The sequence below is a fragment of the Streptococcus oralis genome (assembly GCF_016127915.1).
Taxonomy (GTDB): domain Bacteria; phylum Bacillota; class Bacilli; order Lactobacillales; family Streptococcaceae; genus Streptococcus; species Streptococcus oralis_BO.
On the sequence record NZ_CP066059.1, the window covers coordinates 1,411,372 to 1,526,714 of the forward strand.

Below are 115,343 nucleotides of genomic sequence, written 5' to 3' on the forward strand. Positions count from 1 at the left end.
GATATCCTTTGATTGGATAATGAAGATAGGAATCAATCCCGTTTTTATCTAACTGGTTGCGGAAGGCATCTGCAGCCGGTTGCCCAGCGTATTGTGTGATGACAACAGAACCAACAAAAATTCCCAGCTCATTGAATTTGTCAATCAAGCGAAGAACTTCTTGGTCATAAGAAATGCCTAGGTCGCCACGTGCTTTAGAATGTTCGATGTTGCTTGCGTTGATAGCAATCACAACCTCAACCTGCTCTTTCAATTCTTGCAAGAGCTTGATTTTATTGTCAGGCTCATAACCAGGAAGGACACGAGCAGCGTGGAAATCTTCTAACATTTTGCCACCAAACTCCAAATAGAGCTTACCGTCAAATTGGTTAATGCGCTCCAAAATGTGGTCGCGCTGTAGATTCAAATATTGTTCAGAACTAAAAGCTTGTTTTTTCATTTTTTTACCTCTGACCTCTATTATAATAAAAAAATGGAAGATAGGAAACTATGGAGCTAAAAAAGAAATTAAAAAGATTAGGCAAACGCTTGCACAAAATTTAGAAAAGCGCTACCATAGACTATAGATTATTAAAATAATGAGGTAAGAAGATGCAAGAAAAATGGTGGCATAATGCCGTAGTCTATCAAGTCTATCCCAAGAGTTTTATGGACAGCAACGGAGACGGAGTTGGCGATTTGCCAGGAATTACAAGTAAGTTGGACTATCTAGCCAAGTTAGGGATTACAGCGATTTGGCTTTCTCCCGTTTATGATAGTCCGATGGATGATAATGGCTATGATATTGCCGATTATCAAGCGATTGCAGCTATTTTCGGAACCATGGAGGATATGGATGAACTCATCTCAGAAGCTAAGAAGCGTGACATTCGAATTATCATGGACTTGGTGGTCAATCATACCTCGGATGAACACGCCTGGTTTGTCGAGGCATGTGAAAATCCTGACAGCCCCGAACGAGACTACTATATCTGGCGGGATGAGCCCAATGATTTGGAGTCTATCTTTAGTGGGTCTGCTTGGGAATACGATGAAAAGTCAGGTCAATACTATCTCCACTTTTTTAGCAAGAAACAGCCCGATCTCAACTGGGAGAATGAAAAACTGCGCCAGAAAATTTATGAGATGATGAACTTCTGGATTGATAAAGGTATTGGTGGTTTCCGTATGGATGTCATTGACATGATTGGCAAGATCCCTGATGAGAAAGTAGTCAATAATGGTCCCATGCTCCATCCCTATCTCAAGGAGATGAACCAAGCCACCTTTGGAGATAAGAATCTCTTGACAGTAGGGGAAACATGGGGTGCAACGCCAGAGATTGCTAAGCTTTACTCGGATCCAAAGGGACAAGAATTGTCTATGGTCTTCCAGTTTGAACACATCTGTCTTCAATATCAGGAAGGGCAACCTAAGTGGCACTACCAAAAAGAGTTAAATGTAGGGAAGTTAAAAGAGATTTTCAACAAATGGCAGACTGAGTTAGGAGTTGAAGACGGCTGGAATTCCCTCTTCTGGAATAACCACGATCTTCCTCGGATCGTCTCTATCTGGGGAAATGACCAGGAATACCGCGAAAAATCTGCCAAAGCCTTTGCAATCTTGCTTCATCTCATGAGAGGGACACCTTATATCTATCAGGGTGAAGAGATTGGGATGACAAACTATCCATTTGAAACACTGGACCAAGTAGAAGATATTGAATCCCTCAACTATGCGCGTGAAGCTCTTGAAAAAGGCGTTCTGATAGAAGAAATCATGGACAGCATTCGGGTTATTGGTCGTGATAATGCACGGACTCCGATGCAATGGGATGAAAGCAAAAATGCTGGTTTCTCAACAGGTCAACCGTGGTTGGCAGTTAATCCAAACTACGAAGAAATAAACGTTCAAGAAGCACTGGCAAATCCAGAATCTATTTTCTATACTTATCAAAAACTCGTTCAAATTCGCAAGGAGAACAGCTGGCTGATTCGAGCTGATTTTGAATTGCTTGATACGGCTGATAAGGTCTTTGCTTATATCCGTAAGGACGGTGAGCGCCGCTTCCTAGTTGTGGCCAACTTGTCCAATGAGAAACAAAACTTTTCAGTAGAAGGAAGAGTTAAGTCGATCTTGATTGAAAACACTACTGCTAAAGAAGCAGTTGAAAAACAAACCTTAGCTCCATGGGATGCTTTCTGTGTGGAACTAACGGATTAAAATTAGTGAACAGCACCCCTAAAGTTAGATTTTTTCTGTCTGACTTTTGGGGTGCTGTTTAATTTGTGGATGTTTTTTAATTTTACAGATAGAAAAAGAGAAGACCAAATGGTCTTCTCAACGGGGGAACTGAAATAATGGAAAAGAATTAATCAAAGAGGGTTATTAGTCTTTGAAATTCTTTTGGAAGATCAGGAGAGACAAGATAGAAGTAATGGCTGCCAAGAAGAGGAAGGCAGTTGCTTCTTGTTCCCCAGTTGCAGGGAGTAGTCTTTCCTTGTCTTCTTTGATTGTAGCTGTGACAGAAGCTTTTTCATCTTTTGCTGATGAATTATCTGTTACGGCTGGAGTAGGTTTTTCAGTCTCTCTTGGTAGAACATACTCAGGAAGAGTCACAACTGGTGGCGCTTCTGTACCAACTGAGCTTTGTTTGCTACCTACCTCAATCACTCGATCTATAGCTGGAGTTGCTTCTGTTTGGAGAACCTTGCGATTGTCACCGTCCACTTCAACATACTCGACTAAGAGACCGTCTTTTCCTTCTGATAGAACCTGCTCTTTTCCTTTGTCTAATTGTGGGTTTTCGCGACGAATAGTCTTAAACGGCACGACCTTATTGACGATTTCCAAACTTGGAAGTGTAAAGACAAGATCTTTAACCCCTTCCTCAGGACTTGAAGAAGTAATTGGTTTCTCAGGTTGCGTCGGTTTTTCAGGCTGAGCAGGTTTTTCAGGCTGAGCTGGCTTTTCAGGCTCAGCAGGTTTCTCAGGTTGAGTAGGTTTTTCAGTCTCAGCAGGTTTTTCCGGTTGAGTCGGATTTTCAGTCTCAGCAGGTTTCTCAGGTTGCGCCGGTTTCTCAGGTTGAGCGGGTTGTTCCGGTTGCGCTGGCTTTTCAGGCTGAGCTGCTTTGAGCTTGTTGATTTGTTCGAGAGCAGTTTCTAGCGCTTTATTGACTGCTTCCTGAGTCTTAGCTTCTTGGATCGCAGCAATGGCTTGATCTGCAATTTCAACTAATTTCTTCTTAGCTTCCTTGTTGGATCCAAGTTCAGCTACTTTTTTCTCGATAGCTTTTGTCAAGCTGTCCATAGCCTTATCATACTCAATTTCCGGTTGTTTTGGTTCAGCTGGTTGCTCAGGCTGGTCAGGTTTCTCAGGTTCTTCTGGCTGTTCCGGTTGCTCTGGACTAGGTTCCTCTTGTCCTCTTTGATAGTTCTCATCCTTGGATAGGATATCTTGTAGGGCACTGACCGTCAACATGACTTCTTGAACATTCACTGCATCAGCACTGAGTTGGTTTCTCAATTTTTCTAGATTTGCTTGGAAAGCTTGGCGTGCAGTAGCCGTATTTTTCAAGCCTGCTGGGTCAAAGTTGGACAAATCATCCTTCCATTTAGAAATAGACTGGATGATATCTGCCTTGCTGTAGAGTTCGCTACCTTCGCCACGAGTGATGAATTGGTCCACTTGAATACCGATATTTTGAGACAAATCGTTTCGATCAGGATCTAGTTGAAGGGTGACTGCGTGCAAGTTTTCGTCCAGACCTTTTAGGCTAACCAGAGTTTGATTGCCTTGGCGTTGGGCTGCACGACCGCTAAAGTATTTCTTACCATCAATAGTTGAAGCATTTCCCATTCCATCTTGGTAAGGAACTTCTTTGCCGTCTAGGAAGACTTTGTAGATACCATGATTTGGATCAACATAGCCCTTTATATCAAGTCCAGTACCGTAGAAGTAGGCTGTGACAGTTGTCTTTTTCTTTTGCTCGTCAGTTAAGCGACCAAAGGATGCCCAAGACTCCGTTTTTTGGTACTTGTCTGCCGAATTGGTTTCATGGTGCCAGCCAGGACTATAATCCAACTGACTAGCTTGATCATCATAACTTGTTTGGTCCTTGATCAGCAATTCAGCTTTCATCACTTGGATGGTTGCATCGGTAGCGAAACCGAGCAGGGCACCATCAGTGACAGAAGTGAGCTTGGCTTTGAAGTCAAAGATAGAGTCGGCTTGTTCTGTAAAGTCAATCGTTGGGATGGTAACAGTCTTTTCTGTTTCTCCATCTTTAAAGGTCACATCTTGAGTTGTATCTTGGTAAACTTTACCGTGGACTCCAGTTCCAGGTTCTGTGATGAAGCGAACAGTAGCAGTCCCCTTGCTTCCACCAACACGCTTAATCTTAACAGTGACTGGTTTTCCTTTTTCGACTTCGTAGTTAGTAGACTCGAGTTCAAACATCCCTTTACTATCATTGTTTAGGGTGTAGATTCCTTCTGTAGCAATTGGTTCGCCTGTTTTATTTACAAGAGTAATAGTATGTTGGCCTGGTGCTAAATCGCCTGTCTCAAAGACTTTTTGGCTGCGTTTACGGCTAGCATTCTTAGTTTGGACATCGGCAACCTTTTGACCATCAACGTAGACGGACATTTCTCCATGACCTGGATCGACCGTAGAGACGACATAGGCCTTGGTTCCTGTGAAGGTATAGCTTACTTTGGCATCTTTTTGATTGGTCCACATAGAAGTGCCACGAACACCTTCAGATTCATTGTACCAAGTTGTTCCGGCTGTATCTGCTGTTGTGTTTGAGTGGTATTCCAGTCCAAGAGGATAGCCATCTGTCTTTTCAATGCTGCTTGGTGTCTTGTAGACTGAGAAGTTGGTCAAGATTGGGGTTGCTTGAGTACCAGTGATGGTTACACGGATTTTTTGTGCCTCTACAGGCTTGCCTTGAACCAAGCGACGGTAACCAACGGTCGAACCTTCGCCGTATGTCACCCAACGTCCGTTGATTTCGACTTCAATCTTGAAACCAGAGATACGTTGACCTTTGGCGATGTCTTCCTTGAGTTCAACAACGTCAAAGCGTTTCTTTTGTCCCAAATCGACTGTAAAGCTACCGGTTGTGGCATCATTTGAGAGCGCCCAGCTAGTATCATCTTTACCGTCTGTGAGGTGACTTTCCTTGTAGAGGTGGTTTTGACGAGTAGAACTTGCTGTTACGGTCGCACCTTTGGCAAAGTCAGTCGCATACATTTGATCTAGAGTTGCCTTAAATTCCTTCAAGCGAGCCACATCCGCATCTGCGAATTTTCCTTCTTTATTTGGTGGAATATTGAGAAGGAGTGGCGTTCCACGACCAACAGACTTGAAGTAGATATCCATCAACTCTTTGAGTGATTTTGGCTGTTGATTGTCATGGTAGAACCAGCCCGAACGGATCGAAACGTCAGCTTCCCCTACAGAATACATATCACCATCAGGGTCGCCATGGTTGAGGTATTCGTTTTTCACGTCGTCTGTGATGTTGGCCCTTTTGACTTTATGCCATACAGGGTCACCTGCGATACCTCGTTCATTTCCAATCCAGCGAACACTTGTCGGTTGAGCAGAGAAGATAGCAATATCTCCTTCAGCTTCTTTGATGTATTTGAACCATTCATCAAAGGTATAGGTTACTTTTTGAGCACCGCTACCACGTGCACCGTCCATCCAAACCTCGATAAATTTCCCTTTATTACCGTATTTTGGATTACCAAGGATTTCTTTCAGTTGGTTGAGATAGTATTGGTTGTATTCTTTTTCGGTTGCAACATGGTATTTTGGATGGTTGGCATCCCATGGTGATAGGTAAACCCCCATGTTCATGTCATACTTGCTAGCAGACTTGGAAACTTCTTCGAGAAGGTCACCCTTTCCATCTTTCCATGGGCTAGCAGCTACGGTATGGTTGGTGTACTTAGAAGGGTAAGCAACGAATCCGTCGTGGTGTTTAACAACCATAATAGTTCGTTTGAAGCCCGTTTCCTTCAGAGTGCGAATCCACTGGTCAGTATCCAAGTTGGTTGGATTGAAGTATCGGGGGTCTTCTTTCCCATTTCCCCATTCAGAATTGGTATAAGTGTTCATTCCGTAGTGGATGAAGGCTGCCAATTCTTCCTTGTGGTAATCAAGTTGGGCCTTGCTTGGAAGTGGTCCATGATTGCCAATTTCGGTTTCTTTATCTTCTGGATGAGCCACTGGTGGAGTCGGAGTCGTTGGATTAGCCGTATCAGCGACTGGCTCGTATTCAAAGACGACCTCATTCACCCCTTTTTGCTGGATAGTTGCTTCCAGGCTAGCCTTGACTGGACGGTAGCCAGCAATGTCTTTTGCATGGAAGGTGTTGACAAAGGAAACGTCATACTCTTGGCCGTCATTGTTATCAACTGTCGCTTCCGCTAGTTCAGTAGTGGTTCCTTTTTGACGGTAGTAAACTTTGAAGGAGCCTTTGTTGACTTTATAGACTACCTTGATGACACGTGTACCGGCAGGCGCTTTGCTGACAACATTGTGCTCTTCAGCCCAAGCATCCTTTAGTTGTTTATTAACTGCTACGCCATCAATGGATACAATTTCGTATTTGTCTTTATTCTTCTGGTAGAAGTCCGTTTTCTCGATTTCTTTTTTGAAATTATAGTCAAATGGCGAATCAACAGCTGTCTGTTCGATAAAGGTGTCCTTATCTTTGACAGGATTTCCTTCTTCGTCTTCGTGTTGGATAACAACGCGACCGTATTCAACTCCCTTGGTCAAGGTAGCAATACCATCTTGGTTAAAGGAATATTCGTTGCTTCCGATAACAGCTTTCTCGTTCCGAAGCATACGTCCTTCATCAGTAAAGTAGTAACGATTTCCGTTATCACCTTGGTACCAGCCTTTCACACCATATTTGGCAATCATGTCCTTCACCCATTTCAGTTGTTCAGGTGAAAGGACGAGTCCGCCACCAAAGCGATCCTTTTCAGCCACACCATTGTCAACGGTTCCGTGTTGGTGAACCCCCAGAACTTTTCCTTGGCTATCGACAATCCCGCCACCAGACAAACCAGATACAGAAGTGGTTTTGTAGGTGATACCAGTCGTTCCCTTATCATCATAGGACTCAACAGATCGGATGGTCCCATCTGCCTTGTAAAGCTGACCAGCTAGGATAGGTTGTTTCAGTTCTTTTGAGCTCGAGTCAGTTGGGTAGCCAATCGTACTGATGGCTTCTCCCGGCTGATGCGTCTTGTAATCCGCTAAAGGTGCAAAGGTTGCTGCTTTGTTTGGACTAGCAATCGGAAGAGGAATAGGAGCTTCTACAAGAGCAAGGTCGTTCTTGTAACCTTTTCCAAACTCCTTCTTGTTCCAGAAATGGATATCTTTTTCTCTGAATAAAACCGTAGTTCCAGAAGATGGAATTGAATTTTTCTTTTCGCTGTTTGAACCAACGTTATAGTAGAACTGGGCAGATTTTCCACCACGAATGTGACCCTCGCCAGTTTCTTTATTAGCCTCTAGGAAGTTATGAGCAACGGTAAGAATCAAATTAGGTGCAACAAAGATACCAGATCCTGAAACGAGGTAGCGTTGCTCCCCTGCATTGTAAGTGCTGTAAACCATAGTAGCAGCAGTAGCAGGTTGTCCCTCGTAGTTGATGTGTTTGAGGTCTTGTCCACCGTTAATGATGGCACGGTTTCCGTTCTCGGCTTCCTTTGGAGCTTCTTCCTTGTCCTTTAGAATGCTCTTAGTTTCTACTTTTGGACTAGCTTTCTGGTCAACGATAGTAGTCGTATCGAGTTCTTTGACAGGTGTGTCTGGATAGGCACGGTCCTGAATGTCTTCAGGGAGCAAGTCAGTACTGTTGGTATCGGCAGCAGGTGTTTCTTGTTTTTCAGCTTCTACACGGCCTTCTTTTTTGACTGGTTCAGCCTTGGTCGCTTCTATATCTGCGACTTGTTCAATTTGCTGATCTAAATTGGATGTCGTGGCAGGAGACGTTTCGTCTGCACGCACGGTTCCAGAAGCAAAAAATGCCAGTCCCACGATAACAGACGCCACACCTACAGTCAACTTCCGAATGCTAAAAGTTTGCCCTTTTTCAAAAAGGTATAGATTCATAATATACTCCTAGTTTTTAGAAAGGCAGTCAGCTACTGCCCAAGCCCAAGTCTGTCTTGGTTACAACTTGATTTAATGAAAAACTCTCTGATAATTTGTAAGCCACCTTACCTCCTGTTTATAAAGCGCTTTCATTTTAAGATAAAAAAATTTAAAAGGTCATTTCTCCCTTAAAATGACTGAAAACTTTTAATATAACAAATATACTAAATTAATGAAAGAATTGCAATAGCAAAAAGCAAAAAAATAAATATAAATTAAAGAAAATTAGTTACTTTTTAAAGAAAAAACGCCTCCTTTCAGGGCTCAAACTAAATGAAAGGATACGTTTTAAAAAGAAATTAAAGTATTTTTTGAAGAGACTCTTGGATGGTTTGGGGGTCTGTTTTGGAAGAGAAGCGCTCAAGGACTTGCCCATCTCGACCAATGAGAAACTTAGCAAAATTCCATTCGATTCGTTTTCCTAGCGGGCCAGATTTCTGGTCTTTTAGCCAAACATAAAGAGGATCTGCCTCCTTGCCGTTGACCTTGATCTTGGCAAAGCGAGGGAAAGTGGTCTGGTAGTGTAGACTGCAGAAGCTATTGATTTCCTCAGCGCTGCCGGGTGCTTGTCTCATAAACTGATTGCAAGGAAAGTCTAAAATCTCAAATCCTTGTTCTTGATAGCTTTCATAGAGTTCTTGAAGTCCCTGGTACTGGGGCGTTAAACCACATCCTGTAGCAGTGTTGACAATCAAGAGAACCTTGCCACGATAGCTCTCCAGGGGAGTTGCTTGGTTGTTTTGGTTCAAAACAGAAAAATCATATATACTGGTCATTTTTCTATATTCTCCTTATGCATTCCTGATTCAGAGTGTTTCATCTCGTGTTCCGATAAAAAGGCATAGGTCATGGTTCCAAAGATGGCACCAATTCCCAAACTCAAGACTAGTAAAGGGAGCGTTTTATCGAACTGGGAGAGATTGTCCCAAAAGGTATTGAGGGGAAGATGCTGAACAAAGAGTTTGTGAAAGGCTGATAAGACAAACAAGCCAATTGGAATACTGATGAATACACCCCAACTACGAAGGTTGATTTGGCTTTTGCTGTAGCTTTTGTGATGGATTTCGGACGGGTCATCCTTGTCTAAATGTAAGTTGCGAACTGCTAGTCTCGCCCTAGATGAGAGGACGAAGATAAGTCCAAAATAGAGGTAGGGCATGGCATCTCGAACCAACTCTATGAAGCGTCCAAATAGGAGATAGAACAGGAAGAGTAGGAGAGAGGAGTAAACGATTTGGATCAAGGCTCGGGCACCTGCTCTGTAGATTATCTCTTGGCGACATTCATCAAAAGGCCCTTGTATGTGAAAGAATAGTTTGAGTAAGCGAGTGGTGAGATCTTCTTTTTTCATGGGAGTAACCTCCTAAATGAGCGATTTTTGATTGACTTCTTTAAAGAGTTGATAGAGAGTATAGAAGTAAACCAAACTAAAAATGATACAGATTATTAGAAATACCAGGTATCTCCAATCCATAGGATTTGTTAAAAGTTGTGGAAAGGATACGAGGATAAAACAGAGAGATGCGTTTAGAAGACGTATTTTTTTTGATTGGATTTTCTGGAATCTCTGTCCCTTGTTCAATACAGGAAGGAATAAAAGAAAGATAATCAAGAAAGGAGGCTCAATATGTCCAGAAAGTAGGAAAAAGGTAACAAAGATACTGATAAAAACATGACTGATCAGTAGCCTAGCTAGTGATTTCATAAGGAACCTCCTAGTCGTCTTCTCGATCTTTCTTGGCTTTTCGAATGCGCAGAGAGACGATAATTTGTATGGTCACTCCGAAGAAGAGGGTAGCTAGGATAGTTGATACAAAATGCCCTGTATTTAAAAGAGAACCAAGATAATCCTTGCTATCATCGGTTAGGACATTCAGAAGCGGTATTCCAAAGAACATGCCCATGCCATAGATTAGACCGGCTTTTAGACCAGGAAAATGCAGTTGTTTACTTTCTTTCTTGCTTAACATTTCGGGGTCAATAGCTGTGATGCCCGTTTTCTTGGTTTGAGAGACCACATAGAGGGCAGCCATCAGCGAAATGCCAAATACCACGAGAGGATAGCCGATAGCGACAATTTGCGGGTATTTATAAGCAAGGACAAAGGGGATGAGGTTGCCAAATATCATGAGATAAAAGAGAACGATAAAGACCTGATTCCCGATACGATCGGCCTCGCGCCGTTTGTGTTCGTCAAGGGGGCCAGAAATGCCGTATGTACGTTTGATGAGTTTGTCAGTGAGAGTTTCTTTTTTCATTTGTTTGCTCCTTTTTTAAAAATCGTCTTCCCAAAAGAGACTGTTAAGGTCAGTTTGGAGGCTGCGGGCGAGATTGAGACAGAGTTCCAGGGTTGGATTGTACTTGTCGTTTTCAATCATATTGATGGTCTGTCTCGAGACACCGATATCTTTGGCGAGCTCGAGCTGGGAAATGCCCAGTTCCTTGCGGAATTCTTTGACACGATTCATAGGGTCTCCTTTCTGATATGTCGTATATATTTGACTACATTATATTCTTTTGGAGATGAGATGTCAAGTATACATGACATATTTTTGAGAATTTTTTTCGAAGAAACTTAGCCTTGTCTGACAAGTGCAAGCTGGTCGGATTTGTGGTAAAATAGATAAGATATGACAAAAGAATTTCATCATGTAACGGTCTTGCTTCATGAAACGATTGATATGCTTGACGTAAAACCTGACGGTATCTACGTTGATGCGACTTTGGGCGGAGCAGGCCATAGCGAATATTTATTAAGTAAATTGAGCGAAAAAGGGCATCTCTATGCTTTTGACCAAGACCAGAATGCCATTGATAATGCGCAAAAACGGTTGGCACCCTATATCGAAAAGGGGATGGTAACCTTTATCAAGGATAACTTCCGTCATTTGCAGGCTCGTTTGCAGGAGGCTGGTGTCCAGGAAATTGATGGAATTTGTTATGACTTGGGAGTGTCCAGTCCTCAGCTAGATCAGCGTGAACGTGGCTTTTCTTATAAAAAGGATGCGCCACTGGATATGCGGATGAATCAGGAAGCTAGTCTGACGGCCTATGAGGTGGTCAATCATTATGACTATCATGACTTGGTTCGGATCTTTTTTAAGTATGGTGAGGATAAATTCTCTAAACAGATTGCCCGTAAGATTGAGCAAGCGCGTGAGGTGAAGCCCATTGAGACAACGACGGAGTTGGCAGAGATTATCAAGTCGGCCAAGCCTGCCAAGGAACTCAAGAAAAAGGGACACCCTGCCAAGCAGATTTTCCAAGCTATCCGAATCGAAGTTAATGATGAGCTGGGCGCTGCAGATGAATCTATCCAGCAGGCTATGGACATGCTGGCTCTGGATGGGAGAATCTCGGTCATTACCTTCCATTCTCTGGAAGATCGCTTGACCAAGCAATTATTTAAAGAAGCTTCAACAGTGGAAGTTCCGAAAGGCTTGCCCTTCATTCCAGATGACCTTAAGCCCAAGATGGAATTGGTATCCCGCAAGCCAATCTTGCCAAGTGCTGAAGAGCTAGAAGCCAACAATCGTTCGCATTCAGCCAAGTTGCGCGTGGCTAGAAAAATTCACAAGTAAGAGGAAAAACATGGCAGAAAGAATCGAAAAAACAAGCCAGTTATTGCAAACGAAGTTCAAAGGTTTTTCTCGTGTGGAAAAGGCCTTCTATGTTTCGATTGCTGCAACAATGATTATCCTGGCAATTAGCGTTGTGTTTATGCAGACCAAGCTATTACAAGTTCAGAATGAATTGACCAAGGTCAATGCTCAAATCGAAGAAAAGAAAACCGAGCTAGACGATGCCAAGCAAGAGGTCAATGAATTGATTCGTTCAGAACGTTTGAAAGAGATTGCAAACTCCAAGGATTTGCAGCTGAATAACGAAAATATCCGAGCAGCGGAGTAAGAAATGAAACAGTGGAAAGAAAAAATCATCCGTTATGCCGTTCGTAACCGTAAATCTCCAGAAGAAAATCGTCGAAGAGTAGGGAAAAGCCTGAGTTTATTGGCTGTCATACTCTTCGCGGTCTTTTTGGTCAACTTTGCGGTCATCATCGGAACGGGTAAAAAATTTGGTAAGGACTTGGTTCAAGAAGCCAAAAAGGTTCACCAAACAACCAAGACGATTCCTGCAAAACGAGGGACTATATACGATCGTAATGGAACGCCTATTGCAGAGGATGCGACTTCTTATAATATATATGCGGTTATTGACAAGACCTACAAGTCAGCAACAGGCAAAATTCTCTATGTAGAGGATTCTCAATTTAATAAGGTGGCTGAGATTTTCCATAAATACCTCGATATGGAGGAGTCTTATGTCAAAGAACAACTTTCTCAGCCAGATCTGAAACAGGTATCTTTTGGAGCCAAGGGGAATGGGATCACCTATGCCAATATGATGGCCATAAAAAATGACCTCAAAACAGCTGGGGTTGAAGGGGTTGACTTTACAACTAGCCCTAACCGCAGTTATCCCAATGGACAGTTTGCTTCTTCCTTTATCGGTTTAGCGCAACTCCATGAAAATGAGGATGGCACCAAACGTTTGATTGGGACATCTGGTTTGGAGAGTTCTTTAAATAGTATTCTTGCAGGTACAGATGGTATTATCACCTATGAGAAGGATCGTCTGGGAAATATTGTTCCGGGTACGGAGCAGGCTTCCCAACACATGGTAGACGGAAAGGATGTCTACACAACCCTTTCTAGTCCTTTGCAATCCTTTATGGAAACACAGATGGATGCCTTTCAGGCAAAGGTAAAAGGCAAGTATATGACGGCTACCTTGGTCAGCGCTAAAACAGGGGAAATCCTGGCTACAACTCAACGGCCGACCTTCAATGCCGATACCAAGGATGGCATCACAAAAGACTTTGTCTGGCGTGATATCCTCTATCAAAGTAACTATGAGCCAGGATCGACCATGAAGGTGATGATGTTGGCCTCAGCCATTGATAACAATACCTTCCCTGGTGGCGAATACTTTAACAGTAGCGAATTGAAACTAGCAGATGCGACCATTCGAGACTGGGACGTCAATGAAGGATTGACCAGTGGTGGCACCATGACCTTCTCTCAAGGATTTGCCCACTCAAGTAATATCGGGATGACCTTGCTTGAGCAAAAGATGGGGGATACAACTTGGCTGGACTACCTTAACCGCTTTAAGTTTGGGGTGCCGACCCGTTTTGGTCTGGCAGATGAGTACACAGGTCAATTGCCTGCTGATAACATTGTCAATATCGCCATGAGTTCATTTGGACAAGGGATTTCTGTTACCCAGACCCAGATGCTTCGTGCCTTTACAGCTATTGCTAATGATGGGGTTATGTTGGAGCCGAAATTTATCAGCGCCCTCTATGATCCAAATGACCAGTCTGTTCGTAAGTCTCAAAAGGAAATTGTCGGAAATCCTGTGTCAAAAGAAGCAGCGTCCTCTACTCGGGAGCACATGGTCATGGTCGGAACAGATCCTGTCTACGGTACCATGTACAACCACAGTACAGAAAAGCCTAATGTCAATGTTCCAGGTCAGAATGTCGCCCTGAAATCCGGGACTGCTCAGATTGCCGATGAGAAGAATGGGGGCTACCTGACGGGTGAAACCAACTATATCTTCTCTGTTGTGTCGATGCATCCTGCAGAAAATCCTGACTTTATCCTCTATGTAACGGTGCAACAGCCAGAGCATTATTCGGGTGTTCAGCTTGGGGAGTTTGCCAACCCAATCCTTGAGCGAGCTTCTGCTATGAAAGAATCCCTCAATCTTCAGTCAACTGCCAAGAGCTTAGATCAGGTCAGCAAGACGACAAGCTATGCCATGCCAGCTACCAAGGACTTTACTCCGGGTGACCTAGCAGAGGAATTGCGTCGCAACCTTGTCCAACCAATCGTTATCGGAACAGGAACCAAGATCAAGGAACTCTCGGTTTCTGAAGGAGATAATTTGGAAGCCAATCAGCAAATCTTGATCCTGTCAGATAAGGTCGAAGAAATGCCTGATATGTATGGCTGGACAGATGAAAATGTGCAAACATTTGCCAAATGGCTGAATATAGAAGTCGAATGGGAAGGTAGTGGCAAAACGGTCAAGAAACAAAGTGTTCGTGCCAATACAGCCCTCAAAGACCTTAAAAAAATGAAAATAACTTTAGGAGATTAAGATGATTAGTTCCATTAGTGCTGGAGTTCTAGCCTTTCTATTGACCTTGATAGGTATTCCAGCCTTTATCCGATTTTATCGAAAAGCACAGATTACAGGTCAGCAGATGCACGAGGATGTCAAACAACATCAAGCTAAAGCTGGGACTCCAACCATGGGAGGTCTTGTCTTCCTTATTGTTGCAGTTGTTGTGAGCTTCCTTGTCGCTCTCTTTACCCAACAATTGACCAACAATGTAGGCATGATCTTGTTTATCTTGGTTTTGTATGGTTTGGTAGGTTTTTTGGATGATTTCCTCAAGGTCTTTCGTAAAATCAACGAAGGTTTAAATCCCAAGCAAAAACTTGCTCTCCAGCTCCTTGGAGGAGTGATTTTCTACCTCTTTTATGAGCGTGGTGGCGACATGCTTTCAGTCTTTGGCTACCAAGTACATCTGGGTATTTTCTATATTTTCTTTGCCCTTTTCTGGCTAGTTGGCTTTTCAAATGCGGTGAATTTGACGGACGGGATCGACGGCTTAGCAAGTATTTCAGTGGTGATTAGCTTATCGGCCTACGGTGTGATTGCTTATATGCAAAATCAACTGGATATCCTTCTTGTGATTCTTGCCATGATTGGTGGTTTGCTAGGTTTCTTCGTCTTTAACCACAAGCCTGCTAAGGTTTTCATGGGAGATGTGGGAAGTTTGGCTCTAGGTGGGATGCTGGCAGCAATCTCTATGGCCCTCCACCAAGAATGGACCCTTTTGCTGATTGGGATTATCTATGTCTTTGAGACAAGCTCTGTTATGATGCAGGTTACCTACTTCAAAATTAGTGGTGGAAAGCGTATTTTCCGTATGACACCTGTGCATCACCATTTTGAGCTTGGAGGATTCTCAGGCAAGGGCAATCCTTGGAGCGAGTGGAAGGTTGACTTCTTCTTTTGGGGAGTAGGACTTCTAGCAAGTCTCCTGACTCTAGCCTTTTTATACCTACTGTAAAAATAATTTCTGATTACAAAATAAAACAGGATGAAGGTGATCTTCATCCTGTTTTTGTGTGATTAAAAGTTAGTTGGAGTCATCCTTTCTCCCTTTTAACATAAAAGTGGCTGTAAGGGCTAGGCTGAGTCCTGCTAAGAAGAGGAGTGGATTGGACGCTTCTCCTGTTGCTGGAAGCTCTTCTTTAGGAGAATGATTTCCAGCTTTCGCAAGACTAGGACTAGCTGAAAGTTGTTCAGTCTCGTGTGCTAAGGTCTCTGCATCTGAAGCACTTGGTTTTTCCTCTGTGTTAGTGGTTATTCCAGTAGCTTGATAGACGACAGCATAGGTACTGAAATGATGAGTGATGAATTCTACCTTTCCATCTCGAACGGTGAAATCAAGGGCTTGCAACTCCTTGGTCGGAGTGATGTAGTAGATGTTTTCTACGCTAGCTGAAATAGGCAGGCGAACTAAGACAGAGCCTTTTGGCTGCAAGCTATGATCGGTTGGATTTTTAAGTTGTAGGTCGTAAGCATCATAGGTCTTGTCAAAGAGTTCTTGAGCTAGGACACGTCGGCTAGAAACGTGAGAAATTCCTTCTAAGTCGCTGGCTCCACCGATGATTTCTACTCCAGTTTCCTTGTCTTTTAAGACTCGAACTGGATAGTCAGGAAGGCTAAGGGTCGGAGTAGTCTGATCTCCGCTAGTTCCGATAGGCTTAGTGTATTCAGTTTTTTCAACAGTAGGTGCTTCCTCTTGACCTGCTGTTCCGATAGGTTCGGTGTATTCAGGAATTTCAACAGTAGGCGGCACTTCTTGCCCTGCAGTCCCGATAGGCCCAGTGTATTCAGCTTTTTCAACAGTAGGAGCTGGTTCGTCCCCCTTGCTTGTAGTTGGCTGACTCTCGCCAACCTTTTTCTCATCCTTTTTAGTAAAGACGGCTACGATAGGGCTACTTGTGGTATTTCCTTGAATGCTATAAGCTTCAATGGCATTTCCAGCTTTGCGATTGGTTTCTTCAGGGATTGGAATTTGAACCTGATTGTCTTGGACTGATAGGATAGTCTGATCTCCACTTGTAACCAGATGCGTTTTATCCACCTTGCGTAGGACTAAAGGATCTTTGACTCCTGGGAAGGTCACTGCGATGGCTTCCCAATCTCCAGATGGTAGGCTTAAGGAAATGGTTTTGTCATTTTCCTTAAGAGGCGCGATACTTGGGCTATCTAAATCAACAGCTGGGGCTTTGATGATGTCAAAGGAGTCTAGAGAAATTTTCTTGCGACCTTCTGGCGAATCTGGGTCAACACGTAATGTTAGGGTGTGCGGACCATCAGTAAGATTTGTAAATTCGCCAATAAAGGCTCTCTTTTCAGTTGCGCCTGACGTATAGAAATCCAAAGCAGGCATTTCTTTTCCATCTAGTGTAACACTTGCTCGTCCAAGGGCAAGGCTCTTCAAGCCATAGATACGAATACCTGTACCAGTAAAGGAAATAGTTGCCTGAGCTTCTGAAGCTGCACTAGAGTCACTGTTGTTGATGTCAGCGTATTTTTCCGTACCACCGTAGAGTTCAGGGTCAGACCAGTCCTTAAACTGGGCACCATACTGGATGCGCGAATCACGATCATCCATTTTTTCAATCGTGTTGCCTGTTCCAGATAGGACCTTGAAGTAGTCTAATGAAATTTTCGAGCGTTCACTTCCACGTCCCTTGTGCTCACGCTTAACGCTAAGAGTCAATGTATGAGGTTCATCTGCTAATCCTGTAAAGCGACCAATGAGACTACCTTTTTCAGTTGCCCCAGCAGTATGGAAATCAAGTTCTCCAACCTCTTTGCCGTCAATTTTAGCAGTGGCAAGACCTAGTTCGGACGATTTTAGTCCATAGATTTCGATACCAACGCCAGTGAAAGGAATGGTGGCAGTGATGTCTTCGTCTGTGTAGTCTCCTTTTGAAAGGTCAGCAAATTTCTCTGTTCCTCCAAATAATTCTGAGTCTGCCCAGTTTCCAAAGGCAGCTCCGTACTGGATACGACTGTCTCGGTCATCCATCAATTCACTAGGAGTTTCTACAGTGACCTTTTCAGATACTTGGGTAGGAACTTCTCCCAGCATAGCCTTGACGGTATAGGTATAGGCGAGTTGAGGATTTAGTGAGCGGTCGATAAAGTGGGTTTGATTGGTTACAAATTCTCTAGTTGCAGAGGTTTGTCCAGATTCATCCTTTACTTGTCTTTGGATGACATAGTGGGTAGCGCCTTCTACTTGATTAAAGGTGAGTTCGGCAGTGACTCCATTTTGTCGAACTGCTGTTAGACTGGTTACACGACCAGAGAAGTGTTCAAAGGTAATGACGTCACCTTTTTGTGTTGCAAGCTGGATACGATTATCTTTAAGGATCGTTGCCTTGACTGGTTTGCCATTGACCTTAACCTGACTGGCTTCGATATTTGGATAGTCTACAACCAAGTCTCCACCGACATTTGACAGGAAGGACAAGTTTTGAAGGTTTTTATCTTTCCACTTCATGCTGACTTCGAAGTTACCACGGGCAATCAAACCAGAAACCTGACCGTCTTTCCAAGCATCTGGAAGGGCTGGCAATGGTGCAATATAGCCAGTATGAGATTGGAGGAGCATTTCTGCCATCCCACTAGTTGCTCCAAAGTTTCCGTCGATTTGGAAAGGCGCGTGAGTATCCCAAAGGTTTTCTAGGGTTGAGTATTTGAGCTGTTCAGCGAGTAAGCGATGGGCACGGTTACCGTCCAAGAGACGAGCCCAGAGGTTGATTTTATTAGCCTTAGACCAACCAGTACCACCATCTCCACGGTGGTTGAGGGTAGCACGCGCAGCCTCTAGGTATTCAGCCTGGTCCTTGCTAAAGAGCGTACCAGGGAAGAGCCCAACTAGATGGGAAATGTGGCGGTGGTTGTTTTCAATCCCTTCATTAGTGAATTGTGGACTGTCCTCCTCATACCATTCCTTGATGCGTCCTTCTTTATTGATATGAAGTGGTTTTAGTTTGTCAAATTTAGCCTTGACCTCTGTGACTAAGTCTTGGTCGACTTTCAGATAGTTGGCAACTTCCATGTAGTCATGGAATAGCTGCCAGACTAGCGACTGGTCAAAGGTATTTCCGATCGTGATGGTCCCGTGTTCTGGTGAGTAGGATGGAGAAGACACCCAACGGTCACTGGCCTGGTCATAGTGCAAGAAGGAGTTCCAGAACTTAGCAGTCTCTTTCAACATAGGATAGATCTTTTCTTTGAGATAAGTCTCATCCTTGGTGAATTTATAGTAGTCATAGACGTTCTGCATCATCCAGGCATTAGCAGCTGGCGACCAACCCCAATAGTAATTCCAACCAGGAGTAGTCCAGCCAAATGGTGTGGCCTGGGTGTGGACCAGCCAGCCATTTTCTTGTCCGTCTTTGGATTCGATACCAGCGTATTCTTTGGCAGCGATACGGCCGTAGTAGCGCATGTCATCAATGTAATTGATCATTGGCTTGGCAGTTTCAGCAAGGTTACTCATGTAAGCTGGCCAGTAATTCATTTGCAAATTGACATTGAGGTGGTAGTCAGCGTTCCAAGGTGGATTGTCTACAGCATTCCAGACTCCTTGTAGGTTGGCAGGAAGGGCATCTGTCCGATCACGAGACGAACTGATCAATAAATAACGTTCGTATTGGAAGAAGAGTTCTTCCAATTTTTGCCCTTTGCTAGGGTTATAGCTTTGAAGGGCTTTTTTTGTCGTTTGATCAGTCTTACTTCCACCTAGATTTAGTTTGACGCGATTAAAGAGACTTTGATAATCCTTGATATGGTCTTGCTTAAGTGTTTTGTAGTCCTTGGCCTTAGCTGCTTTGACAATCCCTTTAACTGTTTTTTCGAGGTCGATGTCTTTTCGATAGTTGGTTTTTGGATTCTGAGCAAAGTTAGTCTTGGCGCTGAGATAGAGGGTCGCATAACTTGCGCCTGTAACGGTTAGAGTTTCGTCCTGAACAGTCACCTTTCCGTCCGTTTTAATTCCTAGGTAGGATGCAAATTTGAGGCCGTTATCTTTAACAGTTCCCTTTAGAAGGATTCCGTTTGCATCTGTAGTGACATGACCGTTCTTATAGTTGGAATATTCCCAAGAGTAGTCACCATTAACAAGCAAGTCCTCTGTCAAGCTGTTCCAAAGGGTAAAGTCAAGCGTCTTGTTTCCTTTTTTAGTCAAGTGGGTCACGGTGACATCATCAGGGTAGCTGGAGAAGGTTTCGCGTTTGAAGGTCGTCCCATCTTGGGTGTAAGAAGTGGTCGTAGTAGCCTCTGTGATATCCAAACCACGGTGATAATCTGTTACTGTATCTAGACCCTTTTTCTGGTTATTGAAGACCATGAAAATATCACCAAAGGCTAGGTAGCGACCATATTGGGCATTATTAGGGCCAACGAGATTTTGTTCAGCTAGTTGTTTCGCTTTTTGGCGGTCACCAGCTTCGAGAGCCTTACGAATTTCTGCTAAGACCTTGTAGCGATCCTTGTAGTTCCCACCATTATAGTCGGTGCTATCGGGTTGAGGACCTCCAGACCAGAGAGTCTTTTCGTTATACTGGATTCTTTCTTCACCAATCAGACCAAAGACCTTGGCTCCCATTTCTCCGTTTCCGACTGGGAGAGCTTGTTTTTCCCAACCATCATAGGAAGGGGGGGTTGGTTGATTGTAGTTGAGTTGATAGTTTTCTTGTTTTGTCACCGGCTGATCTGCTTTTTCAGGTTCCTTATTTTCTTTAGCTTCTACAATGGCTTCTTCACTAGCTTGACTATTTGTTGTCTGAGTCTCTTCGGCTAGCTTGCTTTCGGAAACTACTGGACTTTCTGCTAGAGACGGATTTGTAGTTTCAGTAGCTTCAGCAACTTTGGGTTCACTATCAGGCTTAGTGATAGCTTCGACAGAGGTTGGTTCAGTTTGTTTGACCTCAACACTGTCTGCGGCTACAGTGTGGTTGACTAGAAAAACAGCCCCCAGCAAAACAGAAGCAGTCCCAACCGTCAGCTTGCGGATGCTATAGCGACAGGATTTCTCCCAAAAGTGTTTTTTCATAAAACCCTCCTTCATCTATTCGAAACCGCTTACATTTTATAAAGCAATTTCGTTTAAATTGTTTCTATTTATCTCCTCACTTCCCATTCTAATGGTCGTTTAGCATTTGTCAATAGCTTTTTAGCAAGAGACATATTTGTTGTTGTTTTTTCTTAAAATAGTAGAATAAGTAGCAAGCAGCTCCTCTTTTCCAACTCTCAATTCGACCATTTACTACTAAAAAACAGTTGAGAGTATTCCCAACTGTAAGTGTTTATTTCGGATGTCTTTTGGCAAAGTCGACAAAGTGAAATTTTTCTAATTTATGGCGACTTTCGGTGAACTGAAATTGGCGCCCGTCTTGGAGATAGACTTTTGACTTGATTGAAACGACATAAGGGTCTTTGCCAATGTCCATGAGAATCTTGTCTCGATCACCCGTGTGGTCAATGGTGATTTCCTTCTGAGCATAATCAATATGGAGTTTGAGGTCGTTCTCTATATACGAGTAGATAGACTGCTCAGCAATTTGGCGAGTGAGATTTGGGACCAGTTCCATATCCAGATAGTCCGTATCCAGAACGGATACTAGGTCATCCACCACACGCTGGCGGACCACCTTCCACACCATCCGAAACTCTGGAAAGCCGGTTATCAGTGAGGATTTTTTATCGATAATGATTTTATCCAGACTGACCACATTAGTCTTAGAGCGAAGTCCAAGTTCCTGGACCAGTTCTTGGTAGCTGGTTAGGTTGGAGACAGGGAAATTGACCGTTTCTTCTTTGACGACTTGAGAACCTTGTCCCCTTATCTTTTTGATTAATCCTTCTTCTTGGAGAAGGGACAGAGCTTTTCGGACGGTGTCACGGCTCACCTGATACTGATTCATGAGTTCGTGCTCGCTGGGGAGGAAATCCCCGACAGCGTATGTCTCGTTTTGAATGGTTTTTTGGATTTGCTTAAATAATTGTTGGTATTTCTTCATTTTGCTTCCTTAAATGAGTTTTGAGTATTATTCTATACACACTTGTATCTATTTTACCATACAAGTGCTAGAAAAATCACAAAAATATCCTCTTTTTTCAACAAACAAGTTGCCTACAAGTTTGGTATCGTTTACAATAGAACTATCAAGTCAAGCTTGCTTTGACAAGTATAAGGAGAATCAAATGGGAAAATTTGAACAAGAAGCCAAAGATCTGCTTCAGGCGATCGGAGGTAAGGAGAATGTCACTGCTGTCACCCACTGTGCGACGCGGATGCGCTTTGTTCTCGGTGACGAAAAGAAGGCCAATGTTAAGGCTATCGAGTCAATTCCAGCCGTCAAAGGGACCTTTACCAATGCCGGTCAATTTCAGGTGATTATTGGGAATGACGTGCCGATTTTTTATAATGATTTTACAGCTGTTTCAGGCATTGAGGGTGTTTCCAAAGAAGCAGCCAAATCTGCAGCTAAGAGCAATCAAAATGTACTTCAACGTATTATGACCACTCTAGCAGAAATCTTTACTCCGATTATTCCAGCCTTGATAGTTGGAGGATTGATCCTCGGTTTCCGTAATGTCTTGGAAGGTGTGCATTGGTCGATGTTGGATGGTAAGACCATCACAGAATCCTCTCAGTTTTGGTCAGGGGTTAATCACTTCCTCTGGTTGCCTGGTGAAGCTATCTTCCAGTTCTTACCAGTAGGGATTACCTGGTCTGTTTCTCGTAAGATGGGAACCAGTCAAATTTTGGGAATTGTTCTCGGGATCTGTTTGGTTTCGCCACAGTTGCTCAATGCCTATGCAGTTGCTTCTACTTCAACAGAAGAAATTGCAGCCAACTGGGTATGGAATTTTGGCTACTTTACTGTTAATCGTATTGGTTATCAAGCTCAAGTTATCCCAGCCTTGCTTGCAGGTTTGAGTCTGTCTTATCTTGAAATTTTCTGGCGCAAGCATATCCCAGAAGTCATTTCCATGATTCTTGTACCCTTCTTGTCATTGATTCCAGCCTTGATTTTGGCTCATACTGTCTTGGGACCAATCGGTTGGACAATTGGTCAAGGACTTTCAGCAGTTGTCTTGGCAGGTTTGACGGGTCCTGTTAAATGGCTCTTCGGTGCGATTTTTGGTGCTCTCTATGCTCCATTTGTCATCACAGGTCTTCACCATATGACCAATGCCATTGATACACAATTGATTGCGGATGCGGGCGGAACTGCCCTCTGGCCAATGATTGCTCTTTCTAATATTGCCCAAGGTTCTGCCGTATTTGCCTATTATTTCATGCATCGCCATGATGAGCGTGAGGCTCAGATTTCACTTCCTGCGACCATTTCAGCCTATCTCGGTGTTACAGAACCAGCCCTCTTTGGGGTCAATGTCAAATACATCTATCCATTTGTAGCTGGGATGATTGGTTCGGCCCTTGCAGGCATGTTGTCCGTTACTTTCAATGTAACGGCGGCTTCTATTGGTATCGGTGGTTTGCCAGGTATTCTTTCTATTCAACCTCAATACATGCTGCCATTTGCAGGAACCATGCTAGTTGCTATTGTTGTACCAATGCTCTTGACTTTCTTCTTCCGCAAAGTCGGTCTCTTTACAAAGACAGAGGATGATACAGCCTTACAGGCAGAATTCGTTGCCCAAGAAGAGGCAGAATTTGTCAGTCATGGACCAGTAACCCTTGCTCCGGTAGAAATTGTCAGCCCACTTGCTGGTCAAGTGAAAGAATTGAGTCAAGTGACAGACCCTGTTTTTGCATCAGGCGTCATGGGACAAGGTCTAGTCATTGAACCAAGCCAAGGTGAGTTGACTTCTCCAGTCAATGGGACAGTGACGGTTCTTTTCCCTACCAAGCATGCCATCGGTATTGTCTCTGACGAGGGGGTAGAATTGCTCATCCACATCGGTATGGATACAGTAGGTCTTGATGGCAAAGGTTTTGAAAGTTTTGTAGTCCAAGGAGACCACGTCACAGTTGGTCAGAAACTGATTCGTTTTGATATGGATGTCATTAAGGCTGCAGGTCTCGTGACAGAAACTCCAGTTATCATCACTAACCAAGATGCTTATACAGCGACTATCACTGGAACTTATCCAACAACTATCCAAGCTGGGGAATCTCTCATGGTCGCTACACGAATCTAATTAAAATAGCCCAAACAGGGAAGGAACACAGGTTCCTCCCTTTTATCGGAAAAGGAGAAACAGATGGTACTTGATAAAGGGAAAGTAGTCTATCAAATCTATCCAAAATCATACAAAGACACCACTGGAAATGGTATTGGGGATTTCCGTGGAATTATCGAAAAAATCCCCTATCTAGCCAAACTAGGTGTGGATATGGTCTGGCTCAATCCATTCTATCCAAGCCCCCAACGGGATAATGGTTACGATATTTCAGATTATATGGCAGTAGATCCCCTTTTTGGTGATATGGCTGATTTTGAGGAGATGGTGCGTGTCGGTAAGGAGCACAAGATTGACTTTATGCTGGATATGGTGCTCAATCATTGCTCGACAGAACACGAATGGTTTCAGAAAGCCCTAGCTGGCGACCAGTACTACCAAGACTTTTTCTTCATCCAAGACCAACCGACAGACTGGCAGTCTAAGTTTGGTGGCTCTGCCTGGGCGCCTTTCGGAGATACAGGGAAATATTATCTCCACCTCTTTGATGAGACCCAGGCTGACCTTAACTGGCGCAATCCCAATGTCCGCAAGAAGCTTTTCAAGGTTGTTAATTTCTGGCGAGACAAGGGAGTCAAAGGTTTCCGATTTGATGTGATCAATTTGATCGGCAAGGATGAGGTTTTAGCGGATTGCCCAGAAAATGAAGGAAAGCCAGCTTACACAGACAAGCCCATCGTTCATGACTATTTGCGCATGATGAACCAAGCCACTTTTGGATCAGATGATAGTTTTATGACAGTTGGAGAAATGTCCTCAACCACCATGGAAAACTGTGTCCTTTATTCGGCACCTGACCGTCAGGAATTATCCATGACCTTTAATTTCCATCATCTCAAGGTGGACTACAAGGATGGACAAAAGTGGACCTTGGCGCCCTTTGACTTTGAAGAGTTGAAAAGACTTTACCATAGCTGGGGCAAGGAGATGAGTGATAAAAATGGCTGGAGCGCCCTCTTTTGGAACAATCACGACCAACCACGAGCATTGAATCGTTTTGTCGATATTCAACATTTCCGCAATGAAGGTGCGACCATGCTGGCTGCCAGCATTCACCTTTCACGTGGGACACCTTATATCTACATGGGTGAGGAAATCGGAATGGTTGACCCAGACTATGATTCCATGGCTGATTATGTGGATGTCGAGTCCATCAATGCTTATCAGATGCTCTTGAAAGAAGGAAAAAGTGAGCAAGAAGCCTTCCAGATTATTCAGGCTAAGTCACGAGATAATTCACGCATTCCCATGCAGTGGGATGCTTCAGAAAATGCTGGTTTTACAAGAGGAACTCCTTGGTTGAAGGCAGGAAAATCCTACCCTCACATCAACGTAGAAAATGAAATCAAAGGTCCAATTTTCGCCTTCTACCAAAACTTGATTCGACTTCGTAAGGAAATGCCGATCATTTCAGAAGGGAGCTACAAACGAACCTTTGAAGATAGCAAGCAAGTCTACGCTTTTGAACGCCAGCATAAGGATGAAAAGTTACTAGTCCTCAATAACTTTTATGCCACAGAAGTAGAAATTGACTTGCCAGTAGCCTACCAAAATGGACAAATTTTGCTTTCTAACTATGAAACTACAGAAGTATCTGAAAAAATGGTACTCAAACCCTATCAAACACTGGCTATCTATGTAAAATAATACTCTTCGAAAATCTCTTCAAACCGCGTCAGCTCTATCTGCAACCTCAAAACAGTGTTTTGAGCAACCTGCGGCTAGCTTCCTAGTTTGCTCTTTGATTTTCATTGAGCATAAACGCAGCAAGGAGCTCTCTTTCATCGAAATGCAGGGCTCCTTTTTTGTCGCCTATTGCCCTTCTTGAAAGCGTAAAACAAACTAGTCAGGAAAGTCACTTTATGGTATAATATAGAAGACTCAAAAAGAAACAGGAGAAAAAGAATGGACTTACTTTTAGCAATTGTCTTGATTGTGCTAGCTTTTCTAGGAGGAGCTCTTGGAGGGATGTACTTGGTTCGTAAGCAAATCGAAAAAGAATTTGCAGACAACCCACGTTTGAACGCTGAGGCAGTTCGTGCTCTCTTGAGTGCAAATGGTCAAAAACCAAGCGAAGCCAAGGTACAACAAGTTTACCACCAAATCATCCGCCAACAAAAAGCAGCTCTTGCTAACAATAAAAAGAAATAAATAGGAAAAGTCTGGGATGAAAGTTCCAGACTTCTCACTATGTTCAATAGTTCTCAAGGATAAGACTTTTTCCTTGCATTCTATTGATATTTGATTATTATTAAGAGAGAGGCAGTTGCCATTCTATCAAGCTGTCGGTCAGTTCATTCAGGACAAAAAATCATGATGAACTATCAATGAGAAAAAGACTAGAAAGAAGACTGTATGGATAATCGACCAATTGGTTTTTTGGATTCGGGTGTCGGGGGCTTGACCGTTGTTCGTGAGCTCATGCGCCAGCTTCCCCATGAAGAAATCGTCTATATTGGAGATTCGGCACGGGCGCCCTATGGCCCCCGTCCTGCTGAGCAAATTCGTGAATATACTTGGCAGTTGGTCAACTTTCTCTTGACCAAGGATGTCAAGATGATTGTCATTGCTTGTAACACTGCGACTGCGGTCGTCTGGGAAGAGATCAAGGCTCAACTAGACATTCCTGTCCTAGGTGTGATTTTGCCAGGAGCTTCGGCAGCTATCAAGTCCAGTCAAGGTGGGAAAATCGGAGTAATTGGAACGCCCATGACGGTCCAATCAGATATCTACCGTCAAAAAATCCATGATTTGGATCCAGACTTACAGGTGGAAAGTTTGGCCTGTCCCAAGTTTGCTCCCTTGGTCGAGTCTGGTGCCTTATCAACCAGTGTCACCAAGAAAGTGGTTTATGAAACCCTGCGCCCCTTGGTTGGAAAGGTGGACAGCCTGATTCTAGGTTGTACCCACTATCCACTCCTTCGCCCTATCATCCAGAATGTCATGGGCCCTAAGGTTCAGCTCATCGATAGTGGGGCAGAGTGTGTACGGGACATCTCGGTTTTGCTGAACTATTTTGAAATCAACCGTAGCCGAGATGCGGGACCTCTTCAACATCGTTTTTACACAACAGCCAATAGCCAAAGTTTTGCCCAAATTGGAGCAGAATGGTTGGAAAAAGAGATTCATGTGGAGCATGTAACTTTATGACAAATAAAATTTATGAATACAAGGATGACCAGGACTGGTATGTCGGTGTCTGGGATGTCTATGGAGGCATCTATAGCCTTATCAAAGATCCTCTCGAGCTTGATTTTATGGATTTAGCGCGGATTTTTCGTGACGAGGAAAAGGGCTTTCCGATTACAATAACGGTGATGCGCTGGTCTTCTAACTTCCGACTGCTCTCCTTTATCGTTGAGATTTTAAATGCAGAAGCAGGCCGAAACTTGGAAGTCATCCAACGTCAGGGAGCCCTGCTCTTGGTTGAAAATGGCCAACTCTTGCATGTAGAATTGCCTAAAGAAGGTGTTGATGTAGAAGCCTTCTTTGAAACTAGTAAGGTTAGGGAAACCTTGTTGATTGCGACTCGCAACGAAGGCAAGACCAAGGAATTCCGAGCTATCTTTGACAAGTTAAGCTACGACGTGGAAAACCTCAATGACTATCCAGATCTTCCTGAAGTAGCTGAAACAGGCATGACTTTTGAAGAAAATGCCCGCCTCAAGGCAGAAACCATTTCTCAATTAACAGGCAAGATGGTGCTAGCAGATGATTCTGGTCTCAAAGTTGATGTCCTTGGTGGCTTGCCAGGTGTCTGGTCAGCGCGTTTTGCAGGTGTGGGGGCTACTGATCGTGAAAACAATGCCAAACTCTTGCACGAATTGGCCATGGTCTTTGAACTCAAGGACCGCTCAGCTCAATTCCATACAACCCTAGTCGTAGCTAGTCCAAACAGGGAAAGCTTGGTTGTTGAAGCTGACTGGCCAGGATATATCAACTTTGAACCCAAGGGTGAAAATGGATTTGGCTATGATCCCCTTTTCCTTGTGGGAGAGACAGGCAAGTCAGCAGCTGAATTAACCCTTGAAGAAAAAAATAGCCAATCTCACCGCGCCTTAGCCGTTAAGAAACTTTTGGAGGTATTTCCATCATGGCAAAGCAAACCATCATTGTAATGAGTGACTCTCATGGCGATAGCTTGATTGTGGAAGAAATTCGTAATCGCTATCTGGGGAAAGTCGATGCCATTTTTCACGATGGTGACTCTGAACTCCGTCCCGATTCTCCGCTCTGGGAGGGTATCCATGTCGTCAAAGGCAACATGGACTTTTATGCTGGCTACCCAGAACGTTTGGTGACTCAACTTGGTCCGACCAAGATCATCCAGACTCATGGACACTTATTTGATATCAATTTCAACTTTCAAAAGTTGGACTACTGGGCTCAGGAAGAAGATGCCGATATCTGTCTCTATGGTCATTTGCATGTGCCAAATGCTTGGATGGAAGGAAAGACTCTTTTTCTAAATCCAGGCTCCATCAGCCAACCACGAGGAACTATCAGAGAATGCCTCTATGCCCGTGTGGAGATTGATGACAGCTATTTCAAAGTAGACTTTTTGACACGTGATCATGAGATTTATCCAGGTTTGTCCAAGGAGTTCGCTCGATGATTGCTAAGGAATTTGAAGTATTTTTACTGGAGCAGGAAGAGACTTTTCTGACCCCTGCTGAGAATCTAGCAGCTTTGATTGATACCCACAATGCCGACCATGCGATTTTGGTGTTGAGCCAAATCACCTATACCCGTATTCCGGTTGTGACCTTTGACAAACGCTTTGTAGGAACCATTGGTCTGAGAGATATTTTGGCTTATCAAATGGAGCAAGGTTTGACAGATGAACAGATGGCAACGACAGATATCGTCAATATGACCAAGACGGATGTAGCAGTCGTCGCTCCAGACTATAACATCACAGAGGTCCTCCATAAACTGGTGGATGAACCCTTCTTGCCAGTCGTAGATGATGAAGGAATTTTCCAAGGAATCATCACGCGCAAGTCCATCCTCAAGGCAGTAAATGCCCTCTTGCATGACTTTAGTAAGGAATATGAGATTCGATGCAAATGAGAGATAGCATTTCAGCCTTTTTAGAGAAAAAGCAGGGTTTGTCTACCAATTCAAAGCAGTCTTATAGGTATGATCTGGAGCAATTTTTAGATATGGTAGGGGAGCGGGTCTCTGAGAGCAGTCTCAAGATTTACCAAGCCCAGCTAGCCAATCTAAAAATGAGCGCCCAGAAAAGGAAACTTTCGGCCTGTAACCAATTTCTCTACTTTCTCTATCAAATAGGAGAGGTGGACAGTTTTTATCGCTTGGAATTAGCCAAACAAGCTGAAAAGAAGACCGAAAAGCCAGAACTGTTAGACCTAGAGTCTTTTTGGCAGGAAAGTGACTATCCAGAGGGCCGCTTGCTAGCGCTCTTAATCCTAGAAATGGGACTCTTGCCAAGTGAGATTTTATCCCTCAAGATTGCGGATATCAATCTTGATTTTCAGGTGTTGAGAATCAACAAGGCTTCCCAACAGAGGATTGTTACCATTCCCACGACCTTGATTTCAGAATTGGAACCCTTGATGGGGCAGACCTATCTTTTTGAAAGGGGAGGGAAAGCCTATTCTCGTCAGTGGGCCTTTCGTCAGCTAGAATCTTTTGTCAAGGAGAAAGGTTTCCCAACCTTATCAGCCCAAGCCTTGCGGGAACAGTTCATTCTAAGACAAATAGAAAACAAGGTCGATTTGTACGAAATTGCAAAAAAATTAGGATTAAAAACAGTCCTGACCTTAGAAAAATATAGATAATGGATATTAAATTAAAAGATTTTGAAGGGCCCCTGGACCTGCTCTTGCACCTGGTTTCTAAGTACCAGATGGATATTTACGATGTGCCCATTACAGAAGTTATCGAACAGTATCTAGCCTATGTCTCAACTCTGCAGGCCATGCGTCTGGAAGTAACGGGCGAGTATATGGTTATGGCCAGTCAGCTGATGCTGATCAAGAGTCGCAAGCTCTTGCCAAAGGTAGCTGAAGTGACAGACTTGGAGGATGACCTGGAGCAGGATCTTCTCTCTCAAATCGAAGAATACCGCAAGTTCAAGCTCTTGGGTGAGCACTTGGAGGCCAAGCACCAAGATCGGGCTCAGTACTATTCCAAAGCGCCGACAGAGTTGATTTACGAAGATGCGGAGCTTGTACATGACAGGACGACCATTGACCTCTTTTTGGCTTTTTCAAATATTCTAGCCAAGAAAAAAGAGGAATTCGCTCAGAACCACACGACCATCCTGCGGGATGAGTATAAGATTGAGGATATGATGGGCATTGTAAAAGAGTCCTTGACTGGACGAGACCAGTTGCGTTTGCAGGATTTGTTCAAGGAAGCCCAGAATGTCCAAGAGGTCATTACCCTCTTTTTGGCAACCCTAGAGTTAATCAAAACCCAGGAACTGATCCTCGTGCAAGAGGAGAGTTTCGGAGATATCTATCTCATGGAAAAGAAGGAAGAAAGTCAAGAGGCACAAAGCTAGACTTGATAGAGAGGAAAGATGAGTACTTTAGCAGAAATAGAAGCGCTCTTGTTTGTAGCAGGTGAAGATGGGATTCGGGTCCGTCAGTTGGCTGAACTCCTCTCTCTGCCACCGACAGGCATCCAACAGAGTTTAGAAAAATTAGCCCAAAAGTATGAGAAAGACCAGGATTCGAGCTTGTCCCTGATCGAGACAGGTGGTGCTTACAGATTGGTCACCAAGCCTCAATTTGCAGAGATTTTGAAGGAATACTCCAAGGCGCCTATCAACCAGAGTTTGTCTCGGGCTGCTCTTGAGACCTTGTCCATCATTGCCTACAAGCAACCTATCACGCGGATAGAAATTGATGCTATTCGTGGGGTCAACTCGAGTGGAGCCTTGGCAAAGTTGCAGGCTTTTGAATTGATAAGAGAAGATGGGAAAAAAGAAGTTCTTGGGCGACCAAACCTCTATGTGACTACGGATTATTTCCTAGATTACATGGGGATTAACCATTTGGAAGAATTACCAGTGATTGATGAGCTTGAGATTCAAGCCCAAGAAAGCCAATTATTTGGTGAAAGGATAGAAGAAGATGAGAATCAATAAATATATTGCCCACGCAGGTGTGGCCAGTAGGAGAAAAGCAGAAGAACTAATCAAGCAAGGCTTGGTGACGGTTAACGGCCAAGTGGTGCGTGAACTCGCAACGACCATCAAGTCTGGAGATAAGGTCGAAGTGGAAGGTCAGCCCATCTACAACGAAGAAAAGGTTTACTATCTGCTTAACAAACCACGTGGAGTGATTTCCAGTGTGACAGATGACAAGGGCCGCAAGACTGTTGTGGACCTCTTGCCCAATGTTAAAGAACGCATTTACCCTGTGGGACGTTTGGACTGGGATACATCAGGGGTTTTGATTTTGACCAATGATGGGGACTTTACGGATGAGATGATTCACCCCCGTAATGAGATTGACAAGGTCTATGTTGCGCGTGTTAAAGGTGTGGCTAATAAGGACAATCTCCGCCCCTTGACCCGCGGTCTTGAGATTGATGGCAAGAAAACCAAGCCAGCTGTTTATGAAATTCTCAAAGTGGATCCAGTCAAAAATCGCTCAGTAGTGCAGTTGACTATCCATGAAGGACGTAATCATCAGGTTAAAAAGATGTTTGAAGCCGTCGGTCTTCAAGTGGATAAGTTGTCTCGGACACGTTTTGGACATCTGGACTTGACTGGTCTCCGTCCGGGAGAAGCCCGTCGACTTAACAAAAAAGAAATCAGCCAACTACACACTATGGCTGTAACCAAGAAATAATGAAACGAATCTTAATAGCGCCAGTACGCTTTTACCAACGTTTTATCTCACCGGCCTTTCCACCCTCTTGTCGCTTTGAGCCGACTTGTTCCAACTACATGATTCAGGCTATTGAAAAACATGGCTTCAAGGGTGTTCTGATGGGCTTTGCTCGGATTTTACGTTGCCACCCCTGGTCGCCAATAGGAAAAGATCCCGTCCCAGACCACTTTTCCCTCAGACGAAATCAAGAAGAAAAATAAACCCAACATCACCTGATGTTGGGTTTTCTTGTTTATTTCAAAGCTTTTTGTGCGTCTTCAATCATAAGTTTAGTTGATTCAAGTCCGCCACCACTTAGATACCAGAGGTCTGGTGTTAGTTGGATAATTTTTCCATTTTTAGCAGCAGGAGTTTCGGCGATGAGGGCATTTTCTAGGACGCCATCGTTGCTAGAGTTGTCCCCACCGATGGCAAGGGTACGGTTGATGACAAAGAGGATGTCAGGATTGATTTCTTTGACACTTTCAAAGCTGACTTCTTGTCCGTGGCGAGAGTCTTCAAATTGAGTGTCTGTTGGCTTGAATTTCAAGGTTTGGTACAAGAAAGAGAAACGAGATTGGGCACCAAAGGCAGCCATTTTTCCTTCATTGAGGAGGATAGCAAGGACTTTTTTGTCAGAACTTTCGTTTTTAGTAGCGACTTCCTGGATGCTCTTGTCTAGGTTGGCTAATTCTTCTTTGGCTTTCTGTGTACCAGTTTCGCCAAAGGCGCTTGCAAGAGATTCGATATTGGCCTTAGTAGAAGTCCAGTAGTCGTCCTTGCTTGCTTGGAAGAGCACAGTTGGAGCGATTTCTTTGAACTTGTCTACGAATTTTTGGGTACGTGGTGAAGCGATAATCAAATCCGGCTCAAGAGCAGCAATGGCTTCTAGGTCTGGCTCAACCATGGAACCCACATTGTTGACATTTCCTGCAAGATCTTTTAGGTAGGTCGGCACAGTTTTTGTAGGCATTCCGACGATATTCTTTTCAAAACCTAAAGCGCGAATAGTATCCGCAACACCGAGGTCAAAGGTCACAATCTTTTCAGGAACCTTTGAAAGTTTGACCTCATCTAGTGAACTTTTAATGGTTATCTCTGTTGGAGCAGAGCTACTTGTCTCTGTCTGGCTAGTGCTTGAGTTTGTATTTGTACTACATGCACCAAGTAGGAGCAAGAAGCTGGCCACTAGGGCAGTAAGATAAAGTTTAAGGGATGTTTTCATGATTTCTCCTTTTTAAAATGTGATAACGATGTAGGGAGTCTCTTAGATAGGCTTGTTAGCTAAGAGACAGAGGGTTCTCTAACATGAGTTCAGAATAGCTAGCTATAGATACAGATCTTTTTGCCATTGATATCCGCGAGCGTGATGGGAATCTCATAGAGTTGACTGAGCAGGTCAGCCTGCATGATTTGAGCAGTCGTTCCCTTGCAAAAGACTTGACCGTCCTTGAAGGCAACAATTTCATCCGCATATTGGCTAGCCATGTTGATATCGTGGAGGACGATGATAATGGTTTTGCCAAGTTCCTCTACCAGTCGCCGAAGGATCTGCATCGTGCTGACACTTTGCTTGATATCGAGATTATTGAGCGGTTCGTCTAGCAAGATAAAGTCTGTATCCTGGGCTAGTACCATAGCGATAAAAACACGTTGGAGCTGTCCGCCAGACAGACTATCGATGTAGCGGTCTTTTAAGTTTGTCAGTTCCAGATAGTCCAGAGTTTCTCGGATTTTTTCCCAGTCCTCTGCTCTCAGTCTACCTCGACTGTAGGGAAAACGTCCAAAGCTGACCAATTCTTCTACGGTCAATTTGGCTTGGTAATTAATCTTCTGCTTTAGGATAGTGAGTTCTTTGGCTAGTTCTTGCGAATTCCAGCTCTCGATTTCACGGCCTTTGATGCTGAGAATTCCCTGATCCTTCTTGGTCAGTCTGCTCATGATGGAGAGGAGAGTTGATTTTCCAGCACCATTTGGACCAATGAAGGCTGTCAGTTTCTGAGGACTGACTTCAAGCGAAATGTCTTGCAAAATATCCTGTTTTTGAATGGATTTGTCAATGTTTTCCAGTTTCACCGACGGGCCCTCCTGTATAGTAAGATAAAGAATAAGAGACCTCCAACGCTCTCAATAATCATGCTGATGCGAATTTCCAAAGCAAAGACTCGTTCAATGAGGGCTTGCCCCAAGGTCAAACTAATAAATCCAATCAGAATGGCCACGATAAAGAGCAACTTGTGCCGATAATCTTTGACAATCAGGTAGGTGAGATTGGCCAACATAAAGCCAAAGAAGGCCATAGGCCCTACCAAGGCAGTGGCCGTTGAGGTCAAAAGCACGATGCCCCAGAGGAGTTCTCTCTGTTCTTTTTCAACATTGAGCCCCAGTATCTGAGCCGTTTCTCTTTGTAAGTGCAAGACATCCAGAACGACTGCTTTTCGAAAGAAAAAGATTGTCAAGGCAAGGATGATCAGAGAACCGATGGCTAGGATGGAAGTGTTGAGATGCTGAAAGGAGGCAAAGAGACTGTTCTGCAGTTTATCGTATTCATTTGGATCCATCAGAACTTGGAGGAAGGTACTGATATTTCGAAAGAGACTTCCCAGGGCTAGGCAGATTAGCAGAATGAAAACCAAATTTTGCTTCATCAGCGTCTTCAAGTAACCTTGTAAGGCGAGAAAAAAGAGGGATTGAAGCAGAAGCAAGATTAGAAATTCTAAGACAGGAGACTTTCCAAGCTGTAGAAATTTGCTTTCAAATATCAGTAGCAGGGTTTGTAGCAAGACATAGAAGGATTCGATTCCCAAAATACTTGGCGTCAGAAAGCGATTTTCCGTCAGGGTTTGAAAACTAATGGTCGAAATCCCTGTCGCGATGGCTACCAAGAGATAAACGATGATTTTTTGGGAACGCAGCTTCCAGGCAAAGGCAGACAGGTTAGTGATGGGCCAAAAGTAGAGGAGACAAGCTCCGATGGCCAGAATAATGAGAAGGCAGAAGAGTTTGGTATGTTTGCTTTTAAACTGCATCTTTTTGTCCCCCTCTCCAGAGAAGTAGGATAAAGACGAGGCTACCGATGATTCCTAGTAGGAGACTGACAGACAGCTCATAGGGCCGAATCAAGACTCGAGAGAGGATATCGCAGGCCAGAACCAGATTGGCTCCGACCAGAGCGACCATGAGTTTGGTTTGGCTCAGATTATCTCCATAGCGCTTGCGGACAAGATTGGGAACGATGACTCCGAGAAAAGGCAAGGCACCTACAGTAATCATGGTGACACTTGTCGTTAGTGCCACTAGAAAGAGGGCCAGCTTTTCAAGTAGGGAGTAAGAAATCCCCAAACTCTCACTGGTTTCCTTGCCCAGATTCATGATGGTGAAGGTTTGGGATAATTTCCAAACGGCTATCAGGATGATGAGGCCTAAGAAGAGCCACTCATACTGATGGGTCTGAATCATGGAGAAGGAGCCCTGGGTCCAGGCCGTCATACTCTGAACCAGATTGAAACGATAGGCGATAACTTCTGTGACAGAACCGATAATCCCACTATAGATGATCCCGATCAAGGGCAACATCCACCTTTCCTTTACAGAAAAAATAGTCATAAAGGCCAGGAAGAAGAGGGTAAATAAGATGGATGAGCCAAAAGCAAAGAGCATCTTTTGGGTCAGACTTGCAGACGGAAAGACAAAGAGGCTTAACACCATTCCCAGTTTGGCGGCTTCAGTCGTTCCGACTGTACTCGGAGCAGCAAACTGATTTTGGGTAATGGTCTGTATGAGGAGTCCTGCCATGCTCATACTAGAGGCTGCAAGGAGAATACTGATGGTTCTTGGAAGACGCGATTCCTGAAAGAGAAGCCAAGTCTGCTGGTCAAAAGCAAAGAATTTTTCCCAAGAAAAATCACTGGTTCCAATGGTAATGGAGAGAAAGACTAGGAGTAGAAGTAAGCCCGTTAAAATATGAGAGAGTTTCATGCTCCGTCCTTTCATGTAGATTTGGTATAAAAATACCCTTGGAGATAATGTAACACGATTTTTTTAATCTGTCAATAAATTTTCTGACAATTTAATGTAAAAAGAAAGAAAAATTTCTGAAATTACATCTGCCCCTCTCTTTTATTGGAAAACTGAGTAAAAACCAATCTACCTTCCCACTATCCTTCTCCTATAAAAAGTGGTAAAATGGAGGACAGAAAGAAGGAACTGATATGACAACATTATTTTCAAAAATCAAAGAAGTAACAGAGCTTGCTGCGATCTCAGGTCATGAAGCGCCTGTACGGACTTATCTTCGTGAAAAGTTGACACCGCATGTGGATGAAGTAGTGACAGATGGCTTGGGTGGTATTTTCGGTATCAAGCATTCAGAAGCTACTGATGCACCACGCGTCTTGGTCGCTTCTCACATGGACGAAGTTGGTTTTATGGTCAGCGAGATTAAGCCAGATGGTACCTTCCGTGTCGTTGAAATCGGTGGCTGGAACCCTATGGTGGTCAGCAGCCAACGCTTTAAACTCTTTACGCGTGATGGTCGTGAAATTCCTGTGATCTCAGGTTCTGTTCCTCCACATTTGACTCGTGGAACAGGTGGACCAACCATGCCAGCTATTTCAGATATCATTTTTGATGGTGGGTTTGCAGACAAGGCTGAGGCAGAAAGTTTTGGCATTCGTCCTGGTGATACCATTGTCCCTGATAGTTCCGCTATCTTGACAGCCAATGAAAAAAATATCATCTCAAAAGCTTGGGACAACCGCTACGGTGTTCTCATGGTAAGCGAGCTAGCTGAAGCTTTATCAGGTCAAAAACTCGGAAATGAACTCTACCTTGGCTCGAACGTCCAAGAAGAAGTTGGTCTTCGTGGCGCTCATACTTCTACAACTAAGTTTGATCCAGAAGTTTTCCTAGCTGTTGACTGTTCACCTGCTGGTGATGTTTATGGTGGCCAAGGTAAGATTGGGGATGGAACCTTGATTCGCTTCTACGATCCAGGTCACTTGCTTCTCCCAGGTATGAAGGATTTCCTTTTGACAACGGCTGAAGAAGCGGGTATCAAGTACCAATACTACTGTGGAAAAGGTGGAACGGACGCTGGAGCAGCTCACCTGAAAAATGGTGGTGTCCCATCTACAACTATCGGTGTCTGCGCTCGTTATATCCACTCTCACCAAACTCTCTACGCGATGGATGACTTCCTAGAAGCCCAAGCTTTCTTGCAAGCCTTGGTGAAAAAATTGGACCGCTCAACGGTTGATTTGATTAAAAATTATTAAACATGAGGGAGGTGCCGGATGGCAGAACCAAACCTAGAAAGCCTTATAAAAGATCTCTATAACCATGCTCGTCAGGGTTTGAGTGAAGATTTAGTTGCTGCTCTCCTAGAGACTGCTAAAAAACTACCTACTACAAATGAGCAATTACTAGCAGTCCGTCTCTCAGGACTGGTCACCCGTGAATTGCTCATCAATCCCAAACACCCAGCACCTGAGTTGATCAACTTGGCGCGCTTTATCAAAAGAGAAGAAGCCAAGTATAGAGGCACTGCAGTTTCTGCTATCATGTTTGGAGAACTCTTTAAAATGCTTTGATTCCATTGTTAATCAAAGCATTTTTTTATATGTCAGAAAAGAAATTCTTGATGAGGAGACGAAAAAAGCCATCCCATTCAGGATAGCTTTTTGGTTATTAGATTTGTTCAGCGATGACCTTTTCAGCTAGGTTCATAGCATGGTCAGACACACGAGTGTAGTGGGAAATGATGTCGATAAAGTTGACTCCAGCTTGTGTAGAACACTCACCCTTGTTAAGGCGTTTGATGTGGGTCTTTCTGAGAACACGTTCCATATTGTTGATTTCTTTATGGCGTTCAATCAGACTTTGTGCTTTTTCAATATCATTGTTTTCTACACTATCAAGGGCATCTTTGATAAATGCAGTTGTTGCTTGATAAATCTCAGCTAATTCCTCCAAAGCAGCTTCAGAGAACTGAACATTCTTGCGTTGAAGATAGTCTGTTAGGTTGAGCAAGCCTTCTGCGTGGTCCCCAATCCGTTCCAAATCACGAGATGAATCAAGGATGTTAGTCAAGACTTCACTTTCCTTTTGACTCAAGGATTCGCTTGAGAGTCTGATGAGGTAACGAGTGAGTTTTTCATCGATGGTGTTGATGGCTTCCTCTGTCTTGTGCCCTTTTTCAGCTACCTTTTCATCCAAACCGATGATATAGGTATAAGAAAGGTCAAAAGCTTTGGATGCATAGTTCCCCAAGTGCAAGAGTTCTTTTTTGGCATTTCCTAGAGCGATAGAAGGAGATTGCTGGATAAGTTGCTCGTCGAGATAGAGGGGCTCGTACTTGACAACCTCGTCTTCACCAGGGATGAGCTTGGTTACAAAGTAGGCCAAGGCTCCGATGAATGGAAATTGTACAATGGTGTTACTTACGTTAAAGGCACCGTGAGAGAAGGCGATGGTCATCTCAGGTGAGAGGTGAAGGAGTGCCTGAAAGTACTCGATCATAGCAGTAAAGGGGCCTAATAGGATTAAGCAAAGAATAGTTCCTAAAACGTTAAAGGTAACGTGGGTTGCCGCAACGCGCTTTGCAGAGACATTGGCTCCAGCTGCCGCAATGATAACTGTTAGGGTTGTCCCGATATTATCTCCGAAAAGAACTGGTAGTGAACCTTTAAGGTCAAGGAACCCACCTGCATAGAGGCCTTGCAAAATCCCGATTGTAGCTGAGGAAGCCTGGATGAGGACGGTAATTACTGCACCAGCTACCACTCCTAAAATAGGATTTTGTCCCAAGGTTACCATATATTCCTTGAATTGTGGTAAATCTTTAAGCGGGCTCATACCGGCACTGATGAGGTTAAGAGCGTAGAAGATCCCCCCTACACCAAACAGGATGCGCCCGATATTGTTTGCTGTTCTGTTTTTTGTAAAGAAGAGAAACATAGTCCCAAGGAAAATCAAGGGTAAAGCATACTCACCCAGTTTGAAACCGATGATAAAGGAAGTAACGGTGGTTCCGATGTTGGCTCCCATGATAATTCCGATAGCCTGTCTAAGAGTGAGAAGACTAGCGCTGACCAGTCCGACCGTGATAACTGTAACCCCCGTACTTGACTGAATGAGGGCAGTCACGACGATTCCGACTAGAACGCCTAAAAAGGGATTGCTAGTGTACTTGTCAATGTAAAAACGAAGGCGATCTCCAGCAGCTTGTTGCAAACCGTCTCCCATGGTCTTGATACTGTATAAAAACAGTCCTAGACCTCCTAAAAAGTGAAATAAAATTTCCTGCCAATTAATGGACATTTCTTTTTCCTCCGGAAAATAATAACGGAATTTCTCCTATTCTATTTTAAAGGATAAAAGTAAATCTCACAAGTGTTTAGCTGAAATTTTCATAAGAAACAAGAACTTTCTTTTAAAATGAGAGATAGATTCCCTTTAAGATAGATGATTTATAGGATTGTGTCCAAATTTTATTGATTATTATCCTAGTTATAGTTTTTATGTTAAATAGATTGACATCGCTTTCATATAGGATAAAATGAAGATGATCCTGTTCTGGTGTCGTACACTGAGAACAGTTACTTTTTATCAAAAAGTAAAGCGCTTACTTTATATTTTATTAGGAGGATAAGATGAAAAATCTATTTTTTGAAAAACGTTGCCGTTACAGTATTCGTAAGCTGTCAATCGGGGCTTGTTCCTTGATGATTGGTTCAGCTCTATTCGCAAGTCCAGCTCTTGCCGAACAAGTCGCAGCCCCTGAAACAGCTGCAAATACGAGCGCCCAAGCTACAAGCGCTAGTGAAACAGCTAATCCAGATACTGCAGCTATCGAAAAACAATTATCGGAAACAGAGAACAAAGTAGCTGAGCAACCAATTTCAGAAAACACTCCAGCAATAGCCGATTTGGTCAATGAAAAAGAAGAGGCAAAACCCGCTCCGGCAGATAAAGCTGAAAAACCTGCTCAACCAACTGATAAAGAAGAAGTTAAACCAGAGGAAACGCCTCAAGTGGCTGAGAAGAAAGCCGACAAACCGACTCTAGCAGACGTTCCTAAAAATGAGGAAAAGAGTCTCCGACCAAAAGAAATCAAATTTGATACATGGGAAGATTTGTTGAAATGGGAACCGGGTGCGCGTGAGGATGATCCTATTAACCGTTCCTCAGTTGAACTCGCCAAGCGCCATAGAGGCCAGTTGGTTAATGAAAAAGCAAGCAGAAGAGCCAAGGTTCAAGCTCTAGCAAATACCAACTCGAAAGCTAAAGACCACGCTTCTGTCGGTGGTGAGGAATTCAAGGCCTATGCTTTTGACTACTGGCAATACTTGGATTCAATGGTCTTCTGGGAAGGTCTAGTTCCAACTCCAGATGTCATTGATGCCGGTCACCGCAACGGAGTTCCCGTTTATGGAACACTCTTTTTCAACTGGTCAAATAGCATTGCCGACCAAGAGAAATTTGCAGCTGCCTTGAAACAAGACGCAGATGGCACCTTCCCTATCGCACGGAAACTTGTCGATCTTGCTAAGTACTATGGCTTTGATGGCTATTTCATTAATCAGGAAACAACGGGAGAATTGGTAGCACCTCTTGGTGAAAAAATGCGCCAATTCATGCTCTATACAAAAGAATACGCAGCCAAAGTCAACCACCCGATCAAGTATGCTTGGTACGATGCCATGACCTACAAATACGGTCGTTACCACGAAGATGGTCTAGGTGATTACAACTACCAGTTCATGCAAAAAGAAGGTGACAAAGTCCCTGCAGATCAATTTTTTGCCAATTTCAACTGGAACAAGGAAAAGAATGACCACTCCGTAGAGATGGCCAAATGGCTAGAGCGTAGTCAATATGATGTCTTTGCAGGCTTGGAATTGCAACAAGGTGGTTCTTATAAGACCAAAGTCAAATGGGATGCCCTCTTAGATGAAAAAGGTAAGTTGCGTTTGTCGTTAGGACTTTTTGCACCAGATACGATTACCAGTCTAGGAAAAACAGGCGAAGACTACCACAAGAATGAAGACATCTTCTTTACAGGTTACCAAGGAGATCCAACGGCTCAAAAACCAGCAGATAAAGAGTGGTATGGGATTGCCAATTTAGTTGCTGATCGTACACCGGCAGTAGGCCGAACCTTCACGACCTCCTTTAATACAGGTCATGGTAGAAAATGGTTTGTAGACGGTAAAGTTTCTAAGGATTCTGAGTGGAACTACCGTTCGGTTTCAGGTGTCTTGCCAACATGGCGCTGGTGGCAGACTTCGACGGGGGAAAAACTTCGTGCAGAATACGACTTTACAGATGCCTACAATGGTGGGAACTCCCTTAAATTCTCAGGTGATGTAGCTGGTAAGACGGACCAGGATGTGAATTTGTATTCTACCAAACTAGAAGTAACTGAGAAAACCAAACTTCGTGTTGCCCACAAGGGAGGAAAAGGCTCTAAAGTTTATATGGCCTTCTCTACAACTCCAGACTACAAATTTGAGGGTGCAGCTGCATGGAAAGAACTGACTCTCTCTGATGACTGGAAGAATGAAGAATTTGACCTTAGCTCACTAGCTGGAAAAACCATCTATGCAGTCAAACTCTTCTTTGAGCATGAAGGAGCTGTAAAAGATTATCAGTTTAACCTAGGTCAATTGACAATTTCGGATAATCACCAAGCACCACAGGCACCGACGGGGCTATCTGTAGTGAAACAATCTCTCAAGAATGCCCAAGAAGCTGAAGCAGTGGTCCAATTTGCTGGTAACCAAGATGCAGATTTCTATGAAGTCTACGAAAAAGATGGAGATAACTGGCGTTTGTTGACAGGATCATCTGCTTCAACCATCTACTTGCCAAAAGTTAGCCGTTCTGCTAATGCGACTGGTAGGACTCAGGAACTGAAAGTCGTTGCAGTTGGTAAAAATGGCCTCCGTTCCGAAGCTGCGACGGCATCCTTTAACTGGGGGATGACAGTTCAGGATACAACTCTCCCAAGACCTTTGGCTGAAAATATTGTTCCAGGGGCAACGGTTATTGGTAGCACTTTCCCAAATACTGAAGGTGGAGAAGGTATTGAAGGTATGCTGAACGGTACCATTACTAGCTTGTCAGATAAGTGGTCTTCAGCTCAGTTGAGCGGTAGTGTGGATATTCGTTTGACCCAACCACGTCGTGTTGTCAGATGGGTCATGGATCATGCGGGAGCTGGTGGTGAGTCTGTCAACGATGGTTTGATGAACACCAAGGACTTTGACCTTTATTACAAGGATACAGATGGTGAGTGGAAACTAGCTAAGGAAGTCCGTGGCAACAAAGCACACGTGACAGATATCACTCTTGACAAACCAATCACTGCTCAAGACTGGCGTCTAAAAGTTATCACTTCAGATAACGGGACACCTTGGAAGGCCATTCGTATCTACAACTGGAAGATGTACGAAACCTTGGATACAGAAAGCCAAAATATTCCAATGGCTAAGGTAGCTACCCGTTCACTTGGAAACCATCAAGTTCAACTAGGCTTCTCTGATGTTCCAGCGGGTGCAACTATCACCGTTTACGACAAGGCAGATTCACAAACACCAATTGCAACCTTGAAGTCTGAAACTGGAGGCGACTTGGCAACAGCACCATTGGGATTTGACAAGCAACCAACTCTCCTCTACTATCGTACCCAACTACCTGGCAAAGAAATCAGTAACACCTTGGCAGTAGCGATTCCGCAGGATGAGAGAAAAATTGCTGCAGTTAGCCTTGAAAAAGGACCTAAGAAGATAGTTTACAAAGAGGGAGAAAATCTCGACCTCAGAGGCGGAACCCTCCGTGTTCAGTACGAAGGGGGACAAGCTGATGAGCTGATTAACCTTACTCACTCAGGTGTGACAGTATCTGGCTACGACGCTCATCAAAAAGGGGAACAAAAGCTCACAGTTAGCTATCTTGGACTTCCAGTTACTGGTGACTTAAAGGTACAAGTGACAGGACAAGATGAAGTAAAACCAAAAGAAGTAGCGGGCTTGTATATTACTAAGAAACCAAAAACAGACTATCTAGTAGGAGATCAACTGGATCTCTCTGAAGGTCGCTTTGGTGTTCTCTATGATGATGAGACGGAAGAAAGTCATACCTTTACGGACCAAGGTGTTGAAATCACGGGCTATGATGCTCAGAAGACTGGACGACAAACCTTGACCTTGCATTACAAGGGACACACTGCTGAGTTCGATGTCTTGGTTTCTCCAAAGGCTGCAGTCAATGATGAGTACCTCAAACAAGAAATCACTGCTGCCCAAGGCCGTCAGTCAACCCTTGCCTACACCTTCTCAAGCGAGGACAAACAAGCAGCACTAGTAGAAAAACTAAATGCTGCCAAGGCAGTTGCAGAAAACCATGATGCCAGTCAAGAAGAAGTCAACAAAGCCTTGAATGAATTGAAACAAGCTGGAGCGGACTTGGATGGAAATCAACGTTATCAAACTGCTAGAGAAGAATTGGAAGGCTTGCTCGAATCCCTTCGTGAAAAAGATCCTAAAGCCGAGTTGATTGAACAAGCAGAAACTTTGTTGGCTTCAGAGATGCCAACTCCACAAGCTTTTGCGGAAATGAAAGAAAAGTTGAATAAGAAACTAGCACCTGCAGAAGAAAGCCATCATGTTGGAAGCATGGATCCAAATGAACTGGCTCCAACGGTTGAAGCTCTCCCTGAACTAGTTATTGAAACTGAAACAACAGCCTTTGAACGTCAGGAGCGACCAAACGCCAAACTTCTCAAAGGACAACGCCAGCTAATTCAAGCAGGAGCGGAAGGCCAAGTTCGTCGTCTAGTAGAAGTAGATGTCCAAGGCAATCGTACCCTTCGTTCGACAGAAGTTGTCAAGGAAGCTCTTCCAGAAATTGTTGAAGTTGGAACAAAAGTTCTGTCCAGCAATCAACCAGCTGAGGGAGTAAAAGACCTAGTTTTAGAAATTCCGAAACTAGAAATTGAAGAGGATACAGTGGCCTTCGATCTTCAAGAGCGACCGAATGCAGCCCTTCTCACAGGACAACGCCGTGTTGTGCAAGCAGGAGTTGAAGGCCAAGTTCGTCGCTTTGTAGAAGTTGATGGTCAGGGCAAACGCACCCTTCGTTCAACTGAGGTTCTCAAGGAAGCTCTTCCAGAAATTGTTGAAGTAGGAACGAAAGAGGAGCAAGTCTCACAAACAAGGGATCAAGCGCTTTCAGCAGCACCAGCGAAAGTTGAAAAAGCAAGTAAAGCACTTCCAAATACGGGAGCGACAAGAGATGCTAGTCTAGTAGCGCTGGGACTCCTCGGACTAATGAGTGGCTACGGCTTGCTCTCTAGAAAGGGGAGAGAAGACTAACCAGATTTGCGAATCTTGGATTTTCTCATAAAAATTAAAAAACAAGGTTTGACTGTAAATTAGTCAGGCCTTGTTTTTAGTTTTGAAATTGAAGAGTAAATTTGAAGCTAGATTTTTGTTATTCAATTCCTTGGATAAATTTTTGGAAACGATAGGTGTCGAAATAAATATTGGATGCAACTAATTTATCAAACTCATCGAATTTTAGAAATTCTGCGACATCCAGTTCGAGTTCTTTTTCTTGAGGAGAATGTAGATGGTAGCGATTTAAAGCTGAGACTGCTCGACCATCAACAAGTAATTGCTTCACTTCAAGATGCTGGCTCAAAGCATAGAATTGGCCTGCGCCTTGCAAATAAACATCACGTCCTTGTCGAATTTCTATACTATCGCACATGCCATAATCAAAGTTTTCAGCTACGAAATCTTCCCAGCCTCCCTCATTTACTGCCGTAAAATAGCTTTCTGCAAGTGTTTTTGTATCCATTTGGAACCTCCTATAAAATAATTGGGCTATGATGAATATCACGAAATATTTTGCCCACTTAAGAGTATACAAAAGGCAATATGACTACAGGTTGTCATATTGCTGAAGATTTTTTTTGAGAGTACTGACCAGTAGATTTTGTAAGTGACTTGGAGATACGACCTTTACTTGATAACCAAAGCTTAAGAGTAAATCAAAAAATGCAGGAGTTAAAGCTCTGAATGCCTGAACTTTTATTATTTCGTCCTCGACTCTGATTTCTTCTTCTGTAAAGTAATCGTAGATTTTTGGAAGTGCAAATCTTGTAAAAACTAGTTCGATTTCTTCTCTTTGCCCCTCCACTTTATGTTTTGGGGGATTTAAAAAAAGGTCTAACTTTTCTTGAGATAAACGTGGATAATCGAATGGTTTATCTTTTATCTCGACTAGTTCTAGTTCACGAATTCGAGTTAATTTAAAAATACGAAAATCTAATTTTTCTAAGCAGTAACCGATAACATACCAAGCATTCAGTTTATAGATCAATCTGTATGGGATAACTGTTCGCTGACTTTTCTCTTGTTTTTTCGAATGGTAAGAAAAAGAAATCATCTGTTCAGTTTGTATCGCTTCCTCAATTTCTAGTAAAAAATTTGTATTAAGAGTCCAGGAACTGAGATCAAAGTAAAAAGGACTGTTTGCTCTTGCAATTTCTTGAGAAGACAGCTTGTGTTCGATACTGTCAAGACTTGAATGACCAACGATTTTACTAACATTTTGGCTCATATTAATGATAAACTGTCTCTCTTCCTCAGTGAAAAAGTTTCTGTCTATCTTATAGTCGCTTGGTATATAGAAACCTCCCTTATCTCCACGTTCCGAATAGATTGGAATCCCCGCTAAACTGAGCGTATCCATGTCTCTATATACTGTTCGAGTAGATATTTCAAACCTATCTGCAATCTCTTTAGCTGTTATTCTCTTCTTATTTAAAAGAGAAAGTAAAATATAGATTAGTCTTTCTAATTTCATTGTAGTAAATCCTCTTTTTTAATTTCAAATAGCACAAACTAAAAGAAACTATTTTAGTTATATTGTATAATAAGAAACCTAGCAATTCAAAAAGAAGGACTGTATAGTTTAGAATATTAAGGATTAAAATATTAGAAAAAGAATGGTATAGAAGTAATTAGGCAGATCAATCAAGAAATTTGCCTAAATTATTCCAACCAAATTATGTAAAGATTGCTCTTTTCCGGACTGCAATCCTAGGTTTTTAGGTTAATAGATAGAAGAAAGAACAAGAAAAGTTTAGGGTTTTTCTATCTCTTTTACTGATTTTGTGATATAATTAACACGTATAAAAAAAGAAGGAGTCATATCTAATGGCAAAATTGACTGTTAAAGACGTTGACTTGAAAGGGAAAAAAGTTCTCGTTCGTGTTGACTTCAACGTACCTGTTAAAGATGGCGTGATTACCAATGACAACCGTATCACTGCAGCTCTTCCAACTATCAAGTACATTCTTGAACAAGGTGGACGTGCAATCCTCTTCTCTCACCTTGGACGTGTAAAAGAAGAAGCAGACAAAGAAGGTAAATCACTTGCTCCTGTAGCTGCTGACTTGGCTGCTAAATTGGGACAAGAAGTTAAATTTATCCCAGGTGTTACACGTGGTGCTGAATTGGAAGCCGCTGTTAACGCTCTTGAAGATGGACAAGTTCTCTTGGTTGAAAACACTCGTTTCGAAGATGTTGACGGTAAGAAAGAATCTAAAAATGATCCTGAACTTGGTAAATACTGGGCATCTCTTGGAGATGGTATCTTCGTAAACGATGCATTCGGTACAGCTCACCGTGCACACGCATCTAACGTTGGTATCTCAGCAAACGTTGAAAAAGCAGTTGCTGGATTCCTACTTGAAAACGAGATTGCCTACATCCAAGAAGCAGTTGAAGCTCCAGAACGTCCATTTGTGGCTATCCTTGGTGGTTCAAAAGTTTCAGACAAGATCGGTGTTATCGAAAACTTGCTTGAAAAAGCTGATAAAGTTCTTATCGGTGGTGGGATGACTTACACATTCTACAAAGCACAAGGTATCGAAATTGGTAACTCACTTGTAGAAGAAGACAAATTGGATGTTGCGAAAGCTCTTCTTGAAAAAGCAAACGGCAAATTGATCTTGCCAGTTGACTCAAAAGAAGCAAACGCATTTGCTGACTATACTGAAGTGAAAGACACTGAAGGTGAAGCAGTTGATCCAGGCTTCCTTGGTTTGGATATTGGTCCAAAATCAATTGCTAAGTTTGATGAAGCTTTGACTGGTGCCAAAACAGTTGTATGGAACGGACCTATGGGTGTCTTTGAAAACCCTGACTTCCAAGCTGGTACAATCGGTGTCATGGATGCTATCGTGAAACAACCAGGCGTGAAATCAATCATCGGTGGTGGTGATTCAGCTGCTGCAGCCATCAACCTTGGACGTGCAGATAAGTTCTCATGGATTTCTACTGGTGGTGGAGCTTCAATGGAACTCCTTGAAGGTAAAGTATTGCCAGGTTTGGCAGCTTTGACTGAAAAATAAATAGTTTAACTAAAAGAAGATGGTGTGACCATCTTCTTTTTAATTTATAAATATGTAGAATTTCTCTATAAATAAAAATAAAAAAGAGTAAATATTTGCATCCTGCCTTGTAAAGTGATAGTATAAGAATTAACGACTAAATTTAGATAATGAAAGGGATTATAATGAAAAATAAAAAAGAAGTCTATGGATTTCGTAAAAGCAAAGTTGCGAAAACTTTGTGTGGTGCTGTTTTAGGAACTGCTTTGATTGCTTTTGCAGACAAAGCAGTATTTGCTGATGAAGTTACAGAGACAACTAGTACAAGTACAGTTGAGGTAGCTACTACAGGAAACCCAGCTACAAATCTACCTGAAGCTCAGGGTGAAATGAGCCAAGTTGCAAAAGAAAGCCAAGCCAAGGCTGGTTCTAAAGACTCAGCTTTGCCAGTAGAAGTATCATCAGCTGATTTGGATAAAGCAGTTGCCGATGCAAAATCTGCAGGAGTTAAGGTAGTTCAAGATGAAACAAAAGACAAAGGAACCGCCACAACTGCTACAGAGAATGCTCAAAAACAAGATGAGATTAAAAGTGACTATGCTAAACAGGCTGAAGAAGTAAAGACAACGACTGAAGCATATAAAAAAGAAGTTGCAGCTCATCAAGCTGAAACAGATAAAATCAATGCTGAAAACAAAGCAGCGGATGACAAGTATCAAAAAGATCTAAAAAGTCATCAAGAAGAAGTTGAAAAAATCAACACTGCCAATGCAACAGCTAAAGCAGAATATGAGGCTAAGCTAGCACAATATCAAAAAGATTTAGCAACTGTCAAAAAAGCAAACGAAGATAGTCAACAGGATTATCAAAATAAACTTTCAGCTTACCAGACAGAATTAGCTCGAGTACAAAAAGCAAATGCTGAAGATAAAGAGGCTTATGATAAAGCAGTAAAAGAAAACACTGCAAAGAATGCAGCGCTTCAAGCTGAAAATGAAGCGATTAAACAACGTAATGCCACTGCAAAAGCAACTTATGAAGCGGCGATGAAGCAGTATGAAGCAGACCTTGCAGCTATTAAGAAAGCTAAAGAGGATAATGATGCTGATTATCAAGCTAAATTAGCAACTTATCAAACAGAGTTAGCTCGAGTACAAAGGGCTAATGCTGAAGCTAAAGAAGCTTATGATAAAGCAGTGAAAGAAAATACAGCTAAAAACACAGCAATTCAAGCTGAAAATGAAGCGATTAAGCAACGTAACGTCACTGCAAAATCGACTTATGACGCAGCGGTGAAGAAATACGAAGCAGATTTGGCGGCAGTTAAGCAAGCAAATGCTACCAATGAAGCAGACTACCAAGCTAAGCTAGCGGCTTATCAGACAGAATTAGCTCGCGTTCAAAAAGCAAATGCCGATGCAAAAGCAACTTACGAGAAGGCAGTTGAAGACAACAAGGCAAAAAATGCAGCGCTCCAAGCTGAAAATGAAGAAATCAAGCAACGCAATGCTACGGCTAAGACTGATTATGAAGCTAAAGTTGCGAAATATGAAGCAGATCTTGCCAAATATAAAAAAGAGTTGGCTGAGTATCCGGCTAAGTTGCAGGCTTATAAAGATGAGCAGGCCAAAATTAAGGCTGCATTGGTTGAACTTGAAAAAAACAAGGACCAAGACGGTTACTTGTCTAAGCCATCTGCTCAGAGCTTGGTTTACGATTTAGAACCGAATGCTCAACTTGATCTTAAAACGGAAGGAAAACTTCTCACAGCAGCAGCAGTTGATGAAGCCTTTAAGAAAGACACAGTCCAATATGGCAAGAAAAATCTTCAGTTAGACAATCTCAATGTCAAGAACTTGGAAAACGGTGCTACCGCTTCTTCGGTGGAATTGTATGGTAATATTGGAGACAAATCTGACTGGACCACCAATGTGGGGAATAAAACTGAAGTTAAATGGGGCTCTGTTCTTCTAGAACGTGGGCAAAGCGTAACTGCAACTTATACCAACCTTCAAAATTCCTACTACAATGGTAAAAAGATTTCCAAGATTGTTTACAAATATACTGTAGATACTGCTTCACAATTTAAAAATCCTAGTGGAAAAGTTTGGTTGGGAATCTTTAGTGACCCAACTTTGGGTGTCTTTGCTTCTGCTTACACTGGTGATGTTGAAAAAGGGACTTCAATTTTCATTAAAAATGAATTTACCTTCTATGATGAAAATGACCAACCAATTAATTTTGACAATGCCCTTCTTTCAGTTGCATCTCTAAATAGAGAAAATAATTCTATTGAGATGGCCAAGGATTACACTGGTAACTTTATTAAAATTTCCGGTTCATCTGTTGGAGAAAAAGACGGAAAGATTTATGCCACAGAAACCTTGAACTTTAAAAAAGACCAAGGTGGATCTCGTTGGACTATGTATCCAAATGGTCAACCTGGTTCAGGTTGGGATTCATCAGATGCACCAAACTCTTGGTACGGTGCGGGAGCTATTAGTATGTCTGGCCCTACGAATCATGTTACTGTTGGTGCTATTTCTGCTACCCTAGTAGTTCCTTCTGATCCAGTTATGGCGGTTGATACAGGTAAAAGACCAAACATCTGGTACTCACTCAATGGTAAAATTCGTGCGGTCAACGTTCCGAAAATTACAAAAGAAAAACCAACTCCGCCAGTAGAACCGACTGCTCCACAAGCACCTACTTATGAGACAGAGAAACCATTGGAACCAGCTCCAGTAGCACCAAGCTATGAAAACGAGCCAACACCACCGGTAAAAACTCCAGATCAACCAGAGCCATCAAAACCAGAAGAGCCAACATATGAGACAGAGAAACCATTGGAACCAGCTCCAGTAGCACCAAACTACGAAAATGAGCCAACTCCACCGGTAAAAACTCCGGATCAACCAGAGCCATCAAAACCAGAAGAGCCAACATATGAGACAGAGAAACCATTGGAACCAGCTCCAGTAGCACCAAGCTATGAAAATGAGCCAACTCCACCGGTAAAAACTCCAGATCAACCAGAGCCATCAAAACCAGAAGAGCCAAATTATGATCCATTGCCAACTCCGCCTGTAGCACCAACTCCTAAGCAGTTGCCAACACCACCAGCGGTGCCAACAGTTCACTATCATTACAATCGTCTATTTGCACAACCTCAGATTAATAAAGAAATTAAAAACGAGGATGGAGTAGATATCGATCGTACTCTAGTTGCTAAGCAGTCTGTAGTGAAGTTTGAGTTGAAAACAGAAGCTTTAACTGCAGGGCGTCCAAAAACAACTTCGTTTGTATTGGTAGATCCACTTCCAACTGGCTATCAGTTTGATTTGGAAGCAACCAAGGCTGCAAGCAAAGGTTTTGAAACAAGCTATGACAAAGCTAGTCACACTGTAACCTTTAAGGCTACTGAGGAGACCTTGGCTGCTTTCAATGCAGATTTGACAAAATCCTTTGAGACTCTATATCCAACTGTTGTTGGTCGTGTCTTGAATGATGGGGCGACTTATACAAATAACTTTACATTGACAGTCAACGATGCCTACGGTGTCAAGTCAAACATTGTTCGTGTAACGACTCCAGGTAAACCAAATGATCCTGACAATCCAAATAACAACTACATCAAGCCTTTGAAAGTTAACAAGAACAAGCAAGGTGTGAATATTGATGGCAAAGAAGTTCTAGCTGGTTCAACGAACTACTATGAACTCACATGGGATTTGGACCAATACAAGGGAGATAAATCTTCTAAAGAAGCAATTCAAAATGGTTTCTACTATGTGGATGATTATCCAGAAGAAGCCTTGACCCTTCAACCAGAATTGGTTAAGATCCGTGATCTAGAGGGCAACCTTGTATCAGGTATCAGTGTTCAACAATATGATAGTTTAGAAGCTGCTCCTAAGAAGGTTCAAGAGCTGTTGAAGAAAGCAAACATCACTGTTAAAGGTGCTTTCCAACTCTTCTCAGCTGATAATCCAGCCGAATTCTACAAGAACTATGTAGCAGCAGGAAAATCATTGTTAATCACAGATCCGATGACAGTTAAACCTGAATTTGGTCAAACGGGTGGTAAGTATGAAAATAAAGCCTACCAAATTGATTTTGGAAATGGCTATGCTACAGAAGTAGTTGTCAACAACGTACCGAAAATCACACCGAAAAAAGATGTGACAATCAGTATGGATCCAAGTAGTGACAATATCGATGGCCAAACAATTCCGTTGAACCAGTACTTCAATTATCGTTTGATTGGTGGTTTGATCCCACAAAATCATTCTGAGGACTTGAATGACTATAGTTTTGTAGATGATTATGACCAAAAAGGTGATCAATACACTGGAAACTATAAAGTTCTTGCCAAGGTTGATATCCGATTGAAAGACGGTCGTGTTATCAAGGCAGGAACAGACTTAACAGCTGAAACACAGGTTGAACATGATCAAGATAAGGGGATGATTACCATTCGCTTCAAGGAAGAATTCCTTCAAGAGATTCAGTTGGATTCTCCATTCCAGGCTGAAACTTATATTCAAATGAAACGAATTGCTGTCGGAACCTTTGAAAATACCTATGTAAATACTGTGAATAAAGTTGCTTACGCCTCAAACACAGTTCGTACGACAACGCCAGAACCTAAGAAACCAGAGGAGCCAACAACTCCTAATCCTAATCCAAATCCAAAAGGTAACCCTACTCTACCTCAAACAGGTACAAATGATTCAAGCTACATGCCGTATCTTGGTCTTGCAGCTTTAGTAGGAGTTTTAGGACTTGGTCAGTTGAAGCGTAAAGAAGACGAAAGCAAGTAAGCTCTGACAGTTAAATAGAAAAGAGGGACTCTGTTTCCTCTTTTTTATAGCCTTAAATTAAAAACGTTTCCTATTGATTTTCACTCATAAAATCAACTAATTTATGTTAAAATGGTAGTAGAAAGTTGAGATTATGAGTTATTTTAAAAAATATAAATTTGATAAGTCACAGTTCAAGCTTGGTATGCGAACCTTCAAAACAGGGATTGCCGTATTTATAGTTCTCTTGATTTTTGGTTTTTTTGGCTGGAAGGGCCTTCAAATTGGAGCATTGACAGCGGTCTTCAGTCTACGAGAGAGCTTTGATAAGAGTGTCCATTTTGGAACTTCGCGTATCTTAGGAAATAGCATTGGCGGTTTTTACGCCCTTGTCTTTTTCCTCTTAAACACTTTATTTCATGGAGCCTTTTGGGTAACCCTACTAGTTGTTCCGATTTGCACCATGTTAACCATTATGACAAATGTTGCCATGAACAACAAGGCAGGAGTTATCGGTGGTGTAGCGGCTATGTTAATCATTACCCTATCAATACCAAGTGGAGAAACATTTTTGTACGTGTTTGCGCGCGTATTTGAAACATTTATGGGAGTTTTTGTCGCAATCCTTGTGAATTATGATATTGAGCAACTGAAACTCTTTTGGGAGAAAAAAAGAAAATAATGTTACATTTTATGACATTATTCGTTGACGTATGTCTTTTTTTAGACTATAATAGACAGGAAGAAGGAAATTGTAAATGAAGGAAAGAGAATTTCGCCGAAATATGGCTGTTTTTCCTATCGGCAGTGTTATGAAATTGACCGATCTCTCGGCGCGTCAGATTCGTTATTATGAAGATCAAGAGTTGATCAAACCTGATCGAAACGAAGGGAACCGTCGCATGTATTCTTTGAATGACATGGATCGATTGCTTGAGATCAAAGATTATATCTCTGAAGGTTTCAATATCGCTGCCATTAAGAAAAAATATGCTGAACGCGAGGCGAAGTCCAAGAAAGCCGTGAGTCAGACGGAAGTGCGTCGTGCACTTCACAATGAACTCCTCCAGCAGGGGCGCTTTGCTTCAGTACGGTCACCCTTTGGTCGCGGTTAGGCAATCGCAAGTAGTCATATATTAAGGAGAAAACCCATGCCAATCACAGCTGCAGATATTCGTCGTGAAGTCAAGGAAAAAAATGTTACCTTTATCCGTCTCATGTTTTCAGATATTCTGGGAACCATGAAAAACGTCGAAATTCCTGCTACAGATGAACAGTTAGATAAGGTCTTGTCAAACAAAGCCATGTTTGATGGCTCTTCTATTGAAGGTTTTGTACGTATCAATGAGTCAGATATGTACTTGTATCCAGACTTGGACACATGGACAGTCTTCCCTTGGGGAGATGAAAATGGAAGTGTTGCAGGTCTGATCTGTGATGTCTATACAACAGAAGGCGAACCTTTTGCAGGTGATCCACGTGGCAACCTCAAGCGTGCACTTCGTCATATGGAAGAAGTAGGATTCAAATCCTTCAACCTTGGGCCAGAACCAGAATTCTTCCTCTTTAAGCTGGATGAAAATGGCGATCCAACTCTTGAGGTAAATGACAAGGGTGGCTACTTCGACTTGGCGCCTACAGACCTTGCGGACAATACACGTCGTGAAATCGTGAATGTCTTGACCAAAATGGGATTTGAAGTAGAAGCGAGTCACCACGAGGTTGCGGTTGGACAACATGAAATTGACTTCAAGTATGATGAAGTCCTCCGTGCCTGTGATAAGATTCAAATCTTTAAACTCGTAGTAAAAACCATTGCTCGCAAACACGGTCTTTACGCAACCTTTATGGCGAAACCAAAATTTGGTATCGCTGGATCAGGTATGCACTGTAATATGTCCTTGTTTGATGCAGAAGGAAATAATGCCTTCTTTGATCCAAATGATCCAAAAGGAATGCAGTTGTCTGAAACGGCCTACCATTTCCTTGGTGGTTTGATTAAGCATGCCTATAACTATACTGCTATCATGAACCCAACAGTTAACTCATACAAACGTTTGGTTCCTGGTTATGAAGCGCCTGTTTACATTGCTTGGGCTGGTCGTAATCGTTCGCCACTTGTGCGCGTGCCTGCTTCACGTGGTATGGGAACTCGTCTTGAGTTGCGTTCAGTGGACCCAATGGCAAACCCATACATCGCTATGGCGGTTCTTTTGGAAGTTGGTTTGCATGGTATTGAAAACAAAATCGAAGCACCAGCTCCTATTGAAGAAAATATCTACATCATGACAGCAGAAGAGCGTAAGGAAGCTGGGATTACCGATCTTCCATCAACTCTTCATAACGCCTTGAAAGCTTTGACAGAAGATGAAGTGGTTAAGGCAGCCCTAGGTGAACACATCTACACTAGCTTCCTTGAAGCTAAACGTATCGAGTGGGCTAGCTATGCAACCTTTGTGTCACAATGGGAAGTTGATAATTACCTTGATCTTTACTAATACTAATATAGAAGAAAGATTGCCCGGTGGGCAATCTTTTTTGTTTTTGTGTTGTTATAAATGTATTTTGATACAGGTTTTAGTATAGGGGATATAGGTAATTTAAATTTTTTAGCTTACTTACAATTATGCATAGTAAATGGGAATATTCTGATACACAGACGGAGTTGAGACAGGTCGTGTTGAGAAATTCAACATAATCACTACTCCAGCAGTAGATGAGATTGTTGAAGTAGGAACTAAGAAAGTAGCATCTACAACAACAGGAAATCAAGCTGAAAACAACAAGAAAGAAGAAACTGCAAGTCAAGATAAGAAAGCTCTACCAAACACAGGTTCAGCAGTATCTAGCCTTCTTTCAATCATCGGTCTTGCCTTTGCAAGCCCAGCAGCTTTTGTCCTTCGTAAGAAAGACTAAGTCATCTTAATGTTCAAAAGTTTTTTGTGAGACATATATCAAAAAGAACTCGAGATTGATTCTCGGGTTCTTTTTATAAAATATAAAATAAACTGAGACCTTTTAAATCAAAAGAGAGAAACTCTTATTCTATTTTCGAAACTATAAATAAAAATTAATTTATTTGTATGGTTTATAGAGGTCTTTCTAGTATAAATACTACATAATGAAGATAGATTCAATAACTCGAAATAGAATTTACCTCCTGTAAAGTTTGTGAAAAGAACACATTTTTTAATATATAGATAGATGTTTAAAGTATAAATGGACAGAATGAATGACAATTTGGAAATACAAAATAGTAAATAATTTTTTATATCTGCTTTTAATTGACTTCTTTTTGTGTTAAAATGAGATGAATATTTCTTTTGAAATGATCAAATAATCATTTTTAGTTTTGGAGGTACATTATGAAATGGAAATATTGCATGAGAATGCCTTTTTCTACTATTTTCAGTAGAAAAAAACAGGCTTTTCTCGGACTAGTCGTTTTACTTTTTTCTATTCTTCTTCTTCCGCTTCAATCTTATGCGGCTTTAGAAGAAATAAAAAATGGAACGGATATCTCAACCTTGGATATTCGTAAGTTTAATTTGAACATCAACAATTTTAGTGTTTTATCTAAATCACAGGCTGTTGATCAGTTTCATTTATCGAATCCCCACTATGAATATCTCTGGGGTGGTGCCTATCCAGGCGAGATGGAGAACTTTACTCTTAAAGTAGATAAAAGTAAAAAGCAGGATCAAGTTTTTGAAAATCCTCTTTCTCTAAAATTCACAAATATTGGGACAGTTAATGGTAAGCAAGTAGATGCTTACTTAAAATTCAATAAGGTAACTCTTCACTATCTAAACACTGCTCAAGCAGAGTCTGAAATGAATAGTACTCAAAAATCTACTGTTGAATTTTTCTCAATTTCTGAATTATGGGAAAGTAGTGCTTTTGAAATTGGTAATGTTCCTTACGTAGATGCGAACCATGATTACATCATGAATAAAGCATTTTGGATTGATGCTGATGTAACAGCCGAGTTGAGTTATGCAGATGGTTCAGAGACAGATTTGAAGTTGGTCATGAAACCAACGGATATCGATGCAATGGATGCAAACAACTTGAAGGAAACCTTCTATATTAAAGATTATCAAAATGATGTTAATCTTCGTCTGATGAACAATGCCAATGTTTTGAAACAGGAAGACCAAGGAGAACGAACTGCTTGGATTGCGACTCAGATTACAAGTGGTAGCTATTCTGAGAACAATATCTCTGGTTTTGCCCTTCGATCAAATAGTAATAGGATGAATTTTGCTTATTCATCAACAGAGGTTGCTTCGGCCGTCTTTGGTCTCTATATTGAAAAAATTGATCCGAGCCCTGTTCTAGAAGTAGATCCTACAGAGATTCCAGCTAAAGAGGGGCAGGATGTAACTTATAAGGCTACCTTTAAAATTCCGGTTCCAGGTAAAGATCTTTTAGCAGCTCCATCATCTATTGAGATGGTTCAAAATTTTGATGATCGCTTGGACTATAAAGAACTTAAAGTTGAATCAGGTGGAGTGACTCTGCAAGAAGGACGTGACTATACGATCGAGAAATCAGGTCAAACAGTTACTGTTAAAATGACACCTGAATACATAAAATCAAATTCTGCCGCTGAGATTATTATCACTTATAAAACAGCTACAAACAAAAAGGTAGAAGAAAAAGGTCCTGAAAAAATTAACAACACTGTAACCTTGCATGTTGATAACTTATCAGCTCCTTCTAATCAGGTGAGCACTGCTCTTCTTTACGAAAAACACCATGAATTTGTCAGTGGAACTCCAGGTAAAGAGTTGCCACAAGAAGTGAAAGACTTGCTTCCAGCAACAGAAAAGAATTTACCTAATGGCAGTCAAGTAACGCCAACGCAACCAAGTCAAACAGAAGTGAAGACAGCAGAAGGTACTTGGAGCTTCAAGTCCTATGACAAGTCATCAGAAACCATCAATGGAGCGGATGCCCACTTTATCGGTACTTGGGAATTCACCCCAGCTCCAACTTACAAGGCAACACATGAATTTGTCAGCGGAACTCCAGGTAAAGAACTTCCACAAGAAGTGAAATCCTTGCTTCCAGAAGACCAAACAGACTTGAAAGACGGTAGTCAAGCGACTCCGACACAACCAAGTCAAACAGAAGTGAAGACAGCGGAAGGCACATGGAGCTTCAAGTCCTATGACAAGTCATCAGAAACCATCAATGGAGCGGATGCCCACTTCATTGGTACTTGGGAATTTACCCCAGCGCCAACCTACAAAGCGACACATGAATTTGTCAGCGGAACTCCAGGTAAAGAACTTCCACAAGAAGTGAAAGCCCTACTTCCAGCAGACCAAACAGACTTGAAAGACGGTAGCCAAGCAACGCCAACGCAACCAAGTCAAACAGAAGTGAAGACAGCGGAAGGCACATGGAGCTTTAAGTCCTATGACAAGGCATCAGAAACCATCAATGGAGCAGACGCCCACTTCATCGGTACTTGGGAATTCACCCCAGCGCCAACCTACAAAGCGACACATGAATTTGTCAGCGGAACGCCAGGCAAAGAACTTCCACAAGAAGTGAAAGCCCTACTTCCAGCAGACCAAACAGACTTGAAAGATGGTAGCCAAGCAACACCAACGCAACCAAGTCAAACAGAAGTGAAGACAGCGGAAGGCACATGGAGCTTTAAGTCCTACGACAAGACATCTGAAACCATCAATGGAGCAGACGCCCACTTCGTAGGAACTTGGGTATTTACCCCAGCACCAACAGTGACTCATAAAGCAGTTCATGAGTTTGTCAGCGGAACTCCAGGCAAAGAACTTCCGCAAGAAGTGAAATCCTTGCTTCCAGCAGACCAAACAGACTTGAAAGATGGCAGCCAAGCGACTCCAACGCAACCAAGTAAAAAGGAAGTTAAGACAACAGAAGGTACTTGGAGTTTCAAATCATACGATAAGACATCAGAAACCATCAATGGAGCGGATGCCCACTTTATCGGTACTTGGGAATTCACCCCAGCACCAACAGTGACTCATAAAGCAGTTCACGAGTTTGTCAGCGGAACTCCAGGCAAAGAACTTCCACAAGAAGTGAAATCCTTGCTTCCAGCAGACCAAACAGACTTGAAGGACGGCAGCCAAGTAACGCCAACGCAACCAAGTCAAACGGAAGTGAAGACAGCAGAAGGCACATGGAGCTTCAAATCCTACGACAAGACATCGGAAACAATTAATGGAGCAGATGTTAAGTTTGTAGGTACATGGGAATTTACAGCAAGCCCGGTTCCAACAGTGACTCATAAAGCAGTTCACGAGTTTGTCAGCGGAACTCCAGGCAAAGAACTTCCACAAGAAGTGAAATCCTTGCTTCCATCAGACCAAACAGACTTGAAGGACGGCAGCCAAGTAACGCCAACGCAACCAAGTCAAACGGAAGTGAAGACAGCAGAAGGCACATGGAGCTTCAAGTCCTACGACAAGACATCGGAAACAATTAATGGAGCAGATGTTAAGTTTGTAGGCACATGGGAATTCACCCCAGCGCCAACTTACAAGGCAACACATGAATTTGTCAGCGGAACTCCAGGCAAAGAACTTCCACAAGAAGTGAAATCCTTGCTTCCGGCAGACCAAACAAACTTGAAAGATGGCAGTCAAGCAACGCCAATGCAACCAAGTCAAACAGAGGTTAAGACAGCAGAAGGCACATGGAGCTTCAAGTCTTATGACAAGACATCGGAAACAATTAATGGATCAGATGTTAAGTTTGTAGGTACATGGGAATTTACAGCAACTCCAGTTCCAACAGTGACTCATAAGGCAGTTCACGAGTTTTTCAGCGGAACGCCAGGCAAAGAACTTCCACAAGAAGTGAAAGCCTTGCTTCCAGCAGACCAAACAAACTTGAAAGATGGTAGTCAAGCAACGCCAACACAACCAAGTCAAACAGAAGTGAAGACGGCAGAAGGCACATGGAGCTTCAAGTCCTACGACAAGGCATCAGAAACCATCAATGGAGCGGATGCCCACTTCATCGGTACTTGGGAATTCACCCCGGCACCAAATAAAGATTCTGGAAATAATAGCCAACCAGAAGAAGGAAGTAGTCAAACTAAGGCCTTGTTACCAAACACAGGTTCAGCGGTATCTGGTCTTCTTTCAATCATCGGTCTTGCCTTTGCAAGCCTAGCAGCTTTTGTCCTTCGCAAGAAAGATTAAGTCATTCTTAGTAAATAAGAAACTGAATTCTTAATTCCTGAGTCTAAGAAGAGAGAACGAGAAATCGTTCTCTCTTTTTCTTGCATTTTATATCGAGCTGTGATATATTTTATATAACGAAGTGCGATATATCGAATTAAATAGGAAGTGTGGTTAAATGGAATTAACAGATAAGATCAGGCGTGTTTACCTTCCCATGACTGAAACAGGATTTTATATCTTGTTCTGTCTACAAAAGGAACGTCATGGTTATAGTATTACACAAAAGGTCAAGGAGATGACAGATTCACAAGTTTTGATTAGTCCTGGAACTATGTATGGAACCTTGTCAAAAATGGAAAAGGATGGCTTGATCTCCTTTGTCCGAGAGGAGGAAAAACGGAAAATCTATCAGATAACAGATTTGGGACGAAAGGTTTTGGAGATTGAATTGAAACGTATTGAACGGCTCTATAGAAACAGTCGGGAGGAAGTATGATGGAAAAGAAGGTTGTATATCGGATATCTACAATTGCAGATTATGATAGAGAGGCCTTATACCTTGGGGAAATGCATGCTAAGGGTTGGAAACTTAGGAAAGTAAGCTATTCTAACTTAGTAGTTGCGGTTAAGTATACTTTTGAAAAGTGCCAACCGGAGCAGGTGTCTTATCAGTTGGACTTTTATCCCATGAAAAAATCAGAGAGAGCCTCATACTTACAACTATTTAAAGACTGTGGCTGGGAGCATATTACAGACTTTAATAGTTTTTCCTACTTTAGAAAAGTACATTTTGAAATTGAATCGGATGCCGAGTTTGAAATTTATAATGACGCGGCCGGGAAGTTAGCTGTGGTCAAACGGATTTTAATAATGCGTATGCTTCCTATTTTGCTTCTGTTTTTAGCTCTACTACCGGTTTTCTCAAAGTTTGTCAGTGGAGCTAGTTCTTTCAGTTGGGAAGTATTTTTGATTTTCATAATAGATTGTGTTTTATTGATTATTTTTGCGATTCAGATTTCTTATATTTTTTGGAGATTGTTTCAAAAGTGGAAAGAATTATCTGATAAATGAAACAATGCCTGTTTTCTAATTTGGAGGTAAGACAATGAATAGTGAAGTACAATTTCGGATTTTTACAATAGTTGATTTGGACAAGGAAGAAGAATATTTACATGAGATGCACTTAAAAGGTTGGAGATATAGAACTAATCGTTTTGGTTTTTTCTATTTTGAACAATGCCAACCAGATGATGTCATCTATCATATCTATGATTCTAGATTTCTTAAAAAGTATAAGCATGAACCACAAGATTTTAGAAATAGCGGTTGGGAATTGATAGAAACAGGTTTTTGTTCAATTCTTCGTAAACCAGCTTCTGATATACTTTCAGAGGAGAAAGTTTATATGAGTAAGGGTCTTAGATGGGAAGTTATGCGGTCTAGACTTCGTTCCTGTACAGCCGCATTCTTAGGTGGTTTTGTTGTTTGTATGAGTTTGTATCGAGAAAACTTGTCTCAGTCTTTCTTTATTATTTTCTTGTTATACGCTTGCTTAATCTCTTATCTAATCTATGGTTTTTTCAGACTTAAAAGGAAATACCAAGTAGATGAAAAGTAAGATTCTAGGTCTTCAGACTGATTTTTAGCACTCTTGGTAAAAGAGTGCTAATTTTTTGAGTTTTTGTCTTGACATTCTCTTCTAAGGGTGTATAATAGAATCATGAGTTAGCACTTGGATGTGTCGAGTGCTAATCGATTGGACAGAGAGGAGTGATGAGATGGTTACAGAGCGTCAGCAGGATATTTTAAATCTTATTATTGACATCTTTACCAAAACGCACGAACCTGTCGGATCCAAGGCGCTACAAGAATCTATTAATTCTAGTAGTGCTACCATTCGTAATGACATGGCGGCTCTAGAGAAGCAGGGTTTGCTTGAGAAGGCTCATACCTCAAGCGGTCGGATGCCAAGTGTTGCTGGTTTTCAGTACTATGTGAAACACTCGCTGGCTTTTGACAGACTGGCTGAAAATGAGGTATACGAGATTGTCAAAGCCTTTGATCAGGAGTTCTTCAAATTGGAGGATATTCTGCAAGAAGCTGCTAATCTACTGACAGACCTGAGTGACTGCACGGTAGTAGCACTGGATGTTGAACCGAGCAAGCAACGGTTGACAGCCTTTGATATCGTTGTTTTGGGGCAACATACAGCTTTGGCAGTATTTACCCTAGACGAGTCCCGAACGGTTACCAGTCAGTTTCTGATTCCAAGGAACTTCTTGCAGGAAGATTTGCTGAAACTGAAGAGCATTATTCAGGAACGTTTCCTCGGTCACACCGTTCTAGATATTCACTACAAGATTCGGACAGAGATTCCGCAGATTATCCAGCGTTACTTTACAACAACGGACAATGTCATGGATCTCTTTGAACATATTTTTAAAGAAATGTTCAACGAAAACATTGTAGTATCTGGCAAGGTTAATCTCTTGAATTTTGCCAATCTAGCGGCCTATCAGTTCTTTGACCAACCGCAAAAGGTGGCTCTGGAGATTCGTGAGGGTCTGCATGAAGATCAGATGCAAAATGTCCGTGTTGCGGACAGTCAAGAGTCTTGTCTAGCAGACCTAGCGGTGATTAGCAGTAAATTCCTCATTCCTTATCGGGGTTTTGGAATTCTAGCGATTATCGGTCCGGTTAATCTGGACTACCAGCAATTGGTCAATCAAGTCAATGTTGTCAATCGTGTTTTGACCATGAAGTTGACAGATTTTTACCGCTATCTCAGCAGTAATCATTACGAAGTAAATTAAGATTGAAATCATTAAAGGAGGCGAAAATGGCCCAAGATAAAAAAAACGAAGAAATGAAAGAAGAGGAAGTTGTAGAAACAACTGAAGAAACAACTCCTGAGAAGTCTGAGTTGGACTTGGCAAATGAACGCGCGGATGAGTTCGAAAACAAATACCTTCGTGCTCATGCAGAAATGCAAAATATTCAACGCCGTGCCAATGAAGAACGTCAAAACTTGCAACGCTATCGTAGCCAAGATCTGGCAAAAGCAATCTTACCATCGCTCGACAACTTAGAACGTGCTCTTGCTGTTGAAGGTTTGACAGACGATGTCAAAAAAGGATTGGAGATGGTGCAAGAGAGCTTGATTCACGCTTTGAAAGAAGAAGGAATCGAAGAAATTGTAGCTGACGGTGAATTTGACCATAACTATCATATGGCCATCCAAACTCTCCCAGCAGACGATGAACACCCAGCAGACACCATCGCTCAAGTCTTCCAGAAAGGCTACAAACTCCATGACCGCATCCTACGCCCAGCCATGGTAGTAGTATATAACTAGGCTAGAGAACTTAAAAACTTGTCCGAAACGACAATAAACTATGAAAAAAGATAAAAAACAAGCCGGAGGCTTGCAAGGAAGATATTGTCCGCCGTGGTGAAACAGGGGATTTTTGAGACAATAGGCTCAAAAATAAGTGATGAAATCCCGTAGGGAGTTGCTCACGTCCCCACCACTTAAGGGGAATATCAAAAAATCAAAATTCGAATTAAAATTTAAGGAGAAAAACACATGTCTAAAATTATCGGTATTGACTTAGGTACAACAAACTCAGCAGTAGCAGTTCTTGAAGGAACTGAAAGCAAAATCATCGCAAACCCAGAAGGAAACCGCACAACTCCATCTGTAGTATCATTCAAAAATGGAGAAATCATCGTTGGTGATGCCGCAAAACGTCAAGCAGTTACAAACCCAGATACAGTTATCTCTATCAAATCTAAAATGGGAACTTCTGAAAAAGTTTCTGCTAACGGAAAAGAATACACTCCACAAGAAATCTCAGCTATGATCCTTCAATACTTGAAAGGTTATGCGGAAGAATATCTTGGTGAAAAAGTAACCAAAGCAGTTATCACAGTTCCAGCCTACTTTAACGACGCTCAACGTCAAGCAACAAAAGACGCTGGTAAAATCGCTGGTCTTGAAGTAGAACGTATCGTCAACGAACCAACTGCAGCAGCCCTTGCTTACGGTTTGGACAAGACTGACAAAGAAGAAAAAATCTTGGTATTCGACCTTGGTGGAGGTACATTCGACGTATCTATCCTTGAATTGGGTGATGGTGTCTTCGATGTATTGTCAACTGCAGGGGACAACAAACTCGGTGGTGACGACTTTGACCAAAAAATCATCGATCACTTGGTAGCAGAATTCAAGAAAGAAAACGGTATTGACTTGTCTACTGACAAGATGGCAATGCAACGTTTGAAAGATGCGGCTGAAAAAGCTAAGAAAGATCTTTCTGGTGTAACTTCAACACAAATCAGCTTGCCATTCATCACTGCAGGTGAGGCTGGACCTCTTCACTTGGAAATGACTTTGACTCGTGCGAAATTTGATGATTTGACTCGTGACCTTGTAGAACGTACAAAAGTTCCAGTTCGTCAAGCCCTTTCAGATGCAGGTTTGAGCTTGTCAGAAATCGATGAAGTCATCCTTGTTGGTGGTTCTACTCGTATCCCAGCTGTTGTTGAAGCTGTTAAGGCTGAAACTGGGAAAGAACCAAACAAATCAGTAAACCCTGATGAAGTTGTTGCCATGGGTGCTGCGATTCAAGGTGGTGTGATCACTGGTGATGTCAAAGACGTTGTCCTTCTTGACGTAACACCATTGTCACTTGGTATCGAAACAATGGGTGGTGTCTTCACAAAACTCATCGACCGCAACACTACAATCCCAACATCTAAATCACAAGTCTTCTCAACAGCAGCAGACAACCAACCAGCCGTTGATATTCACGTTCTTCAAGGTGAACGCCCAATGGCAGCAGATAACAAGACTCTTGGACGTTTCCAATTGACAGATATCCCAGCTGCACCTCGTGGAATTCCTCAAATCGAAGTAACTTTCGACATCGACAAGAACGGTATCGTATCTGTTAAAGCCAAAGACCTTGGAACTCAAAAAGAACAAACTATTGTCATCCAATCAAACTCAGGTTTGACTGATGAAGAAATCGACCGCATGATGAAAGATGCAGAAGCAAACGCTGAAGCAGATAAGAAACGTAAAGAAGAAGTAGACCTTCGTAACGAAGTAGACCAAGCAATCTTTGCGACTGAAAAGACAATCAAGGAAACTGAAGGAAAAGGCTTCGATGCAGAACGTGATGCTGCCCAAGCTGCCCTTGATGACCTTAAGAAAGCGCAAGAAGACAACAACTTGGACGAAATGAAAGCAAAACTTGAAGCATTGAACGAAAAAGCTCAAGGACTTGCAGTTAAACTCTACGAACAAGCCGCAGCAGCGCAACAAGCTCAAGCAGGAGCAGAAGGCGCACAAGCAACAGGAAACGCAGGTGATGACGTCGTAGACGGAGAGTTTACGGAGAAATAGGCGGTAAGACAGAACTAAAAATTGAAAGTTTTTAGTTCGTAGTCGAACCCCCGCGAGGATGATTAGGGTTTTTGGGAGTCTGAAAGACGAACCTAAAATCCAATCAGCTACCGCGTCAAAAGTTGTTTTGAAAATTAGATGAGGCGGATAGGTCTTTGTTTTAGCCTCGGTCTGATGTTATAAGTATAGGAAGAAATCCAGAGGTTGCAACCCAGCCTCTGTTTTTCGGTAAAAAGGGGCTAAACCCAATTTATTTGAGTTTTTATTATCAATATGAAAGAAAGGAATTGAACCCGACCTAGATTGAGGTTTTGTTCCGCAATATTAACAGAAAGGAATAAGGGTGTTCGAGTAACTGAACACGGGCTACGGACTATGCCAAAAAGATAGTTTTTTCTAGGACGTAAGCGTCCGTCGTCAAAACTTCTATTTTGGCTGTGTCCGTTTGACGCCCTTTGTATCTTGAATTATGAACAATACTGAATTTTATGATCGTCTGGGGGTGTCAAAAAACGCTTCGGCAGACGAGATCAAAAAAGCTTATCGTAAGCTTTCGAAAAAATATCACCCAGATATCAACAAGGAGCCTGGTGCTGAGGAAAAGTACAAGGAAGTTCAAGAAGCCTATGAGACTTTGAGTGACGACCAAAAACGGGCTGCCTATGACCAATATGGTGCGGCTGGAGCCAATGGTGGCTTTGGTGGTGCTGGTGGCTTTGGCGGATTTGACGGAGCAGGTGGCTTCGGTGGTTTTGAAGATATCTTCTCAAGTTTTTTCGGAGGAGGCGGAGCTTCGCGCAACCCAAACGCTCCTCGTCAAGGGGATGACCTCCAGTATCGTGTGAATTTGACCTTTGAAGAAGCTATTTTTGGAACAGAAAAGGAAGTTAAATACAATCGTGAAGCCAGCTGTCGTACATGTAACGGATCTGGTGCTAAGCCAGGGACAAGTCCAGTCACTTGTGGACGCTGTCATGGCGCTGGTGTTATTAACGTCGACACGCAGACTCCTCTTGGTATGATGCGCCGCCAAGTAACCTGTGATGTCTGTCATGGTCGTGGAAAAGAAATCAAAGATCCATGTACAACTTGTCATGGAACAGGTCATGAAAAACAAGCTCATAGCGTACATGTGAAAATTCCTGCTGGTGTGGAAACTGGTCAACAAATTCGTCTAGCTGGTCAAGGTGAAGCAGGCTTTAACGGTGGGCCTTATGGTGACTTGTATGTAGTAGTTTCTGTGGAAGCTAGCGACAAGTTTGAACGTGAAGGAACCACTATTTTCTACAAGTTAAATCTTAATATCGTCCAAGCTACTCTTGGAGATACTGTTGAAATTCCAACCGTGCATGGAGATGTTGAATTGGTTATCCCAGAAGGAACACAGACTGGCAAGAAATTCCGTCTACGTGGCAAGGGAGCACCGAGCCTTCGTGGCGGTGCCGTTGGTGACCAATACGTTACTGTTAATGTCGTGACTCCGACAGGTTTGAACGACCGCCAAAAAGCAGCGCTTAAAGAATTCGCAGCTGCTGGCGACTTGAAAGTCAATCCAAAGAAAAAAGGATTCTTTGACCATATAAAAGATGCCTTTGAAGGAGAATAAAGTAAAAAGAGCCGAGTGGCTCTTTTTAAAGCGTAAACCAGCTATATCCCATCAACTATACACCACAATTGAGACAACTCATTCACCGTTTCATAACTAATACTCTTCGAAAATCTCTTCAAACCGCGTCAACGTCGCCTTGCCGTACTCCAGTATAGTCTGCGGCTAGTTTCCTAGTTTGCTCTTTGATTTTCATTGAGTACAAATCAAATACTTTCCAGAGTTTTCGCTGTAATGAAAACACCTGAAACCGGTTGATTTCAGGTGTTCGGAAACTTTGAGACTAGGTTCAAAGTTTAGGTATGGAACTTCGAAGAAGGTCGCTACCGTCCGTCATTACTTAAGGAAAGTCTTAAAAAATCTATAAATTAAAAAGAGCCGTCGGGCTCTTTTTAATTATCCTCAAGCTCCTGTGTTTCTTTTATTACAGCTAGTCTGGTTTGGAAATCTTTTTCTAAGACTTTGAACTTGTAGGTCAAGTCTTTTTGGTATTCCTTGATAAGGGCTTTTTGTTGGTCGATGATTTGCAGGCTGTTTTGGATGATATCCAAATCAGCCTTGATAGCTTCGACGCGGTCAGTTGTATCTAGAACTTCATCCTGAATGGCTTGGCGATTTTTCACGACAAAATAACTTCCAGCTGCAGCTCCTGCAAATAGCAATAGATTGGATAGTTTCATGGCATCTCCTTAAGCGTTTTTAATGGTTTCGGCGACTTGGGCAAGTTTGTCAAAGTCGGGTTCGTGGGCGATAAAGTCAATCTTGAGGTCATCTTCTGCACCGTAGCGAGGTACGAGATGCACGTGAGTATGAAAGACTGTTTGACCAGCAACTTCTTCACAGTTAGCAATGATATTCATGCCAGCAGCCTTGGTAGCCTTCATGACTTTTTGAGCCACTGTTGGCACCTGGGCAAAGAGTTGACTGGCGCTGGCAGCATCCATTTCTAAAAGATTGCGATAGTGCTCTTTTGGTACAATGAGGGTGTGTCCAGGCGTTACTTGAGAGATATCAAGAAAGGCAAGAACCTGCTCATCTTCGTATACTTTTGAAGCAGGAATCTCTCCTGCGATAATCTTACAAAAAATGCAATCTGACATAAAATCCACCTCTACTGTATTGAATTTTGATATAATATAGCTACATTATACCAGATTCGGAGAAAATATGTTAGAAATTAAAAACCTGACAGGTGGCTATGTTCACGTCCCTGTCTTGAAAGATGTGTCCTTTACAGTTGAAGGTGGGCAGTTGGTCGGTTTGATTGGTCTCAATGGTGCTGGGAAATCAACGACAATCAATGAGATTATTGGACTGTTGACACCTTACAGTGGGGAAATTAAGATTAACGGTCTCACCCTGCGAGAAGATGCGACCAGCTATCGCAAGCAGATTGGGTATATCCCAGAAACGCCTAGCTTGTATGAGGAATTGACCCTCAGGGAGCATATTGAGACGGTTGCCATGGCCTATGGTATTGAGCAAAAAGTGGCTTTTGATCGTGTGGAACCTTTGTTAAAAATGTTTCGTTTGGATCAAAAATTAGACTGGTTTCCAGTGCATTTCTCAAAAGGGATGAAGCAGAAGGTCATGATTACCTGTGCTTTTGTCGTAGATCCGAGTCTTTTCATCGTTGATGAGCCTTTTCTTGGCCTCGATCCGCTGGCCATTTCTGACTTGATTCAGCTTCTAGAAGTGGAAAAGCAAAAAGGCAAGTCCATTCTCATGAGTACCCACGTGCTAGACTCAGCAGAAAAGATGTGTGATGCCTTTGTCATTCTCCACAAGGGAGAGGTTCGGGCTCAGGGGAACCTCCAGCAACTGCGGGGTGCTTTTGCCATGCCTGATGCTAGTTTGAATGATATTTACTTGGCTCTAACCAAAGAGGAGGACCTATGAAAGACTTGTTTTTAAGGAGAAAGCAGGCTTTTCGTAAGGAGTGTGTTGGTTATCTGCGTTATGTTCTCAATGATCACTTTGTCTTGTTCCTGCTAGTTCTCATTGGTTTTCTAGCTTACCAGTACAGTCAACTCTTGCAACATTTTCCTGAAAATCATTGGCCTATCCTCTTGTTTTTGGGGATTGTATCTGCCTTGCTTTTGGCTTGGGGAGGAATCGCGACCTATATGGAAGGACCTGACAAGCTCTTTCTCTTAGTCAGTGAAGAGGAGGTTAAGTCCCACCTCAAAGGACAGACAGTGCGCTCGCTAGTCTTTTGGCTCTTTGTCCAAACCCTTTTCTTGCTTTTATTTGCGCCCTTGTTTTTAGCCATGGGCTATGGTTTTCCAGTCTTTCTCATCTATGTTGTTTTATTGGGAGCTGGAAAATATCTCCTCTTTCGCCAAAAAGCCAGTAAATTTTATACTGAGACTGGTCTCAACTGGGACTATGTGATTGCCCAAGAAAGCAAACGCAAGCAAGTTTTGCTTCGTTTCTTTGCTCTCTTTACTCAGGTCAAGGGCGTTTCAAATAGTGTCAAACGTCGCGCTTATCTAGATTTCATCCTTAAAGTAGTTCAGAAAGTGCCTGGGAAGATCTGGCAAAATCTCTATCTTCGTTCTTATCTGCGAAATGGAGACCTCTTTGCCCTCAGTCTCCGTCTCTTGCTCCTATCCTTGTTAGCTTTGATCTTTATCGAGCAGTCTTGGATTGCGACGGCAGTGGTTGTCCTGTTTAATTACCTTATGCTCTTCCAGTTGTTGGCTCTCTATCGTGCTTTTGACTACCAGTATTTGACCCAGCTCTTTCCACTAGAAAAAGGGGAGAAAGAGAAGGGACTACAGGAAGTTATCCGAGGATTGACAGGTTTTGTTTTATTGGTTCAGCTGATAGTTGGTTTGATTACCCTCCAAGAAAAACTAGCTCTTCTAGCCCTGCTTGGAGCTGGACTGGTCCTGCAAATCTTGTATCTCCCTTATCAGGTGAAACGTCAGATGCAGGACTAATACTCTTCGAAAATCTCTTCAAACTACGTCAGCTTTATCTGCAACTTGCGGCTAGCTTCCTAGTTTGCTCTTTGATTTTCATTGAGTATAACATTGCTTATATGATACTAAAAAAGAAGTTGAGTTCTGTCTCAGCTTCTTTTATTTTCTACAAGATAATGGTTGGTCCGTAGAGACTCAACTTAGTCTTGACTTGGTCAAAGTGGAAACGGTCATAGGCCCGCCAAGCGGCGCGAGTAGGAGCATCTGGATTGAGAGCACTGAGGCCCATGAGGAGACTGGAAGTTTGGTAAAATTTTTCCAGCTCAATCAAGAATCGATTATCCATTGTCTCAGCTTTAGAGAGAAAGCGGAGGATATTGTTCAGTTGCTCCTGAAAGCGAACGTCATCAGCTGTTGCCTGTTTGCATGCTTGATAGGCTTTGTTTAACTCAGTAATCAAAATCTGAGCTCTTTTGATAGGTTCTGTATCTGTCATGAGAATTCCTCCTTTAATCTGGGTGCTAGTCTTGTTTCTAGCAACTGTTTTTTTGATACTGCCAGTCTATCACTTTTATCTCCTTTTTCAGCTTTAAATCTTTAATTGTCATTGAAATTTCCTGAATGGTAATAGCGGGATTTTATGATAAAATAGTTGTAAGGTTATTATAGTTATTTTGTAAAACCTTCGACACTTTAGGAATTTTTAAGAACCGTTTAGGATTTGGTGAAAAATAGTTTCTAGACTTATGGTATCCTCTCTTCAGGAGGTTTTATCCATGAACTATATCATCATCCAAAAAGAGAAAGAAATTTTCAAATTAAACATAAAGGATATCTACTATATCCAAACGCATCCAAGTAAAGCCCATACCGTGCAGATTGTTACAGAAAACGCTAGCTTTGATCTGTTTCAAAATTTAAGCAATCTTGAGAAACAATATGGGGAAACCTTGACGAGATGTCATCGAAATTGTCTGGTCAACCTTGAACGACTAAAATCCATGGATATCCAAAGAAAGACTCTTTTTCTTGGAGAAGAAGGTCGATATGCTGTTCAGTATGCCAGACGTCGCTATAGAGACATTCGCCAAAAATGGTTGAAACAAGGAGAGTAAGAAGATGAGAATATTTGTTTTAGAAGATGACTTTTCCCAACAAGTTAGAATTGAAACGACGATTGAAAAACTTTTGAAAAAACAGAGTATCATTCCTAGTTCTTTTGAAGTCTTTGGGAAACCAGACCAACTGCTGGCAGAGGTGGATGAGAAGGGGGTGCATCAGCTTTTCTTTTTGGATATTGAGATTCGAAACGAAGAGATGAAGGGGCTAGAAGTGGCTAGAAAGATTCGGGATCGGGATCCTTATGCTCTAATCGTCTTTGTGACAACTCACTCGGAGTTTATGCCCCTGTCCTTTCGCTACCAAGTGTCAGCTTTGGACTACATTGATAAGGCCTTGTCGACAGAGGAGTTTGAATCTCGGATCGAGACAGCCCTCCTCTATGCCAATAGTCAAGATAGTAAAAGTCTGGCGGAAGATTGCTTTTACTTTAAATCAAAATTTGCTCAATTCCAGTATCCCTTTAAAGAGGTTTACTATCTCGAAACGTCGCCTAGAGCCCATCGTGTTATTCTCTATACCAAGACGGATAGGTTGGAATTTACAGCGAGTTTAGAGGAGGTTCTCAAGCAGGAACCCCGTCTCTTGCAGTGCCACCGCTCTTTTCTCATCAATCCTGCCAATGTGGTTCAATTGGATAAGAAAGAAAAACTCCTTTTCTTTCCCAATGGTGGAAGCTGTCTAATCGCGCGTTATAAGGTCAGGGAAGTGTCTGAGGCTATCAATAACTTACACTGAGTGAGGTGATGGAATGGAATTAGTTTGGAAGATAGTATATGCGTTTTTGATATCTGGATTGGAATTGTTTATATTTTTTAAGGTGGATGGAATTGTTCTGACTCTGGAGAGAGTTTTTAAGGCCTTTCTTTTTAAGATACTTTTGGCAGTTGTTTTTGTAACGATTAGCTATATAGTAGGAAATGCTTACCTATCTTATTTTGTGGAACCCTTGTACGGCATAGGTTTATCTTTCTTGTTTTTAAGAGGGTTTTCTAAAAAACTCCTTCTATTTTATGGTCTCTTTCCAATGATATTGGTAAATCTCTTTTATAGAGGAATCTCCTATTTTGTGCTTCCATTTTTGGGGCAAGGGCAAGTGTACGATGACCTCTCTTTTATTTGGTTATTTATAAAAATTTTCATTTGCTTTATTTCTCTAGCCTTTTTGAAATGGTTAGACTATGATTTTACTAGCTTGAGAAGGGAGATTCTAGACAAAGATTTTCAAAAGTCTCTGACTAAGATTAACTGGATAATGGGAGCCTACTATCTAGTGATGCAAAGTTTGTCTTATTTAGAATATGTACAAGATATTCAATCAACGACTATTCGCCATCTGATTCTGGTGTTTTACTTGCTCTTTTTTATGGGGATTATCAAGAAATTGGATACCTACTTGAAGGAAAAACTTCAGGAGAAACTGAACCAAGAGCAGGTTTTGCGCTATAGAGAAATGGAGCGGTATAGTCGGCATATAGAGGAACTTTACAAGGAAGTACGGAGCTTTCGTCATGATTATGCCAACCTCTTGACTAGCCTACGCCTAGGTATTGAAGAGGAGGATATGGAGCAGATAAAAGAGGTCTACAACTCCGTTTTAAAGGACTCCGTCCAGAAATTTCAGGACAATAAATATGACCTTGGACGGTTGGTGAATATTCGTGATCGTGCCCTCAAAAGTCTCCTTGCAGGAAAATTTATAAAAGCCAGAGAAAAGGATATTGTCTTTAATGTCGAAGTTCCTGAGGAGATTCAAGTTGAGGGGATGAGTCTGCTTGATTTTTTAACTATCGTATCTATCCTTTGTGACAATGCTATTGAAGCCAGTGCAGAGGCTAGTCAACCTCATGTTTCAATCGCCTTTTTAAAAAATGGAGAACAGGAGATCTTTATCATTGAAAACTCCATCAAAGAAGAGGGCATAGATGTTTCTGAAATCTTCTCTTTTGGAGTTAGTTCTAAAGGGGAGGAACGAGGTGTTGGTCTCTATACCGTCAGGAAGATTGTTGAAAGTTATCCCAATGCTAGTCTCAATACAACCTGTCAAAATCAAGTCTTTCGTCAGGTTTTGACAATGTTATCAATTGAATGACAGCAAGTAATAGAATGATTAAATAATGGAATAAATATAACAGAATTCTATAATATAAATGTTTTGGAAAGATTAATTATGGATTTTTATAATTTTTAAGTTTTTTTACCATTTGTTAAGTCAATAAGGGATTTAAGAAGAAACGAGACTAGACAGTAGCTATCCTGAGGTTACTGTCTTATTCTTTTACAACAAAATAGGCTTCATAATATCTATAGGAGATTTACCCACTACAAATATTATAAAGCCAAGCTTTTTATCCAAAAGCACTTTGTATGATTACATTTGTTGATAATTTCTAGACCTATTGGCTTGGTTTGATGAGTTAGATGTTAATATGCTTAATATTGAATCTAACCACCATCCTCCACCTGTAATTTGATTGAGTTCAGTAGTTGTTAATTCTTGAAATGAAGTTAGGTTTTGTTTCTTATCCATGTTATGATTCTCCTGTTTTATAAGATAATAAATAGTTATAGAGTGTTATCTGAAAATTAATTAGAATGTGTTAAAATTTTATCTTTGAAATAATCAAAATATGTTTTCTTTGCAGTTACACTAGTGACGCGACCTTGTAGACCATATTGGATGAGTTTACTGTCCTCACCAGATAGTTTTGCAAGAGCGGTTAATTTAAAGAGATTTCCTTGCTCTGTTCTGGTGGGAGTTTGATCAATGCTCTGAAGTTGGCCGATGATGGTAATACCGTGATTTCCAATCTTCTCAAGTTTTAATCTTACAGTTTGTCCTTTATCTAGTAAGGGGAGATAGTCAGATGATACGTAGTAAGTGATTAGTACTTCTCTTGTATCTGTTATAATAGGGAATATTTGAGCAATTTCTGTACCAGTTGGAATTCTATTTTTACCTTCAAATTCGCTGTTCAGATGAACGATACCTTTACTTGGAGCGGTTAAGGTATTGTTTTCCAAGCGCTGTGTCGCTTGATCTAGTTGTACTTTTAATTCTGTTAGTTGATTTTCCACAGCTAGTTGTTGCTGAGAAGTTGTTTGTAAAAACTGAGTACGAAGTACTTCAATTTTGGTTTCTAAACTATTATCATAAGTTGCTACACTTCCGATACCAGCTTGCTGAATTTTGAGACTTGCGATAGATGATTCAAGGCCTGTAACACTTTGATTGATTTGAGATAAAAATTGCTCTTCTATAGCTCCTTGTGTTTGTCCTTGTGATGCTACCAGATAACTATTCAAGGTTGACTGGTGTGGATTGCCAGTCGGTAAGCGTGCTCTTTTGTTTATGATAGCATCTCTCAGCTCTTGATATTCTCCAATTTGTTGTTGAATTTTTGTAATTTCTTGTTCGATAGCTGATGAACTGCTATTAGCAAGATTGGCTTGATTTGAAACTTCAGTGTTAGTCTTTGAGATACCCAGCTCAATATCATGAGCTTGTTTAGTAAAATTCATAAAGGTATTATAGTAGCCAAACTCATCCTCACCAGAAAAAAGATCGGTATTTTTTTCTAAGCTTTGTTTCAAAATTCCAAGTCCTTCTTTTTGCTTCTCAAGTCTTTGTAACTGAGTTTCTAAGGCAGTTTTCTGACTTTCTTCCATTGTTTCAGAGTATTTGATGAGTAAGTCACCTTTTTCAACTACTTGATTTGCCACTAAATGATTAGCTAAGATAGGATTATCACTGGTTGACTGAATGGATGCAATGACACTTGTAGGAGTGACTTCTCCTTGCGATGTAACAGTAATCTCTTTTGTAGCAACAAGGGAGAAAATCACGATGAAAGTAAACAGTAATGAAAGTGGTATGATCAATACTGTCGCATAATTATGGTAACGTCTCTGATAAAACTCGACGCTTCTAAAAAGATTAGGATTCATAACATTCTCCTTATTTGTTGAATAGATGATGGTAGAAGCCTTGCGCCTGTATTAACTCTTGATGACTACCAACTTCAATGATTTTCCCTTGGTCAAGAACAATGACACGGTTAGTCCGTTCGGCTATACTTAGACGATGGGCTACAAAGAGAATGGTTTTATCAGTTAGGGACATAAGATTATCTATAACCTTTTTCTCAGTCAAAACATCGAGAGCACTAGTAGCTTCATCTAGTATTAAAACAGGAGATTTAGTTAAAAGAGCACGAGCGAGGGCGATTCGTTGCTTCTGTCCTCCTGACAGACCTGCTCCATCAGAAAGTTGAGTTTGATAGCCCATAGGCATTCTTTCAATATCTTGACGGATTTCAGCTAATTCGCAAGCTTTTAGAATATCTTCTTGGCTAATCATACTATTACCGCCCAAGGTTAAGTTTTCCAAGATAGAGCCATTAAAGATATAGGCTTGTTGGGGCAGGTAATTAATATGACGTCGCAAGATTTTTTTATCAATATTTTTAATATCCTGATGATTGATGGTAATCTGTCCTTTGTAAGGGTCAAAGAAGTTGACAATCATTTTGGCTAGAGTTGTTTTACCAGAACCACTAACTCCAACTAGGCTAACCTTATCACCTTCTTTAATCGTTAGATTGATATCTGTTAAGGTATCTCGCCCAAAACCATACTTATAAGAAAGGTCATCAAATTCAATATCGCCCATCAAAAAATTTGAATGAACAGGATTTTCTTGAACTTGAAATTCAGATTCGACTAAGTAGACCTCGTTCAAGCGGTTATTAGCAACCTTCGCAGATTGGAGTTTAGTTTGTAGGTTGATAATATTTTCCATAGGAGTTGTAAAGTAAGAAAGAAGTGTATTAAAGGTAATCAGCTGACCGATAGAAATCTTACTCGACATGACTAATTGAGCACCAAACCATAGGATAAAGATATTAAGAACTAACTTTGTTCCTTGTTTTAAATTAGTTTGTAAAATAGAATATTTAGTAAGTTTAAAGGATTTTTCCAAATAATCGACAAATTCACTGTCAATATTTTGGTAGCGATTTTCTTCACTTGTGAGTGACTTGATGGTTTCGATCCCGTTGATATCTTCGATAATAGCAGAACTAACCATAGAATTACTTTGCATGACATCATGGTTCATTTTTTCAAAAGGTTTCATAAAAGAAAAGATGATGAATATGTAAATAGGGATAGAAATAAGAGAAAGAAGAAAGAGGTTAGGATTTTGTGCCAGTAAGACACTCCCTACAAGGATCAGAATGGAAACATCAAGAAGAAGAGAGAGAATGGTAGAAGCTAAGGCATCTATAATAGAGTTGGCATCTGTGAATCGTGAAATGATTTCCCCTGTACGACGTGTCGCAAAGAAAGACATAGGAAGTTCAAAGATATGGCGAATATAGGCCAAAATTACATCAATGCTTAATCTCTGACTCAGAACAGTTAGGAGATAATCTCTGGAGAAGCTCATGGCTTGTTGGAGAATATAGGTGATAATTAGACCAATTGAGATGATTCCTAAAGTTGATCTCATCTGATTTGGGATGTACTCATCCAAGATTCCTTGGAGATAATAAGAACCACCGATATTGATAATAGTGACCAATAAGCTTGAGAGAACAATGTAAGCAATGAGAGATTTTTGTTTGAAAATCAGAGGGAGGAAGCTCAGTAGACCATTCTTTTTATCTTTATGGGGTTGATAGCTGGGTTTGGGAGCTAGAAAAATAGCTACTCCAGTCCATTCAGAGAAAAAGCGTTCTTTTGACATTTTGGTGATTTTTACAGAAGGATCAGGATCACCAATAATCAGATAGTCTTTCTTTGTTTGATAGACAACATAGTAATGTTGGAGTTTCCCTTCTTTGTTAACGTGAACGATAAATGGATAGGGGACATCGCTCATATCAAAGAGCGTTTTATCTGCTTGAACAGGCCTTGTTTCAAAGCCCATTTCATCAGCGGCTTTTACAATGCCAAGAGCAGTAGTCCCTTCTTTATTGGTCTTTGCAAGTTCTCTCAAGTGAGCTAGAGAAAAATCTGAACCATAGAATTTAGCAATCGAGGCTAAGGTAGCGACACCACAGTCTCTAGCATCTATTTGAGGAACAAATGTACGTTTATAAGAAGTCATTGGCAATTCCCTTCATATAATATGATGAGTTTATTATGCCATAATAATAAGTTCATATTTTGTGAAATCTTGAATTGTCATTGAAACTTCCTGAATGGTAAAAAATGATTAGAAATTATCTTTTTTTAAAAAATTTAGCGGTAGTTTCAAATGAAAAGCTAATTCAAGACGATTCGATGACAATTCAAGATTTGGATGAAAAATTTAAAAAAACAGTGATATACTAAACTTGTCAAGGTTGCAACAGGACAAAAATTAGAAATAAAAAGGAGTATTTGTCATGGATACAAAAATGATGTCACAATTTTCTGTTATAGATAATGAAATGCTTGATAGAATAGAGGGAGGAATATTTGGGGTTGATGATGCTGTGTTTTGGACGGTAGGCGGCTATGTTGTAGGTAGAATTGTTGATACAGCAATTGGTGATTTTACGAATCAATGCCGGAAAAATCCTCATCAGTGGTTCTGTGTTCGTGTATAGATATAATAGTGTTGTATTGTATAAGAATATATATAACTTAATGACCTATGTACGGATAGAAACTGTTCTTTTGCAAACGAGTCGCTTATTCAATTATAAGTTTACGTGCTCCTAGTCACAGTTCTTGTGCTTGATGGAAAGAATGACACCTATAAAAATACGAGGTAGTGGCTGTACCACTCATTTATTCACCTATCCGTGATTTGTAGTAGTGATAGGCTTTCTCATTATTATTATAAAACAAAATAAAGAGCACAACACTTTTTCATTCTGTGTTGTGCCTTAAGTAAAACGAAAGGAATGAATTATAACAATGAAAAAAATTGATTATATTGCTTTGAATGAAGTAGAATTAGAGACAATTAGTGGTGGAGATGACTGTTTTATTGGAGATATCGGATGTATTGGCTGGGGGATTTTGAAGAGTATCGGAGGGATGATAAAACCTGGTCCATATGTTCCTCCAGTATGCATTCCAAAAAGTTCATGGAATCCTGCACCTCCAGTTCCATGTTAAAAGGTGCTTGTAAACTTCTATAAAAATTGAATAATCGACTTGTTCGGTATTTTGTTGAAACTCCGGAACTATAATATACAGGTGCTATTAAGGATTATTTTAGCTGATTTAAATAGGTGAAAACTAAAAACTAATGGCTAGTTGGAACATTAAAAATTAACTGCTTAACCAAATCTTGCTTCAAATAATTCTTGAACAAGTCTAATAAATTAAACGAATAAGATAGGTTATTAACACAGTCTTGTTCGTTTTTTCTAATACATTATTTAATTAATACACTTATAAAATTAGAAAGCAGTAGAACTGGGAAATACTACCACAGGTTTATTATTAACTTTGTCAGTATTGTTTGAAATCTCAAAAAGTATTTTAAACTATATGTGTTTAGTTCTTTAGTTGGATTGTTGTTGAGTATAACTATTTTTGTATAGATGAAAATCTTGTTATTGTTCAAGATGTTTTGATGATCATTTATGATTTCAGTGATTCAAAATCAAAATGAGTGCTATACTAGCAGTGTAAAGGTTGTAGCTAAACTAAGATAAAGCATACATTTAGGAGGAAATCTTATGAAGAAAAAAATATTAATCATTTTAACCTTGTATCTGATCATGTCCATCTTTCTTTATCCGCTTAGGGAGAGTATTTGGTATCATCTATTTTATACCATAGCCTATCTGATTGCGGTTATGATCTATTTTGTTTTAATTGAAAAGAAAGAAAAGGAATGAAAACTTTTCTTGCTAAAAAACGGAATATCTTCCTTGCGAGATTGTTCCTATGTCAGTTGCTTTTGCTTGTCTCTACTTATCTATTTTTATCTCGTCAGTTTTTACATTTTTCCTTAATTTTTCAATTGCTTCTAGTTATTATTAACTTAGCTTCTATTTTGGTTACTGTTTATCTCACTAGGGAGATGAGGATAAGAGAGTTTGAAGATGATGATTTGGTTAGTCCTAGAATCAATCAACTTATGTTCATCGGCTTGACAGGCTTTATGTGTATTATTTGTTTGTATAGAGGTATCACAGTAACAGAATCCTATCAGCAATTAATTGTCTACATTGGCGCTATTCTCTGCTTGATTATCATGTTTCTGCTCATTTGGGGATTGAAGTATTATAAAAAGTAGAAGCTAATGAAGTATAAAAGGGTAAGTGTTTTTGAAATACTTACCCTTTTATAATGAAGATTTTGCAATTCAAGATGTTTCGATGACAATTCAAGATTTGGATGAATTTGTAATCTTAAATAAGGTAAGATAAAGATAACAAATGTAAAGGAGTATTCTTATGAAGAAACAAAAGATAAAATCGCTATTACTTGTACCACTTGTATTTGCATCTATTACTACGGGTGTTGTATATGCAGAAGAACAGACTACTTCATCTATCCAGGCGAATGATAGTTCTCTTGTGGCACCAGATTTGCCATCGGCTAAGGAAAATGTGGAGCATAAACCTTCCGTTGTAACTCCCGAGGAGTATGAGCAGAATGTTGCGGAATTTAAAAAGATAGATATTGAAGCCGTTCGTCAATCTTTTACTGGGGACCAATTGGAACATACTATATATTTTGGTAGAAAAACATGCTCTCATTGTCGTCAATTTTCTCCTGAATTGAAAGAATTTAATAACCTGATTGAAAAGAAGTTAGAGTATTATGATTTGGATGGTAAAGATTTTGACGGGGAAGCGAGAGAGTTTCTATTTAAAAAAGTCGGTATTCCAGGAACACCAACAATTTTGTATTTAAGAAATGGACATCCGATATCTGGATGGGTTGGTGGGGGAGCGACTGCACAACAGGTGTATGATTATATGTACTCGAGAAACTCACCTAAGCAAACGGAGACAGTGGCATCTTCTGAGGATACAGTAACTGGAAGTGTCCGTGATGATAAAACAGGAGAGGTGAAGAATTCAAAGGAAAATTCGACCAATAACAGTGATAACAGAGAGCCATTGAAGGATAATATTCCTCCTTCTAACACTATAACTGTTCAGTCTGAAGATTTGGTAATGATAGATAAAAAGAAGCGAGGGGAGTCATCTCAGACGATTTCTGAAAATACTGAGAAGTTACAAACTACTTTATCCAAGGTTGAGGGGAATGATTCTCCCTCCAAAACCACTCATTTGAGTAAACAATTACTACCTAATACAGGAGTGGAAGAAAGTTACAATCTATTACGTCTAGCGGTTGCACTCTTAATTACTTCAGGTATGATTAAGTGGAGACAAAGAATTCATAAATAAAAATAGATGGTAAACAGGTGCAATGATATTATTTGTTTGTAATAACATATGGCTAGAATTTTCCTATAGACAAGAGTGAAAGGGCAAGTATGTTTTTAATGCTTGCTTTTTAAATTTTTTAACAATTCAAGACGTTTTGATGACAATTCAAGATTTGGATGAAAAAAATTAATAAACGATGATATACTAAACTTGTCAAAGTTGCAACAGGATAAAAAATTAAAAATAAAAAAAGGAGTATTTGTCATGAATACAAAAATGATGGAACAATTTGAAATTATGGATACTGAAATGCTTGCTTGTATAGAGGGTGGGGATGTATCTGGTATTTATAGAGGGTATGCTTATCAGGACAGTCCATTTGGTCCTTACCCTTCTATATTAAAAAATTCAGGTCCTTTCCCAGTAAGTGGGTACTGCCCGCGTGGTTATCGTGACCTTGGTTATATAGGAGCAGGTTTTCATTTATGTGGAATATAGGCTGAAATATAAGAAATGAGGAAGAATTTCTATGAAAAAGTATCAGCTTCTATTCAAAACAAGTGCAATTTTATCCTACCTATTTTTCGTATTTGGTCTTTCTCAGCTGACGCTTATCGTCCAAAACTATTGGCAATTTTCTTCTCAGATAGGCAATTTATTCTGGATTCAAAATATCTTGAGTTTACTTTTTATTGGAGTCATGATTGTGGTTCTTGTTAAGACAGGCCATGGTTATCTCTTTCGCATTCCAAGAAAAAAATGGCTTTGGTATTCGATTTTGACAGTATTAGTGGTAGTGTTCCAGATCTCTTTTAACGTTCAGACAGCTAAACATGTTCAGTCAACTGCGGAAGGTTGGGCTGTATTGATTGGTTATAGTGGGACTAACTTTGCAGAGCTAGGTATTTATATAGCCCTGTTCTTTCTGGTTCCACTGATGGAAGAGTTAATCTATAGAGGATTACTGCAACATGCTTTCTTTAAGCATTCGCGATTTGGTCTTGATTTGCTTCTTCCTTCTATTTTATTTGCTCTCCCTCATTTTTCAAGCCTGCCTAGTCTGTTAGATATCTTTGTCTTTGCAACATCTGGAATCATCTTTGCTGGTTTGACCCGCTATACCAAGAGCATTTATCCATCCTATGCGGTGCATGTTATCAATAATATCGTAGCGACATTACCATTTTTGCTGACTTTTTTACACAGGATATTTAGCTAAAAATAGTAGATTAAAAATAATTATCGATTATAAGAAGTGAATAATAGAATTTAATATTATTCACTTCTTATTAGTTGATTGGGAAGATTGTGCTCTTTGAGTAATTCAAGACATTTCGATGACAATTCAAGATTTGGATGAAAAAAATTAATAAACAGTGATATACTAAACTTGTCAAAGTTGCAACAGGAAAAAAATTAAAAATAAAAAGGAGTATTCATCATGAATACAAAAATGATGTCACAATTTCATGAAATGGATATAACTATGTTATCTAGTATTGAAGGAGGCAAGAATAATTGGCAAACTAATGTCTTAGAAGGTGGTGGTGCAGCTTTTGGTGGCTGGGGCTTAGGAACAGCCATTTGTGCTGCGAGTGGTGTTGGAGCGCTATTTATGGGAGAATGTGGATACATAGGAGCTAAATTTGGTGTGGCTCTTTGGGCAGGAGTAACAGGTGCAACGGGTGGATTTTGATAAAAGGAGATTTGTATGAATACTTATTATAATGTAGATGAAACAATGTTAAGTGAGATTTATGGAGGTAATTCCGGAGGAGCGGCTGTAGTTGCTGCTTTAGGTTGTGCAGCGGGTGGAGTGAAATATGGGAAGTTTCTAGGACCATGGGGCGCTGCAATAGGAGGAATTGGAGGAGCAGTGATTTGTGGATATTTAGCCTATAGTGCTACATCATAAAAATGGAAGCTATATTTTATGAAGGCTATATTCTATATTATTCTCTTCGCTTTCCAAACATATCTTATTTATCTATCTATCTATAAGTACCTCTGATAAAAAACAAAAGACTATTGAATTAACATCATTGAATTGTTTTGTCATATTATTTCTAATCTATGATAAATTATTTTTTCTCTTCATTGCCTATGTTTTTTTGATAATTTTTATATTAAACTTGTTCCGTAACTGAAAAGTTATATACGATATGAATACAAAAATGATGGAACAATTTAAGATTATGGATACTGATATGCTGGCTAGCATTGAGGGAGGAACTGATTGGGGAACAGTGGGAAAAGGAGCTGTCTATGGAGCAGGTATCGGAGTTGCTATGTGTACGGTAGGAGGACTCCTTACTGGTGGTTCCGCATGGGCTATGACTGCTGGCTGTGCTTGGGCTGGAGCTAAACTTGGTGGTGCTTTTACTGCAATTGCTGATAATATTTGGCCATAGAAGGGAGTAGAAATTATGTTTGATTACAAAATAGTAGACAATCAAGAATTAAGTAATATTTCTGGAGGTGGATTGGGAGGAGATGTAGTTGTAGGAGCCTTGTCGGGTGCATTTCAGGCAGGACAATCTTGTATTGCTGGAGGCCCTCAAGCTTACTTGATTTGCGCAACAGGGGGCGCTATAGTAGGTGGCATTATAGCTTTTGGATTGAGACCCCCAAAATAGTTTAAAAAAGGAATGGGTGTTAATATGTTAAATGGGACTATGATTCAGCTTATACTCATTGCAATTTGTTGTGTGTACATTATTTTTAACACCAAGGCTGATAAAAACCCAAAGAGAGGATATCGTACAGCTTTGTACCTTTTCGTTATGGCTGGTATTATATCCTATATTATGAATTATCTGAATTGGTTAGATTTTTTCTTACTGATAACTCCGATAATGTGTCTATTTAAATTTGAAGATAAATGGAGTTAGCAACATTTGACACTTCAATAGGTTATTAACTATCCTTTGGCTCATTGTCAACTGTAGTGAGTTGAAGAAAAGCTAAGATCGAGAAAGGACTAATTTCGTCCTTTCTTTTTTGAGTACGACGGGCATGACGTTTATTTGATGTGTAAGTCCTCCGTGTGCACCCGCTACCGGTGAATTCAATAGCGATTCTCAAGCCCGACTATCGTGAGGTAGCGGGGAGAAGAAGGCATAGCGAAATCATGGCTTAAAGAACAGTAGTAAGACACGTTTAGAGGATAAAGTGGCTTCACACTCTAAAGCACAAATAGGTATACCTAATCCATATATTTAAATCACGAGAGTGTACGAGAAAAGATGTACGATTTATCTATTGATGTGAGGTTCTGATGAGAGCTGAAAGCATGGTAACAACGAATCATGAGAAGTTAGTCAATCTTATAGTAGTCAGGAAAGTTCTATATTGGAAGTGGAGCGAAAGGTGAACAATTGAAAGTAGAATTGTCTGTTTTGATTATTTGTTTGATAGGATGGTAGTATGAAAATATAAATGGTGACTATTCAGATCTATTTAATTTGTGCAGCTGGTGGGGGCTTATGGCCACATTAGAGGATTTAATTGGTATATAGAGTTATTAATCCAGGTATTTCTTTGAGTTTATACTCTCTATGCTGTATAGGAATACATCATGTATAAACACTTATTTTTCCTAGATTCAAAAACCTTAGACTGGTTGACGCCCTATATTCTAGTCTTGGCTTCTGACACCATTGCCTTTAATGTTTTTGTGCTAACCTTTGTATCTGTTGTGATCTTTTATTTCCTAAATCCCATGTTAGCTTTAATGGCTATATTCTTAGGGGCTGGTTATGTGGTCGGATTTTGGTTACTCAAATGGTTTGTTTTGGAAAGGCTAGAGCTAAAAGATGACGTGTAGGGAAGTCTGTTTGGTGGGGAGGATAGTTTTATGAGAATTTTTAATAAATGTCATGCCTTATTTTTTGGATTTTTAGTATTTGTAATCGTTGATGCAGCGGGGTATTCCATCAATCAAGGGAATTATTTTCAACACCAGTACACATTCATTCTTATAAAGAGTCTCTTGCTTTTCCTTAGTTTTGTCTATGCGAGATGGTTCGATATGATTTCTTTTAGGATTTTAAGCAAGAAACAACTCTTGCTCTTCATTGGAATCTTTCTTCTTACGGTGCTGGTAAATATAGGCTATCATGCTTTTTTCTCAGTTGCTTCTGGTGCCTCGGCTCAACACCTTGAGGAAACGAGTAAAGGACTTTCGCTTTCCTTTATTATAAGTGTTACAGTTTTGGGACCAATCCAGGAGGAACTCATGTTCAGAGGACTTCTTCAGGGGGCTATATTTGAAAATTCTTGGTTAGGGCTTGTACTGACTTCCTCTCTCTTTTCTTTCATGCATGAACCTTACGATGTGCCTTCGTTTTTCTATTATCTACTTGGGGGCTTGTTGCTGGGCTTTGCTTATAAAAAGAGCCAAAATTTGTGGGTTTCTACTCTAGTCCACATGTCTTACAACAGTTTGCCACTTTTAACTTATTTCTAAAAATTATGAAAAGGTAAGCAGAAGACGGTGCTTGCCTTTTTTAAGCTATAATGATAGCCTGAGCCAATTGAGATGCTTTTCTTTGAGAATCAGGTGTGGAGCGGTTGACGAATAGACCAAAAACTAGTAGAATAGTAAGGAAACTTTATACGGAGGAAAGAAATGGACTTGGGTGATAATGAGCTAACGCTGACCCCTATCCCTGGGAAGAGCGGCAAAGCTTATATGGGAAGCTACCCTGATGGGAAGCGCGTCTTTGTAAAAATGAACACCTCTCCAATCCTACCTGGCCTAGCCAGAGAACAAATCGCTCCTCAATTACTATGGACTCGTCGTTTGTCAGATGGCCGTGATATGTGTGCTCAGGAATGGCTGACGGGCAAAATCTTGACCCCTTACGATATGAATCGCAAGCAGATTATCAATATCTTGAACCGTCTCCACCGCTCGCGTCCCTTGATGAAGCAGTTGAGTCGTTTGGGATATACCATGGAAAAACCAGTTGATTTGTTGCGTTCTTGGAAACAAGAAGTACCAGAAATCTTGCAACAGAATCACTACTTGAATAGTGTGATTGCTGAGCTAGGTAAGACGGTTCCAGGTTTTAGAGAAGACCATGCAACGATTGTGCACGGTGATCTTCGCCATAGTAATTGGATTGAGACAGAGAGTGGACTCGTTTATCTAGTGGATTGGGATTCGGTTCGTCTGACGGATCGTATGTTTGATGTGGCGCATTTGCTATGCCACTACATTCCAGATCATCAGTGGCGTCAATGGTTGAGAGACTACGGCTATAAGTACAATCAGACAGTGTTAGATAAATTGTATTGGTATGGTCAGTATTCTTACTTGAACCAGATTGCCAAATACTGTGAAAATCAAGATTTAGACAATGTAAACCGGGAGATTTACGCCTTGCGCGTCTTCCGTGACAAGTATGGAAAGAAGAGATGAGAGTTAGAAATCGTAAAGGGGCGACAGAATTACTAGAGGCCAATCCTCAGTATGTGGTCCTCAATCCCTTGGAAGCTAAAGGGAAATGGCGAGACTTGTTTGGAAATGATCATCCTATTCATGTAGAGGTTGGAAGTGGGAAAGGGGCCTTCGTATCAGGAATGGCCAAGCAAAATCCTGACATCAACTACATCGGGATTGACATTCAAAAGTCGGTATTGAGTTATGCCTTAGACAAGGTGCTTGAAGTTGGAGTGCCAAATATCAAATTGCTGTGGGTAGATGGTTCAGATCTGACTGACTACTTTGAAGACGGTGAGATTGACCGCCTCTATTTGAATTTTTCGGATCCTTGGCCCAAAAAGCGCCATGAAAAACGTCGTTTGACTTACAAGAGTTTCTTGGATACCTTCAAGCGCATCTTGCCTGAGAATGGGGAAATCCATTTCAAGACAGACAATCGTGGCTTGTTTGAGTACAGTCTAGTGAGCTTTTCTCAGTATGGGATGAAACTCAATGGTGTTTGGCTGGACTTGCATGCCAGTGATTTTGAAGGCAATGTCATGACAGAGTATGAGCAAAAATTCTCCAGCAAAGGTCAAGTGATCTACCGAGTTGAAGCAGAATTTTAAGAAATAGCTTGAAAACCAGCTGTTTGAGTGCTAATGCTTTACATAAATTGACAAACGTGCTATACTGATAGTAAGAATATGAGAAAGAGAGGCGGGGAAATATCTTCGCCTCTTGCTTATGAGGAGGTGGACACAATCGCAACAATCGTAGAATTAGTCAGAGAAGTTGTAGAACCTGTCATTCAAGCGCCTTTCGAGCTCGTGGATATCGAGTATGGAAAGATTGGCAGTGACATGATTCTCAGTATTTTTGTAGATAAACCCGAAGGAATTACCTTGAACGACACGGCAGACCTGACAGAAATCATCAGTCCTGTCCTAGATACCATCAAGCCCGATCCCTTCCCAGAACAATATTTCCTAGAAATCACCAGTCCAGGCTTGGAACGCCCTTTGAAAACCAAGGATGCTGTCGCTGGAGCGGTTGGGAAATACATCCATGTCGGGCTCTACCAAGCCATCGATAAACAAAAAGTCTTTGAAGGTACCTTGGTATCCTTTGAAGAGGATGAGTTGACTATGGAGTATATGGACAAGACACGTAAGAAAACCGTCCAAATTCCATACAGTTTAGTATCAAAAGCACGTTTAGCAGTAAAATTATAGAAAAGAAAGGATAGCTTTTGAGGATTCAAAAGTGAAGAAAACATGAGTAAAGAAATGCTAGAGGCCTTCCGCATTTTGGAAGAAGACAAGGGAATCAAAAAAGAAGACATCATCGACGCAGTAGTAGAGTCGCTTCGTTCCGCTTATCGTAGACGCTATGGTCAGTCAGATAGCGTAGCCATCGACTTTAATGAAAAGACTGGTGACTTTACTGTCTATACTGTTCGTGAAGTTGTAGATGAAGTATTTGATAGCCGTTTGGAAATCAGCTTGAAAGATGCCCTTGCCATTAATTCAGCCTATGAGCTTGGTGACAAAATCAAGTTTGAAGAAGCACCTGCTGAGTTTGGTCGTGTAGCAGCCCAATCTGCCAAACAAACCATCATGGAAAAAATGCGCAAGCAAACACGTGCCATCACTTACAATACTTATAAAGAACATGAACAAGAAATCATGTCTGGTACAGTAGAACGATTTGACAACCGCTTTATTTACGTCAACCTTGGCAGCATCGAAGCCCAATTATCAAAACAAGACCAAATTCCTGGAGAGGTGTTTGCTTCCCATGACCGTATCGAAGTCTACGTTTACAAGGTTGAAGACAACCCTCGTGGTGTCAATGTCTTTGTTAGCCGTAGCCATCCTGAAATGATCAAACGCTTGATGGAGCAAGAAATTCCAGAAGTTTACGATGGAACTGTTGAAATCATGAGCGTAGCCCGCGAAGCTGGTGACCGTACGAAAGTTGCCGTTCGTAGCCACAATCCAAACGTGGACGCTATTGGGACAATCGTTGGACGTGGTGGTGCCAATATCAAGAAAATCACCAGCAAATTCCACCCAGCTCGTTACGATGCCAAGAGTGATCGTATGATTCCTGTCGAAGAAAACATTGACGTTATCGAGTGGGTAGCAGATCCAGCTGAGTTTATCTACAATGCCATCGCTCCTGCTGAGGTTGACCAAGTTATCTTTGATGAAAATGACAGCAAACGTGCCTTAGTCGTTGTGCCTGATAACAAGCTTTCTCTTGCTATCGGTCGTCGTGGACAAAACGTTCGCTTGGCGGCTCACTTGACGGGTTACCGTATCGATATCAAGTCTGCCAGTGAATTTGAAGCTATGGAAGAAGCAGGCCAAGTGGATTACGCAGCTGCGGACGAATTGATCGAAGAATAAAAGCTGCTAGAGGAGGGAAAGATGAAAACAAGAAAAATCCCTTTGCGCAAGTCTGTTGTATCCAACGAAGTGATTGATAAGCGTGATTTGCTCCGCATTGTCAAGAACAAAGAAGGGCAAGTCTTTATCGATCCGACAGGCAAGGCCAATGGTCGTGGCGCTTATATCAAGCTAGACAACGCAGAAGCCCTAGAGGCCAAAAAGAAGAGAGTCTTTAACCGCAGCTTTAACATGGAAGTGGAAGAAAGCTTTTATGACGAGTTGATCGCCTATGTGGATCACAAAGTGAAAAGAAGAGAGTTAGGACTTGAATAAGCAAAAGATAAGTAATCTCTTGGGACTTGCTCAACGAGCAGGCCGGATCATATCGGGTGAGGAATTGGTGGTTAAAGCCATCCAAGACCAGAAAGCCAAGCTAGTCTTTCTAGCCCATGATGCTGGTCCTAATCTGACCAAGAAGATTCAAGATAAAAGTGACTATTATCAAGTAGAAGTTATAACCGTGTTTTCAACACTGGAATTAAGCATAGCAGTCGGGAAACCGAGAAAGGTTTTGGCTGTGACAGATGCTGGATTTACAAAGAAAATGAGGTCTCTTATGGAATAGAAGAGGAGGACATGATTTGTCTAAGAAAAGATTGTACGAAATCGCAAAAGAGCTTGGAAAAGAAAGTAAAGAAGTTGTAGCGCGTGCAAAAGAGTTGGGCTTGGATGTGAAAAGCCACTCATCGAGCGTGGAAGCTGCTGCTGCTGAACAAATCGCAGCTAGCTTTAAACCTGCACCTGCTCCTAAAGCAGAAGCAAAACCTGTAGCACCAAAAGCAAGTGTAGAAAAGAAAGCAGAAAAGCCTGTATCAGCTAAACCAGCTGCCGCTAAGGAAGAAAGCAAATCAGCTACACCTGCAGCTCCTAAGGAAGAAAAAGTAGTGGCCGCAAGACCACAGAGTCGAAACTTCAAGGCGGAGCGTGAGGCGCGTGCCAAAGAGCAGGCAGAGCGACGCAAACAAAACAAGGGCAACAACCGTGACCAACAACAAAACGGCAACCGTCAGAAAAACGATGGTCGTAATGGTGGCAAACCTGGTCAAGGAAACCGCGACAATCGCCGATTTAACGACCAAGGGAAAAAACCACAAGGTCAAGGGAATCGTGGCAATGATCGCCGTCAGCAACAAGACTTCCAGCCAAAACAAGCTGGCCCACGTGTTGACTTTAAAGCCCGTGCAGCAGCCCTAAAAGCAGAGCAAAATGCAGAGTACGCACGCTCAAGCGAGGAGCGCTTCAAACAATCGCAAGCAGCCAAAGAAGCCTTGGCTCAAGCTAACAAACGCAAGGAGCCAGAGGAAATCTTTGAAGAAGCTGCTAAGCTAGCTGAACAAACGCAGCCAGCTATAACAGTAGCTCCTGTAGCGAAAGAAGCGCCAGTGGATACACGTCGTAAAAAACAAGCTCGACCAGACAAAGAACGTGACGATTATGATCACGAAGAAGATGGTCCTAGAAAACAACAAAAGAATCGAAGTAGTCAGAATCAAGTGAGAAATCAAAGAAATAGTAACTGGAATAACAACAAGAAAAATAAAAAAGGGAACAAGCAAAACAACCGTAACCAGACTCCAAAACCTGTTACAGAGCGTAAGTTCCACGAATTGCCAACAGAATTTGAGTATACAGATGGTATGACTGTTGCGGAAATCGCAAAACGTATTAAACGTGAACCAGCTGAAATCGTTAAGAAACTCTTTATGATGGGTGTGATGGCCACACAAAACCAATCCTTAGATGGAGAAACCATCGAACTCCTCATGGTGGATTACGGTATCGAAGCCAAACAAAAGGTTGAAGTGGATAATGCCGACATCGAACGTTTCTTTGTCGAAGATGGCTATCTTAATGAAGATGAATTGGTTGAGCGTCCACCAGTTGTAACCATCATGGGACACGTTGACCATGGTAAAACAACCCTTCTAGATACCCTTCGTAACTCTCGTGTTGCGACAGGTGAAGCAGGTGGTATCACTCAGCATATCGGTGCCTACCAAATCGTGGAAAATGGCAAGAAGATTACCTTCCTTGATACACCAGGACACGCGGCTTTTACATCGATGCGTGCGCGTGGTGCATCTGTTACCGATATTACCATCTTGGTCGTGGCGGCCGATGACGGGGTTATGCCTCAGACTATCGAAGCCATCAACCACTCAAAAGCGGCCAACGTTCCAATCATCGTAGCTATCAACAAGATTGATAAACCAGGTGCCAACCCAGAACGCGTTATCGGTGAATTGGCTGAACACGGTGTTATGTCAACTGCCTGGGGTGGAGATTCTGAGTTTGTCGAAATCTCAGCTAAATTCAACCAAAACATTGATGAATTGTTGGAAACAGTCCTTCTTGTAGCTGAAATCCAAGAACTCAAGGCAGACCCAACAGTGCGTGCGATCGGTACCGTTATCGAAGCTCGCTTAGATAAAGGAAAAGGTGCGGTCGCAACCCTTCTTGTGCAACAAGGTACTTTGAATGTCCAAGATCCAATCGTTGTCGGAAATACCTTCGGTCGTGTCCGTGCTATGACCAATGACCTTGGTCGTCGTGTTAAGGTTGCTGGACCATCAACACCAGTATCTATCACAGGTTTGAACGAAGCACCAATGGCGGGTGACCACTTTGTCGTTTACGAAGATGAAAAATCTGCGCGTGCAGCAGGTGAAGAACGTGCGAAACGTGCTCTTATGAAGCAACGTCAAGTAACTCAACGTGTCAGCCTTGAAAACCTCTTTGATACGCTTAAAGCAGGCGAGCTCAAGTCTGTTAACGTCATCATCAAGGCCGACGTACAAGGTTCAGTTGAAGCCCTTTCTGCCTCGCTTCAAAAGATCGATGTAGAAGGTGTCAAAGTTACCATCGTTCACTCAGCGGTCGGTGCCATCAACGAATCTGATGTGACTCTTGCAGAAGCTTCAAATGCCTTTATCATCGGTTTCAACGTGCGCCCTACACCACAAGCTCGTCAACAAGCAGAAGAAGATGATGTAGAAATCCGTCTCCACAGCATTATCTACAAGGTTATCGAAGAGATGGAAGAAGCCATGAAAGGGATGCTTGACCCAGAATTTGAAGAAAAAGTTATCGGTGAGGCAGTTATCCGTGAAACCTTCAAGGTATCTAAAGTGGGAACCATCGGTGGATTCATGGTTACGAGTGGTAAAGTTACCCGTGACTCTAAAGTCCGTGTTATCCGTGACGGTGTCGTTATCTATGACGGTGAACTTGCAAGCTTGAAACACTACAAAGACGACGTTAAAGAAGTTACAAACGGTCGTGAGGGTGGTCTCATGATTGAGGGCTACAATGATATCAAGACTGATGATGTGATTGAAGCTTATGTCATGGAAGAAATCAAACGTTAAGATTTTTGCTCCTTTCTTAGGTGGTGAGGGACGCAAGCAAACCGATGGTTTCATTGCTTATTTTTGAACCTAGAGTCTCAAAAATCCCCTGTGATGGGACTGATAAATCAGTTTCATCACTTTCACCACGGTGAAAGAAGCGAACGAGTTCAAATTGAACTTCGTTTCAATTTGAACTGAAAATCAATAAGTTTAAAAATAGCTAGGTCTGCTGGCCTAGCTTTTGGTTCAAAGTAGAGAAAGGAATATCATGGTAAATCATTTCCGTACGGATCGTGTGGGCATGGAAATCAAGCGTGAAGTCAATGAGATTTTGCAAAAGAAAGTCCGTGATCCGCGTGTCCAAGGTGTGACCATCACAGATGTTCAGATGCTGGGTGACTTGTCTGTTGCCAAGGTTTACTACACCATTTTGAGTAACCTGGCTTCGGATAACCAAAAAGCTCAAATTGGGCTTGAGAAAGCAACTGGTACGATCAAACGTGAACTTGGTCGCAATTTGAAATTGTACAAAATCCCAGATTTAACCTTCGTCAAAGACGAGTCCATAGAATATGGAAACAAGATTGACGCAATGCTACGCAATCTGGATAAGAACTAATACTCTTCGAAAATCAAATTCAAACCATGTCAGCGTCGCCTTGCCGTACTCAAGTACAGCCTGCGGCTAGCTTCCTAGTTTGCTCTTTGATTTTCATTGAGTATAAGAAAGAGGGTCACCCCTCTTTTTTGTTTCCAGAGCATGATTATTACTATTTGACGATGTATTCATCTGCTAAAAATCGGTTTAAAAAATTTGTAAATTTCAAATAGTATGATATGATAAAGTCTGATATGGATGAAAAACGGAGAGACATATGGCTAAACAAGATATAGCTATGCAAGTGCTGCAACAAGTAGTAAAATTACCCGTGGTCAAAGTTGATCGGGAGAAATTTTTAGTAGAAAAGTTTTCAAAGGAATTAGATCGTAAGGATATTCCAACTTTGATTGAACAAGGACCGACTTCTTTGTTGCCTCAAGAAAGCTTGGATCGCGTGGCCAAGGCCTGTATTAAGGACAATGTCCTGTTAGCCAGTGGAACATCGGTGTTAGCAGGTCTACCTGGAGGTCTTGCTATGGCGATCACTATCCCGACAGACGTAGCCCAGTTTTATGCTTTTTCATTGAAATTAGCTCAAGAACTAGGGTATATTTACGGATTTGATGATCTTTGGGCATCGCGCAATGAGTTGAGTGAAGATGCTAAAAACACGCTTTTACTGTATCTCGGTGTGATGCTGGGAGTAAATGGTGCAGGTGCCCTACTTCGATCAGGCGGTGTGACAGTAGCCAAACAAGTCATAAAAGTAGTGAACAAGAAAGCTTTGACAAAGACGCTCTGGTATCCTATTTTAGAAAAAGTTTTGAAAATTTTTGGTGTTAATCTGACAAAAGGAGGCTTAGTTAAAGGGATGGGGAAAGTGATTCCTATCTTAGGTGGAGTCATTTCTGGTGGCCTAACCTTTGCGACCATGAAGCCAATGGGAGAAAGATTGCAACAGGAATTGTCCAAGCTAGTCAACTACAATGAAGTGCAATATCAAAGAGACGTTGATACTATTCGAAAAGAGGTCGAAATCATCGAAGGAGAGTAATATGGGATTCATTAAAATTCTAGCCAAGACTTACGGGAATTACTTTTTTGTGATGCAAAGCCTCAAAGTCCTGAAGAACATGAAAAAAGATGACAATGCTCTAGTAGGTTTCGGGAAAGTACTGCTTGCTGACAAGTTGATGGATGTAGCCCAGTGGCTCGCAAAACCAGACGATAAGGAATAACTTGAAATGAAAGAAACTAGCAGGAACTCCGCTGCTAGTTTTTTAATCTCTTCCCATATGGTATAATATAAGCAGTAAAATCATTTTATACTCTTCGAAAATCTCTTCAAACCACGTCAGCTTCACCTTGCCGTAGGTATAGATTACTGACTTCGTCAGTTCTATCCACAACCTCAAAGCAGTGCTTTGAGCAGCCTGCGGCTAGCTTCCTAGTTTGCTCTTTGATTTTCATTGAGTATTAGAACATACATGGAGGTCGTCATGGACAATATCATCGATGTGTCAATTCCCGTTGCAGAAGTGGTGGATAAGCATCCAGAAGTCTTGGAAATCCTAGTGGAACTGGGTTTTAAACCACTTGCTAATCCCTTGATGCGCAACACAGTCGGTCGCAAAGTATCGCTTAAGCAGGGTTCTAAACTTGAAGGAACTCCTATGGACAAGATTGTCCGCACACTGGAAGCGAATGGCTACGAAGTGATTGGATTAGACTAATGGCAGATGAACGGATTCATATCCTACGGGATATTTTGCTAGAATTGCACAATGGCGCCTCTCCCGAGTCAGTTCAGGAGCGTTTTGATGCAACCTTTACAGGTGTCTCAGCTATTGAGATTTCCCTCATGGAGCACGAGCTGATGAACTCAGACTCAGGTGTTACCTTTGAAGATGTCATGGAGCTCTGTGATGTCCATGCCAATCTTTTTAAAAATGCTGTTAAGGGCGTTGAAGTGGAGGATACCGAACACCCTGGCCACCCAGTTCGCGTCTTCAAGGATGAAAATCTGGCCCTTCGTGCAGCCTTGATTCGCATTCGGAGATTGTTAGATACCTATGAGACTATGGAAGATGAGGAAATGCTGGCAGAGATGCGCAAGGGTTTGGTCCGTCAAATGGGACTTTTGGGGCAATTTGATATCCACTACCAGCGCAAGGAAGAGCTCTTCTTTCCCATCATGGAGCGCTATGGTCACGATTCACCTCCAAAAGTGATGTGGGGAGTGGATGATCAGATCAGAGAACTCTTTCAGATAGCTCTAGCGACGGCTAAGGCACTACCAGAAGTTACAATTAGCACTGTAAAGGAAACTTTCGAAGCTTTTGCGACAGAGTTTGAAAGTATGATTTTCAAGGAAGAGTCCATCCTCCTCATGATTCTTCTTGAGTCCTTCACCCAGGATGACTGGATTCAGATTGCGGAAGAGAGCGATTCCTATGGCTATGCTATCATCCGTCCGTCTGAGAAATGGGTTCCAGAAAGACAGAGCTTTGTTGAAGAAAAGAGTGCAGAGGAGCCAGTACAACTAGACACGGCAGAAGGTCAAGTTCAGCAAGTCATCAATACGCCTGAAGGCCAGTTTACTATTACCTTTACCCCTAAGGAAAAGGAAGCGGTGCTGGACCGTCATAGTCAACAGGCTTTTGGGAATGGCTATCTCTCCGTCGAGCAGGCCAACCTCATCCTCAATCACCTCCCTATGGAGATCACTTTTGTTAATAAGGACGATATTTTTCAGTATTACAATGACAATGCGCCAGCTGATGAGATGATTTTCAAACGGACGCCGTCCCAAGTCGGGCGCAATGTAGAACTCTGTCATCCGCCCAAGTACTTAGACAAGGTAAAGGCTGTTATGAAAGGTCTTCGTGAAGGGGTCAAGGACAAGTATGAGATGTGGTTCAAGTCAGAGTCGCGAGGCAAGTTTGTCCACATCACCTATGCTGCGGTACACGATGAAAACGGAGAATTCCAAGGAGTGCTGGAGTATGTTCAGGATATCCAGCCCTACCGAGAGATTGATACGGACTACTTCCGTGGATTAGAATAAGGAGAATCAATGAGTTACGAACAGGAATTTATGAAGGAATTTGAGGCCTGGGTCAATACCCAGATCATGATCAACGACATGGCGCACAAGGAAAGTCAAAAGGTCTACGAAGAAGACCAAGACGAACGTGCCAAAGATGCCATGATTCGCTACGAAAGTCGCTTGGATGCCTACCAGTTCTTGCTGGGTAAGTTTGAAAACTTCAAGGCAGGCAAGGGATTCCATGATTTGCCAGAAGGATTGTTTGGTGAGCGAAACTATTAAAATACAGATACTTTCTTGATTTTTTCCCAAAATCTTGATAGAATATCTTTATTAAATCCTTGTCAGAGCAGGGATTTTTTATTGAAAGGATTTTATCATGTCAAAGAAACTCCAACGTAAAAAACAATTGCGAAATAGCCTTCGTCGCTCAGGTGCCTTTTCAAGTACGGTGACCAAAGTTGTCGAAGAGACCAAAAAAGTCGTGAAACACGCAGAAAAATCTGCCAGCGAAGCAGGAAAAGTTGTCTCTAAAAAAGTGGAACAAGCAGTAGAAGCGACCAAGGAACAAGCTCAAAAAGTAGCCAATTCAGTAGAAGATTTCGCAGCTACTTTGGGTGGCCTCTCAGTAGATCGTGCTAAGACTTTCTATGATGAGGGGATCAAGTCGGCTGCTGACTTTAAAAACTGGACTGAAAAAGAACTCCTTGCCTTGAAAGGAATTGGCCCAGCTACCATTAAGAAATTAAAAGAGCACGGAATCAGCTTCAAGTAATCTTTCTTGCCCCTTGCATTTCCGAGAAAAACTTGCTACAATAGAGCCATTAGAGGTGTTTTGGATCCCACATTTTACAGAAAGTGGCGGTGCTGAGAAGTCCACAAATGTGTCAAAACTGGTTGCTGATGGATGAAAATGAAATAAAAGTGTCTTTGTATATCCTTCAAAGACAAGAGTTGCGGGCCTTGCCCGAAATTGGGTGGTACCGCGGATAAACACATTCGTCCCTGTCATGTAGATGGCAGGGGCGATTTTTTGTAGAAAGCGAGGTAGAAGGATGACAAGAGCAGAGTTACCAGAACGAATAGAGACCGAGCGTCTGGTCTTGCGAGTCCGTACCGTGGCTGATGTTGTGGATATCTTTGACTATGCCAGTAGGCCAGAAGTTTCCTATCCAGCAGGCTTTCACCCCGTCAAGAGCTTGGAAGATGAGATTTATTATCTGGAGCATATTCTGCCCGAGCGTAATGAAAAGAACAATCTCCCAGCGGGCTATGGAATTGTCGCTAAAGGAACCGATAAGGTCATCGGCTCTGTTGATTTCCCTCGTCGTCACGAGGATGATGTCTTGGAGATTGGCTATATCTTACATCCAGACCATTGGGGTCTAGGTTATGTTCCAGAAGCAGCGCGTGCCTTGATTGACCTAGCTTTTAAAAAATTGAATCTGCATAAGATTGAACTGACTTGTTTTGGCAACAATATCAAAAGTCAACGAGTCGCAGAGAAACTTGGCTTCACCCTCGAAGCTCGCATAAGAGACCGCAAAGATGCCCAAGGCAACCGCTGTGACAGTCTGATATATGGCTTGCTAAGGAGTGAGTGGGAGGTGATTTGATGCATCTTTTCATCATTGGGGCTCCAGCTTCTGGGAAAATGACGATTGGGCAAGAACTATCTCGAAAGACAAATGCTACCCTCTTTTATAACCATCAAGCCATCGATTTTGCACTAGAAATCTATCAGGACTATACAGAGGAAATGTGGGAATTTGTTCGTGGAATTACCTTTTCTTTTCTTGGAGCAAGTGCTAGGAATCAGCGATCTGTGATTTTAACAGACGTAATTGATTTTTCAAATCAGTACCAGCTGCTGTATTTGAAGCAAATTCAGGATTTGTTGGATGATTATCATCAAGAGATTCTGTTTGTTGAGTTGGAAACGACACTTGAAGAGCGCTTATGTCGAAATCGAACGGAGAATCGATTAAAGCATAAACCCTTAAAACGACATATTGAGGTATCTGAAAGAGAAATTTTGGAGACTGCTGAAACACTTCAATTAAATTCTCAACATCAACCGAATGAGTTGCACCACTACTTTAAAATAAATAATACGAATCTGTCTGCAGAAGAAGTTGCCAAGCAGATTCAAAATAAAATGAATACAATAGAGAAAGGACAAACACATGTCTAAACAACTTTCACCTAAATACAATCCAGCCGAGGTTGAGGCTGGTCGTTACCAAAAATGGCTTGATGCGGATGTTTTCAAGCCTTCAGGCGATCAAAAGGCTAAGCCTTATTCAATCGTGATTCCACCACCAAACGTAACTGGGAAACTCCACCTTGGTCACGCTTGGGATACAACTTTGCAGGATATCATCATTCGTCAAAAACGGATGCAAGGCTTTGACACGCTTTGGCTACCAGGAATGGACCACGCGGGTATCGCAACTCAAGCTAAGGTTGAGGAGCGCTTGCGTGGAGAGGGCATTAGCCGTTATGACCTCGGTCGTGAGTCTTTCTTGACGAAAGTCTGGGAATGGAAAGACGAATATGCCACTACTATCAAGGAACAATGGGGCAAGATGGGACTCTCTGTAGACTACTCTCGCGAACGGTTCACTCTTGACGAAGGCTTGTCAAAAGCCGTCCGCAAGGTTTTTGTCGAACTTTACAAGAAAGGCTGGATCTACCGTGGTGAGTTTATCATCAACTGGGACCCAGCAGCTCGCACAGCCCTTTCTGATATCGAGGTGATCCACAAGGATGTCGAAGGTGCCTTCTACCACATGAACTACATGCTGGAAGATGGTTCACGCGCCCTTGAAGTTGCGACAACTCGTCCTGAGACTATGTTTGGGGACGTTGCTGTTGCGGTCAATCCAGAAGACCCACGCTACAAGGACTTGATCGGTAAAAATGTCATCCTTCCAATCGCTAATAAATTGATTCCAATCGTTGGAGACGAACATGCCGATCCCGAGTTTGGAACTGGTGTCGTGAAAATCACGCCTGCCCACGATCCAAACGACTTCTTGGTTGGACAACGCCACAACTTGCCGCAAGTCAACGTCATGAACGATGACGGAACCATGAACGAGCTTGCCTTCGAGTTTGCAGGCATGGACCGTTTTGAAGCTCGTAAGGCAGTCGTTGCTAAGCTAGAAGAAATCGGTGCCCTTGTTAAAATCGAAAAACGTGTCCACAGCGTTGGTCACTCAGAACGTACTGGTGTAGTGGTTGAACCACGCTTGTCTACTCAGTGGTTCGTCAAGATGGACCAATTGGCGAAAAATGCTATTGCCAACCAAGACACAGAGGACAAGGTTGAATTCTACCCACCTCGTTTCAACGATACTTTCCTCCAATGGATGGAAAATGTACACGACTGGGTGATCTCTCGTCAGCTTTGGTGGGGTCACCAAATCCCAGCTTGGTACAATGCTGAGGGTGAAATCTATGTGGGCGAAGAAGCACCGGAAGGTGACGGATGGACTCAAGACGATGATGTACTTGATACGTGGTTCAGTTCTGCCCTTTGGCCATTCTCAACCATGGGTTGGCCGGATATAGACTCAGCAGACTTCAAGCGTTATTATCCAACATCAACCTTGGTGACTGGTTATGATATTATCCCATTCTGGGTATCTCGGATGATTTTCCAAGGTTTGGAATTTACTGGCAAGTCGCCATTCAAAAATGCCTTGATTCACGGTCTCATTCGTGACGAGCAAGGCCGCAAGATGTCCAAGTCTCTTGGTAACGGGATTGATCCAATGGATGTTATTGATAAATACGGAACAGATAGCCTGCGTTGGTTCCTTTCAAACGGTTCTGCCCCAGGGCAAGATGTCCGCTTCTCTTACGAAAAAATGGATGCTTCTTGGAACTTCATTAACAAGATCTGGAACATTTCTCGCTACATCCTCATGAACAATGAAGGCTTGACCCTTGAGCAAGCAACGGCCAATGTGGAAAAAGTTGTTAACAAGGAAGCTGGTAACGTCACTGACCGCTGGATTCTCCACAACCTCAATGAAACCATCGGAAAAGTCACTGAAAACTTTGACAAGTTTGAATTTGGTGTCGCTGGACACATCCTCTACAACTTCATCTGGGATGAGTTTGCGGACTGGTACGTTGAGTTGACCAAGGAAGTCCTTTATAGTGATAACGAAGAAGAGAAAGTTATTACACGTTCTGTTCTCCTTTACACTTTGGACAAGATCCTTCGTCTCCTTCACCCAATCATGCCATTCGTGACAGAGGAAATCTTTGGACAAATTTCAGAAGGCTCTATCGTTACAGCAGAATACCCAACTGTTAATCCAGCCTTTGAAGACCTTGCGGCTCACACTGGTGTGGAAAGCCTCAAAGACTTGATCCGCGCCGTTCGTAATGCGCGTGCGGAAGTGAACGTAGCACCAAGCAAGCCAATCACAATCCTTGTTAAGACAAGCGATAGCGACTTGGAAGCCTTCTTTAACAGTAATGTCAACTACATCAAACGCTTCACAAATCCAGAACACTTGGAAATTGCATCAACCATCCCTGCACCAGAACTGGCTATGTCAAGCGTCATCACAGGAGCAGAAATCTACTTGCCACTGGCAGACCTCCTCAATGTCGAAGAAGAACTCGCTCGTCTCGACAAGGAACTGGCTAAATGGCAAAAAGAACTGGACATGGTCGGCAAGAAGCTCTCTAACGAACGCTTCGTAGCCAATGCCAAACCAGAAGTCGTCCAAAAAGAACACGACAAACAAGCCGACTACCAAGCTAAGTACGACGCGACCGTAGCACGTATTGATGAGATGAAGAAGTTGGTGAAATAAACATAGAAACACGGTGGTAAGCCGTGTTTTTTTGGTATAATATCTATAATTACAGTTGACATGCTGTTTCAAAAATGAAAAGGATTATCTTATGTTTTTTTATTTAATTCTATTACTATTCATTTCCATATTATGTTCATCTATAATATATTTTATTCCTTACCACATAATAAAATATTTTCAAAAAAGGAAGGCTATTGTAATAAATAATATTAACAAACTTTTAAATGGCGGAATTGGACAGTTTCCTAGAACAAATTTTGAAAAAATATTATTGAATTATAATGGATTTTCTAATAAGTTAAATGATATATATAATTTATATTTTAAGAAAAATCTGCATCACATAATCAAACTGAGCGTTATTTTTTATTATGTTTCATCTGTTTTGATTCAGAAAATATTTCATGTAAAATTTTTAAATTTATCCTTACTATCATTTCTTGACATTTCTTCTTTTGTTGTTGGTGTTTTGGGAATGTATGGCATTTATATTGGTTTTTTACAGTATACTACAGAGAATAATGAACGAGGGAAGTATCTTGGAAAAAATAAAACAAGCTATGTGTTGAAAGATTTTTTCTGGTATCGTTTTAGTCAAAGTAAAGCGTTTATATTTTCATTGCTAGTTCTTACAATAGTTCCAAATATTATAAAGTTATCACTTCTAACTAATGAAGTGAATCTATATCTAGTTTATCTATGGCAAAGTTCACTACTTTTGTTATTAATTGCTTTTGTATTTCTTCTGAAAATGAGTTTATTTTTGATTAGTATTATATCGACAATAAATTCTGGAGTAGACTATAATTTACAAAGTATAATAAGAGAAAGAATACAAGAGGAATATACTCAAAAATTTTGGATAGAATTTCAAAAAGACTTATATATCAAAAAAATTGATAAAATAGATAGAGAATATACTTTAATTGAATGTTTAATTTATAAATTAAGTTTTTTTAGAAATCATCAATTTATGAGGAAACAATTGCTTTATGATAATTTAGAACCTAGATTCCTATATAATTGGCTAAAGTATGATACAAGGAATTTATCAGAATTTGAAAAGAAAGAATTTATAGAGTTAGTATTTATAGGAATACAAAAAGATGTTTATCAAAAAATAGGTGATAAAAACAAGAAGATAATAAAAAATATTGAGGAATTTCATAGATTTTATAGATTGTTTGTGGAACTGAAATGGAGATTGTTTGTCTCAGATGATAAAAGGTATAGAATTACTAGAAAGAAGCCATCTAATTTGGATATAATTCTTCCTTTTAAATCATGGTATATTTTATTGAATCATGATATCGAAATATTTAATGAATTGTTCAAAAACTTTGACAACGAACAGATATATAATTACTATGTAAAACCAATTAAACAACAGCTTTTAGGATCTACTTTTAGAAGAAAAAATTCTTTGAAGTTTTCAGATAAAACTGTAGAGAATTCTCTTTGGAAAATGATTTTTAGACATCCTCAGCTTGATATGCAAAGAGTATATGATGGGTTAATTATATCGACCAAAAAAATAATAGATAATCATAATCTGTATAAAATATCTGTTAAGAAAAATGGAAATTCTAGGGTATTAAAATTATCAAATTTCCAATATGTCAGATTGAAAGAAAATCGAATTAAGGATAATATAAAAAGTTCCAAAAGATTCAGTAATTTTAAGTTTTATGAGGAAGAATTTGAATATTTTAAATGGTATCAGTTCTGGAAGCAAAAGAATTTATTTCAAAATAATGTTAATTATAATACAAACATTTTTAGGGGTTCAGAACGAACGTTTAATGAGTATTCAAAAGTGTTATTTGAGTCTTTAGAGTATTCTTATGAGCAGTTTAATCAATACCAAAAAAACTGTATATTAAGTATGAATAATGAATACAGTCTTGCTTTTATGTTATATCAATTGTTATATACCGATTATACAGAATGGGACGATAACATTGAATTTTATGATGCTGAGATTAAAAAATTAATGAATTGCGATGAAGAACAACAAAATTATCTTTTTTATCAAGCTAAAGATATAATCTTAAGAACAAATATTAGCGATCGTATTACAGATGAAATTTTAGATAAATTATGGACAAAACGAAATGAAAAAATAACAGGTTTTTATTGGTTTAATCAGTTTGGTAGAAGGCATCAAATGTCAGAACTTAAAATTGTATATGTTCAATGGTTATTGTCAGGTAAAAAATTTCCATTCTCAAGCAGATTTAACTTTATATATGATTCATTCAGCTTTGGTAAAGTGGTAACAAGAGCGAAGAACAGTGAAAAATGTATAAAAGTCTCTGTTAATAAATTACATTGGAAACGTGTTAGCAATAAAAAGAAAATGGATAACTTTTGTAGAGAATATTTGCTACTTACTGATAAGTTAGATTCAATTTTCACAAATGATTTTTATTCGGACAAGCAAAATGATATACAATTATCAGTTGAATATCTTTTGAATACGAATAAAGTTGGCCTATCAAATGTAATAGCAAACCTATCAGTATCAAGTTTATTACGCCTTGAGCAGATATTAATATTTAGGGTCCAACATAATAATGGATATTTTAACTATACTAGTAGAACAATTTTTGATTCCATGACTTCTAACAGTCCATTTTATTGGTCTGGTGGGGAAGGAGTATTAGGATTTTATATCCTCAAAACTATTGATAGTTTTTATCAAGATTTATATTTGGATACACAATTTATAGAGGGGTTTAAATGGAAAATGATTTCTACTTTAAATTCTCAAAATATGATGATTGATGAGTATGTTGAAGTAATCTCACAAAAAGTTTCAATCGTAGACAGTGTTTCTAAGTTTCAAAAAGAAGAAATTATTCGTAAATTAAATGACTTGTTATACAATACTGAAACAAAGAGTAATCAGAGTAAGTTAGCTCATAAGAAAATATACAGATATAGGTAGCGGTGCTAAATACCTCATTTTAATTTATATAACAGACAGATAAATTTTCTTCTCTGGAAAAAGTAAAATCTAAATCAACAATAGTCATGTAAAGTAATAGTTTAATATTTGATTGGGTTATATCTTTTTGAATGAAAATTATAAGCAAAAGATTTATTCGTCTTATACTGGAAAAATCAAGATTTTAGAAATCATCTTATCACATAAAAAACTCAGTCAATTTGTTCTTACAACTCCACCAATCGACTCCATCGGCTGGGTAGCAAAGAAATAAAAAGTCCTGTCACTTTCTCCCATTTAACCTTTGACTATTCCGCAAAATTATCGTACAATAAAGGGTACATGATAAAATGAGGTCAGAGTCTGTTTGCTCTGGCGATAGTAGTATAAATGAGGAGAAACGCTTTGGAATTAGAAGTATTTGCTGGGCAAGAAAAAAGTGAACTATCTATGATTGAGGTAGCGCGTGCTATCTTGGAACTTCGTGGTCGCGATCATGAGATGCATTTTAGTGATCTTGTAAACGAAATTCAAAACTACCTTGGAACATCAAACAGCGATATCCGCGAAGCTTTGCCTTTGTTCTACACAGAGTTGAACTTTGACGGTAGCTTCATCTCTCTTGGAGACAACAAATGGGGGCTTCGTTCATGGTATGGTGTGGACGAAATCGACGAAGAAATCATCGCTCTTGAAGAAAGTGACGACGATGAAGTAGCACCAAAAGCTAAGAAAAAACGCGTCAATGCCTTTATGGATGGCGACTCAGATGCCATTGACTACAACGCAGATGATCCAGAAGACGAAGATGCATACGAAGCAGATCCAGCTCTTTCATATGATGATGAAAATCCAGATGATGAGAAAAATGAAGTGGAAGCTTACGATGCAGAAATCAACGAAATCGCTCCTGATGACTTGGGTGAAGACGTGGATCTTAACGAAGAAGACGATGAGTTTTCTGACGATGATACTGAAACGAGTGAAGAAGAGTAAAAGACTTCACAGAGGAGATCGCCTGATCTCTTTTTTTGTTGCTAGAGCAGGTCATCCGTTTGGATGTGGATCTTTAGTTGGTTTTCTGAAAACAATCTCCTTTTTTCATCTTTTACCGATTCGGGTTGACAAATGTTCTGCTTTGAGGTATCATATTGTTCGGGCACCTCTTTTAGAGGTCGGGGCTCCCTAGTTACTAGGGAGCTATTTTTGTTTTTTCAGGAAGTTTTCTTGAAAAGTCGTTATTCATAAGGGTCTTGTTTTCGATCTCCCCTCGTAGTTAACAAGGCCTTGAGCATTTTAGAAAGAGGAATCTATGTCTACGAAATATATTTTTGTAACTGGTGGTGTGGTGTCGTCTATTGGGAAAGGGATTGTTGCAGCAAGTCTGGGCCGTCTCTTGAAAAATCGTGGTCTCAAAGTAACCATTCAAAAATTTGACCCTTATATCAATATCGACCCGGGAACCATGAGCCCTTACCAGCATGGGGAAGTCTTTGTAACGGATGATGGGGCTGAGACCGACTTGGACTTAGGTCACTATGAACGTTTCATCGATATCAACCTCAACAAATATTCCAACGTGACAACTGGTAAAATTTACAGTGAAGTTCTTCGTAAAGAGCGCCGTGGAGAATACCTTGGGGCAACTGTTCAGGTTATTCCTCATATCACAGATGCTTTGAAAGAAAAAATCAAGCGTGCCGCTGTAACGACCGACTCGGATGTCATTATCACAGAGGTTGGTGGAACCGTTGGGGATATCGAGTCCTTGCCATTCCTAGAGGCTCTTCGTCAGATGAAGGCAGATGTGGGTGCAGATAATGTCATGTACATCCATACAACCTTGCTTCCATACCTCAAGGCTGCTGGTGAGATGAAAACCAAACCGACTCAGCATTCTGTAAAAGAATTGCGTGGATTGGGAATCCAGCCAAATATGTTGGTTATTCGTACGGAGAAACCAGCTGGCCAAGGAATTAAAAACAAACTAGCTCAGTTTTGTGACGTGGCTCCAGAAGCTGTTATCGAGTCTTTGGATGTCGAACACCTTTACCAAATTCCATTGAATTTGCAGGCACAAGGTATGGACCAAATTGTCTGTGACCATTTGAAACTAGACGCACCAGTAGCGGATATGACAGAGTGGTCAGCCATGGTGGACAAGGTCATGAACCTGAAAAAACAAGTCAAGATCTCCCTCGTTGGTAAGTATGTGGAGTTGCAAGATGCCTACATCTCAGTGGTCGAAGCCTTGAAACACTCTGGGTATGCCAACGACGCAGAAGTGAAGATTAATTGGATTAATGCCAATGATGTGACAGCAGAGAATGTAGCAGAACTCTTGTCTGATGCAGATGGCATCATTGTGCCAGGTGGTTTTGGTCAACGTGGTACGGAAGGGAAAATCCAAGCCATTCGCTATGCGCGTGAGAATGATGTCCCAATGTTGGGAGTCTGCTTGGGAATGCAGTTGACTTGTATCGAGTTTGCTCGTAACGTTTTAGGTCTTGAAGGTGCCAATTCTGCAGAACTTGCACCAGAAACAAAATATCCTATCATTGATATTATGCGTGACCAGGTTGATGTTGAGGATATGGGTGGAACCCTTCGTTTGGGACTTTATCCGTCTAAGTTAAAACGAGGTTCTAAGGCAGCAGCTGCTTATCACAATCAAGAAGTGGTGCAACGCCGTCACCGTCACCGTTATGAGTTTAACAACGCCTTTCGTGAACAGTTTGAGACAGCAGGTTTTGTCTTCTCAGGTGTTTCTCCAGACAATCGTTTGGTCGAAATTGTGGAAATTCCTGAAAATAAATTCTTTGTGGCTTGTCAGTATCACCCTGAACTTTCCAGTCGTCCGAACCGTCCAGAAGAACTCTACACTGCCTTTGTTACTGCAGCAGTCGAGAACAGTAATTAGCACAATCAGAACCTTTGAGAAGAATCTCAGAGGTTTTTTAATTCATTCAGGAAAGTCTTGCTAACTCAGGCGCTTGGCAATAAGAATCAGAAGTCTTCTTTCCTCACCGAGGGAAGAGGTTTTTTACTTGCTTTTCTGCTACTTCCTCATTTGTCCTAGAGCCCTTTTTGTGTTACAATGAATGGTATGAAAGCTAAGAAATTATGGATGACTGGCTTGACTGTGGCTGGTCTAAGTGCCCTTGCTTTAGGGGCTAAAAAAGCAGCAGATAACCACAAACTCATGAAGACTCAAGAAGAGTTGACCGCTATCGTGCGCGAACTTTTCTCAGATATGGGTGAGATTGCGACTATTTATGTTCAAGTCTACGAAAGTAGCCTAGAGCGACTCGTCGGAGGAGTCATTTTCGAGGATGGCCGTCACTATACCTTTGTCTATGAAAATGAAGACCTAGTCTATGAGGAGGAAGTCTTATGATTATTCCTAGTAGTATAGAAGAGCTAGCAGGTTTTGTCGAGCAAGATAGCAAGAAGGTCTTCCTTTTTGTGGCGGACTGGTGTGGCGATTGTCGCTATATCTATCCATCCTTGCCAGAGATTGAGGAGACCAATCCAGAGTTCACCTTTATTCGAGTGGACCGTGACCAGTACATGGATCTATCCAAACTCTGGGATGTGTACGGCATTCCTAGCCTTGTTGTGCTAGAAAAGGACAAGGAAATCGGTCGTTTTGTCAATCGCGACCGTAAAAGCAAGGAACAAATTAACGACTTTTTAGCAGGACTGAAATAGGAGAAAATGGAAACAATGATTTTTACATATAACAAAGAGCATGTTGGCGATGTCCTTATGATCATCGTGAAAAACAGCGGAGATGCCAAACTGGACGTGGAGCGTAAAGGCAAAGTAGCCCGTGTTTTCCTCAAAGAAAATGGAGAAACAGTAGCTTGGAATATTTTCGAAATTTCAAGTTTGTTTGAAATTGCAGAGCGTGGTCAAGTCTTTTTGACAGATGAACAAGTAGAACGTTTGAACCAAGAATTGCGAGCGGAAGGCTTTGCAGAAGAGATTGTCAATGACAAAGAACCTAAGTTTGTTGTCGGTGAGATTATCGAGATGGTAGCTCATCCAGATAGTGACCACCTCAATATCTGCCAAGTAGCAGTATCTAGTGACAAGACGGTACAAATCGTTGCAGGGGCTCCCAATGCGCGTGTCGGTTTGAAAACCATTGTAGCTCTTCAGGGAGCTATGATGCCAAAAGGCAATCTCATTTTCCCAGGCGAGCTTCGTGGTGAAAAGAGTTTTGGTATGATGTGCAGCCCTCGTGAACTTGCCTTGCCAAATGCTCCGCAAAAACGTGGGGTCATTGAATTGTCAGAAGACCAAGTTGTTGGAACTCCCTTTGACCCAGCTAAACATTGGACTGCCTAGGAAATTGTCAGTGTTTGATAGACCAGATAGAGGGGGATAAGATGGCAAAAAATGTAGTGATTACAGGAGCGACTTCAGGAATTGGTGAAGCGATTGCACGTGCTTATCTGGAGCAGGGGGAGAATGTCGTTCTAACAGGACGACGGACAGACAGACTAGAGGCCCTCAAGTCAGAGTTTGCAGAAACTTTTCCAAATCAAACAGTTTGGACTTTTCCACTGGATGTCACAGATATGGCTATGGTCAAGACGGTCTGCTCTGATATTTTGGAAACGATAGGGCAGATTGATATCTTGGTCAATAATGCTGGACTAGCCCTTGGCTTGGCTCCCTATCAAGACTATGAAGAGTTGGATATGCTGACTATGTTGGATACCAATGTTAAAGGTTTGATGGCGGTCACTCGCTGTTTCTTGCCAGCAATGGTAAAAGTCAATCAGGGTCATATCATTAACATGGGGTCGACCGCAGGAATCTACGCCTATGCGGGTGCAGCTGTTTACTCAGCAACCAAGGCTGCAGTTAAGACTTTTTCAGATGGTCTACGAATTGATACCATTGCAACGAATATCAAGGTGACCACCATTCGGCCAGGGATTGTCGAAACAGATTTTTCTGCGGTACGTTTCCATGGTGACAAAGAGCGTGCTGCCACCGTCTATCAGGGAATTGAGGCCTTGCAAGCTCAAGATATTGCAGATACAGTTGTCTATGTGACCAGTCAGCCTCGCCGTGTGCAGATTACAGATATGACTATTATGGCCAATCAACAGGCGACAGGTTTCATGGTGCATAAAAAATAAAAAATTTTCTCGAAAAGTTACAAATTTTTGTAACTTTTTTTGATTCCTTACGAATAGATAAGTAGGAGGAAGAAAATATGTATAATAAAGTTATTCTTATTGGACGTTTAACGTCTACACCAGAATTGCACAAAACCAACAATGACAAGTCAGTAGCGCGCGCAACGATCGCTGTGAACCGTCGTTACAAAGACCAGAATGGGGAACGCGAAGCTGACTTTGTCAATCTTGTTCTTTGGGGAAAATTGGCTGAAACCTTGGCAAGCTACGCAACTAAAGGTAGTCTTATCTCTGTGGATGGAGAACTTCGTACCCGTCGCTTTGAGAAAAATGGCCAGATGAACTATGTGACTGAAGTTCTTGTGACAGGATTCCAACTTTTGGAAAGTCGTGCCCAACGAGCCATGCGTGAAAATAACGCTGGACAGGATTTGGCAGACTTGGTTTTGGAAGAGGAGGAATTGCCATTTTAATACTCTTCGAAAATCTCTTCTAACCCCGTCAGCTTCCCCTTGCCGTAGGTATAGGTAACTGACTTCGTCAGTCCTATCTACAACCTAAAAACTATATTTTTAGCAGCCTGCGTCTAGCTTCCTAGTTTGCACTTTGATTTTCATTGAGTATAAACATTAAAAAGTCTGAGTTGGTCTCAGGCTTTTTATCTTGAGAAAGTCAGACTTTTTTCTTGACTATTTCTGACCAAGTGATACAATAGAATTATGAATTAGCACTCATATACAAAGAGTGCTAATAATATGTATCTCATCATGGAGGAAAACAGATGTTGAAACCATTAGGAGACCGTGTGGTCTTGAAAGTCGAAGAAAAAGAACAAACTGTTGGAGGCTTTGTCCTTGCAGGCTCAGCCCAAGAAAAAACAAAAACAGCCCAAGTTGTAGCTACTGGACAAGGTGTTCGTACCTTGAACGGTGACTTGGTAGCTCCAAGCGTTAAGCCTGGAGACCGTGTCTTAGTTGAAGCACATGCAGGTCTTGATGTAAAAGATGGCGATGAAAAGTACATCATCGTTGGCGAAGCTAACATCTTGGCAATCATTGAAGAATAGAAGGAGAAAGTAAGTATGTCAAAAGAAATTAAATTTTCATCTGATGCTCGTTCAGCTATGGTTCGTGGTGTTGATATCCTAGCAGACACAGTTAAAGTAACCTTAGGACCAAAAGGTCGTAATGTTGTGTTGGAAAAATCATTTGGCTCACCCTTGATCACCAATGACGGTGTAACCATTGCCAAAGAAATTGAACTAGAAGACCATTTTGAAAATATGGGTGCCAAGTTGGTATCAGAAGTCGCTTCAAGGACCAATGATATCGCAGGTGACGGAACGACAACTGCAACTGTATTGACCCAAGCTATCGTACGTGAAGGAATCAAGAACGTCACAGCAGGTGCCAACCCAATTGGCATTCGTCGTGGGATTGAAGCAGCGGTTGCCGCAGCTGTAGAAGCCTTGAAAAACAATGCTATTCCAGTTGCCAATAAAGAAGCTATCGCTCAGGTTGCTGCCGTATCTTCTCGTTCTGAGAAAGTCGGCGAATACATCTCTGAAGCCATGGAAAAAGTTGGCAAAGACGGAGTCATCACCATTGAGGAGTCACGTGGTATGGAAACAGAGCTCGAAGTTGTGGAAGGTATGCAGTTTGACCGTGGTTATCTATCACAGTATATGGTTACTGACAATGAAAAAATGGTAGCTGACCTTGAAAATCCATACATCTTGATTACTGATAAGAAGATTTCAAATATCCAAGAAATCTTGCCACTTCTAGAAAGCATTCTCCAAAGCAATCGTCCACTCTTGATTATTGCAGATGATGTGGATGGCGAAGCTCTTCCGACTCTTGTATTGAACAAGATTCGTGGAACCTTCAACGTAGTAGCAGTTAAGGCCCCTGGCTTTGGTGACCGTCGCAAAGCAATGCTTGAAGATATCGCCATCTTGACAGGCGGAACCGTCATCACAGAAGATCTTGGTCTTGAGTTGAAAGACGCGACGATTGAAGCGCTTGGTCAAGCCGCTAGAGTGACTGTGGACAAAGACAGTACGGTTATCGTAGAAGGTGCGGGCAATCCTAAAGCCATTTCTCACCGTGTTTCGGTTATCAAATCTCAAATCGAAACAACAACTTCTGAATTCGACCGTGAAAAACTCCAAGAACGCTTGGCTAAATTGTCAGGTGGTGTCGCAGTTATCAAGGTCGGAGCTGCAACTGAAACTGAGTTGAAAGAAATGAAACTCCGCATTGAAGATGCCCTTAACGCTACTCGTGCAGCCGTTGAAGAAGGAATCGTTGCTGGTGGTGGAACTGCTCTTGCCAATGTCATTCCAGCCGTAACTGATTTGGAATTGACAGGAGATGAAGCAACAGGACGCAATATTGTTCTCCGTGCCTTGGAAGAACCTGTTCGTCAAATCGCCCACAATGCAGGATTCGAAGGTTCTATTGTTATTGACCGTTTGAAAAATGCGGAAGTTGGCACAGGTTTCAACGCAGCAACAGGCGAGTGGGTCAATATGATTGAAGAGGGGATCATCGACCCAGTTAAGGTTAGTCGTTCTGCCCTTCAAAATGCAGCATCTGTAGCCAGCTTGATTTTGACAACAGAAGCAGTTGTAGCCAATAAACCAGAACCAGCAGCCCCAGCTCCAGCAATGGATCCAAGCATGATGGGCGGAATGATGTAAGGTTTCAGATCAAACCATTCAATAAAAATAAAAAAGGAGGGGATAGGTATCCCTCCTTTTTTAGTATCCGGTTCAAAAATCGATTTGAGCTGGTTGGTGATATATGGTAAAATAACTAATAGTAAAAGGAGAAGAACATGATTGATGTAGAAGAAATTCTGAGCAAGATGAATCCCAATCAGAAGATTAATTATGACCGTGTCATGCAGAAAATGGTTCAGGTTTGGGAGAAAAATGAGCAACGTCCCACTATTCTCATGCATGTCTGTTGTGCTCCTTGTAGTACCTACACCCTAGAATACCTGACCAAATACGCGGATGTGACTATCTATTTTGCCAATTCCAATATCCATCCCAAGGCAGAATACCATAAGCGGGCTTACGTCACCAAGAAATTTGTCAGTGATTTCAATGAGCGAACAGGAAATACGGTCCAGTATTTAGAAGCGCCCTACGAACCAAATGAATACCGGAAGTTAGTCAGAGGACTGGAAGAAGAACCAGAAGGCGGCGATCGTTGCAAGGTTTGTTTTGACTACCGTCTGGATAAAACAGCACAGGTAGCTATGGACTTGGGCTTCGACTACTTTGGTTCAGCTTTGACCATCAGTCCCCATAAGAATTCTCAAACCATCAACAGCATCGGAATCGATGTGCAAAAGATTTATACTACCCACTATCTCCCAAGTGATTTCAAGAAAAACCAAGGCTACAAGCGTTCGGTGGAGATGTGCGAGGAGTATGATATTTATCGTCAATGTTATTGTGGATGCGTCTATGCAGCTCAAGCTCAGAACATTGATCTTGTTCAGGTTAAGAAGGATGCCACAGCTTTTTTGCTGGATAAGGATGTTGAAAAAGACTATTCTCATATCAAGTTTACTGTCACTAAATTAGATATATAGCAATTAACCCAGCTTCCAGGCTGGGTTTTTCAAATAAAAAACCAGGGCTCTCACCCAGGTTTGACAACTTTACCGATTCTTTAGTTCTATGTAGCGTTTGTACCAAATGTTGACATAGGCCTCTGAGAAAGGACCGCGTCCATTGTTGATCCAATCAACAAGGATTTTAACATGCTCTTTCAAAATATAGTCTAAATCATCAGAATACTTCATTTTGCGTTTATGGCGCTCATATTCTTCAACGTCCAAGAGACGTTTTTCACCATCAGTGAAGACCTTGACATCCAAATCGTAATCAATGTATTTCAGGGCTTCCTCATCTAGATAGTAGGGGCTAGCCATATTGCAATAGTAGGAAATCCCATTATCGCGAATCATAGCTATGATATTAAACCAATATTTTTTGTGAAAGTAAACAATAGCCGGTTCTCGAGTCACCCAACGACGACCGTCACTTTCGGTAACAAGTGTGTGGTCGTTGACGCCGATAATGGCGTTCTCTGTTGTTTTTAGTACCATGGTGTCCCGCCAAGTACGGTGAAGACTCCCATCATGCTTATAACTTTGAATTGTAATAAAGTCGCCTTCTTTTGGAAGTTTCATAACTAACCAACTTTCTACAATTTATAAGTTTATCGTTTACTATTATATCATAAATCGGTCTAATTTTTTTGAATTTTACACGAAAATATTAAAGATATTCTCTGAGAGCGCTGGCTATATCCGAAAAATCATAGCCTTTTCGAGCTAAAACTTGGGTTAAACGCTTTTTAAGTTCGTATCCTTCATACTTTCGAGCATATTTAGCATATTGTTTGTCTAGCTCTTTAAAAATGAGTTCTTGAGTCGTTTCTTGGTCGACTTGACTGTCCAAGTCATCAAAGGCACTTTTAGCATCAGCATAGGAGAAGCCTTTGTTGGTCAAGTTTTGAATAATCTTATCCTGCAAGGCACGAGCGGGAAGCTTTCCCGTGTATTTTTTAAGTAGTTTCTCCGCCACACGATGAGTAACCTCTGAAAAATCAAAATCCTTTAAAACCTCTTCAATAGTTGATTTGGCAATCCCTTTTTGAGATAGTTTTTGAGCTAGCACATAAGGTCCCTTATCTCCAGAAAGTTGATTGGCATTGATAATAGAGTAGGCATACTGACGATCATTAATCCAGTTGTCTTCTTTAAGATTAGCGATAACTTGACTAGTTATTTTTTCATCAATATCATACTTTTTCAGATACTCTCGCACTTCCTTTTCAGTACGGGCCTTGAAGGATAAATGGTAGAGAGCGAGATTCTTACCATAAGAAAACTGGGCAAAATCCTGAATCTCGGTCAGTTCCTCTTTACTAATGACCTTATCTCGAGACAGCATAAAACGGACAATAGTATCTTCCGTGATATAAGAGGTTTGCTGTCCATCTAGTTCCATCAGGTAAAGGCGTTTTTTCTTTTCAAGTTTTGTGATTTTCATAGTTCTATTATACCCTAAAATGTGATAAGATAGGGGTATGAATCTGAAAGTCAAACAAAAAATACCTTTAAAAATCAAGCGGATGGGTATCAATGGTGAGGGAATCGGTTTCTACCAGAAAACCCTCGTTTTTGTGCCAGGTGCCCTCAAAGGAGAAGATATCTATTGTCAGATTACTTCTATTAAACGTAACTTTGTTGAAGCAAAATTACTAAAGGTTAATAAGAAGTCAAAATTTCGAGTCGTACCAGCTTGTACGATTTATAATGAATGTGGTGGTTGCCAAATCATGCACCTCCACTATGATAAACAGTTAGAGTTCAAAACGGATCTGCTCCACCAAGCCCTGAAAAAATTTGCCCCTGCGGGATATGAAAACTATGAAATCCGTCCAACTATCGGAATGCAGGAACCCAAGTACTACCGTGCTAAGCTTCAATTCCAGACTCGGAAATTTAAAAATCAGGTCAAGGCAGGTTTGTATGCGCAAAACTCTCATTATCTCGTAGAGTTGAAAGACTGCTTGGTGCAAGATAAGGAAACCCAAGTAATAGCGAATCGCCTAGCTGAACTTCTTACTTACCACCAAATTCCAATTACAGATGAGAGAAAAACGCTCGGTGTTCGCACCATCATGGTACGCAGAGCAAGAAAAACGGGGCAAGTTCAGATTATCATTGTCACAAATCGCCAGCTTAATTTAAATCAACTGGTCGAAGATTTAGTCAATGATTTTCCAGAAGTTGTCACGGTTGCTGTCAATACAAATACAGCAAAAACAAGTGAAATCTATGGTGAAAAGACGGAAATTATCTGGGGCCAAGAGAGCATTCAAGAAGAAGTACTCGACTATGAGTTTTCTCTCTCGCCCCGAGCTTTTTATCAACTTAATCCGGAGCAGACAGAAATTCTCTATAGTGAAGCAATTAAGGCTCTGGATGTCAGCAAAGAAGACCATCTAATCGATGCCTATTGCGGTGTTGGGACGATCGGATTTGCCTTCGCAAATAAGGTCAAGAGTCTCAGAGGAATGGATATTATTCCAGAAGCCATTGAAGATGCTAAGCGAAATGCTCAGAGAATGGGGTTTGACAATACCCATTACGAAGCGGGAACAGCTGAAGAGATTATTCCACGCTGGTATAAAGATGGCTACCGAGCAGATGCCCTGATAGTCGACCCTCCTCGTACAGGCTTAGATGATAAGCTGTTGAATACCATACTGACCTATGTTCCAGAAAGAATGGTCTATGTATCCTGCAATGTTTCGACCTTGGCGCGAGATTTGGTTAAACTAGTAAAAGTCTATGATCTCCAGTATATCCAGTCGGTTGATATGTTTCCTCACACTGCACGAACAGAAGCAGTTGTTAAGTTAGTGAAGAAAAGAAAAAATTAACTTCACTGAAAAAAGTTCTTGACAAAGGTAAAAAAGTAGGTATAATAGAAAGAGTTGAAAAGCTCAGGTCCGTTGGTCAAGGGGTTAAGACACCGCCTTTTCACGGCGGTAACACGGGTTCGAATCCCGTACGGACTATGGTGTATTGCGGTTAAAAAAACTTGAAAAAAAGTTCAAAAAATCTGTTGACAGAGACAGATGGCTGTGATATACTAATATAGTTGTCGCTTGAGAGAGAATGAGTGACAAAGACCTTTGAAAACTGAACAAGACGAACCAATGTGCAGGGCACTATAACTGAGGTTATAGTACTGAACAATGAAAAAACAATAAATCTGTCAGTGACAGAAATGAGTGAGAACTCAAACTTTTAATGAGAGTTTGATCCTGGCTCAGGACGAACGCTGGCGGCGTGCCTAATACATGCAAGTAGAACGCTGAAGCTTGGTGCTTGCACCGAGCGGATGAGTTGCGAACGGGTGAGTAACGCGTAGGTAACCTGCCTGGTAGCGGGGGATAACTATTGGAAACGATAGCTAATACCGCATAATAGTAGATGTTGCATGACATTTGCTTAAAAGGTGCAATTGCATCACTACCAGATGGACCTGCGTTGTATTAGCTAGTTGGTGAGGTAACGGCTCACCAAGGCAACGATACATAGCCGACCTGAGAGGGTGATCGGCCACACTGGGACTGAGACACGGCCCAGACTCCTACGGGAGGCAGCAGTAGGGAATCTTCGGCAATGGACGGAAGTCTGACCGAGCAACGCCGCGTGAGTGAAGAAGGTTTTCGGATCGTAAAGCTCTGTTGTAAGAGAAGAACGAGTGTGAGAGTGGAAAGTTCACACTGTGACGGTATCTTACCAGAAAGGGACGGCTAACTACGTGCCAGCAGCCGCGGTAATACGTAGGTCCCGAGCGTTGTCCGGATTTATTGGGCGTAAAGCGAGCGCAGGCGGTTAGATAAGTCTGAAGTTAAAGGCTGTGGCTTAACCATAGTACGCTTTGGAAACTGTTTAACTTGAGTGCAAGAGGGGAGAGTGGAATTCCATGTGTAGCGGTGAAATGCGTAGATATATGGAGGAACACCGGTGGCGAAAGCGGCTCTCTGGCTTGTAACTGACGCTGAGGCTCGAAAGCGTGGGGAGCAAACAGGATTAGATACCCTGGTAGTCCACGCCGTAAACGATGAGTGCTAGGTGTTAGACCCTTTCCGGGGTTTAGTGCCGTAGCTAACGCATTAAGCACTCCGCCTGGGGAGTACGACCGCAAGGTTGAAACTCAAAGGAATTGACGGGGGCCCGCACAAGCGGTGGAGCATGTGGTTTAATTCGAAGCAACGCGAAGAACCTTACCAGGTCTTGACATCCCTCTGACCGCTCTAGAGATAGAGTTTTCCTTCGGGACAGAGGTGACAGGTGGTGCATGGTTGTCGTCAGCTCGTGTCGTGAGATGTTGGGTTAAGTCCCGCAACGAGCGCAACCCCTATTGTTAGTTGCCATCATTCAGTTGGGCACTCTAGCGAGACTGCCGGTAATAAACCGGAGGAAGGTGGGGATGACGTCAAATCATCATGCCCCTTATGACCTGGGCTACACACGTGCTACAATGGCTGGTACAACGAGTCGCAAGCCGGTGACGGCAAGCTAATCTCTTAAAGCCAGTCTCAGTTCGGATTGTAGGCTGCAACTCGCCTACATGAAGTCGGAATCGCTAGTAATCGCGGATCAGCACGCCGCGGTGAATACGTTCCCGGGCCTTGTACACACCGCCCGTCACACCACGAGAGTTTGTAACACCCGAAGTCGGTGAGGTAACCTTTT

105 protein-coding genes, 1 tRNA gene, 1 rRNA gene and 1 pseudogene (2 of these 108 only partly in view) are annotated in these 115,343 nt (G+C 41.5%); 84 read left to right on the forward strand and 24 right to left on the reverse strand.

The window, feature by feature from the left end; genetic code table 11:
* Positions 1 to 439 carry the 5' end (the start) of a DUF1846 domain-containing protein gene (locus tag I6H78_RS06860; RefSeq protein WP_198459208.1) on the reverse strand. 1,046 nt of this gene lie to the left of the window's left edge, so the window shows 439 of its 1,485 coding nt (coding positions 1-439); it begins with the start codon at positions 437 to 439; the stop codon falls past the left edge of the window.
* Between the two features lie 152 nt (positions 440 to 591).
* Here I6H78_RS06860 and I6H78_RS06865 point away from each other — a divergent pair, with 152 nt between their 5' ends.
* The gene (locus tag I6H78_RS06865; protein WP_198459209.1) at positions 592 to 2,202 is read left to right on the forward strand and encodes a glycoside hydrolase family 13 protein; all 1,611 of its coding nucleotides are present in this window, start codon (positions 592 to 594) and stop codon (positions 2,200 to 2,202) included.
* Positions 2,203 to 2,367: 165 nt separating this feature from the next.
* On the opposite strand, the gene I6H78_RS06870 is transcribed toward I6H78_RS06865, so the two are convergent.
* The 6 genes from I6H78_RS06870 to I6H78_RS06895 all read right to left on the reverse strand — a co-directional run bounded on the left by I6H78_RS06870 (position 2,368) and on the right by I6H78_RS06895 (position 10,631).
* On the reverse strand, positions 2,368 to 8,121 hold the full coding sequence (locus I6H78_RS06870; RefSeq protein ID WP_198459210.1) for an alpha-L-fucosidase: 5,754 nt from the start codon (positions 8,119 to 8,121) through the stop codon (positions 2,368 to 2,370).
* A gap of 341 nt (positions 8,122 to 8,462) precedes the next feature.
* On the reverse strand, positions 8,463 to 8,939 hold the full coding sequence (locus I6H78_RS06875; RefSeq protein WP_198459211.1) for a glutathione peroxidase: 477 nt from the start codon (positions 8,937 to 8,939) through the stop codon (positions 8,463 to 8,465).
* Positions 8,936 to 9,514 carry a DUF3278 domain-containing protein gene (locus I6H78_RS06880; RefSeq protein WP_198459212.1) on the reverse strand — a complete coding sequence of 193 codons (579 nt, stop codon included), beginning with the start codon at positions 9,512 to 9,514 and terminating at the stop codon, positions 8,936 to 8,938. The genes I6H78_RS06875 and I6H78_RS06880 overlap by 4 nt, the downstream gene beginning before the upstream one ends.
* A 12-nt stretch (positions 9,515 to 9,526) precedes the next feature.
* On the reverse strand, positions 9,527 to 9,868 hold the full coding sequence (locus I6H78_RS06885; protein ID WP_198459213.1) for a hypothetical protein: 342 nt from the start codon (positions 9,866 to 9,868) through the stop codon (positions 9,527 to 9,529).
* 10 nt (positions 9,869 to 9,878) lie between these two features.
* Positions 9,879 to 10,421 carry a DUF3278 domain-containing protein gene (locus I6H78_RS06890; RefSeq protein WP_198459214.1) on the reverse strand — a complete coding sequence of 181 codons (543 nt, stop codon included), beginning with the start codon at positions 10,419 to 10,421 and terminating at the stop codon, positions 9,879 to 9,881.
* 15 nt (positions 10,422 to 10,436) lie between these two features.
* Positions 10,437 to 10,631: a helix-turn-helix transcriptional regulator gene (locus tag I6H78_RS06895; protein ID WP_001082470.1), complete on the reverse strand. Its 195-nt coding sequence runs from the start codon at positions 10,629 to 10,631 to the stop codon at positions 10,437 to 10,439.
* A 162-nt stretch (positions 10,632 to 10,793) separates the two neighbouring features.
* Between I6H78_RS06895 and rsmH the strand changes: the two genes are divergently transcribed.
* Genes rsmH through mraY form a run of 4 tightly spaced genes read left to right on the forward strand, consistent with a single transcriptional unit; the run spans position 10,794 to position 15,313 of the window.
* On the forward strand, positions 10,794 to 11,744 hold the full coding sequence (rsmH, locus tag I6H78_RS06900) for a 16S rRNA (cytosine(1402)-N(4))-methyltransferase RsmH (protein WP_000159388.1): 951 nt from the start codon (positions 10,794 to 10,796) through the stop codon (positions 11,742 to 11,744).
* Positions 11,745 to 11,754: 10 nt separating this feature from the next.
* Positions 11,755 to 12,072 (forward strand): cell division protein FtsL, encoded by a 318-nt coding sequence (ftsL, locus tag I6H78_RS06905; RefSeq protein WP_000840795.1) that lies wholly within the window; start codon positions 11,755 to 11,757, stop codon positions 12,070 to 12,072.
* Between the two features lie 3 nt (positions 12,073 to 12,075).
* Positions 12,076 to 14,331, forward strand: coding sequence for a penicillin-binding protein PBP2X (pbp2x, locus tag I6H78_RS06910; RefSeq protein WP_198459215.1), 2,256 nt, complete (start codon positions 12,076 to 12,078; stop codon positions 14,329 to 14,331).
* A gap of 1 nt (position 14,332) precedes the next feature.
* Positions 14,333 to 15,313 (forward strand): phospho-N-acetylmuramoyl-pentapeptide-transferase, encoded by a 981-nt coding sequence (mraY, locus tag I6H78_RS06915; protein ID WP_000625793.1) that lies wholly within the window; start codon positions 14,333 to 14,335, stop codon positions 15,311 to 15,313.
* A 69-nt stretch (positions 15,314 to 15,382) separates the two neighbouring features.
* Here the strand turns inward: mraY and I6H78_RS06920 are convergent, their stop codons facing one another.
* Both I6H78_RS06920 and treR read right to left on the reverse strand, forming a co-directional pair.
* The gene (locus I6H78_RS06920; protein ID WP_198459216.1) at positions 15,383 to 20,386 is read right to left on the reverse strand and encodes an SIALI-17 repeat-containing surface protein; all 5,004 of its coding nucleotides are present in this window, start codon (positions 20,384 to 20,386) and stop codon (positions 15,383 to 15,385) included.
* 253 nt (positions 20,387 to 20,639) lie between these two features.
* Positions 20,640 to 21,353, reverse strand: a complete 714-nt coding sequence (gene treR, locus I6H78_RS06925) for a trehalose operon repressor (protein WP_198459217.1) — start codon at positions 21,351 to 21,353, stop codon at positions 20,640 to 20,642.
* A 184-nt stretch (positions 21,354 to 21,537) separates the two neighbouring features.
* Between treR and treP the strand changes: the two genes are divergently transcribed.
* From treP to yidD, 12 genes are all read left to right on the forward strand, one after another.
* Positions 21,538 to 23,505, forward strand: a complete 1,968-nt coding sequence (gene treP / locus I6H78_RS06930) for a PTS system trehalose-specific EIIBC component (RefSeq protein WP_198459218.1) — start codon at positions 21,538 to 21,540, stop codon at positions 23,503 to 23,505.
* Positions 23,506 to 23,568: 63 nt separating this feature from the next.
* Complete coding sequence (treC, locus tag I6H78_RS06935) at positions 23,569 to 25,194, forward strand: alpha,alpha-phosphotrehalase (RefSeq protein WP_198459219.1); 1,626 nt, start codon at positions 23,569 to 23,571, stop codon at positions 25,192 to 25,194.
* Between the two features lie 258 nt (positions 25,195 to 25,452).
* Entirely contained in the window at positions 25,453 to 25,698 is a 246-nt protein-coding gene (locus tag I6H78_RS06940) for a YneF family protein (protein ID WP_000364986.1), read from the forward strand.
* A gap of 204 nt (positions 25,699 to 25,902) precedes the next feature.
* On the forward strand, positions 25,903 to 26,697 hold the full coding sequence (gene racE / locus I6H78_RS06945) for a glutamate racemase (protein ID WP_000370379.1): 795 nt from the start codon (positions 25,903 to 25,905) through the stop codon (positions 26,695 to 26,697).
* A complete protein-coding gene (locus I6H78_RS06950; protein ID WP_198459220.1) occupies positions 26,694 to 27,665 on the forward strand; it encodes a nucleoside-triphosphate diphosphatase in 972 nt (323 codons plus the stop codon). The genes racE and I6H78_RS06950 overlap by 4 nt, the downstream gene beginning before the upstream one ends.
* The gene (locus I6H78_RS06955) at positions 27,641 to 28,162 is read left to right on the forward strand and encodes a metallophosphoesterase (protein ID WP_001118958.1); all 522 of its coding nucleotides are present in this window, start codon (positions 27,641 to 27,643) and stop codon (positions 28,160 to 28,162) included. The genes I6H78_RS06950 and I6H78_RS06955 overlap by 25 nt, the downstream gene beginning before the upstream one ends.
* Positions 28,159 to 28,620, forward strand: a complete 462-nt coding sequence (cbpB, locus tag I6H78_RS06960; RefSeq protein WP_198459221.1) for a cyclic-di-AMP-binding protein CbpB — start codon at positions 28,159 to 28,161, stop codon at positions 28,618 to 28,620. Before I6H78_RS06955 ends, cbpB begins: the two co-directional genes overlap by 4 nt.
* Entirely contained in the window at positions 28,617 to 29,351 is a 735-nt protein-coding gene (xerD, locus tag I6H78_RS06965) for a site-specific tyrosine recombinase XerD (RefSeq protein ID WP_332836291.1), read from the forward strand. Before cbpB ends, xerD begins: the two co-directional genes overlap by 4 nt.
* Positions 29,351 to 30,079 carry a segregation/condensation protein A gene (locus I6H78_RS06970; RefSeq protein ID WP_000351891.1) on the forward strand — a complete coding sequence of 243 codons (729 nt, stop codon included), beginning with the start codon at positions 29,351 to 29,353 and terminating at the stop codon, positions 30,077 to 30,079. The genes xerD and I6H78_RS06970 overlap by 1 nt, the downstream gene beginning before the upstream one ends.
* A gap of 18 nt (positions 30,080 to 30,097) precedes the next feature.
* Positions 30,098 to 30,667, forward strand: coding sequence for an SMC-Scp complex subunit ScpB (gene scpB, locus I6H78_RS06975; RefSeq protein ID WP_198459223.1), 570 nt, complete (start codon positions 30,098 to 30,100; stop codon positions 30,665 to 30,667).
* Positions 30,654 to 31,376, forward strand: a complete 723-nt coding sequence (locus I6H78_RS06980; protein WP_007519228.1) for a pseudouridine synthase — start codon at positions 30,654 to 30,656, stop codon at positions 31,374 to 31,376. The genes scpB and I6H78_RS06980 overlap by 14 nt, the downstream gene beginning before the upstream one ends.
* The gene (gene yidD, locus I6H78_RS06985) at positions 31,376 to 31,618 is read left to right on the forward strand and encodes a membrane protein insertion efficiency factor YidD (protein ID WP_198459224.1); all 243 of its coding nucleotides are present in this window, start codon (positions 31,376 to 31,378) and stop codon (positions 31,616 to 31,618) included. The genes I6H78_RS06980 and yidD overlap by 1 nt, the downstream gene beginning before the upstream one ends.
* 32 nt (positions 31,619 to 31,650) lie before the next feature.
* Here yidD and I6H78_RS06990 read toward each other — a convergent pair whose 3' ends face one another.
* The 4 genes from I6H78_RS06990 to I6H78_RS07005 form a co-directional block, all read right to left on the reverse strand.
* Positions 31,651 to 32,622 (reverse strand): siderophore ABC transporter substrate-binding protein, encoded by a 972-nt coding sequence (locus I6H78_RS06990; protein ID WP_198459225.1) that lies wholly within the window; start codon positions 32,620 to 32,622, stop codon positions 31,651 to 31,653.
* A gap of 98 nt (positions 32,623 to 32,720) precedes the next feature.
* Positions 32,721 to 33,473, reverse strand: coding sequence for an iron ABC transporter ATP-binding protein (locus I6H78_RS06995; protein ID WP_198459226.1), 753 nt, complete (start codon positions 33,471 to 33,473; stop codon positions 32,721 to 32,723).
* Positions 33,470 to 34,426, reverse strand: coding sequence for an iron chelate uptake ABC transporter family permease subunit (locus tag I6H78_RS07000; RefSeq protein WP_198459227.1), 957 nt, complete (start codon positions 34,424 to 34,426; stop codon positions 33,470 to 33,472). The genes I6H78_RS06995 and I6H78_RS07000 overlap by 4 nt, the downstream gene beginning before the upstream one ends.
* Positions 34,416 to 35,375 carry an ABC transporter permease gene (locus I6H78_RS07005; protein WP_198459228.1) on the reverse strand — a complete coding sequence of 320 codons (960 nt, stop codon included), beginning with the start codon at positions 35,373 to 35,375 and terminating at the stop codon, positions 34,416 to 34,418. The genes I6H78_RS07000 and I6H78_RS07005 overlap by 11 nt, the downstream gene beginning before the upstream one ends.
* Positions 35,376 to 35,608: 233 nt before the next feature.
* Here I6H78_RS07005 and pepA point away from each other — a divergent pair, with 233 nt between their 5' ends.
* Both pepA and I6H78_RS07015 read left to right on the forward strand, forming a co-directional pair.
* Positions 35,609 to 36,673: a glutamyl aminopeptidase gene (pepA, locus tag I6H78_RS07010; RefSeq protein WP_125384840.1), complete on the forward strand. Its 1,065-nt coding sequence runs from the start codon at positions 35,609 to 35,611 to the stop codon at positions 36,671 to 36,673.
* Between the two features lie 18 nt (positions 36,674 to 36,691).
* Positions 36,692 to 36,988: an enterocin immunity protein gene (locus tag I6H78_RS07015; protein WP_033583388.1), complete on the forward strand. Its 297-nt coding sequence runs from the start codon at positions 36,692 to 36,694 to the stop codon at positions 36,986 to 36,988.
* A 97-nt stretch (positions 36,989 to 37,085) separates the two neighbouring features.
* Here I6H78_RS07015 and I6H78_RS07020 read toward each other — a convergent pair whose 3' ends face one another.
* Positions 37,086 to 38,717, reverse strand: a complete 1,632-nt coding sequence (locus I6H78_RS07020; RefSeq protein WP_198459229.1) for a Na/Pi cotransporter family protein — start codon at positions 38,715 to 38,717, stop codon at positions 37,086 to 37,088.
* A gap of 332 nt (positions 38,718 to 39,049) precedes the next feature.
* On the opposite strand from I6H78_RS07020, the gene I6H78_RS07025 reads away from it, so the two are divergent.
* Positions 39,050 to 43,774 carry an endo-beta-N-acetylglucosaminidase gene (locus tag I6H78_RS07025; protein WP_198459230.1) on the forward strand — a complete coding sequence of 1,575 codons (4,725 nt, stop codon included), beginning with the start codon at positions 39,050 to 39,052 and terminating at the stop codon, positions 43,772 to 43,774.
* Between the two features lie 118 nt (positions 43,775 to 43,892).
* On the opposite strand, the gene I6H78_RS07030 is transcribed toward I6H78_RS07025, so the two are convergent.
* Positions 43,893 to 44,261: a nuclear transport factor 2-like protein gene (locus I6H78_RS07030; RefSeq protein ID WP_198459231.1), complete on the reverse strand. Its 369-nt coding sequence runs from the start codon at positions 44,259 to 44,261 to the stop codon at positions 43,893 to 43,895.
* Between the two features lie 84 nt (positions 44,262 to 44,345).
* On the reverse strand, positions 44,346 to 45,272 hold the full coding sequence (locus I6H78_RS07035; protein WP_084944869.1) for a helix-turn-helix transcriptional regulator: 927 nt from the start codon (positions 45,270 to 45,272) through the stop codon (positions 44,346 to 44,348).
* A gap of 353 nt (positions 45,273 to 45,625) precedes the next feature.
* Between I6H78_RS07035 and I6H78_RS07040 the strand changes: the two genes are divergently transcribed.
* From I6H78_RS07040 to dnaJ, 14 genes and pseudogenes are all read left to right on the forward strand, one after another.
* Entirely contained in the window at positions 45,626 to 46,825 is a 1,200-nt protein-coding gene (locus I6H78_RS07040) for a phosphoglycerate kinase (RefSeq protein WP_001096770.1), read from the forward strand.
* A gap of 164 nt (positions 46,826 to 46,989) precedes the next feature.
* Positions 46,990 to 51,627 (forward strand): antigen I/II family LPXTG-anchored adhesin, encoded by a 4,638-nt coding sequence (locus tag I6H78_RS07045; RefSeq protein ID WP_198459232.1) that lies wholly within the window; start codon positions 46,990 to 46,992, stop codon positions 51,625 to 51,627.
* Between the two features lie 133 nt (positions 51,628 to 51,760).
* Positions 51,761 to 52,288, forward strand: a complete 528-nt coding sequence (locus I6H78_RS07050) for an FUSC family protein (protein ID WP_000119887.1) — start codon at positions 51,761 to 51,763, stop codon at positions 52,286 to 52,288.
* A 76-nt stretch (positions 52,289 to 52,364) separates the two neighbouring features.
* Entirely contained in the window at positions 52,365 to 52,721 is a 357-nt protein-coding gene (glnR, locus tag I6H78_RS07055; protein WP_000664332.1) for a transcriptional repressor GlnR, read from the forward strand.
* 36 nt (positions 52,722 to 52,757) lie between these two features.
* Positions 52,758 to 54,104: a type I glutamate--ammonia ligase gene (glnA, locus tag I6H78_RS07060; protein ID WP_001122885.1), complete on the forward strand. Its 1,347-nt coding sequence runs from the start codon at positions 52,758 to 52,760 to the stop codon at positions 54,102 to 54,104.
* Positions 54,105 to 54,384: 280 nt separating this feature from the next.
* Positions 54,385 to 54,522: pseudogene (locus I6H78_RS07065) on the forward strand (LPXTG cell wall anchor domain-containing protein); the annotation flags it as partial.
* A gap of 449 nt (positions 54,523 to 54,971) precedes the next feature.
* Positions 54,972 to 58,811 (forward strand): LPXTG-anchored SHIRT domain periscope protein, encoded by a 3,840-nt coding sequence (locus tag I6H78_RS07070; protein WP_198459233.1) that lies wholly within the window; start codon positions 54,972 to 54,974, stop codon positions 58,809 to 58,811.
* Between the two features lie 157 nt (positions 58,812 to 58,968).
* A complete protein-coding gene (locus tag I6H78_RS07075; RefSeq protein ID WP_042768018.1) occupies positions 58,969 to 59,289 on the forward strand; it encodes a PadR family transcriptional regulator in 321 nt (106 codons plus the stop codon).
* Positions 59,289 to 59,864 (forward strand): DUF2812 domain-containing protein, encoded by a 576-nt coding sequence (locus I6H78_RS09460; protein ID WP_198460239.1) that lies wholly within the window; start codon positions 59,289 to 59,291, stop codon positions 59,862 to 59,864. Before I6H78_RS07075 ends, I6H78_RS09460 begins: the two co-directional genes overlap by 1 nt.
* Before the next feature lie 34 nt (positions 59,865 to 59,898).
* Positions 59,899 to 60,411 carry a DUF2812 domain-containing protein gene (locus tag I6H78_RS07085; protein ID WP_198459234.1) on the forward strand — a complete coding sequence of 171 codons (513 nt, stop codon included), beginning with the start codon at positions 59,899 to 59,901 and terminating at the stop codon, positions 60,409 to 60,411.
* Between the two features lie 160 nt (positions 60,412 to 60,571).
* The gene (gene hrcA, locus I6H78_RS07090; protein ID WP_198459235.1) at positions 60,572 to 61,606 is read left to right on the forward strand and encodes a heat-inducible transcriptional repressor HrcA; all 1,035 of its coding nucleotides are present in this window, start codon (positions 60,572 to 60,574) and stop codon (positions 61,604 to 61,606) included.
* Positions 61,607 to 61,632: 26 nt separating this feature from the next.
* Positions 61,633 to 62,148 (forward strand): nucleotide exchange factor GrpE, encoded by a 516-nt coding sequence (grpE, locus tag I6H78_RS07095; protein WP_070837582.1) that lies wholly within the window; start codon positions 61,633 to 61,635, stop codon positions 62,146 to 62,148.
* Between the two features lie 231 nt (positions 62,149 to 62,379).
* On the forward strand, positions 62,380 to 64,203 hold the full coding sequence (gene dnaK / locus I6H78_RS07100) for a molecular chaperone DnaK (RefSeq protein ID WP_000034683.1): 1,824 nt from the start codon (positions 62,380 to 62,382) through the stop codon (positions 64,201 to 64,203).
* A gap of 469 nt (positions 64,204 to 64,672) precedes the next feature.
* Positions 64,673 to 65,809, forward strand: coding sequence for a molecular chaperone DnaJ (dnaJ, locus tag I6H78_RS07105; protein WP_001066315.1), 1,137 nt, complete (start codon positions 64,673 to 64,675; stop codon positions 65,807 to 65,809).
* 392 nt (positions 65,810 to 66,201) lie between these two features.
* On the opposite strand, the gene I6H78_RS07110 is transcribed toward dnaJ, so the two are convergent.
* Entirely contained in the window at positions 66,202 to 66,489 is a 288-nt protein-coding gene (locus tag I6H78_RS07110; protein WP_198459236.1) for a hypothetical protein, read from the reverse strand.
* Positions 66,490 to 66,498: 9 nt separating this feature from the next.
* Positions 66,499 to 66,909, reverse strand: coding sequence for an HIT family protein (locus I6H78_RS07115; RefSeq protein ID WP_198459237.1), 411 nt, complete (start codon positions 66,907 to 66,909; stop codon positions 66,499 to 66,501).
* Between the two features lie 67 nt (positions 66,910 to 66,976).
* Between I6H78_RS07115 and I6H78_RS07120 the strand changes: the two genes are divergently transcribed.
* Positions 66,977 to 67,708: an ABC transporter ATP-binding protein gene (locus tag I6H78_RS07120; protein ID WP_198459238.1), complete on the forward strand. Its 732-nt coding sequence runs from the start codon at positions 66,977 to 66,979 to the stop codon at positions 67,706 to 67,708.
* Positions 67,705 to 68,754, forward strand: a complete 1,050-nt coding sequence (locus I6H78_RS07125) for an ABC transporter permease (RefSeq protein ID WP_198459239.1) — start codon at positions 67,705 to 67,707, stop codon at positions 68,752 to 68,754. Before I6H78_RS07120 ends, I6H78_RS07125 begins: the two co-directional genes overlap by 4 nt.
* A gap of 148 nt (positions 68,755 to 68,902) precedes the next feature.
* Here the strand turns inward: I6H78_RS07125 and I6H78_RS07130 are convergent, their stop codons facing one another.
* The gene (locus tag I6H78_RS07130; RefSeq protein WP_125418557.1) at positions 68,903 to 69,232 is read right to left on the reverse strand and encodes a helicase BlpT; all 330 of its coding nucleotides are present in this window, start codon (positions 69,230 to 69,232) and stop codon (positions 68,903 to 68,905) included.
* A 280-nt stretch (positions 69,233 to 69,512) separates the two neighbouring features.
* Between I6H78_RS07130 and I6H78_RS07135 the strand changes: the two genes are divergently transcribed.
* From I6H78_RS07135 to I6H78_RS07145, 3 genes are read left to right on the forward strand one after another with little or no spacing between them, the layout of a single operon-like run.
* Positions 69,513 to 69,851: a LytTR family DNA-binding domain-containing protein gene (locus tag I6H78_RS07135; protein WP_125418559.1), complete on the forward strand. Its 339-nt coding sequence runs from the start codon at positions 69,513 to 69,515 to the stop codon at positions 69,849 to 69,851.
* Between the two features lie 4 nt (positions 69,852 to 69,855).
* Complete coding sequence (locus I6H78_RS07140; protein ID WP_198459240.1) at positions 69,856 to 70,593, forward strand: response regulator transcription factor; 738 nt, start codon at positions 69,856 to 69,858, stop codon at positions 70,591 to 70,593.
* Positions 70,594 to 70,606: 13 nt separating this feature from the next.
* The gene (locus tag I6H78_RS07145) at positions 70,607 to 71,947 is read left to right on the forward strand and encodes a sensor histidine kinase (RefSeq protein WP_125418563.1); all 1,341 of its coding nucleotides are present in this window, start codon (positions 70,607 to 70,609) and stop codon (positions 71,945 to 71,947) included.
* 279 nt (positions 71,948 to 72,226) lie between these two features.
* On the opposite strand, the gene blpC is transcribed toward I6H78_RS07145, so the two are convergent.
* Genes blpC through blpA form a run of 3 tightly spaced genes read right to left on the reverse strand, consistent with a single transcriptional unit; the run spans position 72,227 to position 75,967 of the window.
* Complete coding sequence (gene blpC, locus I6H78_RS07150; RefSeq protein WP_125418565.1) at positions 72,227 to 72,385, reverse strand: quorum-sensing system pheromone BlpC; 159 nt, start codon at positions 72,383 to 72,385, stop codon at positions 72,227 to 72,229.
* Between the two features lie 56 nt (positions 72,386 to 72,441).
* Positions 72,442 to 73,803: a peptide export ABC transport accessory protein BlpB gene (gene blpB, locus I6H78_RS07155; RefSeq protein WP_125418567.1), complete on the reverse strand. Its 1,362-nt coding sequence runs from the start codon at positions 73,801 to 73,803 to the stop codon at positions 72,442 to 72,444.
* A 10-nt stretch (positions 73,804 to 73,813) separates the two neighbouring features.
* Positions 73,814 to 75,967, reverse strand: coding sequence for a peptide cleavage/export ABC transporter BlpA (gene blpA / locus I6H78_RS07160; protein WP_198459241.1), 2,154 nt, complete (start codon positions 75,965 to 75,967; stop codon positions 73,814 to 73,816).
* A 280-nt stretch (positions 75,968 to 76,247) separates the two neighbouring features.
* Here blpA and I6H78_RS07165 point away from each other — a divergent pair, with 280 nt between their 5' ends.
* From I6H78_RS07165 to I6H78_RS07365, 42 genes are all read left to right on the forward strand, one after another.
* Positions 76,248 to 76,451: a Blp family class II bacteriocin gene (locus I6H78_RS07165; RefSeq protein ID WP_125418571.1), complete on the forward strand. Its 204-nt coding sequence runs from the start codon at positions 76,248 to 76,250 to the stop codon at positions 76,449 to 76,451.
* A 313-nt stretch (positions 76,452 to 76,764) separates the two neighbouring features.
* Positions 76,765 to 76,968 (forward strand): hypothetical protein, encoded by a 204-nt coding sequence (locus I6H78_RS07170; RefSeq protein WP_038804511.1) that lies wholly within the window; start codon positions 76,765 to 76,767, stop codon positions 76,966 to 76,968.
* Between the two features lie 569 nt (positions 76,969 to 77,537).
* Positions 77,538 to 77,699, forward strand: a complete 162-nt coding sequence (locus tag I6H78_RS07175; RefSeq protein ID WP_198459242.1) for a hypothetical protein — start codon at positions 77,538 to 77,540, stop codon at positions 77,697 to 77,699.
* Entirely contained in the window at positions 77,696 to 78,100 is a 405-nt protein-coding gene (locus tag I6H78_RS07180) for an immunity protein (RefSeq protein ID WP_198459243.1), read from the forward strand. The genes I6H78_RS07175 and I6H78_RS07180 overlap by 4 nt, the downstream gene beginning before the upstream one ends.
* Before the next feature lie 160 nt (positions 78,101 to 78,260).
* The gene (locus tag I6H78_RS07185) at positions 78,261 to 79,226 is read left to right on the forward strand and encodes a thioredoxin domain-containing protein (RefSeq protein ID WP_198459244.1); all 966 of its coding nucleotides are present in this window, start codon (positions 78,261 to 78,263) and stop codon (positions 79,224 to 79,226) included.
* A gap of 246 nt (positions 79,227 to 79,472) precedes the next feature.
* Positions 79,473 to 79,706: a bacteriocin class II family protein gene (locus I6H78_RS07190; protein WP_001093253.1), complete on the forward strand. Its 234-nt coding sequence runs from the start codon at positions 79,473 to 79,475 to the stop codon at positions 79,704 to 79,706.
* A 31-nt stretch (positions 79,707 to 79,737) separates the two neighbouring features.
* Positions 79,738 to 80,427 carry a CPBP family intramembrane glutamic endopeptidase gene (locus tag I6H78_RS07195; RefSeq protein WP_198459245.1) on the forward strand — a complete coding sequence of 230 codons (690 nt, stop codon included), beginning with the start codon at positions 79,738 to 79,740 and terminating at the stop codon, positions 80,425 to 80,427.
* A 222-nt stretch (positions 80,428 to 80,649) separates the two neighbouring features.
* Entirely contained in the window at positions 80,650 to 80,904 is a 255-nt protein-coding gene (gene blpM, locus I6H78_RS07200; RefSeq protein ID WP_198459246.1) for a two-peptide bacteriocin subunit BlpM, read from the forward strand.
* A gap of 15 nt (positions 80,905 to 80,919) precedes the next feature.
* A complete protein-coding gene (locus I6H78_RS07205) occupies positions 80,920 to 81,123 on the forward strand; it encodes a Blp family class II bacteriocin (RefSeq protein ID WP_198459247.1) in 204 nt (67 codons plus the stop codon).
* 247 nt (positions 81,124 to 81,370) lie between these two features.
* Positions 81,371 to 81,619, forward strand: a complete 249-nt coding sequence (locus I6H78_RS07210) for a Blp family class II bacteriocin (protein ID WP_198459248.1) — start codon at positions 81,371 to 81,373, stop codon at positions 81,617 to 81,619.
* A gap of 15 nt (positions 81,620 to 81,634) precedes the next feature.
* Entirely contained in the window at positions 81,635 to 81,844 is a 210-nt protein-coding gene (locus tag I6H78_RS07215; protein ID WP_049537864.1) for a Blp family class II bacteriocin, read from the forward strand.
* Between the two features lie 941 nt (positions 81,845 to 82,785).
* Positions 82,786 to 83,034: an immunity protein BlpZ gene (blpZ, locus tag I6H78_RS07220; protein ID WP_198459249.1), complete on the forward strand. Its 249-nt coding sequence runs from the start codon at positions 82,786 to 82,788 to the stop codon at positions 83,032 to 83,034.
* A gap of 30 nt (positions 83,035 to 83,064) precedes the next feature.
* A complete protein-coding gene (locus tag I6H78_RS07225) occupies positions 83,065 to 83,676 on the forward strand; it encodes a CPBP family intramembrane glutamic endopeptidase (RefSeq protein WP_198459250.1) in 612 nt (203 codons plus the stop codon).
* 162 nt (positions 83,677 to 83,838) lie between these two features.
* Positions 83,839 to 84,633, forward strand: a complete 795-nt coding sequence (ccrZ, locus tag I6H78_RS07230) for a cell cycle regulator CcrZ (RefSeq protein WP_198459251.1) — start codon at positions 83,839 to 83,841, stop codon at positions 84,631 to 84,633.
* Positions 84,630 to 85,265, forward strand: coding sequence for a tRNA (guanosine(46)-N7)-methyltransferase TrmB (trmB, locus tag I6H78_RS07235; RefSeq protein ID WP_001266088.1), 636 nt, complete (start codon positions 84,630 to 84,632; stop codon positions 85,263 to 85,265). The genes ccrZ and trmB overlap by 4 nt, the downstream gene beginning before the upstream one ends.
* Before the next feature lie 126 nt (positions 85,266 to 85,391).
* On the forward strand, positions 85,392 to 85,871 hold the full coding sequence (gene rimP, locus I6H78_RS07240; protein ID WP_038804490.1) for a ribosome maturation factor RimP: 480 nt from the start codon (positions 85,392 to 85,394) through the stop codon (positions 85,869 to 85,871).
* Positions 85,872 to 85,913: 42 nt separating this feature from the next.
* Positions 85,914 to 87,050: a transcription termination factor NusA gene (gene nusA, locus I6H78_RS07245; RefSeq protein ID WP_000032277.1), complete on the forward strand. Its 1,137-nt coding sequence runs from the start codon at positions 85,914 to 85,916 to the stop codon at positions 87,048 to 87,050.
* A 21-nt stretch (positions 87,051 to 87,071) separates the two neighbouring features.
* The gene (gene rnpM / locus I6H78_RS07250; protein ID WP_000857564.1) at positions 87,072 to 87,365 is read left to right on the forward strand and encodes an RNase P modulator RnpM; all 294 of its coding nucleotides are present in this window, start codon (positions 87,072 to 87,074) and stop codon (positions 87,363 to 87,365) included.
* Positions 87,358 to 87,657, forward strand: a complete 300-nt coding sequence (locus I6H78_RS07255; RefSeq protein WP_001041395.1) for a YlxQ-related RNA-binding protein — start codon at positions 87,358 to 87,360, stop codon at positions 87,655 to 87,657. The genes rnpM and I6H78_RS07255 overlap by 8 nt, the downstream gene beginning before the upstream one ends.
* Before the next feature lie 16 nt (positions 87,658 to 87,673).
* Complete coding sequence (gene infB, locus I6H78_RS07260) at positions 87,674 to 90,460, forward strand: translation initiation factor IF-2 (protein WP_198459252.1); 2,787 nt, start codon at positions 87,674 to 87,676, stop codon at positions 90,458 to 90,460.
* 250 nt (positions 90,461 to 90,710) lie between these two features.
* Entirely contained in the window at positions 90,711 to 91,061 is a 351-nt protein-coding gene (gene rbfA / locus I6H78_RS07265; RefSeq protein WP_198459253.1) for a 30S ribosome-binding factor RbfA, read from the forward strand.
* A gap of 256 nt (positions 91,062 to 91,317) precedes the next feature.
* The gene (locus tag I6H78_RS07270) at positions 91,318 to 92,097 is read left to right on the forward strand and encodes a hypothetical protein (protein WP_198459254.1); all 780 of its coding nucleotides are present in this window, start codon (positions 91,318 to 91,320) and stop codon (positions 92,095 to 92,097) included.
* A gap of 1 nt (position 92,098) precedes the next feature.
* On the forward strand, positions 92,099 to 92,281 hold the full coding sequence (locus tag I6H78_RS07275) for a hypothetical protein (RefSeq protein ID WP_198459255.1): 183 nt from the start codon (positions 92,099 to 92,101) through the stop codon (positions 92,279 to 92,281).
* A gap of 261 nt (positions 92,282 to 92,542) precedes the next feature.
* Positions 92,543 to 92,776, forward strand: coding sequence for a DUF1858 domain-containing protein (locus I6H78_RS07280; RefSeq protein ID WP_000368739.1), 234 nt, complete (start codon positions 92,543 to 92,545; stop codon positions 92,774 to 92,776).
* Positions 92,776 to 94,110, forward strand: coding sequence for a DUF438 domain-containing protein (locus I6H78_RS07285; protein WP_198459256.1), 1,335 nt, complete (start codon positions 92,776 to 92,778; stop codon positions 94,108 to 94,110). Before I6H78_RS07280 ends, I6H78_RS07285 begins: the two co-directional genes overlap by 1 nt.
* A 9-nt stretch (positions 94,111 to 94,119) precedes the next feature.
* Positions 94,120 to 94,374: a DUF1912 family protein gene (locus I6H78_RS07290; protein ID WP_000119707.1), complete on the forward strand. Its 255-nt coding sequence runs from the start codon at positions 94,120 to 94,122 to the stop codon at positions 94,372 to 94,374.
* 97 nt (positions 94,375 to 94,471) lie between these two features.
* Positions 94,472 to 94,867 (forward strand): helix-hairpin-helix domain-containing protein, encoded by a 396-nt coding sequence (locus I6H78_RS07295; protein WP_000038699.1) that lies wholly within the window; start codon positions 94,472 to 94,474, stop codon positions 94,865 to 94,867.
* Positions 94,868 to 95,147: 280 nt separating this feature from the next.
* Entirely contained in the window at positions 95,148 to 95,708 is a 561-nt protein-coding gene (locus I6H78_RS07300) for a GNAT family N-acetyltransferase (RefSeq protein ID WP_198459257.1), read from the forward strand.
* Positions 95,708 to 96,286, forward strand: a complete 579-nt coding sequence (locus I6H78_RS07305; protein WP_198459258.1) for an AAA family ATPase — start codon at positions 95,708 to 95,710, stop codon at positions 96,284 to 96,286. Before I6H78_RS07300 ends, I6H78_RS07305 begins: the two co-directional genes overlap by 1 nt.
* Positions 96,279 to 98,930 carry a valine--tRNA ligase gene (locus I6H78_RS07310; RefSeq protein WP_198459259.1) on the forward strand — a complete coding sequence of 884 codons (2,652 nt, stop codon included), beginning with the start codon at positions 96,279 to 96,281 and terminating at the stop codon, positions 98,928 to 98,930. The genes I6H78_RS07305 and I6H78_RS07310 overlap by 8 nt, the downstream gene beginning before the upstream one ends.
* Positions 98,931 to 99,021: 91 nt before the next feature.
* Complete coding sequence (locus tag I6H78_RS07315) at positions 99,022 to 101,883, forward strand: hypothetical protein (protein ID WP_198459260.1); 2,862 nt, start codon at positions 99,022 to 99,024, stop codon at positions 101,881 to 101,883.
* A 127-nt stretch (positions 101,884 to 102,010) separates the two neighbouring features.
* Positions 102,011 to 102,157: a hypothetical protein gene (locus tag I6H78_RS09420; protein ID WP_232619931.1), complete on the forward strand. Its 147-nt coding sequence runs from the start codon at positions 102,011 to 102,013 to the stop codon at positions 102,155 to 102,157.
* A gap of 131 nt (positions 102,158 to 102,288) precedes the next feature.
* On the forward strand, positions 102,289 to 102,879 hold the full coding sequence (rpoE, locus tag I6H78_RS07320; RefSeq protein ID WP_000418417.1) for a DNA-directed RNA polymerase subunit delta: 591 nt from the start codon (positions 102,289 to 102,291) through the stop codon (positions 102,877 to 102,879).
* A 316-nt stretch (positions 102,880 to 103,195) separates the two neighbouring features.
* Positions 103,196 to 104,803: a CTP synthase gene (locus tag I6H78_RS07325; RefSeq protein WP_198459261.1), complete on the forward strand. Its 1,608-nt coding sequence runs from the start codon at positions 103,196 to 103,198 to the stop codon at positions 104,801 to 104,803.
* 177 nt (positions 104,804 to 104,980) lie between these two features.
* Positions 104,981 to 105,280, forward strand: coding sequence for a DUF4651 domain-containing protein (locus I6H78_RS07330; protein ID WP_198459262.1), 300 nt, complete (start codon positions 104,981 to 104,983; stop codon positions 105,278 to 105,280).
* Positions 105,277 to 105,594 carry a thioredoxin family protein gene (locus I6H78_RS07335; RefSeq protein WP_198459263.1) on the forward strand — a complete coding sequence of 106 codons (318 nt, stop codon included), beginning with the start codon at positions 105,277 to 105,279 and terminating at the stop codon, positions 105,592 to 105,594. Before I6H78_RS07330 ends, I6H78_RS07335 begins: the two co-directional genes overlap by 4 nt.
* 15 nt (positions 105,595 to 105,609) lie before the next feature.
* A complete protein-coding gene (ytpR, locus tag I6H78_RS07340) occupies positions 105,610 to 106,236 on the forward strand; it encodes a YtpR family tRNA-binding protein (RefSeq protein WP_198460240.1) in 627 nt (208 codons plus the stop codon).
* A gap of 41 nt (positions 106,237 to 106,277) precedes the next feature.
* On the forward strand, positions 106,278 to 107,039 hold the full coding sequence (locus tag I6H78_RS07345; RefSeq protein WP_198459264.1) for an SDR family NAD(P)-dependent oxidoreductase: 762 nt from the start codon (positions 106,278 to 106,280) through the stop codon (positions 107,037 to 107,039).
* A 77-nt stretch (positions 107,040 to 107,116) separates the two neighbouring features.
* Positions 107,117 to 107,512, forward strand: a complete 396-nt coding sequence (locus I6H78_RS07350) for a single-stranded DNA-binding protein (protein WP_000282437.1) — start codon at positions 107,117 to 107,119, stop codon at positions 107,510 to 107,512.
* 308 nt (positions 107,513 to 107,820) lie between these two features.
* Positions 107,821 to 108,105 carry a co-chaperone GroES gene (gene groES, locus I6H78_RS07355; protein ID WP_049489733.1) on the forward strand — a complete coding sequence of 95 codons (285 nt, stop codon included), beginning with the start codon at positions 107,821 to 107,823 and terminating at the stop codon, positions 108,103 to 108,105.
* A gap of 15 nt (positions 108,106 to 108,120) precedes the next feature.
* On the forward strand, positions 108,121 to 109,743 hold the full coding sequence (gene groL, locus I6H78_RS07360) for a chaperonin GroEL (RefSeq protein ID WP_198459265.1): 1,623 nt from the start codon (positions 108,121 to 108,123) through the stop codon (positions 109,741 to 109,743).
* Positions 109,744 to 109,880: 137 nt separating this feature from the next.
* Positions 109,881 to 110,648, forward strand: a complete 768-nt coding sequence (locus I6H78_RS07365) for an epoxyqueuosine reductase QueH (protein ID WP_000567567.1) — start codon at positions 109,881 to 109,883, stop codon at positions 110,646 to 110,648.
* Positions 110,649 to 110,717: 69 nt separating this feature from the next.
* Here I6H78_RS07365 and ntdP read toward each other — a convergent pair whose 3' ends face one another.
* Positions 110,718 to 111,251: a nucleoside tri-diphosphate phosphatase gene (ntdP, locus tag I6H78_RS07370; RefSeq protein WP_000775318.1), complete on the reverse strand. Its 534-nt coding sequence runs from the start codon at positions 111,249 to 111,251 to the stop codon at positions 110,718 to 110,720.
* Positions 111,252 to 111,339: 88 nt separating this feature from the next.
* The gene (gene recX / locus I6H78_RS07375; protein WP_198459266.1) at positions 111,340 to 112,116 is read right to left on the reverse strand and encodes a recombination regulator RecX; all 777 of its coding nucleotides are present in this window, start codon (positions 112,114 to 112,116) and stop codon (positions 111,340 to 111,342) included.
* A 37-nt stretch (positions 112,117 to 112,153) separates the two neighbouring features.
* Here recX and rlmD point away from each other — a divergent pair, with 37 nt between their 5' ends.
* From rlmD to I6H78_RS07390, 3 genes are all read left to right on the forward strand, one after another.
* Positions 112,154 to 113,515 (forward strand): 23S rRNA (uracil(1939)-C(5))-methyltransferase RlmD, encoded by a 1,362-nt coding sequence (gene rlmD / locus I6H78_RS07380; RefSeq protein ID WP_198459267.1) that lies wholly within the window; start codon positions 112,154 to 112,156, stop codon positions 113,513 to 113,515.
* Positions 113,516 to 113,581: 66 nt separating this feature from the next.
* Positions 113,582 to 113,653: transfer RNA gene (locus I6H78_RS07385), tRNA-Glu, on the forward strand.
* Positions 113,654 to 113,884: 231 nt separating this feature from the next.
* Positions 113,885 to 115,343: ribosomal RNA gene (locus I6H78_RS07390) — 16S ribosomal RNA — on the forward strand; it runs 90 nt beyond the window's last position.

Coding starts and splice junctions, on each gene's coding strand:
- I6H78_RS07195 (WP_198459245.1), top strand. CDS start 79,738: ATGAAAAAGTATCAGCTTCTATTCAAAACAAGTGCAATTTTATCCTAC.
- treP (WP_198459218.1), top strand. CDS start 21,538: ATGGGAAAATTTGAACAAGAAGCCAAAGATCTGCTTCAGGCGATCGGA.
- racE (WP_000370379.1), top strand. CDS start 25,903: ATGGATAATCGACCAATTGGTTTTTTGGATTCGGGTGTCGGGGGCTTG.
- ccrZ (WP_198459251.1), top strand. CDS start 83,839: ATGGACTTGGGTGATAATGAGCTAACGCTGACCCCTATCCCTGGGAAG.
- blpC (WP_125418565.1), bottom strand. CDS start 72,385: ATGGATAAGAAACAAAACCTAACTTCATTTCAAGAATTAACAACTACT.
- I6H78_RS06980 (WP_007519228.1), top strand. CDS start 30,654: ATGAGAATCAATAAATATATTGCCCACGCAGGTGTGGCCAGTAGGAGA.
- I6H78_RS07130 (WP_125418557.1), bottom strand. CDS start 69,232: ATGACAGATACAGAACCTATCAAAAGAGCTCAGATTTTGATTACTGAG.
- treR (WP_198459217.1), bottom strand. CDS start 21,353: ATGAAGAAATACCAACAATTATTTAAGCAAATCCAAAAAACCATTCAA.
- I6H78_RS07020 (WP_198459229.1), bottom strand. CDS start 38,717: ATGTCCATTAATTGGCAGGAAATTTTATTTCACTTTTTAGGAGGTCTA.
- xerD (WP_332836291.1), top strand. CDS start 28,617: ATGAGAGATAGCATTTCAGCCTTTTTAGAGAAAAAGCAGGGTTTGTCT.
- I6H78_RS06870 (WP_198459210.1), bottom strand. CDS start 8,121: ATGAATCTATACCTTTTTGAAAAAGGGCAAACTTTTAGCATTCGGAAG.
- I6H78_RS07085 (WP_198459234.1), top strand. CDS start 59,899: ATGAATAGTGAAGTACAATTTCGGATTTTTACAATAGTTGATTTGGAC.
- I6H78_RS07110 (WP_198459236.1), bottom strand. CDS start 66,489: ATGAAACTATCCAATCTATTGCTATTTGCAGGAGCTGCAGCTGGAAGT.
- I6H78_RS06890 (WP_198459214.1), bottom strand. CDS start 10,421: ATGAAAAAAGAAACTCTCACTGACAAACTCATCAAACGTACATACGGC.
- I6H78_RS07165 (WP_125418571.1), top strand. CDS start 76,248: ATGGATACAAAAATGATGTCACAATTTTCTGTTATAGATAATGAAATG.
- rbfA (WP_198459253.1), top strand. CDS start 90,711: ATGGTAAATCATTTCCGTACGGATCGTGTGGGCATGGAAATCAAGCGT.
- rnpM (WP_000857564.1), top strand. CDS start 87,072: ATGAAAACAAGAAAAATCCCTTTGCGCAAGTCTGTTGTATCCAACGAA.
- I6H78_RS07300 (WP_198459257.1), top strand. CDS start 95,148: ATGACAAGAGCAGAGTTACCAGAACGAATAGAGACCGAGCGTCTGGTC.
- I6H78_RS07215 (WP_049537864.1), top strand. CDS start 81,635: ATGTTTGATTACAAAATAGTAGACAATCAAGAATTAAGTAATATTTCT.
- I6H78_RS07120 (WP_198459238.1), top strand. CDS start 66,977: ATGTTAGAAATTAAAAACCTGACAGGTGGCTATGTTCACGTCCCTGTC.
- I6H78_RS07305 (WP_198459258.1), top strand. CDS start 95,708: ATGCATCTTTTCATCATTGGGGCTCCAGCTTCTGGGAAAATGACGATT.
- blpA (WP_198459241.1), bottom strand. CDS start 75,967: ATGACTTCTTATAAACGTACATTTGTTCCTCAAATAGATGCTAGAGAC.
- I6H78_RS07045 (WP_198459232.1), top strand. CDS start 46,990: ATGAAAAATAAAAAAGAAGTCTATGGATTTCGTAAAAGCAAAGTTGCG.
- I6H78_RS07000 (WP_198459227.1), bottom strand. CDS start 34,426: ATGCAGTTTAAAAGCAAACATACCAAACTCTTCTGCCTTCTCATTATT.
- I6H78_RS07170 (WP_038804511.1), top strand. CDS start 76,765: ATGAAAAAAATTGATTATATTGCTTTGAATGAAGTAGAATTAGAGACA.
- rlmD (WP_198459267.1), top strand. CDS start 112,154: ATGAATCTGAAAGTCAAACAAAAAATACCTTTAAAAATCAAGCGGATG.
- I6H78_RS07290 (WP_000119707.1), top strand. CDS start 94,120: ATGAGTTACGAACAGGAATTTATGAAGGAATTTGAGGCCTGGGTCAAT.
- recX (WP_198459266.1), bottom strand. CDS start 112,116: ATGAAAATCACAAAACTTGAAAAGAAAAAACGCCTTTACCTGATGGAA.
- glnR (WP_000664332.1), top strand. CDS start 52,365: ATGAAGGAAAGAGAATTTCGCCGAAATATGGCTGTTTTTCCTATCGGC.
- I6H78_RS07025 (WP_198459230.1), top strand. CDS start 39,050: ATGAAAAATCTATTTTTTGAAAAACGTTGCCGTTACAGTATTCGTAAG.
- dnaK (WP_000034683.1), top strand. CDS start 62,380: ATGTCTAAAATTATCGGTATTGACTTAGGTACAACAAACTCAGCAGTA.
- treC (WP_198459219.1), top strand. CDS start 23,569: ATGGTACTTGATAAAGGGAAAGTAGTCTATCAAATCTATCCAAAATCA.
- I6H78_RS06940 (WP_000364986.1), top strand. CDS start 25,453: ATGGACTTACTTTTAGCAATTGTCTTGATTGTGCTAGCTTTTCTAGGA.
- I6H78_RS06885 (WP_198459213.1), bottom strand. CDS start 9,868: ATGAAATCACTAGCTAGGCTACTGATCAGTCATGTTTTTATCAGTATC.
- I6H78_RS07070 (WP_198459233.1), top strand. CDS start 54,972: ATGAAATGGAAATATTGCATGAGAATGCCTTTTTCTACTATTTTCAGT.
- I6H78_RS07035 (WP_084944869.1), bottom strand. CDS start 45,272: ATGAAATTAGAAAGACTAATCTATATTTTACTTTCTCTTTTAAATAAG.
- ytpR (WP_198460240.1), top strand. CDS start 105,610: ATGATTTTTACATATAACAAAGAGCATGTTGGCGATGTCCTTATGATC.
- I6H78_RS07115 (WP_198459237.1), bottom strand. CDS start 66,909: ATGTCAGATTGCATTTTTTGTAAGATTATCGCAGGAGAGATTCCTGCT.
- I6H78_RS06970 (WP_000351891.1), top strand. CDS start 29,351: ATGGATATTAAATTAAAAGATTTTGAAGGGCCCCTGGACCTGCTCTTG.
- I6H78_RS07140 (WP_198459240.1), top strand. CDS start 69,856: ATGAGAATATTTGTTTTAGAAGATGACTTTTCCCAACAAGTTAGAATT.
- I6H78_RS06880 (WP_198459212.1), bottom strand. CDS start 9,514: ATGAAAAAAGAAGATCTCACCACTCGCTTACTCAAACTATTCTTTCAC.
- I6H78_RS06920 (WP_198459216.1), bottom strand. CDS start 20,386: ATGAAAAAACACTTTTGGGAGAAATCCTGTCGCTATAGCATCCGCAAG.
- ftsL (WP_000840795.1), top strand. CDS start 11,755: ATGGCAGAAAGAATCGAAAAAACAAGCCAGTTATTGCAAACGAAGTTC.
- pbp2x (WP_198459215.1), top strand. CDS start 12,076: ATGAAACAGTGGAAAGAAAAAATCATCCGTTATGCCGTTCGTAACCGT.
- I6H78_RS07075 (WP_042768018.1), top strand. CDS start 58,969: ATGGAATTAACAGATAAGATCAGGCGTGTTTACCTTCCCATGACTGAA.
- I6H78_RS07295 (WP_000038699.1), top strand. CDS start 94,472: ATGTCAAAGAAACTCCAACGTAAAAAACAATTGCGAAATAGCCTTCGT.
- mraY (WP_000625793.1), top strand. CDS start 14,333: ATGATTAGTTCCATTAGTGCTGGAGTTCTAGCCTTTCTATTGACCTTG.
- I6H78_RS07345 (WP_198459264.1), top strand. CDS start 106,278: ATGGCAAAAAATGTAGTGATTACAGGAGCGACTTCAGGAATTGGTGAA.
- I6H78_RS07310 (WP_198459259.1), top strand. CDS start 96,279: ATGTCTAAACAACTTTCACCTAAATACAATCCAGCCGAGGTTGAGGCT.
- I6H78_RS07280 (WP_000368739.1), top strand. CDS start 92,543: ATGGACAATATCATCGATGTGTCAATTCCCGTTGCAGAAGTGGTGGAT.
- groES (WP_049489733.1), top strand. CDS start 107,821: ATGTTGAAACCATTAGGAGACCGTGTGGTCTTGAAAGTCGAAGAAAAA.
- I6H78_RS07275 (WP_198459255.1), top strand. CDS start 92,099: ATGGGATTCATTAAAATTCTAGCCAAGACTTACGGGAATTACTTTTTT.
- scpB (WP_198459223.1), top strand. CDS start 30,098: ATGAGTACTTTAGCAGAAATAGAAGCGCTCTTGTTTGTAGCAGGTGAA.
- I6H78_RS06865 (WP_198459209.1), top strand. CDS start 592: ATGCAAGAAAAATGGTGGCATAATGCCGTAGTCTATCAAGTCTATCCC.
- I6H78_RS07210 (WP_198459248.1), top strand. CDS start 81,371: ATGAATACAAAAATGATGGAACAATTTAAGATTATGGATACTGATATG.
- I6H78_RS07270 (WP_198459254.1), top strand. CDS start 91,318: ATGGCTAAACAAGATATAGCTATGCAAGTGCTGCAACAAGTAGTAAAA.
- I6H78_RS07135 (WP_125418559.1), top strand. CDS start 69,513: ATGAACTATATCATCATCCAAAAAGAGAAAGAAATTTTCAAATTAAAC.
- I6H78_RS07145 (WP_125418563.1), top strand. CDS start 70,607: ATGGAATTAGTTTGGAAGATAGTATATGCGTTTTTGATATCTGGATTG.
- cbpB (WP_198459221.1), top strand. CDS start 28,159: ATGATTGCTAAGGAATTTGAAGTATTTTTACTGGAGCAGGAAGAGACT.
- hrcA (WP_198459235.1), top strand. CDS start 60,572: ATGGTTACAGAGCGTCAGCAGGATATTTTAAATCTTATTATTGACATC.
- rsmH (WP_000159388.1), top strand. CDS start 10,794: ATGACAAAAGAATTTCATCATGTAACGGTCTTGCTTCATGAAACGATT.
- blpB (WP_125418567.1), bottom strand. CDS start 73,803: ATGAATCCTAATCTTTTTAGAAGCGTCGAGTTTTATCAGAGACGTTAC.
- I6H78_RS07365 (WP_000567567.1), top strand. CDS start 109,881: ATGATTGATGTAGAAGAAATTCTGAGCAAGATGAATCCCAATCAGAAG.
- I6H78_RS07330 (WP_198459262.1), top strand. CDS start 104,981: ATGAATGGTATGAAAGCTAAGAAATTATGGATGACTGGCTTGACTGTG.
- I6H78_RS09460 (WP_198460239.1), top strand. CDS start 59,289: ATGGAAAAGAAGGTTGTATATCGGATATCTACAATTGCAGATTATGAT.
- I6H78_RS06875 (WP_198459211.1), bottom strand. CDS start 8,939: ATGACCAGTATATATGATTTTTCTGTTTTGAACCAAAACAACCAAGCA.
- I6H78_RS06950 (WP_198459220.1), top strand. CDS start 26,694: ATGACAAATAAAATTTATGAATACAAGGATGACCAGGACTGGTATGTC.
- trmB (WP_001266088.1), top strand. CDS start 84,630: ATGAGAGTTAGAAATCGTAAAGGGGCGACAGAATTACTAGAGGCCAAT.
- I6H78_RS07350 (WP_000282437.1), top strand. CDS start 107,117: ATGTATAATAAAGTTATTCTTATTGGACGTTTAACGTCTACACCAGAA.
- I6H78_RS07285 (WP_198459256.1), top strand. CDS start 92,776: ATGGCAGATGAACGGATTCATATCCTACGGGATATTTTGCTAGAATTG.
- I6H78_RS07175 (WP_198459242.1), top strand. CDS start 77,538: ATGAAGAAAAAAATATTAATCATTTTAACCTTGTATCTGATCATGTCC.
- I6H78_RS06990 (WP_198459225.1), bottom strand. CDS start 32,622: ATGAAAACATCCCTTAAACTTTATCTTACTGCCCTAGTGGCCAGCTTC.
- nusA (WP_000032277.1), top strand. CDS start 85,914: ATGAGTAAAGAAATGCTAGAGGCCTTCCGCATTTTGGAAGAAGACAAG.
- I6H78_RS07190 (WP_001093253.1), top strand. CDS start 79,473: ATGAATACAAAAATGATGGAACAATTTGAAATTATGGATACTGAAATG.
- I6H78_RS07335 (WP_198459263.1), top strand. CDS start 105,277: ATGATTATTCCTAGTAGTATAGAAGAGCTAGCAGGTTTTGTCGAGCAA.
- groL (WP_198459265.1), top strand. CDS start 108,121: ATGTCAAAAGAAATTAAATTTTCATCTGATGCTCGTTCAGCTATGGTT.
- I6H78_RS07325 (WP_198459261.1), top strand. CDS start 103,196: ATGTCTACGAAATATATTTTTGTAACTGGTGGTGTGGTGTCGTCTATT.
- I6H78_RS07125 (WP_198459239.1), top strand. CDS start 67,705: ATGAAAGACTTGTTTTTAAGGAGAAAGCAGGCTTTTCGTAAGGAGTGT.
- blpM (WP_198459246.1), top strand. CDS start 80,650: ATGAATACAAAAATGATGTCACAATTTCATGAAATGGATATAACTATG.
- I6H78_RS07040 (WP_001096770.1), top strand. CDS start 45,626: ATGGCAAAATTGACTGTTAAAGACGTTGACTTGAAAGGGAAAAAAGTT.
- I6H78_RS07015 (WP_033583388.1), top strand. CDS start 36,692: ATGGCAGAACCAAACCTAGAAAGCCTTATAAAAGATCTCTATAACCAT.
- I6H78_RS07225 (WP_198459250.1), top strand. CDS start 83,065: ATGAGAATTTTTAATAAATGTCATGCCTTATTTTTTGGATTTTTAGTA.
- pepA (WP_125384840.1), top strand. CDS start 35,609: ATGACAACATTATTTTCAAAAATCAAAGAAGTAACAGAGCTTGCTGCG.
- ntdP (WP_000775318.1), bottom strand. CDS start 111,251: ATGAAACTTCCAAAAGAAGGCGACTTTATTACAATTCAAAGTTATAAG.
- I6H78_RS07315 (WP_198459260.1), top strand. CDS start 99,022: ATGTTTTTTTATTTAATTCTATTACTATTCATTTCCATATTATGTTCA.
- I6H78_RS07180 (WP_198459243.1), top strand. CDS start 77,696: ATGAAAACTTTTCTTGCTAAAAAACGGAATATCTTCCTTGCGAGATTG.
- I6H78_RS06895 (WP_001082470.1), bottom strand. CDS start 10,631: ATGAATCGTGTCAAAGAATTCCGCAAGGAACTGGGCATTTCCCAGCTC.
- I6H78_RS07030 (WP_198459231.1), bottom strand. CDS start 44,261: ATGGATACAAAAACACTTGCAGAAAGCTATTTTACGGCAGTAAATGAG.
- glnA (WP_001122885.1), top strand. CDS start 52,758: ATGCCAATCACAGCTGCAGATATTCGTCGTGAAGTCAAGGAAAAAAAT.
- I6H78_RS07050 (WP_000119887.1), top strand. CDS start 51,761: ATGAGTTATTTTAAAAAATATAAATTTGATAAGTCACAGTTCAAGCTT.
- I6H78_RS06955 (WP_001118958.1), top strand. CDS start 27,641: ATGGCAAAGCAAACCATCATTGTAATGAGTGACTCTCATGGCGATAGC.
- blpZ (WP_198459249.1), top strand. CDS start 82,786: ATGTATAAACACTTATTTTTCCTAGATTCAAAAACCTTAGACTGGTTG.
- yidD (WP_198459224.1), top strand. CDS start 31,376: ATGAAACGAATCTTAATAGCGCCAGTACGCTTTTACCAACGTTTTATC.
- I6H78_RS07205 (WP_198459247.1), top strand. CDS start 80,920: ATGAATACTTATTATAATGTAGATGAAACAATGTTAAGTGAGATTTAT.
- dnaJ (WP_001066315.1), top strand. CDS start 64,673: ATGAACAATACTGAATTTTATGATCGTCTGGGGGTGTCAAAAAACGCT.
- I6H78_RS07005 (WP_198459228.1), bottom strand. CDS start 35,375: ATGAAACTCTCTCATATTTTAACGGGCTTACTTCTACTCCTAGTCTTT.
- I6H78_RS07185 (WP_198459244.1), top strand. CDS start 78,261: ATGAAGAAACAAAAGATAAAATCGCTATTACTTGTACCACTTGTATTT.
- grpE (WP_070837582.1), top strand. CDS start 61,633: ATGGCCCAAGATAAAAAAAACGAAGAAATGAAAGAAGAGGAAGTTGTA.